85 protein-coding genes, 9 pseudogenes and 1 riboswitch are annotated in these 86992 nt (G+C 67.5%); of the genes and pseudogenes, 33 read left to right on the forward strand and 61 right to left on the reverse strand.

Annotation, left to right across the window (positions count from 1 at the left end; genetic code table 11):
• Positions 1-110: 110 nt before the first annotated feature.
• The 11 genes and pseudogenes from GI374_RS14450 to GI374_RS14500 form a co-directional block, all read right to left on the reverse strand.
• A complete protein-coding gene (locus tag GI374_RS14450; RefSeq protein ID WP_154337775.1) occupies positions 111-257 on the reverse strand; it encodes a hypothetical protein in 147 nt (48 codons plus the stop codon).
• Positions 258-327: 70 nt separating this feature from the next.
• A complete protein-coding gene (tnpB, locus tag GI374_RS14455) occupies positions 328-735 on the reverse strand; it encodes an IS66 family insertion sequence element accessory protein TnpB (protein ID WP_229583330.1) in 408 nt (135 codons plus the stop codon).
• Positions 677-1096: a transposase gene (locus GI374_RS14460; protein WP_154337776.1), complete on the reverse strand. Its 420-nt coding sequence runs from the start codon at positions 1094-1096 to the stop codon at positions 677-679. Before GI374_RS14460 ends, tnpB (GI374_RS14455) begins: the two co-directional genes overlap by 59 nt.
• A 255-nt stretch (positions 1097-1351) precedes the next feature.
• Complete coding sequence (locus GI374_RS14465) at positions 1352-2428, reverse strand: ABC transporter substrate-binding protein (RefSeq protein ID WP_154337777.1); 1077 nt, start codon at positions 2426-2428, stop codon at positions 1352-1354.
• 104 nt (positions 2429-2532) lie between these two features.
• Positions 2533-3342, reverse strand: a pseudogene (locus GI374_RS14470) (M24 family metallopeptidase); the annotation flags it as partial.
• 295 nt (positions 3343-3637) lie between these two features.
• Positions 3638-4165 (reverse strand): AMP-binding protein, encoded by a 528-nt coding sequence (locus GI374_RS14475; RefSeq protein ID WP_154337778.1) that lies wholly within the window; start codon positions 4163-4165, stop codon positions 3638-3640.
• A pseudogene (locus GI374_RS14480) lies at positions 4128-4489 on the reverse strand (IS481 family transposase); the annotation flags it as partial. The gene GI374_RS14475 and the pseudogene GI374_RS14480, both read right to left, overlap by 38 nt.
• 234 nt (positions 4490-4723) lie before the next feature.
• Entirely contained in the window at positions 4724-5650 is a 927-nt protein-coding gene (locus GI374_RS14485) for a dihydrodipicolinate synthase family protein (protein ID WP_370515375.1), read from the reverse strand.
• 118 nt (positions 5651-5768) lie between these two features.
• Positions 5769-7265, reverse strand: coding sequence for an ABC transporter substrate-binding protein (locus GI374_RS14490; protein ID WP_154337779.1), 1497 nt, complete (start codon positions 7263-7265; stop codon positions 5769-5771).
• 26 nt (positions 7266-7291) lie between these two features.
• Positions 7292-7768: a VOC family protein gene (locus GI374_RS14495; protein ID WP_154337780.1), complete on the reverse strand. Its 477-nt coding sequence runs from the start codon at positions 7766-7768 to the stop codon at positions 7292-7294.
• Positions 7769-7780: 12 nt separating this feature from the next.
• The gene (locus GI374_RS14500) at positions 7781-8176 is read right to left on the reverse strand and encodes a RidA family protein (protein ID WP_154337781.1); all 396 of its coding nucleotides are present in this window, start codon (positions 8174-8176) and stop codon (positions 7781-7783) included.
• A 210-nt stretch (positions 8177-8386) separates the two neighbouring features.
• Between GI374_RS14500 and GI374_RS14505 the strand changes: the two genes are divergently transcribed.
• The 3 genes from GI374_RS14505 (at position 8387) to GI374_RS14515 (ending at position 10427) form a co-directional block, all read left to right on the forward strand.
• A complete protein-coding gene (locus GI374_RS14505) occupies positions 8387-9310 on the forward strand; it encodes a LysR family transcriptional regulator (RefSeq protein WP_229583332.1) in 924 nt (307 codons plus the stop codon).
• A 62-nt stretch (positions 9311-9372) separates the two neighbouring features.
• The gene (locus tag GI374_RS14510) at positions 9373-10221 is read left to right on the forward strand and encodes an alpha/beta hydrolase (protein ID WP_195759934.1); all 849 of its coding nucleotides are present in this window, start codon (positions 9373-9375) and stop codon (positions 10219-10221) included.
• Complete coding sequence (locus GI374_RS14515) at positions 10221-10427, forward strand: tautomerase family protein (RefSeq protein ID WP_154337783.1); 207 nt, start codon at positions 10221-10223, stop codon at positions 10425-10427. The genes GI374_RS14510 and GI374_RS14515 overlap by 1 nt, the downstream gene beginning before the upstream one ends.
• Here the strand turns inward: GI374_RS14515 and GI374_RS14520 are convergent, their stop codons facing one another.
• Positions 10428-11255, reverse strand: coding sequence for a DMT family transporter (locus tag GI374_RS14520; RefSeq protein ID WP_229583336.1), 828 nt, complete (start codon positions 11253-11255; stop codon positions 10428-10430).
• A 136-nt stretch (positions 11256-11391) separates the two neighbouring features.
• Between GI374_RS14520 and GI374_RS14525 the strand changes: the two genes are divergently transcribed.
• Genes GI374_RS14525 through GI374_RS14535 form a run of 3 tightly spaced genes read left to right on the forward strand, consistent with a single transcriptional unit; the run spans position 11392 to position 16288 of the window.
• On the forward strand, positions 11392-13386 hold the full coding sequence (locus tag GI374_RS14525) for a hydantoinase B/oxoprolinase family protein (protein ID WP_154337785.1): 1995 nt from the start codon (positions 11392-11394) through the stop codon (positions 13384-13386).
• Positions 13383-15461: a hydantoinase/oxoprolinase family protein gene (locus GI374_RS14530; protein ID WP_154337786.1), complete on the forward strand. Its 2079-nt coding sequence runs from the start codon at positions 13383-13385 to the stop codon at positions 15459-15461. Before GI374_RS14525 ends, GI374_RS14530 begins: the two co-directional genes overlap by 4 nt.
• Positions 15458-16288: an alpha/beta hydrolase gene (locus GI374_RS14535; RefSeq protein ID WP_154337787.1), complete on the forward strand. Its 831-nt coding sequence runs from the start codon at positions 15458-15460 to the stop codon at positions 16286-16288. Before GI374_RS14530 ends, GI374_RS14535 begins: the two co-directional genes overlap by 4 nt.
• A 17-nt stretch (positions 16289-16305) precedes the next feature.
• Here the strand turns inward: GI374_RS14535 and GI374_RS14540 are convergent, their stop codons facing one another.
• Positions 16306-17154 (reverse strand): alpha/beta hydrolase, encoded by an 849-nt coding sequence (locus GI374_RS14540; protein WP_195759936.1) that lies wholly within the window; start codon positions 17152-17154, stop codon positions 16306-16308.
• A 123-nt stretch (positions 17155-17277) separates the two neighbouring features.
• Here GI374_RS14540 and GI374_RS14545 point away from each other — a divergent pair, with 123 nt between their 5' ends.
• Positions 17278-18777, forward strand: a complete 1500-nt coding sequence (locus tag GI374_RS14545; RefSeq protein WP_154337789.1) for an ABC transporter substrate-binding protein — start codon at positions 17278-17280, stop codon at positions 18775-18777.
• A 34-nt stretch (positions 18778-18811) separates the two neighbouring features.
• On the opposite strand, the gene GI374_RS14550 is transcribed toward GI374_RS14545, so the two are convergent.
• From GI374_RS14550 to GI374_RS14585, 8 genes are all read right to left on the reverse strand, one after another.
• Complete coding sequence (locus tag GI374_RS14550; RefSeq protein WP_195759937.1) at positions 18812-20242, reverse strand: FAD-dependent oxidoreductase; 1431 nt, start codon at positions 20240-20242, stop codon at positions 18812-18814.
• Positions 20239-20538 carry a (2Fe-2S)-binding protein gene (locus GI374_RS14555; protein WP_195759938.1) on the reverse strand — a complete coding sequence of 100 codons (300 nt, stop codon included), beginning with the start codon at positions 20536-20538 and terminating at the stop codon, positions 20239-20241. The genes GI374_RS14550 and GI374_RS14555 overlap by 4 nt, the downstream gene beginning before the upstream one ends.
• Position 20539: 1 nt before the next feature.
• Positions 20540-21745 (reverse strand): NAD(P)/FAD-dependent oxidoreductase, encoded by a 1206-nt coding sequence (locus GI374_RS14560; RefSeq protein WP_370515376.1) that lies wholly within the window; start codon positions 21743-21745, stop codon positions 20540-20542.
• 66 nt (positions 21746-21811) lie between these two features.
• Positions 21812-22792, reverse strand: coding sequence for an MBL fold metallo-hydrolase (locus tag GI374_RS14565; RefSeq protein ID WP_370515377.1), 981 nt, complete (start codon positions 22790-22792; stop codon positions 21812-21814).
• A gap of 25 nt (positions 22793-22817) precedes the next feature.
• Positions 22818-24680 (reverse strand): ABC transporter ATP-binding protein, encoded by a 1863-nt coding sequence (locus GI374_RS14570; RefSeq protein ID WP_154337793.1) that lies wholly within the window; start codon positions 24678-24680, stop codon positions 22818-22820.
• Positions 24677-25822 carry a M14-type cytosolic carboxypeptidase gene (locus GI374_RS14575; protein ID WP_195759940.1) on the reverse strand — a complete coding sequence of 382 codons (1146 nt, stop codon included), beginning with the start codon at positions 25820-25822 and terminating at the stop codon, positions 24677-24679. Before GI374_RS14575 ends, GI374_RS14570 begins: the two co-directional genes overlap by 4 nt.
• Before the next feature lie 56 nt (positions 25823-25878).
• The gene (locus tag GI374_RS14580; protein WP_370515378.1) at positions 25879-26748 is read right to left on the reverse strand and encodes an ABC transporter permease; all 870 of its coding nucleotides are present in this window, start codon (positions 26746-26748) and stop codon (positions 25879-25881) included.
• On the reverse strand, positions 26745-27695 hold the full coding sequence (locus GI374_RS14585) for an ABC transporter permease (protein WP_154337795.1): 951 nt from the start codon (positions 27693-27695) through the stop codon (positions 26745-26747). Before GI374_RS14585 ends, GI374_RS14580 begins: the two co-directional genes overlap by 4 nt.
• Before the next feature lie 193 nt (positions 27696-27888).
• On the opposite strand from GI374_RS14585, the gene GI374_RS14590 reads away from it, so the two are divergent.
• The 6 genes from GI374_RS14590 to GI374_RS14615 all read left to right on the forward strand — a co-directional run bounded on the left by GI374_RS14590 (position 27889) and on the right by GI374_RS14615 (position 36684).
• The gene (locus tag GI374_RS14590) at positions 27889-28602 is read left to right on the forward strand and encodes a GntR family transcriptional regulator (protein WP_195759941.1); all 714 of its coding nucleotides are present in this window, start codon (positions 27889-27891) and stop codon (positions 28600-28602) included.
• A 52-nt stretch (positions 28603-28654) separates the two neighbouring features.
• Positions 28655-30670: an alpha/beta hydrolase domain-containing protein gene (locus GI374_RS14595; protein ID WP_154337797.1), complete on the forward strand. Its 2016-nt coding sequence runs from the start codon at positions 28655-28657 to the stop codon at positions 30668-30670.
• 984 nt (positions 30671-31654) lie between these two features.
• The gene (locus GI374_RS14600; RefSeq protein ID WP_154337798.1) at positions 31655-32182 is read left to right on the forward strand and encodes a hypothetical protein; all 528 of its coding nucleotides are present in this window, start codon (positions 31655-31657) and stop codon (positions 32180-32182) included.
• A gap of 169 nt (positions 32183-32351) precedes the next feature.
• A complete protein-coding gene (locus GI374_RS14605) occupies positions 32352-33296 on the forward strand; it encodes a GIY-YIG nuclease family protein (protein WP_154337799.1) in 945 nt (314 codons plus the stop codon).
• 164 nt (positions 33297-33460) lie between these two features.
• The gene (locus GI374_RS14610) at positions 33461-35620 is read left to right on the forward strand and encodes an AAA family ATPase (protein ID WP_154337800.1); all 2160 of its coding nucleotides are present in this window, start codon (positions 33461-33463) and stop codon (positions 35618-35620) included.
• 152 nt (positions 35621-35772) lie between these two features.
• Positions 35773-36684: a helix-turn-helix transcriptional regulator gene (locus tag GI374_RS14615; protein WP_154337801.1), complete on the forward strand. Its 912-nt coding sequence runs from the start codon at positions 35773-35775 to the stop codon at positions 36682-36684.
• Between the two features lie 322 nt (positions 36685-37006).
• Here the strand turns inward: GI374_RS14615 and GI374_RS14620 are convergent, their stop codons facing one another.
• Positions 37007-37234, reverse strand: coding sequence for an AbrB/MazE/SpoVT family DNA-binding domain-containing protein (locus tag GI374_RS14620; protein ID WP_154337802.1), 228 nt, complete (start codon positions 37232-37234; stop codon positions 37007-37009).
• A gap of 459 nt (positions 37235-37693) precedes the next feature.
• Here GI374_RS14620 and GI374_RS14625 point away from each other — a divergent pair, with 459 nt between their 5' ends.
• Positions 37694-38137, forward strand: coding sequence for a hypothetical protein (locus tag GI374_RS14625; RefSeq protein ID WP_154337803.1), 444 nt, complete (start codon positions 37694-37696; stop codon positions 38135-38137).
• Between the two features lie 736 nt (positions 38138-38873).
• Here the strand turns inward: GI374_RS14625 and GI374_RS14630 are convergent.
• A complete protein-coding gene (locus GI374_RS14630; RefSeq protein ID WP_154337804.1) occupies positions 38874-39869 on the reverse strand; it encodes a PAS domain S-box protein in 996 nt (331 codons plus the stop codon).
• A 340-nt stretch (positions 39870-40209) separates the two neighbouring features.
• On the opposite strand from GI374_RS14630, the gene GI374_RS19325 reads away from it, so the two are divergent.
• From GI374_RS19325 to GI374_RS14645, 3 genes are read left to right on the forward strand one after another with little or no spacing between them, the layout of a single operon-like run.
• Positions 40210-40740, forward strand: coding sequence for a GAF domain-containing protein (locus GI374_RS19325; RefSeq protein WP_154337805.1), 531 nt, complete (start codon positions 40210-40212; stop codon positions 40738-40740).
• Positions 40629-41759, forward strand: coding sequence for a PAS domain S-box protein (locus GI374_RS14640; RefSeq protein WP_154337806.1), 1131 nt, complete (start codon positions 40629-40631; stop codon positions 41757-41759). Before GI374_RS19325 ends, GI374_RS14640 begins: the two co-directional genes overlap by 112 nt.
• Before the next feature lie 8 nt (positions 41760-41767).
• Positions 41768-42553 carry a polyprenyl synthetase family protein gene (locus tag GI374_RS14645; RefSeq protein ID WP_229583338.1) on the forward strand — a complete coding sequence of 262 codons (786 nt, stop codon included), beginning with the start codon at positions 41768-41770 and terminating at the stop codon, positions 42551-42553.
• 7 nt (positions 42554-42560) lie between these two features.
• Here the strand turns inward: GI374_RS14645 and GI374_RS14650 are convergent, their stop codons facing one another.
• From GI374_RS14650 to GI374_RS19855, 15 genes and pseudogenes are all read right to left on the reverse strand, one after another.
• The gene (locus tag GI374_RS14650; protein ID WP_154337808.1) at positions 42561-43472 is read right to left on the reverse strand and encodes a phytoene/squalene synthase family protein; all 912 of its coding nucleotides are present in this window, start codon (positions 43470-43472) and stop codon (positions 42561-42563) included.
• Positions 43469-44950, reverse strand: a complete 1482-nt coding sequence (locus GI374_RS14655) for a phytoene desaturase (RefSeq protein ID WP_154337809.1) — start codon at positions 44948-44950, stop codon at positions 43469-43471. The genes GI374_RS14650 and GI374_RS14655 overlap by 4 nt, the downstream gene beginning before the upstream one ends.
• Positions 44947-46104: a lycopene beta-cyclase CrtY gene (crtY, locus tag GI374_RS14660; RefSeq protein ID WP_154337810.1), complete on the reverse strand. Its 1158-nt coding sequence runs from the start codon at positions 46102-46104 to the stop codon at positions 44947-44949. The genes GI374_RS14655 and crtY overlap by 4 nt, the downstream gene beginning before the upstream one ends.
• Positions 46101-47309 carry a glycosyltransferase gene (locus GI374_RS14665; RefSeq protein WP_195759942.1) on the reverse strand — a complete coding sequence of 403 codons (1209 nt, stop codon included), beginning with the start codon at positions 47307-47309 and terminating at the stop codon, positions 46101-46103. Before GI374_RS14665 ends, crtY begins: the two co-directional genes overlap by 4 nt.
• A gap of 10 nt (positions 47310-47319) precedes the next feature.
• Positions 47320-47847, reverse strand: coding sequence for a sterol desaturase family protein (locus GI374_RS14670; protein ID WP_154337812.1), 528 nt, complete (start codon positions 47845-47847; stop codon positions 47320-47322).
• Positions 47844-48560 carry a fatty acid desaturase gene (locus tag GI374_RS14675; protein WP_154337813.1) on the reverse strand — a complete coding sequence of 239 codons (717 nt, stop codon included), beginning with the start codon at positions 48558-48560 and terminating at the stop codon, positions 47844-47846. The genes GI374_RS14670 and GI374_RS14675 overlap by 4 nt, the downstream gene beginning before the upstream one ends.
• A 94-nt stretch (positions 48561-48654) precedes the next feature.
• Positions 48655-49677, reverse strand: coding sequence for a type 2 isopentenyl-diphosphate Delta-isomerase (gene fni / locus GI374_RS14680; RefSeq protein ID WP_154337814.1), 1023 nt, complete (start codon positions 49675-49677; stop codon positions 48655-48657).
• A 19-nt stretch (positions 49678-49696) separates the two neighbouring features.
• Positions 49697-50101: a TetR/AcrR family transcriptional regulator C-terminal domain-containing protein gene (locus GI374_RS14685; protein WP_154337815.1), complete on the reverse strand. Its 405-nt coding sequence runs from the start codon at positions 50099-50101 to the stop codon at positions 49697-49699.
• Positions 50102-50171: 70 nt separating this feature from the next.
• A complete protein-coding gene (gene tnpB, locus GI374_RS14690) occupies positions 50172-50522 on the reverse strand; it encodes an IS66 family insertion sequence element accessory protein TnpB (RefSeq protein WP_154337816.1) in 351 nt (116 codons plus the stop codon).
• Complete coding sequence (locus tag GI374_RS14695; RefSeq protein ID WP_154337817.1) at positions 50519-50818, reverse strand: transposase; 300 nt, start codon at positions 50816-50818, stop codon at positions 50519-50521. The genes tnpB (GI374_RS14690) and GI374_RS14695 overlap by 4 nt, the downstream gene beginning before the upstream one ends.
• Before the next feature lie 67 nt (positions 50819-50885).
• A complete protein-coding gene (locus GI374_RS14700; RefSeq protein ID WP_154337818.1) occupies positions 50886-51593 on the reverse strand; it encodes an IS6 family transposase in 708 nt (235 codons plus the stop codon).
• Positions 51594-51760: 167 nt separating this feature from the next.
• Positions 51761-51880: pseudogene (locus GI374_RS19330) on the reverse strand (transporter); the annotation flags it as partial.
• A gap of 20 nt (positions 51881-51900) precedes the next feature.
• Entirely contained in the window at positions 51901-52278 is a 378-nt protein-coding gene (gene crcB, locus GI374_RS14710; protein WP_154337820.1) for a fluoride efflux transporter CrcB, read from the reverse strand.
• A gap of 73 nt (positions 52279-52351) precedes the next feature.
• Positions 52352-52413, reverse strand: a riboswitch (Fluoride riboswitch).
• Between the two features lie 56 nt (positions 52414-52469).
• On the reverse strand, positions 52470-52688 hold the full coding sequence (locus tag GI374_RS14715) for a hypothetical protein (RefSeq protein WP_154337853.1): 219 nt from the start codon (positions 52686-52688) through the stop codon (positions 52470-52472).
• Positions 52689-52805: 117 nt separating this feature from the next.
• Positions 52806-53135 (reverse strand): annotated as a pseudogene (locus tag GI374_RS19855) (DNA methylase); the annotation flags it as partial.
• Between GI374_RS19855 and GI374_RS19335 the strand changes: the two are divergent.
• Complete coding sequence (locus GI374_RS19335; RefSeq protein ID WP_229583341.1) at positions 53094-53687, forward strand: hypothetical protein; 594 nt, start codon at positions 53094-53096, stop codon at positions 53685-53687. The pseudogene GI374_RS19855 and the gene GI374_RS19335 overlap by 42 nt on opposite strands.
• A gap of 110 nt (positions 53688-53797) precedes the next feature.
• On the opposite strand, the gene GI374_RS14730 is transcribed toward GI374_RS19335, so the two are convergent.
• Positions 53798-54007, reverse strand: a complete 210-nt coding sequence (locus tag GI374_RS14730) for a hypothetical protein (RefSeq protein ID WP_154337822.1) — start codon at positions 54005-54007, stop codon at positions 53798-53800.
• A 17-nt stretch (positions 54008-54024) separates the two neighbouring features.
• The gene (locus GI374_RS14735; protein ID WP_154337823.1) at positions 54025-54825 is read right to left on the reverse strand and encodes a hypothetical protein; all 801 of its coding nucleotides are present in this window, start codon (positions 54823-54825) and stop codon (positions 54025-54027) included.
• A gap of 674 nt (positions 54826-55499) precedes the next feature.
• Here GI374_RS14735 and GI374_RS14740 point away from each other — a divergent pair.
• Positions 55500-56090 carry a hypothetical protein gene (locus tag GI374_RS14740; protein WP_154337824.1) on the forward strand — a complete coding sequence of 197 codons (591 nt, stop codon included), beginning with the start codon at positions 55500-55502 and terminating at the stop codon, positions 56088-56090.
• 161 nt (positions 56091-56251) lie between these two features.
• On the opposite strand, the gene GI374_RS14745 is transcribed toward GI374_RS14740, so the two are convergent.
• The 7 genes and pseudogenes from GI374_RS14745 to GI374_RS14775 all read right to left on the reverse strand — a co-directional run bounded on the left by GI374_RS14745 (position 56252) and on the right by GI374_RS14775 (position 62078).
• Positions 56252-56725, reverse strand: coding sequence for a hypothetical protein (locus GI374_RS14745; protein ID WP_154337825.1), 474 nt, complete (start codon positions 56723-56725; stop codon positions 56252-56254).
• A gap of 19 nt (positions 56726-56744) precedes the next feature.
• Positions 56745-57821, reverse strand: coding sequence for an FAD:protein FMN transferase (locus GI374_RS14750; RefSeq protein WP_154337826.1), 1077 nt, complete (start codon positions 57819-57821; stop codon positions 56745-56747).
• On the reverse strand, positions 57802-60009 hold the full coding sequence (locus GI374_RS14755) for a PepSY domain-containing protein (protein ID WP_154337827.1): 2208 nt from the start codon (positions 60007-60009) through the stop codon (positions 57802-57804). Before GI374_RS14755 ends, GI374_RS14750 begins: the two co-directional genes overlap by 20 nt.
• Positions 60010-60018: 9 nt before the next feature.
• Positions 60019-60480 carry a DUF2271 domain-containing protein gene (locus tag GI374_RS14760; protein WP_154337828.1) on the reverse strand — a complete coding sequence of 154 codons (462 nt, stop codon included), beginning with the start codon at positions 60478-60480 and terminating at the stop codon, positions 60019-60021.
• 77 nt (positions 60481-60557) lie between these two features.
• The gene (locus GI374_RS14765; protein WP_154337829.1) at positions 60558-60914 is read right to left on the reverse strand and encodes a PepSY domain-containing protein; all 357 of its coding nucleotides are present in this window, start codon (positions 60912-60914) and stop codon (positions 60558-60560) included.
• 159 nt (positions 60915-61073) lie between these two features.
• A pseudogene (locus tag GI374_RS19860) lies at positions 61074-61588 on the reverse strand (cytochrome b).
• Positions 61589-61643: 55 nt separating this feature from the next.
• A complete protein-coding gene (locus GI374_RS14775) occupies positions 61644-62078 on the reverse strand; it encodes a PepSY domain-containing protein (protein WP_154337830.1) in 435 nt (144 codons plus the stop codon).
• Between the two features lie 159 nt (positions 62079-62237).
• Between GI374_RS14775 and GI374_RS14780 the strand changes: the two genes are divergently transcribed.
• The 3 genes from GI374_RS14780 to GI374_RS14790 are packed head-to-tail and all read left to right on the forward strand — an operon-like array spanning position 62238 to position 66199.
• Positions 62238-62858 (forward strand): response regulator transcription factor, encoded by a 621-nt coding sequence (locus tag GI374_RS14780; RefSeq protein WP_154337831.1) that lies wholly within the window; start codon positions 62238-62240, stop codon positions 62856-62858.
• Positions 62855-64192, forward strand: a complete 1338-nt coding sequence (locus tag GI374_RS14785; RefSeq protein WP_370515381.1) for a sensor histidine kinase — start codon at positions 62855-62857, stop codon at positions 64190-64192. The genes GI374_RS14780 and GI374_RS14785 overlap by 4 nt, the downstream gene beginning before the upstream one ends.
• A gap of 24 nt (positions 64193-64216) precedes the next feature.
• Complete coding sequence (locus tag GI374_RS14790) at positions 64217-66199, forward strand: heavy metal translocating P-type ATPase (protein WP_370515382.1); 1983 nt, start codon at positions 64217-64219, stop codon at positions 66197-66199.
• A 60-nt stretch (positions 66200-66259) separates the two neighbouring features.
• Here the strand turns inward: GI374_RS14790 and GI374_RS14795 are convergent, their stop codons facing one another.
• Positions 66260-67141: a LysR family transcriptional regulator gene (locus GI374_RS14795; RefSeq protein WP_154337832.1), complete on the reverse strand. Its 882-nt coding sequence runs from the start codon at positions 67139-67141 to the stop codon at positions 66260-66262.
• A gap of 201 nt (positions 67142-67342) precedes the next feature.
• Between GI374_RS14795 and GI374_RS14800 the strand changes: the two genes are divergently transcribed.
• From GI374_RS14800 to GI374_RS14825, 6 genes and pseudogenes are all read left to right on the forward strand, one after another.
• Positions 67343-67564, forward strand: coding sequence for a heavy-metal-associated domain-containing protein (locus GI374_RS14800; RefSeq protein ID WP_154337833.1), 222 nt, complete (start codon positions 67343-67345; stop codon positions 67562-67564).
• A gap of 71 nt (positions 67565-67635) precedes the next feature.
• Positions 67636-69585: a cation-translocating P-type ATPase gene (locus GI374_RS14805; RefSeq protein ID WP_195759944.1), complete on the forward strand. Its 1950-nt coding sequence runs from the start codon at positions 67636-67638 to the stop codon at positions 69583-69585.
• A gap of 118 nt (positions 69586-69703) precedes the next feature.
• The gene (locus tag GI374_RS14810) at positions 69704-70354 is read left to right on the forward strand and encodes a DUF924 family protein (protein ID WP_154337834.1); all 651 of its coding nucleotides are present in this window, start codon (positions 69704-69706) and stop codon (positions 70352-70354) included.
• 156 nt (positions 70355-70510) lie between these two features.
• Positions 70511-72928, forward strand: coding sequence for a heavy metal translocating P-type ATPase (locus GI374_RS14815; protein WP_154337835.1), 2418 nt, complete (start codon positions 70511-70513; stop codon positions 72926-72928).
• A gap of 146 nt (positions 72929-73074) precedes the next feature.
• Positions 73075-73560, forward strand: coding sequence for a DUF411 domain-containing protein (locus GI374_RS14820; RefSeq protein ID WP_154337836.1), 486 nt, complete (start codon positions 73075-73077; stop codon positions 73558-73560).
• A gap of 216 nt (positions 73561-73776) precedes the next feature.
• A pseudogene (locus tag GI374_RS14825) lies at positions 73777-74013 on the forward strand (ATP-binding protein); the annotation flags it as partial.
• A 184-nt stretch (positions 74014-74197) separates the two neighbouring features.
• Here GI374_RS14825 and GI374_RS14830 read toward each other — a convergent pair.
• From GI374_RS14830 to GI374_RS19350, 8 genes and pseudogenes are all read right to left on the reverse strand, one after another.
• Positions 74198-74452, reverse strand: a complete 255-nt coding sequence (locus GI374_RS14830) for a hypothetical protein (RefSeq protein ID WP_154337837.1) — start codon at positions 74450-74452, stop codon at positions 74198-74200.
• Positions 74453-74679: 227 nt separating this feature from the next.
• A complete protein-coding gene (locus GI374_RS19675; protein ID WP_255453727.1) occupies positions 74680-74814 on the reverse strand; it encodes a hypothetical protein in 135 nt (44 codons plus the stop codon).
• Positions 74815-74857: 43 nt separating this feature from the next.
• Entirely contained in the window at positions 74858-76036 is a 1179-nt protein-coding gene (pqqE, locus tag GI374_RS14840) for a pyrroloquinoline quinone biosynthesis protein PqqE (RefSeq protein ID WP_154337838.1), read from the reverse strand.
• The gene (gene pqqD / locus GI374_RS14845; protein ID WP_154337839.1) at positions 76033-76383 is read right to left on the reverse strand and encodes a pyrroloquinoline quinone biosynthesis peptide chaperone PqqD; all 351 of its coding nucleotides are present in this window, start codon (positions 76381-76383) and stop codon (positions 76033-76035) included. Before pqqD ends, pqqE begins: the two co-directional genes overlap by 4 nt.
• Positions 76380-77147: a pyrroloquinoline-quinone synthase PqqC gene (pqqC, locus tag GI374_RS14850; protein WP_370515385.1), complete on the reverse strand. Its 768-nt coding sequence runs from the start codon at positions 77145-77147 to the stop codon at positions 76380-76382. The genes pqqD and pqqC overlap by 4 nt, the downstream gene beginning before the upstream one ends.
• The gene (pqqB, locus tag GI374_RS14855; protein ID WP_154337840.1) at positions 77144-78034 is read right to left on the reverse strand and encodes a pyrroloquinoline quinone biosynthesis protein PqqB; all 891 of its coding nucleotides are present in this window, start codon (positions 78032-78034) and stop codon (positions 77144-77146) included. The genes pqqC and pqqB overlap by 4 nt, the downstream gene beginning before the upstream one ends.
• A gap of 65 nt (positions 78035-78099) precedes the next feature.
• Complete coding sequence (pqqA, locus tag GI374_RS14860; RefSeq protein WP_154337841.1) at positions 78100-78192, reverse strand: pyrroloquinoline quinone precursor peptide PqqA; 93 nt, start codon at positions 78190-78192, stop codon at positions 78100-78102.
• A 512-nt stretch (positions 78193-78704) separates the two neighbouring features.
• A pseudogene (locus tag GI374_RS19350) lies at positions 78705-78896 on the reverse strand (hypothetical protein); the annotation flags it as partial.
• Between the two features lie 202 nt (positions 78897-79098).
• Between GI374_RS19350 and GI374_RS14870 the strand changes: the two are divergent.
• A complete protein-coding gene (locus GI374_RS14870) occupies positions 79099-80010 on the forward strand; it encodes a helix-turn-helix domain-containing protein (RefSeq protein ID WP_154337843.1) in 912 nt (303 codons plus the stop codon).
• A gap of 826 nt (positions 80011-80836) precedes the next feature.
• On the opposite strand, the pseudogene GI374_RS19355 reads toward GI374_RS14870, so the two are convergent.
• Positions 80837-81876: pseudogene (locus GI374_RS19355) on the reverse strand (fatty acid desaturase).
• A gap of 339 nt (positions 81877-82215) precedes the next feature.
• Between GI374_RS19355 and GI374_RS14885 the strand changes: the two are divergent.
• Positions 82216-82458 carry a hypothetical protein gene (locus GI374_RS14885; RefSeq protein WP_154337844.1) on the forward strand — a complete coding sequence of 81 codons (243 nt, stop codon included), beginning with the start codon at positions 82216-82218 and terminating at the stop codon, positions 82456-82458.
• Positions 82459-82465: 7 nt separating this feature from the next.
• Here GI374_RS14885 and GI374_RS14890 read toward each other — a convergent pair whose 3' ends face one another.
• The 3 genes from GI374_RS14890 to GI374_RS14900 all read right to left on the reverse strand — a co-directional run bounded on the left by GI374_RS14890 (position 82466) and on the right by GI374_RS14900 (position 83449).
• The gene (locus GI374_RS14890) at positions 82466-82849 is read right to left on the reverse strand and encodes a DUF6481 family protein (RefSeq protein ID WP_154337845.1); all 384 of its coding nucleotides are present in this window, start codon (positions 82847-82849) and stop codon (positions 82466-82468) included.
• A gap of 34 nt (positions 82850-82883) precedes the next feature.
• Entirely contained in the window at positions 82884-83108 is a 225-nt protein-coding gene (locus GI374_RS14895; RefSeq protein ID WP_154337846.1) for a hypothetical protein, read from the reverse strand.
• A gap of 131 nt (positions 83109-83239) precedes the next feature.
• Positions 83240-83449 (reverse strand): cold-shock protein, encoded by a 210-nt coding sequence (locus GI374_RS14900; protein ID WP_154337847.1) that lies wholly within the window; start codon positions 83447-83449, stop codon positions 83240-83242.
• Between the two features lie 504 nt (positions 83450-83953).
• On the opposite strand from GI374_RS14900, the gene rsgA reads away from it, so the two are divergent.
• Positions 83954-84886 (forward strand): ribosome small subunit-dependent GTPase A, encoded by a 933-nt coding sequence (gene rsgA / locus GI374_RS14905; protein ID WP_229583345.1) that lies wholly within the window; start codon positions 83954-83956, stop codon positions 84884-84886.
• Positions 84887-85127: 241 nt separating this feature from the next.
• A complete protein-coding gene (locus GI374_RS14910; RefSeq protein WP_154337858.1) occupies positions 85128-85406 on the forward strand; it encodes an SH3 domain-containing protein in 279 nt (92 codons plus the stop codon).
• Between the two features lie 189 nt (positions 85407-85595).
• Here the strand turns inward: GI374_RS14910 and GI374_RS14915 are convergent, their stop codons facing one another.
• The gene (locus GI374_RS14915) at positions 85596-86270 is read right to left on the reverse strand and encodes an SDR family oxidoreductase (RefSeq protein WP_154337849.1); all 675 of its coding nucleotides are present in this window, start codon (positions 86268-86270) and stop codon (positions 85596-85598) included.
• Positions 86271-86805: 535 nt separating this feature from the next.
• Between GI374_RS14915 and GI374_RS14920 the strand changes: the two are divergent.
• A pseudogene (locus GI374_RS14920) lies at positions 86806-86992 on the forward strand (transposase); the annotation flags it as partial.

The raw sequence follows: 86992 nt of genomic DNA on the forward strand, positions 1-86992 counted from the left end.
CGGCTTCCTGTTCCTTGATCATCCCGATGATCTGCGCATCGGTGAAGCGGCTTTTCCTCATCTCGTCTGCTCCTTCAGGTCGGGCAGACTCTACATCACGGCGAGGGAGCTTACGGGGGGCAGGTCACCCGCCGCAGCTCGCTGACGATGCTCTCCAGACGCCGCTGCGCCTCTTGCGCATCCGCAAGCGCCGCCTCGGTCTCGGCAAGCCGAGCCCGCAGGCGGGCGTTCTCTTCGGCGAGGGCGGCGGCGGGCATGGGCCCGATCAGGACACAGGCTTGCGCCGATGACCATGCCGAACGCGCGCGTGAGTCATTCGGCCGCAGGTCAGCCCGCGAGTTGCGGGCGCCGGGTCGCTTCCGGCCGGACGAGCCGCCAGTCGATCCCCTCGAACAGGGCCGCGAACTGCGCCGGCGACATCCGCATCACGCCGTCCCGCGCCTGCGGCCACACGAAGGCGCCGCCCTCCAGGCGCTTGTGCACCAGCACCATGCCCGTCCGGTCCCAGATCAGGACCTTGATCCGGTCGGCCCGCTTGGCGCGGAACACGAAGGCCGCGCCGCAGAACGGATCCAGCCCATCATCTCCTGGACCGCCAGGGCGAGGCCATCCATGCCCTTCCGGAAGTCCACCGGCCGGGTCGCCACGTAGACCCGAAGCTGCCCGTGCGCGGCGATCATCGCGACGCCGTCCGCACCGCCCGGAGCACCTGCGACAGTCGGACCTCGTCCACATCGGCGCCGATGCGGATGCTGACCCCGTCGACCACCAACTCGATCGTGCTCGCCGACTTGTGTCCGACGGCAGTGATCGTGGGGGGAGGCGCCTCCACCACCAGCGCGGCAAACGACGCTTCGTTCATCGACGAAGCCGGGATCGCCAGCTTCCCGGCGGCCAGCTTCCGGCGCCAGTCGTAGACCTGCCAGCGCGTCACGCCATGACGGCGCGCGACATCCACCACCTTCGCCCCGGGCATCAGGCTCTCCGCGGCGATCCGGGCACGCTCCACCTCGCTCCGCAGGCGCCGACCGCGCCCCTCGATCACGTCGATGCGGCCCGAAAAGCCGTCTGAAGAGCCGTCCAAGTAGCCGTCCATCGCGACGTCCAATCCCGTGAGCACCCAAGGATCAGTCGCATGCCTCGGTCAGCAACGGCAGGAGGGGGCCGGGGAGGCGCTTACCTCGTAAGTAACTGACTTTAAGGAAGGAATCTGGTTGCGGGGACAGTCAACCGCCGTAGCCTACCTCGATTGATGTGTTGGGTGTGACGATATCAGCCGCTTCGATCGCGCTCGCCACCACCTCCGTGATCGTCACCGCGTCGGCGCCACGATCGACCGCTCCCCCCCTCGTCAGCCGGCAGAGAGCCAGGCGTTGAACCGTTCGGTCAGCTCTGTTTCGTGGTCCACCCAGAACTCGTAGGACGACCCGAGCGCATTCCTCATGTTCTCGGGATTGGTGGGCATGTGCGGCGCCATCTCCGTCTTGCCGTCATGGTAGAGCCCGACGAGTTCAGCCGAGGATTTCCGCGCCGGTCCGTAGCCGATCCACTGCGCCTGATCGGCCAGCCGCTGCGTGCCGGTGGCGAACTTGATGAACTCGAGCGCCGCCTCCGGGTTCGGCGCGCCCTTGGGAATAGCGAAGAGGTTGTATTCGTAGACCTGTCCGTCCCAGACGATCTCGAACGGCTTGTCCTCGGTCACCGCGGCGTTGAAGATCCGGCCGTTGTAGGCGGCGGTCATGACCACCTCGCCATCGGCCAGCAGCTGCGGCGGCTGGGCGCCCGCCTCCCACCAGACGACATCGTTCTTGATCGTGTCGAGCTTGGCGAAGGCGCGGTCGATCCCCTCGGGGGTGGAGAGCACCTCATAGACGACCTCCGCCGGCACCCCGTCGCCCATCAGCGCCATCTCCAGCATCGCCTTGGGCACCCGCTTCAGCCCACGCTTGCCGGGGAATTTCTCCGTGTCGAAGAAGTCCGCGATGGTCTGCGGGCCGCCCTCCGGGAAGCGTGTGGCATCATAGGCGAAGATGGTCGAGAACACGATCGAGCCGACCGCGCATTCATGGAGCCCCTGCGGCAGGAAGTCCTCGGTTGCGGGCGTGCCGTCCGGGGCGGGCGGCAGGACGGCCGGGTCGATCTCCTCGAGCATCCCCTCGTCGCAGAGCCGGATAGCGTCGGCATATTCGACATCCACCACGTCGGTCGTGACGTTGTTCGCCTCGACCTGCGCCTTGATCGGGATCGCCGGGTTGTCGGTGTCGATCGAGACGACGGTGATGCCGGTCGCCGCGTGGAAGGGCTTGTGATAGGCTTCGACCTGGCTGCGGGCATAGGTGCCGCCCCAAGACATCACGGTGATCTGCTGGGCCGAGCCGGCGGTGACGAGGAGTGCCAGCGCGGTAGTGAGACCGAGGGTCTTCTTCATGGCATGCTTCCCCTGCTGGATGCTGTTTGCGTTGTGATTCGCCGCTTGCCGCGGCTGGCTTCAGGTGTCGGCAGTTGCGGGCTCCCGTGCACGGCCGCGGCCTTGGCGCCGACGATCAGGTGCTCGGGGCCGTAGGGAAAGCCGGTGATATTGCGGCTGCCGGTCTCGGTGATGACAAGGATGTCGTGCTCGCGATAGCCGCCGGCGCCGGGCAGATGATCGGGAATCGTGATCATCGGCTCCATGCTGACGACCATGCCGGGCTGCAGCACCGTCTCGCAGTCCTCCCGCAGTTCCAACCCGGCCTCGCGGCCGTAGTAATGGCAGAGCACGCCGAAGCTGTGCCCATAACCGAAGCTGCGATATTGCAGCAGATCGGCGCTCGCGTAGAGCTCGTTCAACTCCCGCGCCACCTCGCTGCAGCGTCGACCAGGAATCAGCAACTCCTTGCCCCGATCGTGGACGCGGCAGTTGAACTCCCAGAGCCGCAGGTTTTCTTCGGTCGCGGTCTCCGCGAACAGCGTGTGCTCAAGCGCGACATAGTAGCCAGAGACCATCGGGAAGCAGTTGAGCGACAGGATATCGCCGCGCTCGATCCGCCGCGAGGTGACCGGGTTGTGCGCGCCGTCGGTGTTGATGCCCGACTGGAACCAGGTCCAGGTATCCATCAGCTCGGCATGCGGCCAGGTTCGGGCGATCTCGCGCACCATCGTCGCGGTCGAATGCAGCGCCACCTCGTATTCGGGCACACCGACCGCGACGGCCTCGACCACGGCCGCGCCGCCGAGATCGGCGATCCGCGCCATCTTCTCGATGTGCTCGATCTCCTCCGGTGACTTCATCATCCGCAGCCGCATCGCGGGCCGGGCGATTTCGACGAACTCCATGTCCGGGAACTCGGCCTTCAGCAGATCCCTCTGATCACTTCGAAGACGGCTTGGGCATTCGGCACCGCGTCACCTGGACGTAGTCTTGCTTCAGTGTCTTCCGAACGCCTCCAACATGCCGTTATCCGGTATGTGACTCGCGGCGCCGTGCTCGTCCCGCTGTTCACTAGTGGAACGGCCTTATGGTGAGCCATCCGGGACGTGGGGCGCCGGGAGCGAGCCGCGGAAACGACCGAGCTTCAGCCGCTTATCGAAAGAAAAGCCAGCACTCCGGCCGGCTGGCGGAAGCTGTCCCGGTAAACGGTGTGCACCCAATCTGTCATCAGCGCGCGAGCGTCTTGCGCAAGCCTTGTTTGTGCCCGCGCAGGTCATAGGCCGGCGGCTGACCGCTTAGGTCGGCGGCGATTTCCTTTAGTGCCGCCTTCTGCAGCTTGCCCGTTGAGGTTGTAGGCAGGCTGTCAACAAAAAGCACGTAAGCTGGAACCTTGTAGTAGGCCAGTTCGCCCGCGGCGTGGGACAGAAGTTCCCTAGACATGGCCGCTTCGTCCGGCACCGCAGATTTCAGCGTCACTACAGCCAGCACCTCCTCGTCCCGGATCGGATCCGGCGCCGCTACCACCGCCACCTGGGCGACCTGCGGGTGCGAAGCCAGTGCGCCCTCGACTTCGATCGCGGCGATGTTCTCGCCCGAGCGGCGGATGATGTTCTTCTTGCGCTCGACGAAGTTCAGGCTGCCGTCCCGCCCCATCCGCATGACGTCGCCCGTGTGGAACCAGCCGCCCTCCCAGGCGCGGGCGTTTGCCTCCGGGTCGTTTGTCGCCGTCCATGTCCGGCAGACGGGATATGCCATGCCGCTGCAGGCACCGGTGCAAGGAAGACCGGGTCAGATGCGGGATCGTGGGCTGCAGGGCGTAGAGGCAGTCATCCAGCGGCAGCAGGCTGTGCGTCGGAAGGCGACGATCATGACCTCGTCCTCAGCACTGAGCACGGATGACTTCGGGGACGAAGGCCCCATAGGCCGGTCGGACACGTGGTCCCGCTTGCGCCATTTCTGCACGGTCGTCGGGCTGATCGAGTATCGCCGGGCCAGCGTCCTTACGCTTTTTTCACTCCGCTGTATCGCTCGACGGACCGCCTCCGGCGTTCGGGCGCTGCCGTGTAGAACCTGTCCCACATCGCCTCCATCAAAGAGGCGTTCGGTGTATCACCTCTTCGCGGGACCATACACCTAGCAGGCGCTCGATTCCAAACATGGAGGCGCAACCGCCAACACACACACGGACCTGCTTATGGTGCTGGCGTCGCGCCGACAACTGCCATCCAGGCCGGATGGCAGGCCCGACCTTCGGAAGCATCTGAAGTCATTCCTGGCCAGAATTCGCCCCATCACGGCTGCCTCGCCCGCACCTCAGATCATGCCGAGCTCCCGCATCGTGTTTGCGATCTTCTCGCGATCAGCGCCGCTCACGTCACGAAGCGGGGGGCGCACCCGGCCGCCGGGCACGCCGCGCGCGTCTAGGGCGGCCTTCAGGATCGCGGGACCCGAGCCGAACCGGCCGGTCAGTTCTGGAGTATACCATTCCCGCATCAGGACGCGGTCCTTGAGGCCGCATTCGCGCGCCGCCTCGATGTCGCCGGCCCAGAGGTGGTCGTAGAAACCAGGTTGCGTCCGTCCCAGCACGCCTCCTGCCCCCATGGTGCCGTCGCCGCCATGCAGGCGCAGGATCGTGAGGCCCAGTTCGTTCATCGGGAAGCCGAAGACCCGGACCCTGTCCTTGAGTGCAAAGAATGTTTCCGCGAAACGCGTGAAGTCCGGCGTGGACTGCTTGATGGCCACCACGGCGTCGATCTCGGCCAAGCGCTCCAACAGCGAGAGTGGCATGTCGATGCCGGTTCCCGGCGGCCAGTTGTAAACACAGATGGGCATGCTCGCCGCGCGACCGACTGTGGTGTAGAAGTCGACGATCTCGTCGTCGTTCGGTCGCAGGTACGGCGGCGCGGTGAGGAGGATGCCGTCGAGGCCGGCAGCCTTCGCATGCTTGGCCAAGGCGATGCTCTCGCCCGGTGTGAAGCTTGAGCAGCCGCCAATCAGCGGCAGCTTGCCGCCAAGTTGGGCCCCGGCCAGTTCGAACAGGCGGGCACGCTCGGCCGGACTCATGCTGGTCCATTCCCCGGTCGTGCCAGCCAGCACCAGCCCGTGCATGCCCTCGCCGTGCAGCCATTCCAGCAGCATGCCAAGACCCGGCTCGTCGAACGACAGGTCCTCGGCGAAGGGCGTAGTGATCGCGGGAAGGTAGCCTTGCCAGTTCACGCGGGATCGCTTGTCTTCTACCACTTGTGTTCTCCAGATGGCTGTTCGGGCGCTGCAGCGACGAAACCGCGGGCTGCCCGCCGGCTACCCGCCATGGGCCGGCGCGCCTCGAGGGCACGCCGGCATCGGTTTCAGACTGTGATTACTCGCCGAACTTGGCATTACGGAGCAGCGGGAAGCCATCGCCCGTCAGCTGAACGCCCGTCAGATCGGCGCGATGCGCGAAGATCGGGGCCTGGTGGTAGAGGTAGATGAGCGGCAGGTCCTCCATGACCTGCTCCGCCGCCTGCTGGAAGAGCGCAATCCGCTCCTGCGGGTCTACCGCGGCGCGGGTCGCCTCCAGCAGCCGATCCATCTCCGGGCTATTGTATTTGCCCACATTTCGGCCACCCGCCGAATGCAGCACCTGCGCGGCGACCGCGTCCAGATCGTTCGAGAACTGACCTCCGATCGGCCCCCAGGCCTCGAACTGGCCGTCCGACGTCAGCTGCAGCGTGGTGGCGAAATCGACCACGTTCAGTTTCGTGTCGAACCCTGCTTCCGAGGTCATCCCTTGGATCATTTCGGCCACCCGGACCGACAGCGGCCGGTTCGGGATCAGCAGCGTGATGGGCACCGGCTGGGTCACTCCGGCTTCCGCCAGCAGCGCCTTGGCGCCGTCGACGTCGCGCGGCGTGATCGGATGGTCGGTGTTGTAGAACTGCGAATCCGGGGCCGCGAACTGGTTCGCGGCCAGGTAGTAACCCGAGAACACCACATCCACGATCGCCTGCCGGTCGATCGCCTTCTCGAAGGCGCGGCGCACGCGCACGTCCTGGAACGGGCCGGGCGCCTCTAGGTTGAACATCAGCGCCTGCGAGTTGGCGGCGTAGTTCTGAAACATGGCAAGATTGGGGTCGGCCTTGACCGACTCAGCGAGCGCCGGGTCGAGCTTCTCGATGATGTCCACGTCGCCCGACTGCAGGTTCGCCAGCCGAACGCCGTCGGCGGGGATGATACGGAAGATCACGCGGTCAAACGCGTAGTCGTCCGCAAAGCGGTAGTTCGGGTCCTTCTCGAGCGTGATGCGGTCCTGGGCGACGCGGTCCACGTATTTGTAGGGCCCGACGCAGACCGGGGCGCGGCCGATGTTGTCGCCCTCGCGCTCGAGCGCAGTGGGCGACATGTAGATGCCGTTGCGCTCGGCCAAGGTCCCCAGCAGCTGCACGGCCGGCTGCGCCACGCGGATGATCACCGTCTGCGGGTCCGGCGTCTCGATCTCGGTGATGGCGAGCAGGTCGGAATGGCGTTGCGTTCCCGGCGCGCGGGCGCGGTCGAGGTTGACCTTGACGGCGGCGGAATCGAACGGCGTGCCGTCCTGGAAGGTCACGCCGCTGGCCAGCTTCAGCGTCAGGGCCAGGCCGTCGTCGGACCAGTCCCAGCTCTCGGCGAGGCCCGGCTGGATGTTGAGCTGCGGGTCGGTATAGAGCAGCCGCTCGCACATTGTGGTCAGGACGGTGATGCCGGTGGCGGTCGTGTTCGAGACCGGGTCGAGCGCGTCGGGGTCATCCGATAGCGCAAAGCGCAAGTCGGCGGCACTGGCGGCGCCGGCCAGCAGGCTGCCGGCCATCAACGCCGAAATCAGAAGCTTCTTGGACATCGTTCAGGCCCTCCCCGGCCCAGCTGTCAGTTCACGACGGACGTCAGCACCAGATCGCTCTGCGGATCGGTGATCTGCTGCAGCTCGACGAAATTCCCGTCCGGGTCGCGGCAGTAGCACAGCCGCATCGGCCCGACGTCGATCGGCGCCGCGTTGAAGGCGATCCCAGCCTCAGCGAGGCGAGCGTGGTCGGCGATCACGTCGTCGCTGTCGAGACAGATGTGCGAATAGCCGCCCTGCGACAGGGCGCGGTCGTCGGTCCGCTGCGACTCGGGCGCCTTGTATTCGAATATCTCGAGAAAGGCGTTGCCGGCCTTGAGCAGGACCGAGCGCGCTGTGGAATCGGGAACGCCGGTGATGGTCCCGGCGAAGGCCGACATCTCGGTGCCGGATTCCCAGCCGAACGAGAAGACCTCCTCAAAGCCGAGAAGGTCGCGGTAGAACGCCAGCAGCCGGTCGAGATCGGCGGTGGTGATCGAAGGATGGTGGATGCCGCGCAGCATGGTCGTCACTCCTCAGGCCAGGGCGGTCGCCTCGATCTCGACGAGGAGATCGGGCGAGAAGAGGCGGGCGACCTGCACCAGCGTGCTCGCCGGGCGGTGGCCAAGGGCGTTGAACGGTCCGACGATCTCGCCCCAGTTGGCGAGCGTGGCGTCGATGTCGGTCGTGTAGACGCGGATGCCGGCCACGTTCTCGTAGGTCATGCCGGCGTCTGCCAGCACGCGGCCGAGGTTCTCCAGCACCAGCTTCAGCTGCGCCTTCATGTCGCCCGAATGCTGCGGGGCGCCGTCAGGCCCGGTCGCGCACTGGCCCGAGAGGGTCAGCATGCGGCTGGCGCCGCTGACCTCGGTCGCATGGGCGAAGCCGAAGCCGTCCTGCCAGTTCCACGGGTTGATCGAACGGGTGTTCATCACGTGCTCCTTCCTGTTGGCGAGATGCGCCGGGGCGAACCGGGATACGGCTCGGCCCCGCGGTAGCCGGTCGGGTCGGCCGCCGGGCGGCCCAACTTCTCTTTGCGGCAAATCGCCACAGGACCGCCACCGCATCAATGACATGCAACCGCGCCAATCGTTGCGCTGAGCGCAACGCATCACTAAGACCCGTCTGCGGAGGAAGCCTGCATGTCCGAAACCGGCCTGCGCTATCTGCTGGAGGCCCTGCGCGCGGGGTCCATGCGTGCGGCGGGCGACCGGCTCGACGTCGCCGCCTCGTCCATCAGCCGCCAGATCGCCCAGCTCGAGGAACACTACGGCGCCGCCCTCGTCGAGAAGGGCCGGCGCGGCATACGCCTGACACGCGCGGGCGAGATCGTGGTGGAGCACTATCGCAACCAGCTCGCCGACCGCGAGGCGCTGCACGCGCGGCTGGCGGACCTGCGGGCGGTTCGCACAGGTGAGGTGACGCTGGCGGTCGGCGAGGGTTTCCTGGGCCGCAGCCTCACCGACATGATCACCCGCTTCCGCCAGGACCATCCCGGCATCCAGCTGAGCATCATCGTGGGAACCAGCCAGGACATCGCGCGGATGGTCGCCGAGGACGAGGCGCATCTGGGGCTGGTCTTCCAGATCCCGCACGATCCGAAGCTGCAGGTGCGCAACGTGATCGCCCAACCGCTGATGGTCATCGCGGCGCCCGACCACCCCCTGGCCGAGGCCGCGCAGGTGTCGATCGCCGACCTGCACGATTATCCGCTCTGCCTGATGGAGCGCAGCTTCCGCATCCGCCAGATCCTCGCCGAAGCCGAGGCCGGCAGCGGCCGCTATCTCGCGCCGGCGGTCACGACCAACTCGATCTTCATGATGCTGGACCTCGCCCGCACCGGCGGCGCGCTGACGATCCTGCCACGGCTGTCGGTCTGGAGCGAGTTGCAGCGGGGCGCCCTGGTCGCGATCCCGATTGCCGGCGTGGAGATGGAGCGCACGAGCGTCAGCCTGATCCTCCGCGCCGGGCGCAAGCTCGAAGGCGCACCGGCGCGGTTCCTCGCCGCGCAGGAACGGCTGTTGCGGCAGTGGGCGCAGACGCAGCCGGACGCCGGCCGTCTGTGAGGCGCTTGCGCCGGGCGCCGGAAGCGGATTTGATCGAAGATCATAGCCCAAGGGAGACCGCCGTGATTGCCAGAGATCTGCCGGAACAGACGCCCATCAATCCCGCGGCCGACGCCTATGCCGAGACCGCCCTGCTCCGCTCCTCGGGCGTTCCTCGCATCGCCGACATCCCCTTCGGCGCCGATCCCGAGCAGCGGCTGGACGTCTACCTCCCCCATGCGCGGCCGCAGCCGGGCGCCGGTTGGCCGGTCTTCGTCTTCTGGCATGGCGGCGGCTTCACCCACGGCCACAAGGAGTGGTGCGGCTTCATGGCGCCGGCGGTGACGGCGCTGCCGGCGATCCTCGTCTCGGCCAATTACCGCCTCATTCCCCGGGCCCATTCCGAGCAGCAGATGGACGACGCGCGCGCGGCGATCCGCTGGGTCATGGACAACATCGGGCAGTTCGGCGGCGATCGGCGGCGGCTGGTGATCGGCGGCCATTCCGCCGGCGGCAACATCGCCGCACGGCTGGAACTGGATGCCGGTCGGCGCCGCGCCGCGGGCATCCCCGACGGCGCGATCAAGGCCGTGCTGCCGATGAGCGGCAGCTACGCCACGCGAACCGGAAGCCTGCATCCCGATCCCGCGCGGCGGCTTCCCTCCGACAGCCCGGACTGCGCCGCCGAGTTCGACCACAGCAGCGCCGCCCCGTTCACGGTGTGCTGGGGCACCAAGGAGCGCGATCCCTTCCCGCAGAACGGCGCCGCCTTCGCGGACCTGCTGGAAAGCCGCGGCATGGAGGTGCGGCGCCTGCCGATCGAGGGCGCGGACCATTTCGCCGTCCACCTCGCAGCGGGCGACCGCGACAACCTCTATTTCCAGGCCGTCGCGGCGGCGCTTGCCCGTAGCGGCGCCGAGGTCCTGGCGTAATGGCCATCGTGCAGATCACCCTCGTCCGCGGACGCAGCCCGGAGCAGAAGGCGGCGATCGCCGCTGCCATAAATGCGGCGATGGTCAATATCGCGGGATCGCCTGCGGACCATATCAACATCGTCTTCCACGAGATCGAGCGGGACAACTGGGCGATCGCCGGGCAGATGCTGCCGGACTATGTCCGCAACACCGGGAAAGGCTGATCACCGCCCGCGCCCGCTCCGCAACGACATCAGCGTCCCAAGCGCGATGATCGCCATGCCGGCCAGCGCCTGCGCGTTCGGCACCTCGCTGAACACGAGGTAGCCCAACACGCCGGCGAAGATCGCGCGCGAGAAATCCACCGGCGCGATGACCGATGCCTCGCCGACCCGAAGCGCGCCGATCATGCTGGTGTTGCCGAGAACGCTCAGCAGCCCGGTCGCCACCAGCAGCATCAGCGTGGCGGGCTCCGGAGTCTGCCAGCTCCAGATCGCCAGCGGCGCGAGGATCAGCGTCCCGATCGCCGTCTGGTTCAACAGCAGCACCTCGGCCGGGTCCGTCTGCGCCAGCCTCCGGGTCAGGATCGCCCCGGCCGCCGCCGCCGCCGCCGACACGACTCCGGCCGCGAGGCCAAGGACGGAAATCTGCTGCCCGGCCGTCGGATCCGACAGGATCAGCACCCCGCTGAAGCCGACAAGGACGGCCGCCCAGCGCCAGATGCCTGTCGCTTCGGCAAGGAACAGCCCGGCGAAGAGCGTGACGAACATCGCCTTGGAGAAGCTGATCGAGGTCGAGACGGCGAGCGGCAGTTGCGCCACGGCGTAGAAGCCGGTCAGCATGCTGAGCATCAGCGCCAGTGACCGCAGCAGGTGCGTCCACCGCCGCTCGCCCTGCATCAGCAGCGGCCCGAGCCGGCGAACGGCGCGACCGCTGATGAAGGCGAACTGCGTCGCCACCGAGAAGAACATGATGACGAACAGAGGGACCTCCGGGGCCACCGCCTTGATGATCATGACCATCAGCGAATAGATCAGCGCATTGACGAGCATCAGCATCGCTCCGCGAGCGTTCCCGGCCAGCTGCTCCCACCATCTTTGCATCCTGCCCCGCATGCCGCTCCCGGTTCCTGTTGACAGACCGTGGCTGATCTTTGATCATAAATCGGTGACATGACAGGGCACATGCATGACCCTCGACGCAACCGAATTCGAGATCCTCCGCCACAAGACCACCGCCGCGGCCGAGGAGATGGGCCTGACCCTGCAGCGCAGCGCCCGAACGATCTACGTAAAGGAGGTCTCGGACTTCGCCACAGCGATCGCCGGTCTCGACGGCAAGGCCTTCGCCTATCCCGAGATGCTCGGCGTCTCGGCCTTCGTGGACCTCGACCTGCGTCCGACCCTGGCAGCGTTCCCGGACCTTGCGCCGGGCGACGTGATCCTCAGCAACCTGCCTTACGCCAACGGGGCGCTCTCGACCCATCTGCCCGACCTGCAGTTGGTGCGGCCCTTCTTTCATGGCGAGCGGCTGATCGGCTACGGCTGGAGCATGGCGCACACCTCCGACATAGGCGGCGGCGTTCCCAGCTCCATCTCGCCGCGGTTCAGCGACATCTACCAGGAAGGCCTGCAGATCCCGCCTGTGCGGCTGCTGCATCAGGGCCGGATGGATGACGGCGTGCTGGCCATCTATCGCGCCAACTGCCGCTCGCCGCGAACCAACATGGGCGACGTGCGCGCGATGCTCTCGGCCCTCGAGACGGGCGAGCGCCGAATTGCCGCCATCGCAGCGGCTCACGGGGACGACGCGGTGATCGGCTTCCAGACGCAGCTGGCGGACTATGCCTGCGAGAAGGCGCGGCCGATCCTCGACCTCATCCCCGAGGGAAGCTTCGACTACTGGGACTACCTGGACCACGATTTCGTGTCGAACATCCCGGTCCGGCTGCGCTGCCGCCTGACGCGCGAAGGGTCCCGCATCCATTTGGATTTCACCGGCACCGACCCGCAGCTCGCCTCGGCCTTCAACCTGCCGACCGCAGGGCTGCGCAATCCCTATCTCACCATCCGCCTCCTGCATCTGCTGACCAGCCACGACCCTACCGCACCTTACAACCACGGCCTGCTGCGTGACATCGAGGCGGATGCGCCGGCGGGCAGCGTGCTCAACCCGCAGTATCCGGCTGCCTGCGGGGTGCGCCATGCGACGGTGATGCGCCTCATCGACACGGTGTCGGGCGCGCTGCACCTGGCCAATCCGGCGCTCGCCCCGGTGGCGGGCGGCGGCACCGTGCTTCCGGTGGTTCTGGTGGACCACGACCCGGTGACGGGCGAGGCCCGGCCGATGGTGATCCAGTCGATCGTCTGCGGCTCGGGCGCGCGCGACGGTTCGGACGGGGTGGATGGCCGCGAGGCGGGGCTGTCAAACACGCGCAATTCGCCGATCGAGCGGACCGAGGACGAAGCCCCCGTGTTGGTCGAGCACTACGGCCTGCGCTGCAATTCCGGCGGACCCGGCCGATGGCGGGGCGGCTGCGGGCTGGTCTACACCATCCGCATGCTCAAGGACGACCTCAGCGTGCTGGCGCGCGGGCTGGAGCGGTTCCGCTTCGCCCCCTGGGGCGGGGCCGGCGGGCGCCCGGCCCCGAACTGCCGGGTTGTCGTCAACATCGGCCGCGAGGACGAGCGCGAGCTGATGCGCATCGACATGCTGCCGCTTCGCAAGGGCGACACGATCACCTTCATGACCCCCGGTGGCGGCGGCTTCGGCGATCCGTTCAGCCGCCCGCCCGAGGCGGTGCTGGCGGACGTGCTGTCGGGCTTCGTCTCGATCGAGGCCGCAGCCTGCGACTACGGCGTGGCGATCCGCGGCGAGGCGGTGGATGCGAAGGCGACAACCGCGTTTCGGGATGGGCGGGAGGGCATCCGGTCTGACGATATCGACGCCGGCAGCTTCCGCGAGAACTGGGACGCCGTCTTGACCGACGCTCTCGTGTGCCGGATGATCAAGGCGCTCGAGCCGCTGCCGCCGACCGCCCGCGCGCGTCGCCGCCGACGCCTTTACGAAGCTGCCCTTCCGGCCCTGGCATCCGACGAGCCGCTGCACCTGCCGGACCCCGCGTCCGCCCGCGCGGCCTTCGAGCGCGAGATCGCAGCCCTGGAACGCGAGGTGCACGCATGAGTGCGAACTGGCGGCTCGGCATCGACGTCGGCGGCACCTTCAATGACCTGGTCGCGGTCCGTGAGGGAGACGGCCTGCGGATCGACTACAAGCAGCCCAGCGTTCCCGCCGACCCGTCTAAAGCGGTCGAGGCGGGCCTGCGAGGCCTGATGGAGAAGGCCGGAGTCGTTCCGGGGCAGGTCAGCCGCATCATGCACGGCACCACGCTGGCGCTGAACACGATCCTGCAGCGGCGCGGCGCGCGTCTCGCGATGGTTGTCTCGCGGGGCAACGGCGACGTGCTGGAGATCGCGCGCTCGCGCGTGGCCTCGGCCTTCGACTTCACGCTGAAGCGCGAAACGCCGCTGATCCCCCGCAACCGGGTCTACGAGATCGACGCGCGGATCATGGCTGACGGTTGCATCGACGCGCGGCCGGACGCGGCGGCGCTCGACGCCCTGGCCGAGCGGATCGCGGCGACGCGCGTGGATGCGGTGGCGGTGATGCTGCTCAACTCCTACCGCCACCCGGAGCTGGAGGCGGAGGTGGCGCAGGCGATCCGGCAGCGCCTCCCCGGCCTGGCAGTGACGGCAAGCGCCGCGGTCTGGCCGGAGTTGCGCGAATACGAGCGTGCGATGCTCGCCGCGCTGAACGCCTATGTCCAACCGTTGATGGAAAGCTACCTCGACCGGCTGGCGCAACGCCTGGCGGCGCTGGGCCTGACCGCACCGCTGTTCATCACCACCAACAACGGCGGCTCCGTCGCGCTGGCCTCGGCCCGGGCGCGGCCGATCGAGGCGGCGCTGTCGGGCCCCTCCTCCGGCGTGACCGCGGCCATCCGCGAGGCACCCGCGCGCCTGCGCGACCGGCTGGTGACGCTGGACATGGGCGGCACCTCGACCGACATGGCGGTCGTGCTGGACGCGTTGCCCGAATACACGAACGAGGCGAGGATCGGGGACTTCCCGGTGATCCTGCCGGTTGTCGCGGTGACGGCGATCGGCGCCGGTGGCGGATCGCAGATCATGATCGACGCGCAGGGCGTGATGAAGGTCGGGCCGGAAAGCGCCGGCTCCGATCCGGGGCCGGTCTGCTACGGGCGGGGAGGCGAGACGCCGACCGTGACCGACTGCTACCTGACCACGGGCATCCTCGCCGCGGATGCCTTCCTCGGGGGCCGGATGCCGCTTGACGCGCAATCGGCGGCCGCGGCGCTGTCGCAACTCGGCGCAGGGTTCGGGATCGACGGCGCCGGCGCAGGCGCGAGGACGGCGGCCGCGGCGCTGCGCGTGGCGACGGCGATGATGGCGGTCGAGCTGTCGAAGCTGCTCGCGCGGCGCGGGCTGGATCACCGGGACTTCACTCTGGTCGCCTTCGGCGGGGCCGGGGCGACGCATGCGACGATGCTGGCGGCCGAAGCGGGATTGCCCCAAGTCCTGATCCCGCGCACTCCGGGAACCTTCTGCGCCCTCGGCGCGGCCCTTGCCGATGTCCGCCGCGACTATGCCCGCTCGCTCGCGGCCATGCTGACGGCTGATGGCGAGGGATACGGGCCGATCGCATTGGTTCTGGATGAACTGGTGACCGAGGCGTCGGACTGGGCGCGGGCTGAGGCGGACGGTAACGGCGCCCTGCCGCTGCACTTCCAGGTGATGGCCGAGATGCGGTTCGGGGATCAGGCCCATGCGCTTGAGGTCTTCGTTCCCGAGGATCAGCGCGAGCAACTCGATGGCCCGGCGCTGCTCGAGCTGTTCCATCAGGAACACGCGCGCCTCTACGGCTTCTCCAGCCGTGACGACGCGGTGCGCGTCTCGACCCTGCGGGTATCGGTCTCTGCCCCGAGCGGCGAGTTGCCCGATCCGCCGATGGTCATGTCCGTGTCCGCTCCCCCGCAAAGCCGCCCGGTATTCAACGCCGGCCAGTGGGTCGAGGCCGAGGTCCGCCGCCGGTCCGGTCTCGCCGCTGGCAACGTGATCGCCGGTCCGGCGATCATCGAGCAGGACGACACCACCGTCTGGATCGTCCCCGGCTGGAGCGCGCGGGTCGAGCCGGACGGCAACCTCCTCATCTCCCCCGATCAAGAAGACGAGCGATGATCTTTCACAAGGTTGACGATTTCACCGACGCCTACGCCAACGCGCCCCACATCGCCGGCGGCGACCGCTGGCCGGACGAATGGGTGAAGCCTGCGGCCGACTACCGCGCGGCGATGACGGCGGCCGGCCGGTTCCGCGGCGGCATCTCCTACGGCCCGCATGAGCGGCACGCGCTTGACCTGTTCCTGCCGGACGGCGCTCCGCGCGGCCTGGTGGTCTTCATCCACGGCGGCTACTGGAAAAGCCTCGATCGCAGCTACTGGTCGCATTTCGCCTATGGCGCGGTGCAGCGCGGGTTCGCCGTGGCGATGCCGTCCTACCAGCTCTGCCCCGAGGTCCGCATCACCGACATCGGCCGCCAGATCGCCGCCGCGATCGCCTGCGCGGCCGGGGAAGTTCCGGGACAGATCGCAGTCACCGGCCACTCGGCCGGCGGTCACCTGACCGCGCGCATGGTCAGCAGCGGCACGCCCCTTCCCGCCGCGGTCCTCGACCGGATCAGGGTGGCCGTGCCGATCTCCGGCCTGCACGACCTGCGCCCGCTCATGCGGTCGGAGCTGAATGCCGACCTGCGGGTCGACGAGGCCGAGGCCCTGGCCGAGAGCCCCGCCCTGCTGCGGCCGGTAGGCCATGCCCGGATCTGCGCCTGGGTCGGCGGCGCGGAACGGAGCGAGTTCCTGCGCCAGAACGAGCTGCTCGCCAACGTCTGGACCGGCCTCGGCGCCGCGACCTGCGCCTATGCCGAGCCCGACCGGCACCACTTCGACGTGCTGGACGGCCTGACCGATCCCAACCACGCGCTGACGCGGATCGTGACCGACGTGTGAACGACGGCGCGCGCCCGTCAGGGCGTGCCCAGCATCCGCTGCCGCACCTGCCGCGTCCACGGCACGGCGGGGTCGCCCGCGCGCAGGTGGACCTCGAAGTGGTCCAAACCCGGCTCGATCAGGGTCTCGACCTTCTGCCCGCCCGCCGCGAGGGCCGCAGCGAATGCGGCGCCCGCCTCGTGAACATAGGGCTTCTCGGCTCCGCCCCAGCAGATCAGGAACGGGTGCCGCGCGCCCTGCGCCGTCACCAGCTCGACCGGGCTGTCGGGATCATCGGCACCGACGCGCAGCGCCGGATCGGCCTCCAGATCGCCGAGCCGCCGCTGGAAGTTGCCGCTGATCGGAAAGACCCCTTGGATGTCGCTGTCGGACAGCCCCGCGGTTTCGCGGCGATCATGCCGCAACGCCATCTCCGCCGCCGCCTGCGCGCCCGCGGAATGGCCGCCGAGGTAGATCCGGCGCGGATCGGCCCCGAACCGCAGTGCCTGATCCCGCATCAGCTTCAGGGCCGCGAAACAGTCGTCCAGGATATCCCGATGCGCCGTTCCGGGGGCGAGCCGGTAGCTGGCGGAAACGAGGATCGCCGGAAAGCCGGTGACGGCCTCGGCCATGAGGCTGCACCACTCCTTGTAGCCGTGGGTGAAGTTGCCGCCGTGAAAGAACAGCAGGACCGGCAGGTCCCTGCCCGAGGGGGGCGTCCAAACATCCACCTTTTGCCAGTAGTCGGGACCGTAGACCACATCTGCGATCAGCCGCATCCGCCCTGCCTCGGCCCGCGCGGCCGCGGCCGCATGCAGTTCGAGGCAGCGGGCGGCGTAGGCATCGGCGTCGGGATTGATCGGGGATTGCGGCGGAAGCGCGAGCATGGGCGCCGAACCTCTCGTCCTGAAAAGTGAAGCAGCGAGCCGAAGCTGCCGATTGACTCCAATGCGAGTCTCTCGCAGCCTTTTCTGATCTATGATCATATAATAATCGACAGGGAACACGAGATGCCTCTGACCAAAGCTGTTGCGGCTCTCCTCCTGAGCTGCTGCCTGTCGGCGGGCGCGGCAGGTGCCGCCGATCTGCGCATCGCGCTGGCAGACGACCCGGACGCGCTCGACCCGGTGTCGAACTCCGCCCAGACGGGGATCACCGTCCTCAACACCATGTGCGAGCGGCTGATGACCACCGACCCGCAGCTCAACGTCGTGCCCAGTCTGGCCGAGAGCTGGAGCTGGTCGGAGGACGGTCTCGCGCTGACGCTCAACCTCGTCCGCGATGCCAGTTTCCAGGACGGGACCCCGTTCGACTCGGCCGCGGTCAAGCGCAATATCGAGCGGGCGATGGTTCCCGGCACGCAGCGCTATTCGGACGTGTCGAGCATCTCGGCGATCGAAACCCCGGACCCGCATACGGTCGTGATCCGGGTGTCGGAGCCTGCGGCGCAGCTGGTGGGCAAGCTGGCCGAGCGAATCGGCATCATCCTGTCGCCCGCGGCGCTGGACCGCGAGGGCGACAACATCGGCCGGGCGCCGGTCTGCATCGGCCCCTACAAGTTCGTCAGCCGCGTGGCGCAGGACAACCTCGTCCTCGAGAAGGACCCGGAGTATCGGCTGGCCGACCAGTTCGCCTTCGACCGGATCATCTTCCGCATCATCCCCGACGACTCGGTCCGCTTCGCCAACCTGCAGTCGGGCGACGTGGATCTGGCCGAGAAGATCGACCCGGCGATGTATGAGACGATCGAAGGTGACGAGGGGCTGGACCTGATCCAGTCGAGCGCGCCCAACAACCAGGCGCTGATGTTCAACCTGGCCAACGAAGGCCCGCTCCAAGACGTGCGGGTCCGCCGCGCGCTCGAGCTGTCGCTGGACCGGCAGGCGATCGTGGATGTGGCGTTTGCGGGCCGGTACCTGGCGGCGAACCAGTTCGTCGATCCGGGCTCGCCCTTCTACAATGCCGACCATCCGATTCCCCCGCGCGACGTGGAGGCGGCGAAAGCCCTCCTCGCGGAGGCCGGGCATACCGCGCCGGTGCCGCTCCGCATCCTGGTGCCGAACCGGACCCTGCCGGTGCGGGTGGCCGAGATGCTGCAGCTGATGTCCAGCGAGGCCGGCTTCGACACGAAGCTGGACGTCGTCGATTTCGCCACCACCCTGCAGTTGACGGCGGACGGCGATTTCGAGTCCTGGGGACCGATCGGCCCGCAGTTCGCCAACGACCTCGACACGCTGGTGCAGCCCGTCCTGCACAGCACCGGCGGGCGCAACGTTGGGAAATACGACAACCCCGACCTCGACGCCGTCCTCGACGACACGCGCTCGGCCACCGACCCCGAGGCGCGCAAGGCGCTGTTCCAGAAGGCGGCGGCGATCGTGGCAGCGGACGTGCCGCTGATCTACCTCTACCATCAGGCGCCGATCTTCGGCTTCCGTTCGGACCTCGAGGGCCTGCACCTGACGGGCGACGGGTTCCTTGAGCTGAAGGGCGTGACGCTCGGGAGTTGATCGCTCGCCGGGGCGGCGGGTCACCTGCCGCCCCTCAGGCGTCGGGGAGCCGGAAGTGGCTGAGGGGCACCGGCTTGACCGGCGTGCGAACCCGCGGCGGCCCCACCTCCTCGAGGCTGCGGCCCGTCACCTCGGCGGTGATCTCGGCCAGGCTTCGGCCGCAATAGCGCGCCTGGCAAGCGCCCATTCCCGGCCGCGCCAGCAGCTTCACCGCGTCGCTGGTCCCGAGGAAGGGATTTCCGCCGAGCGTGGCCCCGATCTCCCCTCGGGTGGTGCCTTCGCAGCGGCAGATGATCGTGTCCGGCCCCTGCAGGCTGCGGAGCAGCCCCTCGGGCGGCGTCGACAGCTCCGCCAGAAGGGCGGCAAAACGGCGGCATTGAGCGGACGCACGGCGGGCGCGGCGCAGATCCGGGGCCGAGACGGTCAGGCCGAGATCGCCAAGAGCGGTCAGCGCGGCCAGCCTGCCCTCCGCGACCGCCGTATGCGCGCCGCCGATCCCGGCGATCTCTCCCGCAACATGGAGGGCGGGGACACTGGCGCGCATACCGTCATCATGGGCGACCACCCAGCCGCCCTGCCACGGAGCCCATCGCATCTCCGCCCCGGCCAGACGGGCGAGTTCCGCCGAAGCGGTGAAGCCGTAGCCGATCCCGACCGTATCGCAACCGACCCGCTCCTCGGCGCCTTCAGGCCGGCCGTCGCCGCTGATGCGCGACACGCGAGCGGTCTCGACTCCGTCCCGGCCTTGTGCGGCGACCACGGCCGAGCCGAACCGGATCGGCACCCCGGCGCGCAGCAGACGGCCGAGCGCAGCCGCGGCCTGCATGAGAAGCCGCGAGAAGCCCAGTCCCGTCAGAGGACGCCGCAACATGGCGAACACCCGCGACTTCCGCTGGCTGAAGATCACCGCCACCGGGGGTTTCCCGAAGGCCAGCATCTGGTCCGCCACGATCAGCAGCAGCGGATGCGAGCCTGCCAGCACCACCCGCTCGCCGGGCAGCACGCGCTGCGACTTCATGAAGGCCTGCACCGCCCCTGCCCCCATCACCCCCGGCAGGGTCCAGCCGGGGAACGGCACCGGCATGTCGTAGCATCCGGTGGCGAGGATCAGCCGTTCCGCGACGATCTCGTCGAGACCGGTACTGCTGGTAGTGGCGAGGCGGAAATGGTCGCTGCCGGACTGCCCCGGCGTCAGCAGGCCCCAGACCGAGGTGTCCGGCCGCCAGTCGATGCCCGTCAGGGCACGGGTTTCGTTGGCTGCCACGACCCCCTCGACGTAGCCGGCGCCAAACCGCTCCGCCCCGGCCGAAAACCCGCGCGGTGCCTGACGAAAGATTTGTCCGCCGGGAGCCTCCTGCTCGTCGATCACGACCGCTCGCGCGCCCGCTGCCGCGCATTCCCGCGCCGCGGCCAAGCCTCCGGGACCGGCCCCGACGATTGCAACCTGGTAGATCGCTTCGGTCACGCCTTTGCCCCCAGTCCGGTCGAGACGACCATCCCGGCCTCGACGGCGGTCACGCAGGCCCGAACCGTCAGCGGCTCCTCGCCCGGCCGGGCGACCTCGATCCGGCAGTCGAAACAGGTGCCCATGCCGCAATAGGGCGCCCGGCCGGAGCCGTCGGGCATGCGCCGGAACACCCGGACCCCGCGGGCGAGCATCATGCCAGCGAGGGATTCGCCCGCAACGGCGCTCACTGCCTCGCCGTCCAGGGTCAGCGTCACGCGCGCGGCGGCGGCGTCAGGTTCCACGAGCCGAGCCATCTCACGCCCCCATGAACATGTTGATGTGCCCGAATCGGTCGGGCGCGTAGATCGAGACATCCATCGAGGTCCGGCCGGCGTCGATCATCTCGGCCAGCAGCGCCGCATAGGTCAGGCCGAGCGTGAAGGCCGAGCCGCCCGTCGCGACGAAGAAGCCCGGCGCCTCGGGCATCTCGCCCAGCAATGGCAGCTGGTCGGCCGTCACCCCGACGATTCCGGTCCAGCTCCGCAGCAGGGTGCGTTGCGCAAGCGCGGGGACCACCGTCAGCGCGGCGGCGAGGTTGCCGCGAATGGACTCGAGCCGCGGCGCCGGGGGCCGCAGGGTGTCGAAAGCGCCCTCCGCGCGCTCGAACCGCGCTGACCAGCCGCCGCCGATCAGCAGGTTGCCTTCGCGCATCTGCTTCAGCGACAGCCGCCGGCCGACATGCTGGATCAGCAGCGGGATGAAGGGCACGGCGGCGTCGGTGGCGTTCATGCTGAGGGCGACCGGGAACACGGGCAGGTGCAGCCCGGCGAGGGCCGCGACCTCGCGCGACCACGCGCCGGCGGCGTTGACGACCGTGCGCGCGCGATCGATCCGGGCTCCTCCGTCGCCGGCCGGCCCGCTCTCGATCCGCCAGACCCCGCCATCCCGGCGCAGTCCGGTCACGGGCGACCAGGTGCGGATCTCGGCCCTAGCTCGCAGCGCGGCCCGCGCCAGGGCCGCGGTGATCAGCCGCGGATTGCCATGGCCCTCGACCGGGCAATGCGTGGCGGCGATCACCTTCGGCCCGAGATAGGGGGCCATGCTCCGCAGTTCGTCGCCATCGATGATGCGGGTCGGCAGGCCGCCCTCGCCCTCGAGCGCCAGCTTGCTCTCTAGCAGGGCGATCTGCTCGGCATTCTCCGCGACCATCAGGCCGCCGTGCTGTACGACATCGAGGTCGGTCTCGCCGAGCGCCTCGGTGATTCCGCCCCAGCGGGTGATCGCGTCCCGGATCAGCGGCAGGATCGTCGCCGCCTGCCGCGTCATCGCCTCGCCATGCGAGACCAGGCGCTGCTCGATCTGGAAGTGGAGGCTGCCGGCGTTCTGGCCGGAGGCCGCGCGGTTCAGCTCCTGCCGGTCAAGGACCAGCACGCGCGCGCCGCGCTGCGACAGGTAGAAGGCGGTGGCAACGCCGACAAGGCCGCCGCCGATGATGGCGGCATCCCAAGGTTGATCGGTCACGTCGCCTCCTGCAGCTTGCGTGCGGTCAGGCCGCTGGTTGCGCCCACGTCGATCCGGTGCACCTTCTCAGACCGACAGGACCATCCCGTCACGAGCAATCTCGACGCGGCCTTGGAAGTTCGCTGCGATGCGTCGCCGATATTCTTCGAACACATCCGACCGAACCGCCTCCTCGCCGTAATAGACCCGCGACATGCGCCGCGCCGCGGGCGCGGCGAGCAGCGGCGGGAGGTGGGTAGCGACCACGCATTTCACGCCCGCTGCAGCGGCGGATTCGCCAAGCCAGCTGGGCGTGGTGTGAGGATGGGTATGCTCCCTGCCGGCCTCGGCGAGGCTGGTCGAGCGGGTGAGCTTGCCGCCGGTGACGAGATCGGCATCGGGCTTTGCACATTCGTTCACCAGGATGTCGGCGCCCCGTGCCATCTCTTGCAGAGCAGGCGTCGGGTGGCAGTCGCCGGTCACCACGACCGCGCCATGCTCGCTGTCGATGCGGTAGGCGAGGCTCTTGACGCCGAACTTTTGGAAATGCGGCACCGCAACGGCGGTCACGCGCCAGCGGTCTGTCTCCGCGACCAGCCCTTCGCCTATATCCTCGGCGGTGAAGGGCGGCTCGGGCAGCGGGCGGCCGGGAACGTCGTCGGGCCAGGTGCCGGCAAGCCCGCGGGCGAACTCGACATCCGTATAGTGCCCGTCGAACACCATCGCCCGCGCCATGCGTGACGTGCCTTCCGGGCCCATGACTGGGAGGACCCGCTGGCGACTCGCCACCCAGTTCGAGATCATGAAGTAGCCGAAGCTGGCGATGTGGTCGAAATGCAAGTGGGTCAGGAACATCGCATCGACCTCGGTCGGGTCGATTCCCGCCCGAACCAGATTCTCCATCACCAGACGGCCGCAGTCGAACTGGAGCACTTCGCTGTCGACCAGGACCGCGGCAGACGCGCCGCCCCGGTCAGAATCGACGAGCGCTGAGCCTGAGCCCGTAATGACGAGATGCATCCCCCGACTTAGGGCACGATCTTCGTTGATCAGCGGCTTCGCCAGCACTCTTCCTCCGTTGGAACGCAGCGGCTCACTGCCGCATCACCAGATGGCCCGGCGCGACCTCGTCGTAGACGCGCTGCGGCGGGATGAAGTCGACCGACCGCAGGGGGGTCGCGAGCTCGCCAGAGGCCACGCCGCCGCGATGCGCGCGCTGCGCAGGATCGGGCACCGGCACCGCGTCGATCAGCCGGCGCGTATAAGGATGCTGCGGGTTGTCGAAGATCGCGGCGCGCGGTCCGATCTCGACGATTTCGCCCAGATACATGACCGCGACGCGGTGGCTGATCCGCTCGACCACGGCCATGTCATGGCTGATGAAGAGATAGGCCAGACCCATGCTCGCCTGCAGGTCCAGCATGAGGTTGACCACCTGCGCCTTGATCGACACATCGAGCGCCGAGACCGCCTCGTCGGCGATGATCAGCTTCGGTTCGAGCGCGAGCGCGCGGGCGATGCAGATGCGCTGCCGCTGGCCGCCGGAGAACTCGTGCGGATAGCGCGCGGCCATCTCGGGCGCGAGCCCGACGCGCCGCAACAGCTCCGCCACGCGCGTCCGCCGCTCGGCAGCGGTGCCGATCCGGTGCGAGACCAGCGGCTCCGCCACCGCGGCCCCGACCGTCAGCCGGGGGTTGAGGCTGGCGAAGGGGTCCTGGAAGATCATCTGCGCGACGCGGCGCATCTCGCGAAGCCGGTTGCGGCCAGCCCCGAGCACGTCGGTCCCGTCGAGACGCAGGGTTCCGCCGCTGGGCGTCGTCAGCCGCAGGATCGAACGGCCGGTGGTGGACTTGCCGCAGCCCGACTCGCCCACGAGCGACAGCGTCTCACCCGGCTGGATCGAGAACGAGACATTCTCCACTGCGTGGACGCGGTGCGTGGGTTTGCGGAACGGCCGCCCCGGCATTGTAAAGCGGGTGGTGAGGTTCTTGACCTCCAGCAGCGGCGCGGCCTCGCGATGTACGGTGTCCGGCATCTCGGGCGCGGGCTGGATGATGCCGGTCGCCGGCTCGACCAGAGGGAAGAACTGCGGCAATTCCTGCGCGCCCATCGCCCCCAGCACCGGCACCGCCGCCAGAAGCGCCCGCGTATAGGGCTGGCGCGGCGCCGCGAAGATCTGCGTCGTCGACCCCTCCTCGACCAGGTCGCCCCGCAGCATGACCACGGTGCGGTCCGCCATCTGCGCGACCACCCCCATGTCATGGGTGATGAAGAGGACCGACATGCCCTCCTCGTCCTGGAGGGACTTGATCAGGTCGAGGACCTGGCCCTGGACGGTCACGTCGAGCGCCGTGGTCGGCTCGTCGGCGATCAGCAGGCGCGGCTCGCAGGCGAGCGCCATCGCGATCATCACGCGCTGCCGCATCCCGCCCGACATCTCGTGCGGGTATTGCGCGAGGCGGGTGGCGGCGCCGGGAATCCGCACCTTGTCCAGCAGTTCCACGGCGCGCCGGTCCAGCTCCTTCGCCGACATCCGCGGGTCGAGGCGCAGCAGCGCCTCGCCGAGCTGGTCGCGGATGGTGAAGGCGGGGTTCAGCGAGGTCATCGGTTCCTGGAAGATCATCGCGATCTCCCGGCCGCGGACACGGCGCATCTCCTCACTGGAGAGCGTCGTCAGCTCGCGTCCGGCCAGCTGGACCGAGCCGCTGATCCGCGTGCCAGTGGGGTTCAGAAGCCGCATGATCGAGAGCGAGGTGACGCTCTTGCCGGAACCGCTCTCGCCCACGATGGCGACGGTCTCGCGCGGGCCGACGTCGAACGAGATGTTGCGGATGACCTCGGTCCAGCCGTCGTCGGTGAGAAACGACGTGGACAGGTTCCTGACCGACAGGACCGGATCGACCGCCGGGCGGTCGCCGGCCTCGCCAGCGGCAAAGGTGGCGAGCTGTGCGCTCATGGCTCCGACCTCCGTGCCGCCTCGGCGGCCATCGGCACAACCACGGCGCGGCCGAGCGCATGCGCGCGCTGCGGCGACCAGCCGGTTAGCGGATCGGGCCGCTCCTGCACGTCCTTGAAGGGTTGCTCGAGGAGGATGGAGAGGCTGTCGGGAAAGCGGTTGCCGATCCAGTTCCAGCCCATCGAGAGGTCGGCCTCGGCCGGGCAGCCGCCGGGATAGGCGCGGCCGGGGATGTAGTCGGGGTTGGCCTTGGCCCAGTTGCGCTCGAACAGCTCGAAGGGCTGGCGGCGGGCGGGCGTCCAGGCGGGCACGTTCTCGGACGCCCAGGCGAACACGTATTCGAGTTCGTTGTCGGCGTGGCAGTCGAGGCAGAAGTCCACACCGGTCCGCTCCATCGCGTCGCGCACCGCCGCCACCTCCGGCGCCGGGTTGTCCGCGCTCCACTCGCGGTTGAGGTTCAGCCCGTCCGCATTGGCGCGGGTGTGGCCCCGCATCCAGCCGTCCGGGTTGACGTTGGGCACCACCTGCAGGGTCGCCGCGGAAAGCAGCGCGCGGGCGTCGGCGTCAGGGGTCAGCAGGCGCTCGAGCATTCCCTCAAGGAAGAACGCGCCCTGCGTCTCGCTCGGATGCTGGCGGGCGATCACCCAGAAGTTCAGCGGCCCGCTGCCGAGGCGCAGCATCTCGATCCGGCGGCCCTCGGTGCTCTGCCCGATCGCCTCGCGCGTGACGCCCGGCGCAGCGGCGCAACGGTCGAGGAAGGCCGCCTCCCGTTCCGGCGGATAGGGCGCGAACTTCGCATAGTGCGTCACCTCGTGCCGGGGCACGTGCCAGAAGCGGAAGGCGCGGCCGTCGAAATGATGTGCGAGCCGGGTCCAGTTCTCGCCGTCGGCGCTGGCCACCGGCCCGGCGCCAAGCCACTGGTGCGCCTGGTTCTCACGGTTCGGCAGCCGCAGCTTGAGCGAGTCGGAGGCATTCTCGATCGTGAAGCGCCGCAGAACGCCCGCGGGCCCGGTGACGCGAAAATTATACCAGCACAGGAAGTCCGTCCCTGTGTCGGCAGGCACGCGCAACCGGATGTCGCCCGGATCGCTGGCGTCGACGACTTCGACCCGGCCCGTCGGAAAATCGGCCTCGATCTTCATGTCAGTTCCGTTCCTGTTGTCTGGCTGCATCATCAGCTCAGGCGACGCGGCGGCCGTCATGCCTTGACGTCCATTGCGTCCTGAAGGCCGTCGCCCAGCAGGTTGAAGCCGAGAACGGTCAGGAAGATCGCGAGGCCCGGCCAGATGGCGGTCCAGGGCGCGATCGACAGCGACGAGCTGGCCGCGTTCAGCATCGAGCCCCAGCTCGGCGCCGGCGGCTGCTGGCCGAGGCCGAGGAAGGCGAGGGCCGCCTCGGCGATGATCGCGGTGGCGATGGCGAGCGTCGCCTGAACCACGAGTTGAGGCGTGATGTTGATGAAGACATGCCTGGCGAGGATGGCGGCGTTGCCGGTGCCGATGGCATGTGACGCCTCGATATACTCCTCGACCTTTACCACCATCGTCTGCCCTCGCGCCACCCGCGCGAAGACCGGCGCGGTGGAGATGCCGATGGCGATCATGGCGTTGGTCAGGCTCGGGCCGAGGAAGGCCGCGAGCGCGATGGCCAGGATCAGGAAGGGGATCGCGAGGAACGCGTCGATGACCCGCATCGCGACCGTGTCCACCGCGCCGCCGACATAGCCCGCGATCATGCCGAAGGGCACGCCGATGACGAAGGCGATGGCGACCGAGATCACGCCCGCCATCAGCGAGGCGCGGGCGCCGTAGATCACGCGCGAAAACACGTCGCGCCCAAGCTCGTCGGTGCCGAACCAGTGCGCCGCCGAGGGCGGCTTACGGACCGCGGCCCAGTCGGCGGCCGTCGGCTCGTAGGGCGCAATCAGCGGCGCCGCGACGGCGATCAGGATGAAAGCCAGCACGATCGCCGCGCCGACCATCGCCGGCTTGTGCGCCATGAAGCGGCGCAGCACCCGCGACTTGATCCGGCGGCGGCGCGGCAGGGGGGCGGCGGAAACCTCTGTCACAGCGACCGGCTCCTCAGTTTGGGGTTGGCCCAGAAGTACAGAACGTCCGCCAGCAGGTTCAGCATGACGAAGACGAAGCCCGAGAGCAGCGTGACCGCCTGAACGGCCGAGTATTCCCGGTTGAAGACCGCATCCACGACCATCTTGCCGACGCCGGGGATGGAGAACACCTGCTCGGTCAGGACCGCCCCCGCCATCAGCGTGCCGAACTGCAGCGTGGCGAGCGTGATGATCGGCACCATCGCGTTGCGGAGGGCGTGCTTGGTGATCACGATCCGCTCGACCAGGCCCTTGGCGCGGGCGGTGCGGATGTAGTCCTGCTGCAAGACGGTCAGCATCGCGCTGCGGGTATGGCGCATCATCGCCGCGGCCAGCGCCGTGCCGAGGACCGTGGCCGGCATGATGATCGACTTCAGCCCGGCGACCGGGTCAACGAAGGGGCTGACGTAGCCGCCGGCGGGCAGCCAACCGAGAGTGACGGCGAACAGCAGGATCATCATGATCCCGAGCCAGAAGTTCGGCACCGAGATGCCGATCAGCGAGACGATCGTGACCAGATGGTCCCAGCCCCGGCCACGCCAGATCGCCGCCATGATCCCGGCCGGGATGCCGATCAGCAGCGAGATCGCCAGCGCGGCCGTCGCAAGCGTCAGCGTCACGGGAATCTTGGAAATCAGCATCGGGCCGATCTCCTCCCGCGTTCGGTAGGAAATGCCGAAGTCGCCCTGCAGCGCGTTGGTGATCCAGCGCAGATACTGCACCGGCAGCGGGTCGTCGAGGCCATGCTCGGCCCGGATGCGGGCGATGGTCTCGGCCGTCGCCTCGCCGCCGGCGATCACCAGCGCGGCGTCGCCCGGCAGCAGCATTTGCAGGCTGAACACCAGTATGGAGATGATAATGAGCGTCGGCACGGCTACCAGCAGCCGCATGGCCAGAAACCCCAGCATCCACCCCTCCCCGGCGCTGCACCATCCCCGCAGCGGTGATCACTGTCATGATCGCCGGCTGGACGATCTTTGACATATGATCACAAATATGATCGAATCAACCCTGTCGAGTCAACGGGCAAGTTGGGGCGGCCCGCCGCGGGCCGAAGATCTCCCCGGAATGCTTCCCGGTCGTGCAGCGAAGGGATATCGGGTGAACAGCGAAACCAACCGGCCGACGCTCATGCCGGACTTCGAGAGGGTCAGCACCGAAACCGTGCAGAGCCGGGTTCACGGCCGGCTGCGCGAGTTGCTGATGCTCGGCCGCTTCGCGCCGGGGCATCCGCTCAAAATCGCCGACCTCGCCGAGGCGATGGGCACCTCGGCGCAGCCGGTGCGCGAGAGCATCCGCCAGCTGGTGGCCGAACGCGCCCTCGAGGCCCTGCCCAACCGCAGCGCGCGCGTTCCGGGGATGACGCTCGAGCGGCTGGAGGACCTGCGCCGGGTCCGCTTGGCGATCGAGGGGCTGGCCGCCGAACTTGCGACCGAGCGCGCCACGGCGGAAGACATCGACGCCCTGCGGGCGCTGATGGCGGTCGGGATCGAGGCCGACAACTCGGGCGCCATCGACACCACCGTCCAGATGAACAAGCGGTTCCACTTTGCGCTCTACGCCATCGCCGGCTCGAGCACGCTGCTGCCCTTTATCGAGAGCCTGTGGCTGCAGATCGGGCCGATCATGCGGCAGTCGGCGGCGATCTTCGACGGCCGCGGCGGCCGCGGCAACGAGATGCACGCGCGCATGGTCGAAGGTCTGGACAGGCGCGACAAGGAGGCGGTCCGGGAGGCCCTGGCCGACGACATCAGCCGCAGCTTCAACCTGCTGGCGAAGGACCTCGCCCGGACCGCAGAGCGGCCTGCCGGGTAGTCTGGACCCGGGCCGCTCTCCTCCACCGCTCTCCGCAACAGGACGACCGCATATGGGCCAGCCCTCCGCCCCACGCATAGACATCCGTATCCACAGCGACGAAGCCTTCGCAGGCGGGCGCTCGTTCGACGAGACCGGCCCGTATCGGGTCCTGAACGGGCGCGTCCATCTGAGGATCGACGCCGATCAGATCGCCGCAGACGGGTTCTACGACCGTAACGCCATCCAGAGGGTCGGCGAAGGGCGGCTGGCCGCCAGCGGCGACATTTTCCTGCTGATGCCCGCCGGGCCGGGCCGCGGCAACGGGACGCTGCTGCATGAATTCGTGAACCGCGGGAACAAGCGCGCCTTGCAGTTCTTCAACAACGGGCTTCCGGGCAACCGGCCGCGGGCCGAAGCCGACGCCGGAAACGGCTGGCTCATGCAGCAGGGCTACACCCTCGCCGCGATCGCATGGCAGGGGGACGTCCTGCGCGGCGACCAGCGCCTGACGGCCGAACTGCCGGGCTTTATCGACGACCGCCCCACCCGCATCGCGGCCGAGTTCATCGTCGAGAACGAGACCACCCGCTTCCTGCCGCTCTCCACCAAGATCGGCACCCGCAGCTATCCCGCGGCATCCATGGACACGACCGCAGCGCGCCTGACCCGACGCCGCTACCAGGCCTCTGAGCGCGAAGAGATTTCGTCCGGCGCCTGGGCCTTCGAGCGCATCGACGGCGACCCGAGCGGCCTCGCCGCCGGCGACCTGATGGCGATGGAGCAGGCCATCGTGCCCTGCCGCCGGCACATCCACCTTTTGGACGGCTTCCGCCCCGGCTGGATCTACGAGCTCGAATACGACGCTTGCGATGCGCTGGCGCTGGACATGGGCTTTCTGCTGGTCTCGGAAACCGTGGCCTTCCTGCGCCACCACGAAGGCCCGGAGAACCCGCTGGCGGGGGCGGTCCGACATACCATCGGCTGGGGCCGGTCGCAGTCCGGACGCGCGATCCGGGATTTCATCTGGCGCGGGTTCAACACCGACCATCGCGGGCGGCGCGTGTTCGACGGCATGCTGCCGCATATCTCGGGCGCCGGCAAAACCAACATGAACCGCTTCAGCAACCTGGTCGTCGCCGCTTCCCGGCAGCACGAGGACCACCTCCACCCCTCGGATCTCTTTCCGTTCTCCTACGCCCGAACCCGCGACCACCTGTCCGGCGCGGAGGACGCGATCCTGCGTCGGCCGGCGACCGACCCGCTGGTGATCCACACGCAGACCTCGTCGGAATACTGGCACCGCCGTGGCTCGCTGGTGCACACCGACACGAGGGGCAACGACCTTCCGCAGCCTGACCGGGTCCGCATCTATCTCTGGTCAAGCTCGCAGCACTGGTCGGACACCCGGCCGGCGCGGCCGGTTCGCGGCGCGTGCCGGGACCACCAGAACAACATTGTCACCGATCCGTTCTTCCCCGGCACGTTGACCCTCATGCGTGACTGGATCGTCGACGACCGCGAACCGCCCCCCTCGCTGGTGCCGAGCCGCTCGGACGGCAGCCTGGTGACCGTCGCCGAGTATCGCGCCGCCTTTCCAGCGATCCCCGGCGTGATCCTGCCCGCCGAGGCCAATCGCCTGCGGCTGGTCGATTATGGACCGGCCTTCCCGGACGGCGGGGCACCGGTGTTGCCGCTTGGCGTCACCGGCGACGAATACGCCGTCCTCGTGCCCGCCCCCGACGCACTCGGCAACGATCTGCCCGGTCTGCACTCGCCTCTTGTAGCGGCACCTCTGGCGACCGCGACTGGCTGGAGCATGCGAACCCGGGGACACGGGCACGGAACGCTGTTTTCCTTCATGGGCACCCTGATTCCGCTACCCGAGACGGTCGAAGAGGCAGTGCTGACCGGCGACCCGAGGCCCGCAATCGTGGCGCTCTACCCAACCACAGAAATCTACAGTGCCGCTGTTCGTGCGGCCGCCGAGCAGCTGCTGAGCCAGCGTTTCGTCAACGAGGTGGGCTGTCGCAGGTTCATCGAGCTCGCAGACGGCTATGCTGGATCGCTGAACCTCCACCGCCTATGACGCGGCCGAGATACTCGGCAGGCTGCAATCCCGGTCGCTACGGCTCGCTACGTCCTGCATCGCACACGCACGGCTATCGGTGTGGCATACTGCCGACTGCGAACCTCCGCGGCGAGCGCCGTCCGGCCGACCTGAATTCCTGCAGCGGCGGCACATCGTGCGCCGGCAACGTCATAGAGCCTCTCCTGTCGGACATCTTGCCACACCGACTTTGATGATCTTCACCAGCCAGCCGGCTTAACCTGCTGTCCACGAAACCGGCAGCAGGCCAGCCAGGCTATGGAGCCCCTCGCCCCTCCAGCAATCAGTTCTTCTGACACCGCTGGAGCGCGAAACCGCCCTCGCCTGCCTGAGCGGGAGGCACTGCCGGCCGACTATCTCGCGGCGGCCTGGCAAGCCGGCGAGCCTCTCGTTGAAGGCTGTCCCGACCGCAGAGTGCTGTTCGCACTCAATCTTTATGGCCGCAATTCGCAAGATTTGTGGCGCGAAGACCGGAGACAGGCCGAAATTGAGTGGGCCCGCATCGATCGGTCGTATCAACACGATGTGACTGCTCCGCGGGAATGCAGCTGACCTCCGCAGCCTCCGGGTGAGGCGGTCTCAGGCCGAGTCCACTACCACTGCGAAAGTGCTGCTAAGGCGAGGCGACCGCACTGCATCCGGTCGGTCTCGCGACGCGTTAGCCACCGTTCCGCCTTACAGCCTCAAGGAAGTCTGCCATGACCCGTCGGATGACCTCTGGCCGGGTGGGAAGATCGTCGAGCGTCCGGCGATAGTCGTCGATCTCGCGGATCATCTCTCGAGACATCCGGATCGTTACGGGCTCAGTGTCAGCTACTGGTCGGCCCATCTTTTTTTGCATCGGCACGAAATTCCTCACCTGAGGGTTGACTTCACGCCTACACGGTAACAATATGGGCGAGCCGACGCAAGGCTTGCACCCCTCGCGCCGGCTCTGACCACCACGATCCTTGGGAGATCACGATGGCTAACGACATGCCTAACATGCCTCTGCACGCCGCTGAAGTGGCCGGCTTCACGACCCCGCTCGCGTCTTGCTTCTCCGCCTTGCTGACCGCCCTTGCGAACTTCGTCAGCGCCGAGAGCGACCTGTCTGATGTGGATTACTGGGATCCCGCCTTTTCGTGCTGGCGGCACGACGCCGAGTCTGCACAGGACAAGGTCGTCGACGCTCTGCGGAGCGTCCATGACGCCGGCGTGAAGCGGCCCGAAGATGTTCCGATGCGGCGGCTTGCCCTTCTCCTCGACGGCATGATGGGCTCCGACGATCGCCGCGACTTCGATCGCCTGCACCGGCTGACCTCTTCGAACGCCGCCCTGTTCCGGTGTGCTGGCAGCAGCACGACGGCGCGCCGGGCCGACAACATGCTGGTCGCTGGCCTTGCGCTCGTCGACGAACTCGCGGGACTCGATCTCTACCGCGGCTCCTCTCCCGAGGATGATCGGGCTGATCGCTCTCGCGGCGGCGAACTGCTGCCGGCGCCGACCTGAGCCTCGACGGCTGACGCGAGCGGCCCCGCACACCTTCGGGGGCTGGGTCGTCCCCGGCCAGCCCGAAGTTCCTCGCACCCGCAAATCCGAGCTGAGGGTCAGGTCGTCGCTGCCAGGACGGCAGCCCACCCTGCCCTCATGCTTTCACCCATTCCAGGGAGGCACGCGCATGCCCCACGCTCATGACAACAGCATTATCATTTCCGGCGAGGCTCTGCCGGTCATCGACATGCCGATCCACGACCACTGGCGCGAAGCGGCCGACAGGCGTGGCTTCGACATCACCGCGCGTGTCGCCGACCGCTACGCCCTCGCGCTCACCTGTCGCCAGTGCGGCAAGCTCTCGCGCACGCGGCTGTTCGTGCTGATGCACCATCAGCCCCGTTGCTCCCACTGCATCGAAGCGGCCTGGCGGCAGGAGGCGGCAGCGGCCGGTCTCACCTTCCAGCGCCGCGACCCGGCCAGCACCGCTTATGCTTGGTATCGCCTCCCGTGCGGGCATGACGCGCGGCGCCAGATCGGCCTGATTACGCGTGTCGCCGCAGGCGAGACCGGACTGCGCTGCGCGACGTGCCAAGAAGCCGTGGAGGCAGCCGAGGCCCGGGCCGTTGGGTGGGAACTCGTGGGCCCGGATCCGGCGGGTGACACGAACTATCGCGAATACCGGCATATCTCTTGTAGCCACCAGCAGCGGATCGCCCGCGGCAATGTCAAGAGCCAGCGCTTCGACTGCGCCGGATGCGGGGTCACGTGGACTGCAGCGCCGAGCTTCATCTACCTTTTCCGCGTGCTCCTGCCCAGCGGAATGCGGGTTCTGAAGCTGGGCTTTTCCAAGAACCCTAGGTCCCGCTTGCAGCATCAGCTGCTCGGCGATGGCGATCTCGCCTGCCATGTCCTGCGCGTCGTTGCGATGCCCAGCGGTCACGACGCGATCCGCACAGAGAAGGGCCTCCACACCAGCCTGCGTCGCCGCTTCCCCGACGCCGTCATTGACGCGAAGGACTTCGCCGGCGCGCTGACGGTCGTGACCGAGGTCTACGCCGAGTGGCTCGAAGCCGAGATTCAGCAGCTGCTCGATGGCATCGAAGATGACTCCGATGACGACGGCGCCTGAACGGGCAGCCTGGGGCCGGGGCGCGGCGGCATTGGTTCCTCGCGTCCCGGAGGTCTCCGGAACGGCGGAGGCCAGGCACGTCCCCCTTCAACTCCGCCGCCGTCGAACACTCCGCCCACCGGCACCTTACTGGTGGGCCCCCATCCAATCTGTGAGGCCGCCAGATGACCATGCCGCACTGGACCGATCTTGCCACAGAAGCCCTCGCTCGGATCCGCATGGCCGCGGATGGCGGCGCTGAGCCCCCCGACTCACCTGACTGGCTTGAGGAGGCTGACTGGATCCAGCCGAGGCAACTTGCGCCCTTGCGAACGCCCTCTGCAGGGGTGTCCGGCGACGAGCGCCGCCCCGGCAACGCCCTGCAGGGTGATGCCGTGCGGGCCGCAAACGATCACGTTCGGCCGGCGCCGCCGATGCCAATCGACCGGGTGCTCGTCCTGCTTCGGCTCTGCGCAGGTCTCGGCAGCGCCACAAGGCTGGATGCGATAATTCAGCCGCACGCGGTCACGGTTCTCGATCACGGCGACATCCCGCAGGAGTTGGTGCGCGAACTGCTGGTCGATGGGCTGCTGCCGGAGGGGGTTGTCACCACTTCGAAAAATCCCCTGCGGCCTCACGCCCCGGGCGACGGGCTGAACCTGTTCTCGCTCAGGACCGCGACCGAGCGTTACTATCGCGGTAGCACGGAAAGCCAGCTCACGGCGTTGCTGGGTCGCGCCAGCCCGGTGTTGCTGCTGGTCACCGATCCGGAAGACATCGCCGTCGAACTCCGCTCCGCTTTGCCCGCGGCGATCACTGTTCCGCCGGTGAACCAAGAAATCCTCCGATTCCTGCTCGGCATCACGCGCAACGGCGACGATCTGCCTGACGACCGCGACGAGTTCCTCCGCCTCCTTCCAGCTGATACTGATCTGGGAAAGTTGAGCGCGCCGGCACTCCTTCTGGCGCTGCGCGAACCCTCGACCGAAGCGGTCGTCGAGCGCCTCCGCGCCATGGTCTCGGCCGACGAATTGACCGATCGGAAGCAGGCTCGGCGCCCTACGCTCGACGACATCGAGGGGCTGGGGGAGGCCGAGAGAATGGCACGGCGTATGGTCGCCGACCTTCTCGCTTGGAAAGCGGGTGAGGTCGCGTGGTCGGAGCTCCAGCGGTCGCTACTGCTCTTTGGCCCGCCGGGAACCGGCAAGAGCTTTCTTGCGGCCGCGATGGCCAACAGCGCCGGCATCGCGCTGGTGCGGGGCAGCCTCGCTCAGTGGCAAGCGGCAGGGCACTTGGGCCGAATGCTCGCTGCCATGAGGTCCACCTTCAGGGAAGCGCAGGATTCGGCGCCAGCCGTCCTCGTGATCGACGAGATCGATTCTGTAGGCAGCCGCACCAGCGACGATCAGCACAATGAAGCCTACCGACGCCAAGTGATCAACGCAGTCTTGGAAGAGTTTGACGGCCTGAAGCAAACGGAGGGCGTGCTCGTGGTCGGCACATGCAACGCCCCTGAAACCATCGATCCTGCACTGCTGCGTCCTGGCCGGATGGATGCCATCGTCGAAGTGCCGCTTCCGGGCCGCGCCGCGCTCGCGCGGATGATGCGCGACGGTTATCCGGGGCAGATCTCCGATAGTGATCTCGCTCGCCTGGCGCGTGCGGCCTCGGGACACACCGCCGCCGCGATCGACGGCGGATTGCGCGGTGCGCGTGCTGCGGCCCGAGCAGAGCGGCGGCCGGTCCGACCCGACGACGTTCTGGAAGCGCTTGGGAACCGGCACGAGGCTGATGCCTCGATCTATCACCGAACTGCGATCCACGAATGCGGGCACGCGATTGTCGCGACCGCGCTGGGCGTCAGCCGCGTCATGCGGGTGGTCCTCGGGCCCGCAGGAGGGGAGACGTTGTCGGAACCCCGTCCCCGGAGCGGACTTCTCCGGGAGATCGAAGCAGACCTCGACCGCTGCATGGCAGGTCGGGCGGCGGAGCGGCTTGTCTGTGGCAACATATCCGCAGGTTCAGGCGGGCCTTCGAACTCGGATATCGCCGAGGCAACCCGCATTGCCGCGTCGATCGACATGCGCCAGGGACTGGGCGCTGAGGGCCCGCTGTGGCTGGGTCGCAACCTGGACGGCTACCTCGAGAGCGCGGAGCGCCGCGCGCGGGTTCGGGCGCGGATCGAGCAGGCGGAGGAACGGGCCTGCGTGGTCCTGCAGCGCAATCGCGCACTGCTCGAGGCGATGGCCGAGGCGCTGACCGCGGCCGGATCGCTCGAGGGCGAAGAACTCGAAACATGGACGCGGCAGGTGGACCCTGGCGACGGCGCCAATCCTCAGGAATGATGCCGATCGGCAAGCGGGTCGACAGGACGAATCCGCTCGCCCCGCCACCCGTGTATGCGCCTCAACACACACCGCCCTGGGTTGCACAGCCTCCGCGGCGCATGTAAGGGTTACTTGCCGAAAATGTAAGCATCCTTTTCCACGAGTTCTGCATGCCGCTTGAACGACTTATCGAGGATCGCATGCGGTTTCACGGCTTCAACAAAACATCTCTCGCCGAGAGAAGTGGGCTCTCGCGGCCGACACTGCGGCACATCATGAACGGAAGAGGCACCATTTCCAGTCTCGCCCAGGTGCTTCCACCCCTGGCCTGCACCTGGGCGTGGTGTCCGCCGGCAAGCACGCGTCCCGGTGCTGCGCTGGCCGAGTTACGTCGGCGACGCAGGCTGACGCAGGCCCAGGTTTCCGCCCGGCTGCTCTTGAGCCGACCTGTCATCATTGGCATCGAGAAGCACATGCGTGGGGAAGTGGCTTCGCTCCTAGGCTATACGAAACTTCTCGGAATGCCTGCTCCAATCGCCCCGATCAGTTCGAAGCGCCGGCTGATCCCCGCCTCCAACGCCCCGGAGCGAGACCGCGTCATGACTCCCCCTGCCTTGGCGCGGGCCATCTGCGGACACTTCGCGCCGCAGATGCACGGGCTGATCCTGGACCCTGCGAGAGGCGATGGCGCGTTCTACGACCATTTTCCCGGTCACCTCGCCAAAGACTGGTGCGAGATCACGGATGGAAGCGATTTCCTGGCCTGGAAAGGTCGAGCGGACTGGATCGTCACCAACCCGCCATGGTCCCGTCTGGCCGAATTCATGGTGCAAGCGATGAAAACTTCGGACAATATCATTTTCGTGGCGCCGCTCCCCAATCTGACCACAAAGGCCCGGCTCCGGTCAATCCACGAGGCCGGCTTCGGGATCGCCGAGTTGCTGCAGTTCGAAACGCCGCGGGAATGGCCGCAATCGGGATTTCAGCTCGTCGCGGCCTGGATCAGGCGAGGACACGCGGGAGCTTGCCAATTCACGAGCCTCGAGGCCAGCGCCTCGAACTCGTGGCTACGCGCCGCCTGACATGGAGGATCGACGTGCATCCGGCGTCACGTCCTCGACGGGGCTCAGGGTGGTCTATCATTTTCGGCCCTGAGCTGTGGTTTATGACGTCGCAAGCGCTGCATCGCACCTACCCCGAACCGGTCGTTCAGGCACTTCCAGCGAGACAGGCTACGTGATGCCGGCGGCGGACGAAGCTATCGGTCAGGTCGTGCCTCATTCCCAATCGAATAAGGGGATAAAGGAGCCCCCGATCCGCCCTCCCGAGGCGAGCACAGTTGCGGTCCGGTCAGCCTCGGGTCCCTCGTCCAGCAGGTAGAGAATGACGTTCGTATCGAGGAAATTAACGGGCATTCGCGTCGTTTCGGGTCAATCTCTGCGAAGCAGGCAGGCGCCCCCGGAGGCTGCGCAGACGCTCCAGCACCTCTTCCGCGGAAGGTTCGCGTCGGACCGCAAGGCCCCTCTCCGCCGCCACCAGTTCGATCTTGTCGCCCTCCTTCAATCCTAACGTCCGCACCAGTTCTGAAGGCAGCCTCACCGCGAGCGAGTTTCCCCATTTCGACACTTGCATGGCATAATCTCCGATCAGCGTATCCTTGGCTCTATATGTATATCATTGCGCCCTGCCCCAAGCTGACCAGATAATGCGCTGGCCACCCAGAGGCGCATCCCGAGGCTCGTCCTAGCCTAATGAACTTGCTTTCGGGCTTCCAGGATGAGCCTGCCGGAAGCGGTGCCCGCAGTCACTTCCGTGGTTACTCCGGAGTCCTCAGGCAGCAAGTCTCCGCGCCCGGTGACCGAAATACACCTAACTCGATCAAGCCTCAAGGATCGAGTCGCAGCTGCCTCCCGGTCATCGTGCACCTGGCGGCCTTGGACCGGCCCTGCAGCCAGCCAGAATGCCGGCTCGGCCGTGCTCCCGTTTCAGTCCTTGGCTCCGAATCCTGGCCGCGCCGAAGATACTGATTTCCTGGCACTCGGTGCTTGAGGCCGATCCCGCCTTAGGACATTCTGTCTGCACCTCTCGGAGATGACGATGATCCGCAGAAGCGCAGAGACGCTGAATGTTCATCGGCGAAACGCCTCCGGCCGACGCGCTCTGCGCTCGGATGCCCTGGGCCGTGACTGCACTACGTATTTCATCGACCCTTCCCGCAATCTTGACCCCGATCAACGCGACCGGGCGCGGAAGCTGATCAGGGCCAAGATGGCTGAGCGGGTCGCCGCGGCCAAGGTAGCGATCGATCAGACCCACCGGCGCCGAGCTGCCACGACGCGCGGCGAGCGTGAGGCGATCGCGATCCTGGACCGGGTGCGGGCTTGGGCTGGAGGCGATTATCACGCTCTCGAATGGTATCAATCGATGCCCATCGCGGCGCTGGGCTGCCGAACCGGAGAGGCTCTCGTCGAGGCCGACGAGAGCGCTGCTCTCAACGACTACCTCGATCGCCTGGCTCTGGGAGCCTACGCGTGACCTGCAGGCTGTTGCGGTCCCTCCGCTTGATCTCCGGCCAAGTTCTTGGCCCGTCCACACTACCTGATCCACCGGGCATAGCCGAGCGCGCCCATGATCGTGACGTCGAGCCTGGCGGCCAGCTCCCTCAGCCGCGCAGCGGTGACTACGGCGAGCGGAATGCCCTCCGCCGCGCTCACGGGCAGTCAGGGCGTCGCGCTCGACTGGCAGCAGCACTGCGTCGGTGGCCGCGGGTTCGACCACAATGCGTCCGCCGGCTGCAACGCTCGCCGCGCCGACTTGCCCGGTAAGGTGAATGGGTTGCCGCGCCATGATCGGCCCCTATCGGACGGTCGACTACGTTGCCTTGCGGCAGTGCGGCTTCTCCAAACCGGCCGTTCATGTTTGCCGCAGCACACCAGAACAGCCGATCTCCGCAGCAAGTGAAACGATCGCGCGCCAGCGAGAGCAATGCTGGCCCCCCTGTCCAGAACGGGCGGAGCGTTCGCGCCGCTCGAGCGCGCATCTGGACAGGGCTGAAAGCCCGCGCCGATTCCATCGGAGATGCCGCCGCTCGCTTCTGTCGAGCCCGCACATTAGTAAAAAGGGCGGTTCAATGAGTTCGAAAAGGGTACTTTCCCGACCACCGGCCCGGAACCCGTGCGGACATCATCGATGGCGTCGCGCGCGAGATCATCGCAGCTGTTTCCCGAGCCCCCTCAAGCCCGGCACACGGCCGACAGGCGCTTACCGCGCCTCATCCATCCGCCGTCACGCGGCGGTAGCTGAGGTCGAGCCGGATGCGCATTCCGTCTGCCGCGAAGGTTCTCTCGAGCGTGCCGTCCATCTGGTCCCTCAGAGCGACCTCACACATCGCGGTTCCGAAACCCTGGCCCTGCACGGCCTGCTCCGAGGTCCGCTTGAAGCTCTCGGTCCAGTTGATGATCAGCCGGTGCCCCAAACGATCGCTGGTGATCGAGAGGCGACCGTCGCCTGATGCTAACGTGCCATATTTCACGGAGTTCGTGCAGAGTTCGTAGAAGACCAGTGCCAGCGGCGTGACTGCCGAACGGCTTACGATGATATCGTCGACCTTCACGCCCGCCGGAATTGATCCCGCGAACGGCTGCAGGATCGATTCGAGAAGCGCTTTCAGAGGCCTTTCCCCTGATGCCCTTGCCCCCTCAGCGATCGCAGGCGCTGCCATAGAATGTGCCGACGCCAGGGCAAGAAGGCGCCCGCGCATGAGGCCCACGAACTCGTCAACACTGGAAGACTGATCCGCGCAAAGCCTGAGGAGACCGCTGGCGATCGCGAAGCTGTTGCCAACGCGGTGCTTCATTTCCGACAGCAGTAGGCGCTGCTGCTCGGCCGCACGGTGCTGGTCGGTGATGTCCCGGGCGATCTTCGACGCGCCGACGACTTCCCCGTCCCTGTCCCGGATCGGCGAAATGGTCACTGAAATCGGGAACAGCTCGCCGTTCTTCTTTTTTCGCAGCGTCTCGAAATGCTGGATGCGTTCGCCCCGGCGCAGACGCTCGATGAAGTCCACCTCTTCATGCTGGCGGTCTTCCGGGATAACAATGGTGATCGGCTTGCCCAGGACCTCCACTGCCGCATAGCCGAAGATGCGTTCGGCTGCGGGGTTCCAGCTGAGGATTATGCTGTTGAGATCCTTCGCCACGATCGCATCATCCGAGCCTTCGATGATGGCTGAGAAATGCTGCTGCAGGTTTTCGTCCAGGACCGACATGGAAAACTTCCCAGTGAGGACCGCCTCAAAAGGGCGGCCCTACGTTGATGGAGGTAACAGAGGCATCCATGGACAAGACAGATGGGCTGGCACACCGTTCGAGAAGGACCGACACATCGCCCGCAGCGCAAGGAAATTCGGGCGGAGCTTCCAGCAGCACGTCATGCTCACGCGCCTGGCGTTCCTCCGTCAGATCAATGGCGTCGCCTGAGCTATCTGCTGGGCCGGGGCGACGCAAGCTTCCACAAGCCTCGGGTCTCTGACATTTGTGAAACCAGTTAGCCCGTCCGGCTGTTGTCCCCGATGCAGCCGGAAGCGGCCTGAGAGGCGACGACTTCACATGCCGCACCGCGATCTTCTGGAAACCATGCTCAAGCGACAGGAGGTGCTTGCGGATTTCGCCGATCTGGCGCTGCAGTCCGAGGATCTCGACGAGGTGCTGCAGGAAGCCTGCCGGCTGGTGGCCAAGGCGATGGGCACCGAGCGCGCCAAGGTGCTGGAGATGGAGGCGGGCGATGAAAGCCTCCTGGTGCGGGCCGGAGTGGGCTGGGCTGCGGGTGTCGTCGGGCATGTGCGCCTTCCGATGGACGAGCATTCCTCGGAAGCCTTCGCAATCAACGCAGGCGAGCCGGTTATCACCCCGGACATCGCCCATGAGGAGCGCTTCGATGTTCCGCGCTTCATGAAGGACGCCAGCATCGTGGCGCTGGTGAACGTGCCGATCTTTCTCCCCCGCCAGCGGCCTATGGGCTCCTGCAGGTGGACGACACCCGGCCGAGGGATTTCGACCAGCACGACAGTGCGTTCCTGCGCACCTATGCCGGCATCCTGGGGCCCATCGTTGATCGACTGCTCAAGCTTGGGGACCTGAGGTCCACCGAGGAGCGCTTTCGCCTCACCGTCGAGGCGGCCACGGACTATGCCATCTTCGTCACTGACGTCGAGGACCGGATCACTGACTGGCTTCCCGGCGCCGCCGCCGTCTTCGGCTGGAGCGCCGAGGAAGCACAGGGGCAGAGTGCGGCCATGCTGTTCACGCCCGAGGACCGGGCCGCGGGCGTACCCGAATGGGAGGTGGAGACCGCACTGCGGGACGGGAGCGCACCCGATGTGCGCTGGCACCTGTGCAAGGATGGCTCGCGCGTCTTCATCGAAGGGACGCGGCGCAGCCTCAACAAGATCGCGGGGAACGGCTTCCTGAAGATCGGCCAGGACGTGACCGAAGGGCGTCTGACGGAGGAGCGGCTGCGGGCAGGCGAGGAACGCCTGCGCCTGTTGAGCGAACTGGTGCCGGCGCTGCTCTGGCAGACGGATGGCAACGGGGATGGGGTGACGTTCAATGCCCGCGCGCTGGACTACCTTGGACGGTCTGCGGAGCAGGTGCAGGCGGGCGACTGGCTCGCGGGGGTCCATCCCGAAGACCAGGGAGCGGCCGAGCGCGTCTGGGGCCGGCCGGCCGGCGGCAACGGCACAGCGCCCCCTAGGAAGGCTGTCGCTACCGGATCCTTGCTCTCGACCGGACAGCCACTGCAAGCCGTATTGTCGAGGGCGGCCCGCCTTGTGCCGGGCTGGTCCAGAGATCTGCGAACGCGGAAAGTTCAGCGCTGGACCAAGGAAATCAGAGAACTTCATGCCACACCATCCTGGCGGCACCGGACTCATGCCGGGCGCTGGCGGTCCGCTCACCGAATCTTCATGCACCATTGTGCTTGCCGCTTTTCGCCGCTGCGGATGCCGAATATTCTGGGACAGGTGTTAGACATCAAGGTGGCGGAGCCCCGATGGACAACTTCGCGTTCGACGTGGCCGGGTCTGCGGCGTGGCGCCGCGATGTGGACGCGCGTCTGGCCGAGATCGCCGCCGGTTTCGGGCTCCGGTCTCCGTCTCTAGGACAGGCGATGTGCCACGCGGCACTGGCGCCGGGCAAGAGGTTCCGTGCCCTGGTGCTGCTGATCGCGGGCGAGGCGACGGGCGGCGTCGGCCCGGCGCTGATCGATGCCGCCTGCGCGGTCGAGTTGGTTCACACGGCCTCGCTCGTGTTCGACGACCTGCCGTGCATGGACGACGCCCGGAGGCGCCGCGGACGCCCGGCCACGCATCTGGTCCACGGCGAATGCCGCGCGATCCTCGCCGGGATCGCCCTTGTGACCGAGGCGATGCTGCTTCTCGCCACGGCGCGGGGGACCGATGCGGAAACGCGCGCGCGCCTCGTCGCGATCCTGGCCGAAGCGGTCGGGCCGCGTGGACTGAGTGCGGGGCAGGATCTGGACGTCAATGCGCCGAAAGATGTGGCCGCGGTCGAGCGCGAGCAGGATCTCAAGACCGGCGCGCTCTTCGCCGCGGGCTTCCGGATGTTCGGCGTGATCCAGCGCCTCGACACGCCCGAGGTCGACATGCTGGTCAAACTCGGCAAGACGCTGGGGCGGGCGTTCCAGTCCTATGACGACCTGATGGATGTCCGGGGCGACGCCTTCGCCCTCGGCAAGGACACCGGGCGCGATCATCTGGCGCGTGACGGTGGCCGCGGGGTCCTCGCGGTGCGGAGCCTGCCGCAGGCCGAGGCGCATTACGCCGGTCTTCGGGCGGAACTCGATTTGCTGCTCGATGGCTGCGGCTTCAACACGTTGCCGCTCTCCGCGCATATCGCAGAGGTGCTGCCGGTCCGCGCGGATTGTGCTGCCTGAGGACGGCTCAGGCCCGCGGGCGAGTCCACAAGCCGTCGCGTGATGCTGTTGGCGGGGCGATGCGCGACGCGGCGGCATCGCCCAGTCCCCGCAGCGCCAGTCCCGTCTTGGCGAGACCGGAGGTGCTGATCCGCCGCCGGTAGGCCTCCGGTCCGCCGTGCCGGATCCGCGTGCCGATCGCGCGGTAGATCCGGGCCGCCGCCGCAATCGACCAGGCGCAGCGCGGCGGCAGCGCGGGAAGCCCGGCGAAGGCCGAGGCGTAGTAGGGCTCGGCGGCATCGAGGAGGCGCAGGATGACCGCATGCAGCGCCGGCGAGGGGATCTCGCCGCAGATCTCGGCTCCCGCCGCGTCAAGCCACTCGCGCGGATGATAGACGCGTCCGATCCGGGCGTCTTCGACCACGTCGCGAGCGATGTTGGTCAACTGGAACGCCAGCCCGAGGTCGCAGGCGCGGTCCAGCACCTCAGGGTCGCGGACTCCCATGACCCGCGCCATCATCACGCCGACCACGCCCGCGACGTGGTAGGCGTAGTCGAGCGTGTCATTCAGCGTGCGGTAGTCCCGCCCCGCCACGTCCATCGCGAAGCCGTCGATCAGGTCCATCGGCCAGCGCTCGGGGAAGTCGTGCCGCCGGGCCACGGCGCGCAGCGCGGCAAAGGGGGGACTGAGAGGGCCGCTGCCGTGGAGCGCGACGAGGGTCTCGGCCTTCAGCCGCGCGAGCCGCGCCGCGGGGTCTCCCATCGCCTCCGGCGAGCCGCCGAGGGTCTGCCCGTCCACCACGTCGTCGGCGTGGCGGCACCAGGCGTAGAGCATCACCGTGTCCTCGCGGATGCCCGGAGGCATCAGCCGCGCCGCCGCTGCGAAGCTCTGCGAGCCCGCGGCGATGGCGGCCTGCAATTCGGCGACCGGCGCGCTCATGCCGCGCCCGCGTCGGCCAGCATCACGCCGGCGGTCGCCTTGGCCGAGCCGACAACGCCGGGGATACCGGCGCCCGGATGGGTGCCGGCACCCACGATGTAGAAGTTGCGGATCGCCCGGTCGCGGTTATGGGGGCGAAACCAGGCCGATTGCGTCAGGATCGGCTCGACCGAGAAGGCGCTGCCGTGATGAGCGTTCAGTTCCGAGGCGAAATCGGCGGGCGAGAAGATGCGCTTGACCCGCAGGTTGGCGCGAAGGCCGGGGATCAGCCGTTCCTCGAGGCTGGAGAGGATGCGGTCGGCATAGGCCTCGCCCTCGGCCGCCCAGTCGACAGCGGCACGGCCGAGATGGGGGACCGGCGCGAGGACGTAGTGCGTAGACATGCCCGGCGGCGCGAGGCTCGGGTCGGTGACGCTGGGCGAGTGCAGGTAGAGCGAGAAATCCTTGGCCAGCGTGGCGCCGCGGAAGATCTCGTTGAGCAGTTCGCGGTAGCGGGGGCCGAAGAGGACGGTGTGATGCGCCAAGCCCTCAGGCGGCTTTGACAGGCCAAAATGCACCACGAAGAGCGACATCGACCACCGCTGCCGGCCCAGCAGCGCGGCCTTGGTCCGCCCGCGCCGGGTGCCGCCCAGCAGGTCGCGGTAGCTGTGCATCACATCGGCATTGCTGGCGACCATGTCGGCGTCGATCCGGGTTCCGTCTGCCAGAGTGACGCCCACCGCGCGCGGGCCCTCCACCTCGACCCGTGCCACCCGTGCGTTCAAGAGCAGCACCCCGCCCAGCCGCTCGAACAGCGCCACCATGCCGGAGACGAGCGCGTTCGTCCCGCCCTGCGCGAACCAGACCCCGCCGCGCCGTTCGAGCGCGTGGATCAGCGCGTAGATCGAGCTGGTCGAGAACGGATTGCCGCCCACGAGCAGCGTGTGGAACGAGAAGGCCTGCCGCAGGTGCGGGTCCTTGATGAACCGCGCGACTATGCCGTGGACCGAGCGATAGGCCTCCAGCTTCACCAGTGCCGGCGCGGCCCGCAGCATCTGGCCGAGCTTCAAGAACGGCACCGTACCGAGGCGCAGGTAGCCCTCCTCGTAGACGCGCTCGGCATAGTCGTGGAAGCGGCGGTAGCCGTCGAGGTCGGCCGGGTTGAAGGCGGCGATCTCGCGCTCGAGGGCGGCCGCGTCGTTGGTGTAGTCGAAGCGCCTCCCGTCGGACCAGAGCAGCCGGTAGAAGGGGCTGACCGGCAGCAGCGTCACGTCCTGCTCCATCACCTGTCCCGAGAGCGACCAGAGTTCGCGCAGCGCGTCCGGGTCGGTGATGACCGTCGGCCCGGCGTCGAAGACATGGCCCTGCTCACGCCAGACATAGGCGCGGCCGCCGGGCTTGTCGCGGCCTTCGAGCAGCGTGGTGGCGATGCCGGCCGACTGCAGGCGGATGGCGAGCGCGAGGCCGCCGAAGCCCGCGCCGATGACGATGGCCCTCATGACGCCGCCGCCAGCAGCGGCCTTTCGCGCAGGCAGGGAAGCGCGTCGCGGATCGGGATGGGCGGCTTGCCGGTGACGATCCGCAAGCGGTCGAGGCGGGTGAGGCGGCCGGCGTAGAAGCGCTCGATCAGCGGCTCGGGCAGGCGGTAGAAGCGGGAGAGCACGCGGTGCCGGTCCTCGGGCGCGCAGCCGCGGAAGAGCATCCGGTTGAGCAGGCGCAGGAAGCGGTCGTCACGCGCACGGGAGAGCGCGTGGGCGCGGACTGCGGCGAACACCGCGTCGGTGGTCAGACGCGTGGCGGGCACGCAATCCGCCACCTGCGCCGCGACCGGCAGGGAGTAGCCGGTGACCGGGTGGAACAGCCCGGCGCGCAGGCCGAACGGGACGGCGCCGCTCTCCGCCTCGGACCAGAAGGACGCCGCATCGTGGGCGAGCGCGATCGGCAGCACCCCGCGCTCGCGCCGCACCTCGCGCCCGCGCCAGCCGTGGGCTTCGGCATAGCCGCCGACCGACACGGCGATGGCCTCCTCGTCCAGCGCCGCGCCGTCGCTGTAGCGGGTGTCCTCGATCAGCAGCCGCGTGGGCGAGAACGGCAGCAGATAGACGAAGCGGTAGCCGTCCTGCTGCGTGACGGTGGCGTCCATGATGACGGGCCGGGCGACCCCGTGCGGCGCGTCCATCTCGAACTCGATGCCGACGAACTTCTGGAAGCCGGTCACCAGATGCCGGGAGGGCATCGCCCCGCGCCCGTCGATCACGCAGGCGGCCTCGATCCGCTCGCCATTGCCGACCGTCACCCCGGAGCCGTCCAGTGCCGCAATCTCCGCACCCCAGCGAAGCGTCACGCCCGGCGTCGCCGCAAGGAGCAACGAGAGGCCCTCTCCACCGACCGACGCGTATCCGGCGCGCAGAACGCGGGCGTGGTCGGGGAACCGCACCTCCTGCCCCTGCCATCGGCAGCGGATCGCCGGGGCGAGCCGGCGGTGCCAGTCGGGCGAGATGTCGGGATCGTGGAACGACCAGGTATGCGCGTTCGACGGCCCCGTGGCCCTGTCGAGCATCAGGATGCGCGTGCCCGGCCGCGCCTCGGCGACGGCGATGGCGATCAGAGCATTGGCGAGGCCCGCGCCGGCGAGGATCAGGTCGGGCCTCATGCGGCGAGCCTGCGGGGAAGCCGGGCCTCGACCAGATCGGCGGCGCGGGTGACACCGCCCGCCGCGGCGATCTCGGCAGCCGGGACGGCGAGAGCCGCGCGATACGAGGGATCGGACAGCACCGCGGCCAGCCCCTCGCGAATCGCGGCGCGGCTGGCGCGGCGGCGGGGCAGGACGCGCGCCGCGCCGTGGAAGGCGAGACGCGCGGCGGTCCCGGGCTGCTCGAAGGCCAGCGGGATCGCCACCATCGGCACCTGCGCGGCGGCGCAGTCCAGCACCGTGTTCAGCCCCGCATGGGTCACGCAGGCCGCGGCGTGCGCCAGCACCGCGCGCTGCGGAAAGAAGTCGCGCACCGTCGGCGCACCGGGCAGGCCCCCCGCCTCGGCCTCCGTCAGGCCGCCGCCATGCGCGAGCGCCAGGACGACGCCGAGATCTGCAGCCGCCTCGGCCATGGCGGCGAACAGCGCGCGGCGGCCGCCCTGCAGCGTGCCGAGCGAGGCGAAGACCAGCGGCCCACGCCCGGTCTCCGCCTCGAACGCGCCGGCCTCCTCCGTGCGGAGAGGGCCAACCGCCCGTGCGCCCGGCCCCGAGGCATGCGGGAAGTCGAGCGAGGGCACGAACTGGCGCAGGTCGAGCGCCTCCGAGATCCACTCGTGGATGTGCCGCCGCATCGGCAGGCGGTGGGCGCGGCAGCCCTCGGCCAGCGCCCGCGATTGCAGCGTCATCAGCGCGTCCGCCACCCGCCAGCCGCCGCGGTTGCGCTTGCGGCCGGCCTCGCCCTCCAGGAAGGGCCAGTTCACGAAGGGCGGCGGGATCGCCTCGTCGCGGTCCAGCGGCAGGGCCGAGGCGAGCGTGATCCGGGGAACGCCCGCCGCCTCGGCCGCGAGGCTGGCGCCCGGCTCGGCCTGGTCGGCCACGACGAGATCCGAGGCAAGCCGGCCGAGCGCCTCCGGCCCCCGTCGCACGAAGCCGCGCGTTGCCGCGGCGGTGGCGAGCAGCGTGCGGACAAGGCCCGCGCCGCGCAGATCGGCCTCGCGTGTGCCGAGGCCCTCGAAGCGCAGGCCCTCCCGCGCGGCCAGGGCCCGCAGCCCCTCAGCCCCCACCATGCGGCAGTCGTGGCCGCGCGCGGCGAGGGTGCGGGCGAGCGCGCCGTGGACCGCCGCGTGGCTGGGCAGGGCCGGCAGGCAGAACGCGATCAGGGCCATCCGCCCCGGCTCAATTCTGGCCCCGATCGGCGGGCCACGCATCCCGGTGTTGCGGCTGGCGGCCGGCCAGCGCGCCCGAGGCCTTCAGCCGCGCCTTCAGATCCTCGACCGGCGGGGCATAGACGAAGCCGAAGGACACGCAGTCGTCGCGCCCCTCGACCGCGTGATGCAGCCGGTGCGCCTGATAGAGCCGGCGGAAATAGCCGCGCCGCGGCACATGGCGGAACGGACAGCGCTGATGCACCAGCCCGTCATGGACGATGAAATAGATCACCCCATAGACGCTCATCCCCACGGCGACCCACCACAGCCAGGGCCACCAGCGGCCGCCGAGCAGGAACAGCAGGATCGCGAGCGCGGCAAAAACGACGGCGTAGAGGTCGTTCTTCTCGAACGGGCCGTGGCGCTCCTCGTGATGCGACTTGTGCCAGCCCCAGCCCAGCGGGCCATGCATGATCCAGCGATGGACCGAATAGGCCATGCCCTCCATCGCTGCCACGGTGAGCGCGACGATCAGGACCGGCCCCAGCAAGCTCATGCCTTGCCCCGCGGCCGGGTCGCGGGCAGGCGCCACCACGGCACCGAGGGACGCAGGTGGTGTTCGTGGTGGTAGCCGCCGAAGTGAAAGCAGGTCAGCAGCGACACCGGATCGCTGACGCGGGTGGAGCGCGCGTTGTGGCGGTCGGGAAAGGCGTCGGCGCCGTGCCGGTGCGGCAGCCAGGTGCCGAAGACGAACAACTGCACCGATGCGAGGATCGAGGGCACCGACCAGAACGCGACATAGGGCCAGCGCGGCCCCAGCAGAAGCGCATAGAGGATCACGGTTCCGCCGAGCACCCAGAACTCACGCCAGCCGAAGTAGGTCCGGACGAAAGACGCGTACCAGCGCACCGGGCCACCATGGCCAAAATCGGGATCGTCGTCGGTGCCGGCGTGGCGGTGATGGGCCATGTGCTTGACGATCAGCTTGCGCCAGGAAAACCCCGCATAGAGCATCAGCGCCAGCGAGCCGATGGCGGCGTTGACGTGCGGATGACCGGGCGCGACCGCCCCGTGCATCGCGTCGTGGGCGATGATGAACAACATCACCGACAGCCAGGTCAGCCCGATCAGGCACAGCCCCGCGAGCATCGGGTGGGCCACGGCATCCAGATGCCAAACGGCGAAGACGTGCAAGGCCAGCCATGCGCAGAGTGCCGTCCCGGCGAGGGCGACGCTGATGACGAGGGATCGTCGCACCGCGTCGCGCAAGCCCTGTCCCCCAACTTCGTGTAACGCCTGTGACAGACTATATCACGACGCGACCCCTTTCCAGTCTCCGCAGCGCCGCGGCGGGTATGGCCGCTCACTCGGCGAGGGCGGCCCGGCGCAGCGCGGCGAGGTCGCGCGAGCCGGTGCAGAACATGGCGATCCGCAGCTGCTCAATCGCTTCGGAAAGATGGGCGGCAAGCGCCGCCGCGCCCTCGCGTGCGGCAGGCAGCGCAGCGGCGGCCTGGCCGGCCAGATCCGCGCCGAGCCGCAGGGCGCGCGCCACGTCGAGGCCGTGCCGGATCCCGCCGGAGGCGATCAGCACCGTCCCCGGCCGCATCAGCGGCGCCACGGCGGTCAGTGCCTCGGCGGTGGGGATGCCCCAGTCGAAGAACGGCGTGGCGATGCGGCGCAGCCGGTCGTCGCCGCGCTCGGCCTCGACCCGCGCCCAGCTCGTGCCGCCGACACCGGCGACGTCGAGGATCGTCACGCCCGCATCCAGCAGCCGCCGCGCGACCGGTGCTGACAGCCCCGCCCCGACCTCCTTCACCCCCAGCGGCACCGGTAGCGCGCGGGCCAGCGCCTCGATGCGGGTCAGCAGGTCCGAGAAGTCGCGGTCGCCGCCGGGTTGGATCGCCTCCTGCAGCGGGTTCAGATGCAGCATCAGCGCGTCAGCCTCCAGCATCTCGACCGCGCGCCGCGCCTCGTCCGGCCCCATGCCTAGCCGCAGCTGGACGGCGCCGAGATTGCCTAGGATCGGCACCGCGGGGGCCTGCGCCCGCAACTCGCGCCCGAGCCCGCCGGCACCCCGCCCCTCCAGCGCGATGCGCTGCGATCCGACCGCGAGACCGAGTCCGAGCGCGCCGCAGGCCTCGGCGATGGCGAGGTTGATCGCCGCCGCCTCCGGCGTCCCGCCGGTCATTGCCGAGACCATCAGCGGGGCCGAGAGGCGGCGCCCGAGGAACGTCGTTTGCATGTCGATCGTGTCGAAGGACAGCTCCGGCAGCGCATTGTGCAGGAAGCGGACCGCGTCGAAGCCGCCGTCCCGGGTGCTTTGGACGCCGCATCCGGCGCCGACGATGGCCAGATGGCCGGATTTGCGCGCCTTGATGTCGTCCATGATCCCTCGCCGGCTCGGCTCAGTCCGCGCGGTAGGCGCGCAGGAAACCCTCGACCACATGCTCGAGAAAGGCGTCACGGTCGAGCGGGTAGTCGCGCGCGCCGCCGAGCTGGTCTTGGTGCAGGGCGCCGAGCAGCAGCGGCGAGGCCAGGGCCAGCGCAGCCATCCGCGTGTCGGCGGGCCGCATCTGCCCGCGCGCGACATGGGTGTCGAGACGCTCGGTGAGCGCAATGACGAAGGGCTCGAACATCCGTTCAATGAAGACGGGGCCGAGCAGGTCGTTCCGCATCCCCTCGACCACGCCCATCGCCAGCGCAGCTCTCCAGGCGCCTTGTGCCTCCTGCGCATCCGTAAGTGCCGCCTCGGTCTCGGCGAGCCGGGCCCGAAGACGGGCGTTCTCTTCGGCAAGGGCAGCTTCGGTCATGGTCCGATCAGGGCACAGGGTGGCGCCGGTGACCACGCCCGATCGCGCCTGTGAGTCAATCCGCCGCAGGTCAGCCCGCGAGCTCTGGACGCCGGGTCGCTTCCGGCCGGACCAGCCGCCAGTCGATCCCCTCAAACAGGGCGGAGAACTGCGCCGGCGACATCCGCATGACGCCGTCCTGCACCTGCGGCCACACGAAGCCGCCGCCCTCCAGACGCTTGTGCACCAGCACCATCCCGGTCCCGTCCCAGATCAGGACCTTGATCCGGTCGGCCCGCTTGGCGCGGAACACGAAGACCGAGCCGCAAAAGGGATCCAGCCCCATCATCTCCTGGACGGCCAGGGCGAGGCCATCCATGCCCTTGAAGTCCACCGGCCGGGTCGCCACGTAGACCCGAAGCTGCCCGTGCGCGGCGATCATCGCGCCGCCGCCCGCACCGCTCGGATGACCTGCGACAATCGGGCTTCGTCGACATCCGCGCCGATGCGGATGCTGACCCCGTCGACCACCAGCTCGATCCTGCCCGCCGACTTGTGCCCGGGAGCGGTGATCCCGGGGGGAGGCGCCTCCACCACCAGCGCGGCGAACGGCGCTTCACTAATCGCCAAGGCCGGGACCGCCAGCTTCCCGGAGCCCAGCTTCCGGCGCCAGTCGTAGACCTGCCAGCGCGTCACGCCATGACGCCGCGCGACATCCACCACCTTCGCCCCGGGCATCATGCTCTCCGGGGTGTGCTGTCAAACTATTGCAAACTAGTTTCAATGTTCGCAGTCGGGCGAGCTTTCAGGCCGCGCCGAGCTGGCGCCACTCGGCGAGAGCGGCGGTTCGGTTCCTTTTGAAATGGTGCCGACGGGAGAGGCTGCGATCCTGGTTGAAGTGGTTTGAGACGGAGGAGTGGACGGCGGCGAAGAGCTGAAGCGTCTTCATCCGTCGAAAGCGGAGCATGGCCCGTTCTCGTCGCCGGAACGGCAAGTGCGAGTTCTCGGCGCGATTGTTCGCATGCCAAGCCGAGTGCTGCCGGGCGCCCGCGCCGAGCTCCCGAAGCGCCGCACCGTAGGAGCGCAGCCGATCGATGACGATCCGTTCCGGCCGGCCGTATCTGCGCATCAGTTTCCTGAGGAATTTCAGTGCCGCCTTGCGATCCCGGGTCTTCGTAACCACGGATTCCAACACCTCACCTTCGTGGTCGACGGCGCGCCAGAGGTAGTGCTGGACGCCATTGATCTTCACGAAGACCTCGTCGAGGTGCCACTTCCATTGCGGGCCCGATCGCGTGGCCGAGGCCCGCTTTCGGCGGATCTCGGCGGCGAAGAGCGGACCGAACCTGTGCCACCAGAAGCGTACAGTTTCGTGGCTGACATCGATGCCGCGCTCGTGGAGCAGGTCCTCGACGTTGCGCAGCGAGAGCGGGAACCGGACGTAGAGCATCACGGCCAGCCGGATGATCTCGGGCGACGTCTTGAAGTACCGGAAGGGCGAGCGCTGGGTCATGCGGAGGAAGGTAGGTGCCCCCTCCCCTGCCCCGCAAGCCGGTTTCCTTGACAGCGCCTTGCGGATCAAGCCGGACGCAGATCCACGGTCCAGACCAGCCGCTCACAGTCGCGGAGGGGCTCGCCCTGGATGAGGAAAGCCTCGCCGTCGATCTCGATCCGGTCGCCGGTGCGGATGAAGGTGGCGAAATCGGAGCCGACATTCTCCACGCCGACCTTGGCGAAAACCGCCGTCAACGCTGCAAACGTCGCCGAGGCGAGCGGCCAGAACTGCCATGACTGGAACATCGCGTTCATCGGGAGCCTCCTCAGCTCAGCGCACGGACGAGATGCAGTCCGGCAAACAGACCGCCAATCGCAAGTACGAAGGACGCAGCTACGTAGAGGGCAGCCGCCCATAACTGCCCGCGCTCATAGAGCAGCGCCACATCGAGCGAAAATGCCGAGAAGGTCGTGAAGCCGCCGAGCAGACCGGTCGTGAGAAATGAGCGCCAGCTCTGTCCAGGATCTGCCTTGAGCGCGAACCAACCAATCAGCAGGCCCATGATAAACGAACCCGCGACATTGACGACGAGTGTGCCTAATGGAAATCCGGCGCCTGCCACCTTCAGAGCGGCAACATTGACGCCGTGCCGCAAAGCTCCGCCGATGCCGGCTCCAAGAAATACGATGAGATAGAAAGTCATCGATGACCCCGCTTGTTGTTTCAGCAGGGCGCCAGACGGGACGATCAGGATATAGCTCCTACCGCGCCGAAAGCGCCCGGTAGGAGTCATCAGCCTTGCGGCGGTTATCGGGGGAACCCCATCCCCATCAAAGATGCACGTTAGCAGCGCATCCGCGCTCTGTCACTGCGTAAGCAGCGCGCCGCGCAGGATCAGCTACCCATTCCCAGGTTCTTGCTGACTCGGGCCGCCTCGAACAGCCGTCGCAGCGCGAAGCTTCGGACGATGGAAACGCCGGTGAAGACCAGCCCCAGCTGCAGGTTTTGCGCGAGCGTCGTGTGCAGACCGAAAATCGGGAAGATCAGGATCTGCGTGATGACCGCGATGCCGTAGCCGACGATCACGTTGGCGATCGATTCAACCAGCGACATGAGCCCGTCGCCGTCGAGGATCGCGTCCTTGCCGGTATCGGCATGCCAGCGCCCCACGGCGACATCGACATAGGCCGGGCTGATCTCCATCGCGAAGACGCGGCGACCATTGGCTTCACCCGCCATGATCTGCGAACCGGAGCCCGAGAACGGTTCATAGCAAAGCCCACCCCGCGCCACATGCTGGCGCATCGGGATCCCGAAAGCGTCGAGCGGTTTCGGCGTGGGGTGGTCGGGCCGGTCGTCCTTGGCGAAGCTGGGCAGCGCCCACGTCGATGCGAGGATTTCCTCCGCCACCTTCGGCGGGCGGTTCGAGCGGCGCCAGCCCATGAAGCAGGGCTCGTGCTTCCAGAGGTAGTGCGACCGGGTCAGAACCCCGCGGTCCTTCACCCAGATGATCTGCTGATGGACGAAGGCCCCGGCCTTTTCCCAACAGGCTTCCAGCATCGCCTGGCGGCGCGAGGCGTGCCAGCGATACCAAGCCGCATCCTCGGTGATCGCCTCGGCGACGGCGGCACCGATGAAGCCGTCGTAGAGTTCCTCAGCCCCGCCTGCATAACCTTCGAAAATAACGAAAAAATCCGGCCGCAGCCAGATCGGGAGAACGCTTTCGCAAGGACAGGTGGCGGAGGGGATGGGCCTGAAAGACAACCTTCTCTGAAAGCGAGATTCTCATTTTTACTCAGTTATTTTCTTTATGCGCGCCGTCGTCCCTTTGTCGGATCATCTCTCCGCGCCCGGCTGCCAAAATTCCTAAGTTGCCGGCTTCCGCCCGGGTTAGGCTGTGGATCTCCAGATAGCGGCTTATCGCACACGCTGGACAGGCATAAGCGTTGGAAACATCTTCAGCTGTCTCATTTTTTGGCTTCATCATTCCGTGCGGGATTGCAGTCAATCTGCAAGCTAGCATCACTGTCGATTGTTTCTCCGGCTTCATCCATGAAGGTCAATCTGGCAATTGAAATTACGCCATCGGATTCTTCTACCACGAAAGGCTGAGAAACATGCTGACCCGCCTGCAACTGCTGCCCAGAGGTCTGGAAGGGCCGATCAACGCCAAGCTGCAGGCCCAATTCGTTCCCCAGTGACGACAGGCTGAAATAAAATGGCTAGCCATCCGGTGTCGTGCCGGGTCCGCTGACCTCTACATCGAGGGTTCCGTCTTCGATATAGATGGCGCACTGCCTTGGCGTGAGTTCATAGCTCTCAACGGCCGTATCAAGAAAGCCCCGGGCAGTTGGCTCGGCCGTTGCCACGGTTTGCGCAGAAGCGAAGGAGAGGGGCAAAAGAAAGAAAACCCCGGCAAGCGTCAGCTTCATGAATCTCTCTTTACAGTTCACGGGTAGGACCAACCATCATGTTCAACCTTGAAGATGCGCAGTGGCGTGCCGGGCTTCGTCGTATCTGCGCGCAGATAGTAAGTGGCGCGCTGCGGCTGACCAAAATTGGCGAAGTCCACATGTATGGTAATCATTCCACGCAACATCGGGTGATCGGCATCGGGCTGGGGTTCGCCGATGCTCCCGTCGAAATCCTGCGCGCCGTAAAGCGGGTGGGCACCGAGCTCGCCCGATGCAAGCAGGGCCACAATGTCGTCGGCAAAGTACTGATGCGCCAACGACGGATCAAAGGGGCTAGGATAATTGCCGTTTTCTGATTGGAACTGGCGTTCATAGACCTCACGAACCAGATCCTGCGCTTTCGCGACCGGATCGATGTTGGCGTCAGCCGCATACGGTTCCGCCATGGTCGGGGTTTGAGTAATCGCCTCGGCACCGTCAGGCGTAATATAGCGCTGCGCCACCCACCCGGCCTTGCTTAACGAAGTGTCGCGCATCAGGCACCAGCGCGGCGGCAGTGCGTCTACCTGCGCCTGTGTCATCGCCGAATAATGCTGGGCGTTATAGAACGGGACGCAGGTAATCTGTTGCATGCCGCGTTCGTCATGGGCAAAGGTTTCAACCACCGGATAATTGGTCCCTGGCCCCATGCGCCCGTTCAGCACATCGTTTGCGGCAACGCCGGTGACGCGCCAAGCATCAGGACCATGCCCGTCGATCTCGGCCTGGGCAGAGGTGGCGGCCACAAGCGCGCCAACCGCCACGGCACCGAGGCGCGCCATTCGCAATTGTTTCATCATGAACTCCTATTGGGAGGAAGCGGGCGATCGATCACCGCATTCGTCATCGGCGTCATGCAGTGCGGATTGAGCAGCGTTGGGCTAGCCTAGACAGGAAACCTAACTGTGTCTATACTGCATCCCAGAACTGACTGTAAGGACTGTGTTTTCCGGCGCAGCTTGGGGTTTCTGGCGCTGGTCGGTCCAAGATCGATGTCGTCAAGCGAGTTTGCGTGTCATACTTTTCGCCAAATCCGTCTTCATCCCGGGTGCCATGCTGGTCGGCGTGTCAGCCTGCAACACACCAGAAAATGGTGCCGAACGCTCGCATCGCGGGGCGGAGTGAATGGCTGAAATTCTTCTGCTATCAGCCATAAAATGTAACAAAACATCGCAATGAAGAACGCCCGGGCGGTTAAATGGAGTGCATCATGGTAGGCCCGACGATCCAATGAACACCAAAGGTCGAGCCAATATCAGTGCCGCATGCGGTCGCAGAAGGCACCGATATCTGCAAGTCTGAGCGCGATTCATAGATCCAGTCCTGCGCGAACCGCGCCTATCGGATAAGGTGTGGCAACGTCAAACGCGAAGCCTGAGCGCCTCACCAGTAAAGAAAGAGCCGATTTGGATAATGGTATTATTTTGTTTCAGGAGACTAATGATAGCGTCGCATCAAGGGGGCATCCTTTATGACAGAATATTGGCCGAAAACCTACCTTGCTCTGGCCATGGCAAGCGGGGTCTTCTGCGCCGGACCAGTTCACGCGGAACCTGCGGCTTTTTGCGGAAGCGGCGGTGCGCGTGACTGGGCTCAGGTTCGCCAGGCCCTGGTTGGCGATTGGCAGGTTATCCATCAGTCCGGCTTTGCCAGAGCTGGGGGCATGACGATGCCATTTAGCGCGGATGACAAGGTCGAAATCATGACATTGTCAGTCAACGAGGATCGATTGATTGGCAACCATCCAGGCATGCAGAACCCTCTGATATTCCACCATGCAGAGGAGGGACGCTGGAATGTCGATCGGGGCGATCCTTACAAGCCGGATCCGGTCATGACACCCGATGAGGTTGGCGTGATGTATGGCTGTGATCAGATGGAGATGCCGCGGCTGATTGGCACCTCGAGCGCGGTGATTGAAGGTATGAAAATGAACTTCACTTATCGGGTCCTGGCGGTTGATCGGACCACGCTTTATGGCGTGATGGAAGTGACTGGCACAGCTCGCGGCCACGAATTCTTGGCACGACGAACCGTATGGCTGCGGGCGGCGGGCAACTGATATTGAGTATCAGGGCGCAACGACGGTCGTACAGTCCCGGGTGAACGGCGCTGGCAAGGTCTTAGGCGTCTGATTTCACGGGTGGATGGTGCGATCCCCTTGCAGGAACGGAGAGCGGCCGGCCGGGTGTAGAGCCCCGCCGGCAGTGATGGATCCCGGCTTCATGCCAGCGGCTCCCAGCCCGAATGCTCGAAGTGCTCACCATAAGCATTGAGCGCGTGGACGATTTTCACGGCTCCATCCTGAGCCTCGCCGGATTCCAGCTCCGAAATGCCTTCGAGGACTTGCCCGAGCACCAGATGGAACTGCTCGTCGACCTCGGGGGCGAGCACGCAGGTGCCGACCATGAAATCGACCTGCGCCTGAACCCCGGCCGCAATCTCCTTCGCGGCGTCGGCGGCCAGCGTGCCGTCATGGATCGTGTCCAGGTTCGCCGCCATCGTGGCGCGGATCGCGTCCATACCCTTGTGCATGTTCTCGTCGCCCTGCCATCTGGCCCCTTCGTTCAGGGTGAGTTCGATGGTTGCGGCACCATTCCCGTGGTCATGGGTCTGGGCTGCGGCGGGTCCGGAGACGGTCCCCAGGGCGAGGGCCACGGACAGGGCGAGGGTGGCGAGCGACTTGCGATATTGCATGGCTTGTCTCCTGTTTTCATTATGAGCCGGCGGCTGCCGGTGCTTGCATGATTAAAGAATAGGGTGTCCGTCGATGCCGAGGAATTGGCGAACCAGGCAAGGTTGACTTGCACCGATGCACAGGGACGCGGGGCTCGTCCGCCCCGGCCGGCGCGCCGAACAGGTGGCCTGTCGCCAGCGACCGGATGCCCTCCGCCTCACGCAGCAGGAACACCGCATCGAGGCCGAGGCGGCGGGCCAATGCGGCACCCTCCACCTCGCCCAGCACCATCAGCGCGCTCGCCCAGGCGTCGGCCTCGGCACAGGTTCGTGCGACGACGGTGACGGAGGCGGGCGGGTCGAGCAAAGGTGCGCCGCGCTGAGGATCCATGGTGTGGGGCAGGTCCCGCTCTCCTGCCCGGACCCGGTGCCGGTAATCGCCCGTGGTCGCGACCGCGGCATCGCGCAGGACCAGCACTGAATGCGCCGCGCGTCGGTGCGGATCGGGCGTTTCGACGGCCACGGCCCACGCCTGCCCGTCCGGCCGCGAGCCAAAGGCGCGCATCTCACCGTCGATGCCGACCAACGCCGCACGAATGCCAAGCCGCTGCAGGGTCTCGGCCAGCCGGTCCACGCCGTAGCCCTTGGCGATGCCGTTCAGATCGAGCGTCGCCGGCGCGGCTTTCCGTGCGCGGCAGGCGGCGTGATCGAGTTCCAGCAGCTCGTGCGCGGGGCGGCGGGGAACGGAAAGCGCCTGCCGGATGCGGTCCGCGCCGGCGGGTGCCGGGCCGAAGCCCCAGGCCCCTACCGCGTCGCCCATGCCGATGTCGAACGCCCCGCCCGAGGCGCGGCCGACCTGCAGTCCCAAGCGCAGCACGGCCATGAGATGCGCGGGCACGGGCACCCACTCGCCTACCGGTGCCGCGTTCAAGCGCATCAGGTCGCTGTCGGCGCGCCAGGTGGACATCTGCGCGTCGATTTCGTCAACGGCAGCCTGCAGCGCGTGCTGCACAGCTGCCGGGTCAATGCCGTCAGCGAAGAACAGCGCCGACCAGCGGGTGCCCATCGTGGGACCGCTCAGCGCGCGGCGCGTCAGGTCAGTAGATGTCTTCGACATAGCGTCCCTCGGCTTTCAGCAGCGCGGGCGTCAGCCCCGCAGGAAGGAGGATATCGGCCAGCGCAGCGCTGACGCCCGCGGCCATTCCGCGCCCGCCGCAGACCATCACCCGCGCGCCCACGCCGACCAGCCGCGCGACCTCGGGTGCCTCGTTCCGCAGGGCGTCCTGGACATAGTGTGGCCGCTCGCCGCGTGAACTGGCGGTGAAAAGGCGGGAGAGGCGTCCTGCCCCGTGCCAGTCCGCCAGTTCCTCGCGGTAGAGGAAATCGCTTTCCGGGTGTCGCATCCCGAAGAACAGATGCACCGGACGGCGGCGCGCATTGGCGCGGATGAAGCCCGCAAGCGGTCCGATCCCGGTGCCCGCGCCGATCAGGATCAGCGGCTTTCCTGCTCGGTCCGCATGGAACCCCTGATTGCGGCGCAGGAAGGCCTGCACCGTCCCCCTGGGCTCCAACTCCGAAAGCTGCCCCGAGCAGAGGCCATCCGGCTGCTTGCGCACCACGATCTCAATGAAACCGTCGCGCGAGCCTGAGGCGAGAGAATAGAAGCGCGGCACGGACGAGTCTTCGGGCAGGATGCCCAGCAGGTCGCCCGCTCGATAGCGCGCGGATCCATGCCCGGTCAGCCGTTGCCACAGAGTCGGGGAAGGCCACGCAAAGCGCAGGATTGCGGTCGGCGCCTGCACCTCGGCGCCGTAATCGCGGCGCGAGATCAGGGTGAGGGGTTCGCTGGCGGGTGTCACCGGTTGGTGGACGAGTTCCAGCGGCATCCCCAGCGCCGCGCCGAGCGCATGTCCCCAGCGGGCAAAATCCTGCGGCGACTGGCGGTCGATGCTGTCAATTGGGAGAAGCTGCGGCCAGCCCTTCGCCTCGGCGGCTGCGGCCACCGCTTCGGCGAAGGCGCAGAAGGCCGGAAAGCTGCGGTCACCGAAGCTCAGCACCGCCAACGGCGCACCCGGCGCGCGGTCCAGCCGCGCCAGCCTGTCAAGGAAACCCTTGGCCGATTCTGGGGCGCAGCCCTCGCCATAGGTCGCGGCCAGGATGATGAACCGTGCGGCCTGCGGATAGCGCGTTGGGTCGAAGCCGGTCATCGGCGCGACATGGACGCGCTGCCCCGCCTGCGACAGCGCCGCGTGCAGGGTAGCGGCAAAGCCCCAGGTCGAGCCACCCTCGCTGCCGACCAGCAGGACCGTCTCGGCCTGTCGCGGCGGGGCATTGCCCCGGATGCGGGGCCGCGCGCGGTGCGAGGTCAGCCACAACAGCACGCCGGTTCCGACCATGACCGGGACGCCCAGCGCCATCAGCCCGAGCACCAGGCCCAGCACAGCCGCCCCTTGGCCGGTGTGCAGCATGAAGATGGTTTCTGACACCTGCTGCCACGCAGACAGATCGGCCCAAGCGAGCAACGCGCCGGTTCCCTGATCCAGATAGCCGGTGCCCTGGTCGGTCTTGAGCGTGTGGACATCGGCCGGATCATTCGGATCGGCCAGCGACAGGCTGCGGAAGGCGGCGACTGGCAGTTCCTGCAAGGCGCTTGCCCCGGCCAGGTCCATGCCGGTCTGGCCGCTGACCTCGGCCGGAAAGGCGGGGGTGCTGGCGCCGTCTGGCAGCAGATCGAAGGTCGAGGCCGACATCCACAGCCCCGTCGCCGCGGACAACACGAGGCCGACCACGGCGATCCGTGCGATTTCAACATGCAGCCGCCCGGTCAGAGACCCGCGCAGCGGGGCGAACCAGCGTCGCCAGCCGCCAACCCGGCGCGCGACCAGCGCCGCGCCCGAAAGCGCAAGCACCAGCATCGCGCCCGCGCCGACCGCCGCGACGATGCGCCCGGCGTCGCCTAGAAACAGCGAGCGGTGCAGGTTGGTCAGCCAGCGCTTCACCGGGGCGGGATCGGTGGGGGCGGCGTCCTGCCCGGTCACAGGGTCGATCACCGCGGCCTGCGGCGTACCCCCGTCGAACCAGTAGGCGGTGACCTGCCCCGACGGGGCGCGCCGGATCTGCTCCAGCCCCGGATGGCTGGCGGCAATGGAGCCGGCGAGATCGGCCACGGAGAGGCTGGCCTTGGCTTGCGGCGAAGACAGCCGCTCGGCCGCGGGATAGACAGACAGGATCGCCCCGGACAGCGCCAGCACGGTCAGCAGCAGCGTCGCAAGGATGCCCGGCCAGCGATGGAATGCGCGGATCATCTTGGTGCCTTATTTGTGCGAAACCCTGGCGATGTAGCGCGAGCCGGTGGCGCTCGCCCCGGCTGCGGTGAGCGGCAGTTCGACCTCGTTCGGGCTGTCCCGCATCTCCTCGACCGAGGCATCGACATGCAGCGTGTAGCCCGCGTCGAACAGCGCGTCGGCGAGATCGAGTGTGATTTCCAGCGTGCGGCCCGCGCCGACGCTGGCGCCGGTGATGCCGTCGACCTGCCGGGTGTCGCCGCCAGTCATGCGATACCAGCCCGAGAGGGAATCGTAGTACTTCGACTTCTCGCCGGCCATCCACAAGCTGCCCACATAGGCGCCCTGCGCGTCGGTGACATAAAGCGCGAGATAGGCGCCGTCGCCGCCGTAGTTGTTCAGCGTGGTGGTCAGGGTGACGGGCCGGGCCAGCGCGAGGCCGGGAAGGGTCAGCGCGGTGGAAAGGGCCAGGACGGCGGCAAGGGATTTCATGATCGGGGTTCCTTCAGGAAAATGCGAGCGGGCTTTCCCCGGCGCCGCTTGTGTTGGGCGCCGGGAAAGAGCAGCACTCAGTTCGCGGGTGCGGGTGCGGGTGCGGGTGCGGGTGCGGGTGCGGGTGCGGGTGCGGGTGCGGCTGGCGCCGGCGCGACGGGAGCGAACTCCTCCAGCTCCGCCTTGATGACGTCGAGGGTTGCCGGGTCGATCTTGGCCTCGATCGTGTTGCCGCCAATGTCGGTCACGTGGACCTCGTAGCAGCCGTCATCCAGCTCCGTGGAGGTGATGGTCCAGCCGTAGTCGGTGGCCAGTTGCGCCACGGCTTCCCACGACTGCATCTGCTCGGGCGTGACCACGCAGTCGTCGTCGGCAAAGGCGGCGCCAGCGGGAAGGACGGCCAGCACGGCAAGGGTCGCAAGCATCCGTTTCATTTCTGATTACTCCTGTGTTGCGGTTATCGGATGATGCGAATCTGCGCCCCGAGGCTGACAGGCCGCTGAACCGGCGCGGAAATCTTCGTCAGCTTGCCGTCAGCAACGGAAAAGGCCCGGCCTTTGGGGGCCGGGCCTTCGGTTCGGAGTGTAGGGAACTCAGCGCAGGCTCATCCGCCGCAGCGTTCCGTCGCGCAGGACGAACTGGTGCCACAGCGCCGCCAGAGCGTGCAGCCCGGCGAGGAGCAGGATGATGCTGCCGGCGCTTTCGTGGAACTCGGCGATTGCGCCGGGCCGCCCTTGAATCAGGGCGGTCAAGGCGGGAAGGTGCAGACCGAGGAGCTGCACCTGAACCCCCATCTGCGAGGCGACATACCAGCCGGTGACCGGCAGCGCGATCAGCAGGGCATAAAGCAGCCCGTGCCCTGCGGCAGCGACGACCGCGAGAGGGGCGACCGCCTCCCTGCCTGCGCGCCGCCGCCCGTCAAGCGCAGCAGCAGGCGCGGGAGGACGAGGGCCAGCACCGCCAGCCCCAGCGTGAAATGCAGAAGCGGCGGGTTCTGGACGACTTCGCGGCCGCCCTCGGCGGTGGCCCAGGCGCCCAACACGGCGGCGGCCGTCACCCAGTGGATGACGACCAGCGCCTTCGGATAGCGAGCGATGGTTTCGGTCATGACGTCGTCTCCGGCGGGGCGGGGGTTGTGAGGTGGTGCAGCGGCGGTTGCGGGCTCATTTCACGACGACCGCCGGCGGCGCGGCGTTGCCGAGGAGCCCGCCGGGCGGCGGCAGGTTGGCGGGCGGTGCCGTCAGCGGGGCGCCCTGACCACGCTCGTGCACCTGACGCGGCCCGTGGTCGTCGTCATCGTCATCATCCCGGCCCTCACCGCGCCGGTCTTTACGCTTCATCTCGACGACCTCGAGGGTTGCGGGGTCGAGCTTGGCCTTGAACGCCGCGCCCTGCGCATCGTTACCCCTGACCTCATAGCAGCCATCGTCAATCTTGATCCGGCCGACCTGCCAGCCGCGCGCCTTGACTGCGTCCTGCACCGCCTGGCGCGGCTGCCACCGCTCCATCGGCACCTGGCAGTCATCATCATCGGCATGGGCCGCGCCTGCCATGCCAAAGGCAGCAAGCAGGGCACCCAGCAGCATGTGCTTTTTCATCGCATTTGCCCTTTGTCCTTGTTCAGGCATCATCTGCCGCAAGTGATCGCACGTGTTCCTGACGACCAGCTTAAGCGCGCGGCACCGTCGCTTCAGGCTGCCGACAGGTTGGGCAGCGAAGCTTGCGGGGCAGCGGGCAGGCTTCAGCAAGGGGACTTCATGCGGATCCTTCTGGTCGAGGACGACACCATCCTGGGCGCCGCGGTGCGCGACCACATCGCCGCCGACGGGCATTCTGCCGACTGGGTCGGGCGGCTGGACCGCGCGGCCGAGCATCTGGATGCGGCGCCCTACGACCTGATCCTGCTGGACCTGATGCTGCCCGACGGACGCGGCATCGCCTTCCTGCGCGGCCTGCGGCGACGCGGCGACGTGACGCCGGTGATCATCCTGACCGCGCTCGACCAGATCTCGGACCGGATCGAGGGGCTGAACGCGGGCGCCGACGATTACCTGACCAAGCCTTTCGACCTGGCCGAGCTTTCCGCCCGGCTGGCGGCCGTCGCGCGGCGCTACAGCGGCAATCCCAACCCGCTGGTCGATCTCGGCGAGTTGCAGGTCGATCTGACCGCGCGGGAATGGGCGCTGTTCGAGGCCTTCGTGCAGCGGCCCGGCCAGATGCTCTCGAAAGCCCAGCTCGAGGACCGGCTCTACGCCTTCGGCTCCGAGGTAGAGAGCAACACCATCGAGGTCCATGTCAGCCGCCTGCGCAAGAAGCTGGGCGCCGAGGTGGTCGAGACCGTGCGCGGGGTCGGCTACCGCCTCGGGGACCGGCGGTGAGAGGACCGGCCAGCCTTCAGGGGCGGCTGTCGCTGTGGCTGACACTCGGGGCCGTTCTACTCTGGGCCGTGGCGGCGGCATGGACCGCCGTGCATCTGCGCCACGAGATGGACGAGGTCTTCGACAGCGCCCTCGAGGAAGCGGCCCAGCGCCTGCTGCCGCTGGCGGTGCGCGACATCATCGCGCGGGAGAAGGACGACAGCCCCGACCAGGGCGTGGCCACCCTGCGCGAGCATGACGAGTATTTCACCTATCTGGTGCGGGACGCCGAAGGACAGGTGCTCCTGCATTCGCATCGGGCCGACCCGGCAGTGTTTCCCCCCTTCTCGCGCCTGGGCTTTGCCGACACCGCGACGCATCGCATCTATTCCGACGCCGCCCTTCGGGGCACGATCACCATCTCCGTCGCCGAACCGCTGGCCCATCGCGCGCATGTGGCGCGCGAGGCGCTGGTCGGGCTGGCGCTGCCACTGGCATTGATCATTCCGGCCAGCCTGTTCGGCGTCTGGGCCGCCGTCCGCGCCGCCATGACCCCCATCCGGCGCTTCCGGGAGGGGATCGAGGCCCGCGGTCGCGGCGATCTGTCGCCGATTCCGGCCGAGGGCCTCCCCTCGGAGTTCCAACCCAACGCGCGCGCGGTGAACCTCCTACTGGACCGCTTGCGCCGCGCGCTGGAGGCCGAGCGCAGCTTTACCGCCAACTCGGCGCACGAGTTGCGAACCCCCGTCGCCGGTGCGCTGGCGCAGGTGCAGCGGCTGATCGTCGAGGCGCCCGACGAGGACACCCGCAGCCGCGCCCGTCAAGTCGAGGCCGCCCTGCAGCGGCTGGCGCGGCTGTCGGAAAAGCTGATGCAGCTTGCCCGTGCCGAGGGCGGCAGGCTGCAAGCGGAAACGCCGGTCGATATCGCAGGGGTTCTGCGGATGCTGGTGGCCGACATGCGGCGCGAGGCTCGGGACCGGATCGAACTGACGCAGCCGGACGCGGCGGTGATGGCGTCGATCGACCCGGACGCCTTCGCGATCCTCGCCCGCAACCTGATCGAGAACGCCATGCGGCATGGCGCGCGGGAGGCGCCTGTGCAGGTCTCGCTCTCGCTGGACGGCGTGCTGCGCGTGGTCAATACGGGGCCGGTGGTGCCCGCCGACGTGCTCGGACGTCTTGCGCGGCCCTTCGAGCGCGGCCCGACCGATGCGCAGGGGAGTGGGCTGGGGCTGGCCATCGTCGCTGCGATCGCCGCCGGCACGGGTGGGCGGCTCGACCTGATCTCTCCCGCGACCGGCCGGGCGGACGGGTTCGAGGCAAGGTTCTCGATGAGCCGCGCGGAGATGCGGTAGGATGCGATCCGGAAGGTGGCTGGTGTGAAACGACTCTCATCCTTCGATCTCTCGTTGGCTCTGTCGCTCGCGGCGGTGCTGGGGCTGGTGCTGGCGTCGGCGGGGCTGTGGCTGGGCGGCGGGCGGCTGGGCTCTCTGGTGACGCCGGGGCTGGTCCTCGTCTATCTGACCGGCGGGCTGCCAGCGGCGTGGCGGGCCCTCGGGGCACTGTGGAACGAGCGGGTGCTGGACATCGACCTGCTGATGGTCGTCGCCGCCGTCGCCGCGGCCGCGGTCGGCGCGCCCTATGAGGGCGCGGTGCTGCTGACGCTGTTCAGCGTGGCCGGAACGCTCGAATCCCGCGCGCTCGGCCGTGCCCGCCGCGCCATCGAGGCGCTGATGGCGCTGCGCCCGGAAACCGCCTTGCGCAAGGGACCGGACGGCACCGTCGCGGAGGTCGCGGCCGCCGATCTGGCCGTGGGCGACACGGTGATCCTGCGCCCCGGTGCCCGCGTTCCGGCGGATGGCGAGATCGCGCAAGGCCGCGGCGGCGTCGACGAGGCCCATATCACCGGCGAGTCCATGCCGGTGTCCAAGACGCCCGGCGCCCCGGTGTTCGAGGGCACCGTCAACCTTGAAGGCATCCTCGAGGTCGTCGTCACCCGCACGATCGGGGACAGCACCATCGCCCGCATGATCCGGCTGGTGACCGAGGCGCAGGCGGCCAAGGCGCCGTCCGAACGGTTCAGCGACTGGTTCGGCCAGCGTTATACCATCGCGGTGCTGGTCGGCGCGGTGCTGGCCTTTGCCGCCTTCTGGTGGCTGGGGCATGGATGGGACGCCGCCCTCTACAAGGCAGCGACGCTGCTGGTCGCGGCCAGCCCCTGCGCCATCGTCATCTCGGTTCCGGCGGCGATCCTGTCAGCGCTGTCGGCGGCGGCGCGCGGCGGCGTGCTGTTCAAGGGCGGCGCCGCGCTCGAGACGCTGGCCGCGGTCGATACCTTCGCCTTCGACAAGACCGGCACGCTCACCACGGGCGATGCCACGGTCACGCAGATCGTGGCGCTCGACGGTGACGCGGACAGGTTCCTCGCGCTTCTGGCGGGTCTCGAGGCACAGTCCGAGCACCACATCGCCGCCGCAATCCGACGCGCGGCCGTGGCTCGCGGCGTCGAGGGCGCGGAGATCGCGGAAGTCACCAGCCGCGCAGGCAAGGGGATCGTCGGCCGGGACGACCACGGCACGCTCTGGGCCGGCAACCCCTATCTCGCCGGGGAAATGGGCGCGGACCTCCGCCACCCGGCTTTGGCGGCGCTCGATTCCGGCGCCCAGACGGTCGTCTACCTGGGGCGCGGATCGCAGGTGCTCGGTGCGGCCGCCGTCGCCGACGAGGCGCGCGCCAGCGCCGCGCCCGCCCTCGCGGCGTTGCGGGACGGCGGCGTGAAGCGGATCGTCATGATGACGGGCGACCGCCGTCCGGTCGCGCTGCGGATCGGGTCGGAACTGGGCCTCGCGCCGGACGAGATCGAGGCCGACATGCTGCCCGAGGACAAGGTGCGGGCGGTGGCGGGGCTGGCCGATCAGGGGCGCGTCGCCTTCGTCGGCGACGGGGTGAACGATGCCGCGGCGCTGGCCCGCGCCGATGTCGGGATCGCCATGGGCGCTGCAGGCTCGGACGTGGCCCTGCAGGCCGCGGACGTGGCGCTGCTGTCGGAGGATCTGGAGCGGCTTGCGGCCGCCCGCCGCCTGTCGCAGCGCACCGCCAGGATCATCCGCCAGAACCTGACCGTGGCCCTTGGTGCGATGGCCGTGCTGGTCACCGGCGGGCTGTTCTTCAACCTGCCGCTGCCGCTGGCGGTGATCGGCCATGAGGGCGGGACCGTGCTGGTGGTGCTGAACGGGCTGCGCCTGCTGTCGGACCCGATCCGGCGGACCGCGCCCACGCGCGCAGTCCCCGGCCGTGCTCCGCTTCACGAGCTTCCTTCGCGCGGCGGGCATGCCCCTGCGACTTCTGTCCGCTCGGGATAACCACGGGAACCCCGCTGAGGTCGGAACGCTCAGGCACATCGCGGTTGCTCACGCCCCGCTTCAGGCGGCGCCTTCGAGCAGCGGCGCCTCCTGCGCCAGCGCCTCGGCCATGAAGTCGAGGAAGGCGCGGATGCGCGCGGTCCGGCGCAGGTCCTCGTGGGTCAGCAGCCACAGGTCGAGCGTGAAACTCTCGGGCAGCGGCGCGACCCGCGTCAACCCGGGATCGAGGTCCGCAATCCCGCACGGCAGGGTGGCGAGGCCGATGCCGGCCCTGGCGGCGGCGATGGCGGCGGCCACCGAGTTGACGCGGAAAGCGGGACGGACGCCGGGCAGGAACTCGGCGAATGCGCGCACCAGCGGCGCGTGCTCGGCGTCGAAGCCGATCCACGGCTGCTCGGCCAGCGGCGCCGTCGCCTCGGCCGCGGCCGCTCCATAGACCGCGAAGGCCAGCCGCCCCACCCGGCGGCCGACGAGCGTCTCGGGCGGCTGATTGCCGACCCGCAGCGCCACGTCGGCCTCGCGCCGCGTCAGGTTCAGCGTGGCGTTGCCGACGGTCAACTCGACCTCGATGCCCGGATAGGCGCGGAGAAAGGCCAGCAGGTGCCGCGGCAGCAGGCCCTGCGCCAGCATGTCCACGGTGGTGATCCGCACCACCCCGCTCAAGCGCAGGTCCTGCCCGGTAACCCGGCGGTCAAGGGCGGCGATCTCCGCCTCCACGCGGAGCGCGCTCTCCTGCATCGCCTCGCCGGCGGCGGTCAGGGCATAGCCGTTCGGCAGCCGGTCGAAGAGCCGCACGCCAAGGGTCTCCTCGAAGGCGCCGATGCGGCGGAAGACGGTCGAATGGTTCACGCCGATCTCGCGCGCGGCCCCGGACAGCGTGCCCGCGCGCGCCACCGCCAGAAACAGCCGCAGATCGTCCCAGTTGTCGATCCGTGCATCCATGCAATGCCGCCTTTCGGATTTCTCGGATCGCTCCGCCATGACATGCAACATAGCTGGCGATTGAAGCAATGGCCAAGGCAGCGGCTGTGCGTTCCTGCAAGGGCAGCTTTCGGGTTTCCCCAATCGCAACCTCGGACGGAAGTCATAGGTCATTGGCTGAAGGCAGGGACGAGCCCCTCCAGATGCTGAAAGGAAACGACCATGACCCAGAAAACCGTTCTTCGCAGTGACGAGCTGTCCTGCCCGTCCTGCGTGCCGAAGATCGAGAAGGCCCTGCGTGGTCTGCCCGGCGTCGAAAAAGCCGAAGTCCGCTTCAACACCGGCAAGATCGAGGTCGAGCACGACCCGGCGCAGTCGGACGTGGAGGCGCTGGTCCAAGCGATCCGCGGCACCGGCTACGAGGCGCGGCCATCGGCCTTCTGACCGCATCTCGATCCCCGCCGCGCCGCGACCCGGCGCGGCGGTCTGTTGTCTGGATGAGAAGGATGAACGAGATGGAACGACTATCTGCAACCATGAAGTCCGCCTTGGCGCATCCGGCGCAGCGGCGCCTGTGGCTGACCGCCGGCAGCGGTATGCTGATCGCGGTCGGGCTGATTGCGCGTTACGGCTTCGGCATGATCGACCTGTGGGCCGGGCTGATGGTGGCCGCGGCGCTGCTGGCCGGCTCGGACATCGCCCTGCGCGCCTGGCGGGCGCTGAAGGTCAGGCATCTGAGCATCGAGCTTCTGGTGACGATCGCCGCCGCGGGTGCGCTGGTGATCGGCGAATACTGGGAGGCGGCCGCCGTCACCTTCCTCTTCATGCTCGGTGCCTGGCTGGAGATGCGGACCATGGGCCAGACCCGCGGCGCGCTGAAGGAACTGCTCGACGCCGCACCCGCCACCGCGACGGTGCTGCGCGAGGGCGAACCCATCGAGATCCCGGCCCACACGGTTCAGTTGGGTGAAACCGTGCTGGTCAAGGCCGGCCAGCGCATCCCCGTGGACGGCGAAGTCACCGAGGGCACCGCGGCCGTCAGCGAGGCCGCCATCACCGGCGAGCCGATGCCCGCCGAGAAGGCGCCGGGCAGCCGCGTCCATGCCGGCACCATCGCCGAGAACGGGTTGCTGCGCATCCGGGCCACCAATGTCGGCGCCGACACCACGCTGGCCCGCATCATCCAGCGCGTCGAGGAGGCGCAGGAGGAGAAAGCCCCCAGCCAGCGGATGATCGAGCGTTTCGCGCAATGGTATACGCCTGCGATCATCGGGCTCGCAGTCGTGGCGTTCGCCTTCACGCAGGACATCCGGCTGGCGCTGACGCTGCTGGTCGTGGGCTGCCCCGGCGCGCTGGTGATCTCGACGCCGGTGTCCATCGTCGCCGGGATCGGCCGAGCGGCGCGCGGCGGCATCCTGATCAAGGGCGGGCAGCACCTGGAAAGCGCGGGCCGGATCGACACGATCGCGCTCGACAAGACCGGGACGCTGACCGAAGGCAAGCCGCGCCTCGCCACCGTGATCGCGCTTGACGGCACGGCGGAAGACGAGCTCCTGCGCCTCGCCGCGACCGCCGAGGCCGGCTCGGACCACCCGCTCGGCAGCCCCATCGTCGAGGCAGGACGGAGGCACGGCCCGCTGCCCACGCCCGAGACGCTGGACGAGCACGCCGGGATGGGCATCAGCGCGTGCGTCGACGGGCGTGAGGTCGCTGCCGGCAACCGCCGCCTGATGGAGAAGCTCGGCATCCCCTTGGGCGCCGATGGGGAGGCCGGGCTGAAGCGCCTGCTCTCGGCCGGGCAGACGCCGATCCTGGTGGCGGCGGACGGGCGGCTCATCGGCCTCCTGGGCATGTCCGACATGGCCCGCGAGGGCGCGGCGGACGCCATCGCCCGCCTGCGCGCCATCGGCATCCGCCGCGTTGTCATGCTGACCGGCGACCAGCGCGGCGCGGCCGAGGCCATCGCCCGCGAGGTCGGCATCGACGAGGTCCATGCGGGGTTGATGCCGGAGGACAAGCTGGCGCTGATCCGCGAGATGAAGGCAGGGGGCGCCCATGTTGCGATGGTCGGCGACGGCATCAACGACGCCCCGGCGCTCGCCGCGGCCGACACCAGCATCGCCATGGGCGCCGCCGGCAGCGATGTGGCGATCGAGACCGCCGACATTGCGCTCCTGAAGGACGATCTGGGCAAGATCCCCGAGGCGATGGCGATCTCGCGCGCGACGCTCGGCAACATGCGCCAGAACCTGGTGATCGCGCTGATGACGGTGGCCGGTCTGCTCGCCGGGGTGTTCTCGGGCGACATCCACATGGCGGGAGGGATGCTGGTGCACCAGCTTTCGGTGCTGATCGTGATCGCCAACGGCATGCGCCTGCTGCGCGTGCCGGCAAGATACCGGCCGGGCGCCAGCCGCAAGGGACGAGCGGCTACCGGGTCAGCGACCGCCCCCGCCCGAAGCTGAGCTACAGCTCAAGCCACGAGTCCCCGCGCAGATGCGCGGGGACTGATTCACGTCTCTGCGAGATTGCCGGACGCTTTTTTCCGATCTGGACGAAGCGGGTTTCCCACGAGGTGCCAACATGAACGAGAAATCTGACGCGCGTGCATGGAAGGAGGTTCTCGAATTCTGGTTTCCAGAGCAGAGCACCTACAACCTTGACGCCGACACTCATCGAGAACAGTGGTTCTGGCGGATGCGCGGCGGGGCCGACAGCGAGATCATCGCCAGATTTTCCGATCTCACAGCCGAGGGGGCCAAGGGCGATCTCGATCACTGGGCGGGCAATGCCGAAGGCAGGCTCGCGCTCATCATCGTGCTCGACCAGTTCTCGCGTTCGCTCTGGCGGGGCGAGAGCCGAGCCTTCGAGCAGGATCGCGCCGCACTGGCGCTGGCCATGGAGGGCCTCGCACACGGCCACTACGCCGGTCTCGCCAGCCCGTGGCTCAAGATCGTCTTCGGCCTGCCACTGGGCCACTGCGAGGGCCCCGATCATCTGGAGCGTCTGGATCTTCTCATCAGGCTCCGCGAGGACATCGCCGCGCAAGCCCCGGCAGAACTGCGGCCGATATACCTGTCGCTCGTGACGCAGGCCCACGATGTGCGGAAGGTGATCGCGGCTTTCGGGCGGCACCCGCACCGCAATCAGGCACTCGGCCGCCAGTCAACCCCGGCGGAGGAAGCATACATTGCCGAGGGGAGGTTTCCGCATCTGCGGGCGTTTGAAGAGTGACGATCTGACACGGCGCTGAGCGATCGCGCTGACGGGTAGCGGGATACGAGCCCCGCTCAGCCACGTGCAGCCCTGCAGCATTCTTGACCTTCCAGCAGTGGGAAGGAGCAAGGTGAGCGTGGATGATCTCAGAACGATTCTCCGGAAGGATACGAGATGGCTGGCAAGACCGAACACACGCATCCGGCTGCGGCCGGAGAAGCCTCTCCGGCGGCAGTTCCTCACGATCATTCCGCGGACCGCCACGGGCATGCACAGGACGGCACCACGGACAACGCGCACCGGGTCAAGGATCCGGTCTGCGGCATGATGGTCGATCCCCATGCGACGCAGCACAAGACCGAGCACGCTGGCCGGCCGTACTACTTCTGTTCAGCAGGGTGCCGCGCGAAGTTCCTCGACCAGCCAGAGCGCTATCTCGATCCGGCGGCGGCGGTTGCAGCGGCCGAGCCGGTGCCCGAGGGAACGATCTACACCTGTCCCATGCACCCCGAGATCCGGCAGGTCGGACCGGGGTCGTGCCCGATCTGCGGCATGGCGCTGGAGCCGGTTCTGGTCAGCCTCGAGGCGGAGCCCAATCTCGAACTGATCGACATGCGGCGCCGGTTCTGGATCGGGCTCGTGCTGACAATCCCTGTGTTCATCCTGGAGATGGGCGGGCACTTCCTCGGCCTGGACCGCTACATTGACCAGCAGACCTCGAACTGGGTCCAACTGTTTTTCGCGACCCCGGTCGTCCTGTGGGCAGGATGGCCATTCTTCCGGCGCGGCTGGCAGTCGCTCGTCACCCGCAACCTCAACATGTTCACCCTGATCGCGATGGGCACCGGGGCGGCCTGGATCTACAGCGTCGTTGCGACGGTCGCGCCAGACATCTTCCCGGACGCCTTCCGCCAGCATGACGGGTCGGTCGCGGTCTATTTCGAGGCCGCGGCGGTCATCACCGTGCTCGTGCTGCTCGGTCAGGTGCTGGAACTCCGGGCGCGGGAAAGCACCAGCGGCGCAATCCGGGCGCTGCTCGATCTCGCCCCGAAAACCGCACGGGTAATCCGTGATGACGGCACCGAAGAAGAGGTGCAGCTCGACACCGTCCATGTCGGCGACCGCCTGCGGGTGCGGCCCGGCGAGAGGGTGCCCGTGGATGGCGAGGTGCTGGAAGGCCGCAGCGCTGTCGATGAATCGATGGTGACGGGCGAGTCCATGCCGGTGACCAAGGAGGTCGGCTCAAAGGCGATCGGCGGCACCATGAACCAGTCCGGCGCGCTGGTGATCGAGGCCCGCAAGGTCGGCCGCGACACCATGCTGTCGCAGATCGTCCAGCTCGTCGCCCAGGCGCAGCGGACCCGAGCTCCGATCCAGCGGCTGGCCGATCAGGTGTCGGGCTGGTTCGTGCCGGCCGTGATCGTGGTCGCGGTGCTCGCCTTCATCGCCTGGTCGATCTGGGGCCCGGAGCCGCGCTTCGCCTATGCGCTGGTCGTGGCGGTTTCGGTCCTCATCATCGCCTGCCCCTGCGCGCTTGGGCTGGCGACGCCGATGTCCATCATGTTCGGCGTCGGCCGCGGCGCGCAGAATGGCGTCCTGATCAAGAACGCCGAGGCGCTCGAGCATATGGAGAAGGTGGACACGATCATCGTGGACAAGACCGGTACGCTGACCGAGGGCCGGCCCGCCGTCACCGCCATCGTTCCGGCATCCGGCTGGGCCGAGGCGGACGTCCTGCGCCTTGCCGCCAGCGTCGAGCGGGCGAGCGAGCACCCGCTGGCGCTCGCCATCGTGCGGGCAGCAGAGGAGCGAAACATTCCGCTCGCGCCTGTCGCCGACTTCGACTCGCCGACCGGCAAGGGCGCACTCGGGGTGGTGGAAGGCAGGCGCATTCCGCTGGGCAATGCGAAGTTCCTCGCCGAAGAAGGGGTCGATGTGACGCCGCTGGCCGCGCAGGCTGACCGGCTGCGCCAAGACGGGGCGACCGCGATCTTCATGGGCGTGGACGGAGAGGTCGCCGCAATCTTCGCCATCGCGGATCCGGTCAAGGCCTCGACCCCGGAGGCGCTTGCCGCGCTGAAGGCCCAAGGCATCCGCGTGGTCATGCTCACCGGCGACAACTGGACGACGGCGAAGGCGGTCGCCCGACAGCTGGGCATCGACGAGGTCGAGGCGGAGGTCCTGCCGGACCAGAAGAGCGAGGTCGTGCAGCGGCACAAGGCGGCGGGCGAGGTGGTGGCGATGGCGGGGGACGGCGTCAACGATGCACCGGCGCTGGCTGCGGCGGATGTCGGCATCGCCATGGGCACCGGCACCGACGTGGCGATGGAGAGCGCGGGCGTCACGCTGCTGAAGGGCGATCTGACCGGCATTGTTCGGGCGCGGCGGCTGTCGCAGGCGGTGATGCGCAACATCCGCCAGAACCTGTTCTTCGCCTTCATCTACAACGCGCTCGGTATTCCGATCGCCGCGGGGGTGCTTTATCCGTTCTTCGGCATCCTGCTGTCGCCGATCATCGCGGCAGCCGCCATGGCGCTATCCTCGGTCAGCGTGATCGCGAATGCGTCTCGGCTGCGGGGCGTGAAGCTGTGATGTCCGGGTGGCATCGTGGGCCGTTCCCGCGAGCGCATCTGACAGGCGACATCATGCCGCGGGACGCCGGCGCATTCTCACCCGTTCGTGGGTCGCGCTCCGGACTAGCCGGTGAGATCATGGAGTCCACGAAGAAAGGTTTGACGATGCGGAACGATCACACCATCGGCCGGCGGGCCGTTCTCGCGGCCGCCGCCGCACTTCCGTTCCTGCTGTCGATGCCGGCCTGGGCGAGGGCCGAGGCTCTGCCGCTCGTGACCGTCACCAAGGATCCGTCCTGCGGCTGCTGCGGTCGCTGGATCGAGCATATCGAAGCCGCAGGGTTTCAGGTCCGGGTGGTGAACTCGGACGATGTGTTCAGCCTCAAGGAGCGGCTCGGCGTGCCGGCCGATCTGAGCTCCTGCCATACGGCCGAGGTGGACGGCTATGTGGTGGAGGGTCATGTGCCAGCTGCCGCGATCCGCCGCCTGCTGGCCGAGCGGCCCTCCGGGACGGGACTTGCCGTTCCCGGAATGCCTGCCGGCTCGCCCGGCATGGATTTTTCCGGCGTCGAACCCGAGCCCTATGAAGTGCTCCTGTTCGGCCCGATCACCCAGACCTTCGGGCGCTACCTCGGCGCGCAGGAAATCTGAGCCAGGCGCCTCCACATGACCGTTCACCTTGCCACCGATCCGATGCAGCACAAGCCGAGAGCGATGGGCCTTGCCCACGTCAGCGGCGCATCGCCCCGGCTCGACACCGAGAAGGCAGGTGGCTCATGAGCGGGCGCGCGAGAGTTGCGTTCGCGGCGGGATGCGGTCGATTGCGGCAGTTCGCAATCGGCATCCTGCTGCTTGCCATCAGCGCCCTTCGTGCCACTATCGAAAACCGGCGCCGAGTTGCTGTTCGAGCTGATCTCGCAATGCTACGAGCGCGGTTCGACCCTCATCACCAGTAATCTGCCCTTCGATGAATGGACCGAGACCTTCGGATCCGAGCGCCTCACCGGTGCGCTTCTCGACCGGCTGACCCACCATGTCAGCATCCTCGAGATGAACGGCGAGAGCTACCGCCTCGCAAACAGCACCGCCCGCAAACGGCGCTGACGCCTTCAACTCAATCCACCAGATTGGCCCAAGCGGCCATGCGCCAGCTATTTGGTGAGCGCGCGCGCCATGGCGCAACCCACTGCCAACCGGCCCGGTTTTACACCGCCGCCGTGGCCGACTTTTGCGCCGCCGTTGACAAGGAACCGCAGGCTGAGCCAGTCGCGAGTATTCTTACAGTCCCTCAATCTTGCGGGCCGCCGATTTCAATAGCGCGGGAGCGCGAACTGTCTTGGCGAGCCGTCTGGGAAACTTCGAGCGCTCGCGGACATTGCCGCACCAGCGCATTGCTCTGCGTCACGACGATCGCGGTTACGGCCGCCGACATAGCCTCTGGAAGGCCGATTGCGTGGGCCGATGCGAACGCAAGCGTGCCGGCCGTGCTCATCCGCAAGGAGTGCAGAAGCGTCCATCGATCAAGGGCAAGCCAGCGCGCCATCCGGCCACCATGCATCCGCAACGAGTTATCCGTTTTTAGGTGATAGCAGACTGTTCGCGTTGCGTCGCCTTGGAGGCAGGCCATGGGCCGAGGGCGGCATTCGGCTGCAAGGAGCGACGTCGAGGGTCGAGCAAGGCCCTCCCTACGCTGGCGAATCCGCAGGTGACAAGCTGGCCTAACGGTTAAGAGGAGGAGCGCCAGCTAATGTGCTCACTGGCGATCACCCGCTACTTCTTGGCGGCAAGGTCGACCAGGCCGCTCGACGCGAAGTCCTGGATCACGCTGCCCTTGCCGTGCAGCAGAACGATCAACTCGTCGCTGCCCAACTCCACATAGTGCAGACGAACGCCATCGACGTTCATCGCCCCAGCTAGGGTCATTCACCGTCCTTGATGATGGGCGGCATCAAATCTCCGGGGCTCCGTTGAGCCGTTTGTTGGTCGGCAAGCTTTTCTTGTCCGCTCCTCCCATCCGGCGGTATGTCAGTTCGTCGCCGCCCGGCGCCGCGCCCGCCTCGGCGCGCGCGTGCAGCGCTGCGTTCAGCGGCGAGCGGGCGCAGACCGGGTCCGTCGCCGCCGCATCGCCCGCGATCGCCATCGCCTGGCAGCGGCAGCCGCCGAAATCCAGGCCCTTGCGATCGCAGCTGGCGCAAGGCTCGGGGAGCCAGGCGGTGCCGCGAAAGGCGTTGAAGGCGGCGCCGTTGGTCCAGATGTCGGCGAGAGCGCGGTCGCGGACGTTCTCGAAGCTCAGTTGCGGGATCGTCTGCGCGGCGTGGCAGGGCAGCACCGTCCCGTCGGGCGTGACGTTGAGCCCCGTCGAGCCCCAGCCGCCCATGCAGGCCTTGGGGAACTGCGCGTGGTGGTCGGCGGGGACGTAGTCGATGACCATGCGCCCGCGCAGCGCCTCGCGCGCCTCGTTCACGACGCGGCGGGCGAAGGCCGCCTGCTCGCGGCTCGGCATCAGCGCGCGCCGGTTCAGGTCGGCCCAGCCGTGGAACTGGACCGTCGCGACCTCGATCCGCCGCGCGCCCATGGCCAGCGCCAGATCGATCATCTGCGGCAGGCTATCCATGTTCTGGCGATGGACCACGGCGTTCAGCGTCAGCGGGAATCCCACCTCGCCGATCCAGGCCGCGACCTGCATCTTGCGGTCCCAGGCGCCGGTCATGCCCCCGATGCGGTCGGCCATGTCGCGGCCAACGCCCTGCAGCGACAGCTGGACGTGATCGACGCCGGCGGCATCCAGTTCGCGCAGCCGTGCGAGGGTTAGTCCCAGACCCGAGGTGATGAGGTTGACGTAGAGCCCCGCCTCGCGTGCCGAGGCCGCGATCTGCGTCAGGTCGCGTCGCGAGGCGGGCTCGCCGCCCGAGATATGGACCTGCAGCACCCCCAGCGCGGCCGCCTGCCGGAAGACATCGGCCCATGCCCCGGCCGCCAGTTCCGACTGAGCCCGGACCAGATCGAGAGGGTTGGAGCAATAGGGGCAGGCCAGCGGGCAGCGGTGCGTGATCTCGGCCAGCATGGCGATCGGCAGGCCCGGCGTAACCGGGTTGCCCTGGAAGTCGCGTGGCAGTTCGGCGTTCATGGCAACCTCACGAAGACCATGCGGCGGTCGATCAGACCCTGCAGGAAGGCGCGCACATCGGCGTCGATCTGGTCCCGAGGCGCGCCGTAAGCCGCGGCGAGGTCGGCGACGATCCGGCCCAGCGTGCGTCCGTCTAGCGCCGACAGGATCGCATCGCCGATCGCAACCAGCTGAATCGCCCGTTCGGGGGCGAGCAGCACGCGCATGTCGCGGACCCGGTCATGGGCCAGCCGAACGCCGCGCGGGAGATAGGGCACGGTATCGTCGGTGAGCGGCGGGTCGGGGTCGGGGGCCACAAATCCCGGATCTCCCGGCTCCGCAGGGGCAACGCGGTTTTGGACCGTCATGGCAGCATCCCCCCGCCCGGCCGCCAGGCGCCGGGCGGGATGCGTCCCTCGACATAGCCGTGCCAGAGCGCGTCCAGCTGCGCCCAGAGCACATCCGTCTTGAAGATCAGCGCCGCCGCCGCCGCATCCTGCCGTTCAGCCGTATCGGCGTGGTCCAGCACCCAGTTCAGCCCGAAGTCCACGTCCTTGGGCGCCTCGGCCAGACGCTTGCGGAAATAGGCGAGGCTGGTCTCGTCGGCGAAATCATAGTGCTTCAGCAGACCCTCGATCCGCTCGGCATGGATCTTCGGGGCGAACATTTCGGTCAGGCTGGCGGCGACGGCGTCGAGCAGCGGCATGTCGCGGACGAAGCGGACATAGGCATCGACGGCAAAGCGCATAGCCGGCATCACGCCCGCGCCGCTTTCGACGTAATCGGGATCGAGTCCCACCGCCCTCGCCAGCGCCAGCCAGCGCCGGATGCCGCCGCCCTCCTCCACGCCGCCGTCGTGATCCTCGATCCGCGACCGCCAGCGGCGGCGCAGGTCGGCGTCGGTCACGCGCGACAGGAAGGCCGCGTCCTTCATCGGGATGCGGGACTGGTAGTGCCACCGGTTGATGACCCAGGCCCGCACCTCGTCCGGGCTGCATTCGCCACCGTGCAGGCGCCGGTGGAAGGGGTGGAGGTCGTGATACCGCTCCTCCCCGATGCGGCGCAGCCGGGCCTCGAAGGCCTCGCGCGAGGGGGCCGCGCCGGCGGCAGGAATGGGGGCGGGTGCGTTCACAGCGAGATCTCCATTCCGTCGCGGCCGATCTGCCAGCCCGCCGCCCTGACCTGCGCGGCCTCGGCGCTCGATGGGTCGCAGAGAGGGTTCGAGTTGTTGATATGAACATAGACGCGCCGTCCCGTCGGGACTTTGGCCAGCCGCTCGAGGCTGCCGTCGCCGTTGCCCACGGGCAGGTGTCCCATGCGCCGGCCGGTCTTCGCACCCAGGCCTGCGCGGATCATCTCGTCATCCGCCCACAGCGTCCCGTCGAAGAGCAGCAGGTCCGCGCCCGCGATCCGGTCGGTGAGCCAGCCGGGCAGGTCGGCGCAGCCGGGGATATGAAGCGCCCGGCGGCCGCCCGCCGTCAACTCCACCCCCACCGTCGTCTCGCCCACCAGTCCGGTGTCCACCTCGTCGCCCTCCAGATAGAGCGGCACCTTGCCGGGCACCGCGAACAGCGTGGCGGTCAAGCCCGACGCGAGTTCAAACGGCTCTTCCAGCGCCACGGTCCGGCGCGTGACCAGCGCCGGGTCGAGCGCGGCAAAGACCGGGTTCGCCGCCAGCACCTGCTGGATGGCGTCGGTCGCGAACAGGTCGAACTGCTGCTTTTCGCGCAGCGTCAGCAGCCCCGCCACATGGTCGATGTCGCCGTTCGTCACCAGCACGGACCGCAGCGGCGACTGCCGCGCACCGGTCGGGTGGAGCGCCGGCGTGGCCGCCATCTGCGCCCGGATGTCCGGCGAGGCGTTGACGACCGCCCAGGTCTCGCCATCGGCGCTGACCGCGATCGAGCTTTGCGTCATGGACGCGATGCGGCCTGCGCGCGCGGCGGCGCAGTTGCCGCAGCCGCAGTTCCACTGCGGGAGGCCGCCGCCCGCAACCGCGCCCAGGATGATGATCCGCATGGGTAACACCAAAATGGAGCGGCCCCGCCCGGCTCACGGGCAGGGCCGCCTCCGACTTGCCGCGTTCAGAACAGAACCGGTTCGTCCTCGGCCGGGGCATACATTTTGATTTCCATGCCGCAGGCGATTTCCTTCAGGGTGGGTTTGGTCCAGGCCATCGGGCGCTCCTTCCGTTGCAGCCGGTGTTCGGCCCTATCATTGCAGGGCTTCCCGACCGTCGCTGTCAACGCGACGAAGGTCACAGGGTTCCGAAGGAGGCGGGACCGTCCAGGTCGCCGCGAAGCAAGGTTCAGGATCGAAGCGGACTGCCCTGACCGGCGGTAGCGACGCCGGCATTGCTGACGACGATGCCCCCGTCGCGAGCGGGTCGTAGCGATTGGTGTCGGGCTCGATGCAGGCGTCCGACTGCAGCACAGCACGAGTTCGCGCAGTTGGCGGAACGGCGCACATCGCACCACCGGCCTTAGCGCGCGGCCGCGTCGCGCTCGAACCCGTGCGACGGGCGCCTCGCCGGTGGTTCCTGGACGCGCACGTCCGCCAGCTCCCCAGTCCAGCGCGCCGGATACGCCTCCAGTGCAGCCTATGCTCTCGAAGCTAGTGTCCGGCGATGGCGTGGCGCTTCACATAGGCGGCGCTGCGCTCGTATGGCCCTTCGTCCGGGCGTCAGGCTTCATCCAGGCCGAGCGCAGTGGAGGCGATTGAACGGCGCCAAGTCTGCCCGAGACCGGATGGTCTTAGCTACGGCCATGGCTGGGGCTCCTAAGGCGGCGTAAAGGTTCGCTTCAGCCTGGGCCGGCGGGAAGTTCCCGATCGTTCCTAGGAGACGGTGGCGATTGAACCAGTCGACCCATTCGATTGTGGCATTAGAGGCGCCACCGGCGGCGGGATCGCTCGAAGGCGAATATCTCAAGGCCTGGTCCCGCCGGGTGATCAGTGGCGAAGGCGTTAACACGGAGGGATGTTGCTGAGGGCTCACTCGCACGATCATAGGGTTGCATGCCGTCCTCCGGTCATGTCACAGTAGCTTGCCGCGAATGTAAGCATCCCGTTCCACGAGCTCGTGCATGCCGCTTGAACAACTTATCGAAGAACGGATGCGGCATTACGGGTTCAACAAATCATCTCTCGCGGCCAGAAGTGGAATTTCGCGGCCTACCCTTCGGCAGATCATGAGCGGAAAGGGTACCATCTCCAGTCTCGGGCAGGTGCTTTCGCCCTTGGGCTGCAGCTGGGCATGGTGCCCGCCGACCTGCACATTTCCGGGCGCTGCGCTGGCAGAACTGCGTCGGTGCAAGAGGCTGACGCAGGCTGAGGTATCGGGTCGCCTGCTCCTGAGCCGGCCAGTCATCATCGGCATCGAGAAGCGCATGCGCGGGGAACTGGCATCGTTGCTGTCCTATACGCGGTTGCTCGGCATGCCCGTTCCGATCGTCCCGATCAGTTCCAGGCGTCGGCTTATTCCGGCTTCCAACACCCCCGCGCGCGATCGCGTCATGACCCCCCCTGCCCTCGCGCGCGCCATCTGCGACCACTTCGCGCCGCATATGCACGGGCTGGTCCTCGACCCCGCCAAGGGCGAGGGCGCATTCTACGATCATCTCCCCGTCCATGTCGCCAGAGACTGGTGCGAGATCAGAGACGGACGGGACTTCCTGACCTGGCAAGGCCGGGCCGACTGGATCGTCACGAATCCGCCTTGGTCCCGCCTGGCCGAATTCATCGTACAAGCAATGAGAACCGCCGACAATATCGTGTTCGTGGCGCCCCTTCCCAATCTCACCACGAAGGCTCGGCTCCGGTCGATCAAGGAGGCCGGCTTCGGAATCGTCGAGCTGCTGCAGTTCGAAACGCCCCGTGAGTGGCCGCAATCCGGCTTTCAGCTCGTCGCCGCCCGAATCAGGCGAGGACACGCGGGAGCCTGTCAGTTTACGAGCCTCGAGATCAGCGCCCCGACCTCGCGGCTACGCGCTGCGTGACATGAAGTGTCGGCTGGACACGCACCCTGCGCCGCGTCGTGCTCGGGTGGCCCGAAGGCGAGGACGGCTCCGCCGCTAACGGCCCGAAGCTGCCGCTCACTTCAAGAGCCGATGCTTCGGCCACGTAGGCCAAAGCAGACGTTGGCGACGAGCATCTCATGGCCGTTACTTGGCTGGTTCCAACTCCGGGGAGCTAGGCGGACGGGCCTTCCTGCCATCCCTTGATCGCCCGAGTGAGCGTTGACAGCGCAAGCCTCCCTCTCGCCCGATAGTCCAGAAATGCAAACTCCTCGGCGAACATCGAGACATCTTGTCCGTCGACGACGAACTCATAGCGCCCGCTCTCGTTTTCAACTTTGGGATCATATTCTACGACACGCCAAGTCCCAAGAACTTCGCAGCCCCGGTGATGACGTCGCCTCCAGCCAGATCGAATGCGTATCCGCCATTTATCCACTCTTCGTGGCCGATGAAATTTATTGTGTAAATCCGCTCCATGAGGCTTAGAATAAATGATTCCGCTGACGGCGCAACCTCTCCCCGCAGCGGGTCCACGGTGAAGAATCAGCCTTTGGCGGACGATCGTCGCAAGTGTCGATCCGCGGTGCGTCTTCCCCGAAGCGGCTCCCCGCATCCGCTGCGGCATCTCAGGCGGAAAACTTTACGCTGCGGACGAAGTGGTCGCCCGCTGCTAACAGGTCGCTGAATTAGCAGGTCGCTGAATTAGTCGGCGTGCGGGAAGGGTTTTCTGTCGGTTGGATCGGCGGCCTTGCGCGGCCGGCCCGTTCCTACGGACCGCATGCGCCCCGGGTGCCGGTTTTCGGCGTCACACTGCCAGCAGCCGCGGCAGTCTGGCCAGGTTGTTGGCGGCCATCGTCAGGATGAAGCGGGATCGCACGCGTTCGATGCCGCGATAAACGGTCTGGGCCATGCCGCCGACGGTCTTGGCCCAGCCGAAAGCCTCCTCGATGCGCTTGCGGTGTTTTTGGGACAGCGCATGGCTCTCATGCCGGGTGGTGCGGCCGTCGATCGCTGGGTGTCGCGCTTTCCGGGCGACATGCGGGGTCACGCAGGCGAGCCGCAGGTCGGTGACAAACCCGGCCGCGTCATATCCCTTGTCTGCCCCAAGCGTCAGCCGCCGGGTCGATCCGGGGGAATGGCGGTGGATCATGTCCAGCGCGGCACGCCGTTCGGCACGGCCGTCGGCCCGGGTCAGGTCGCCCTGGACGATCAGGCCGCTGCGGTTCTCCATCAGCGCATGGCCGATGAAGCACAGCATCGCGCCGGTGCCCCAGTAGCGTCGGCCGGATTTCATCAGTCCAAACGGCAGACGGTTCTGCAGGAGGAACAGGTAGCTCGGTCCCAGCCCGAAGAGCACGACAGGGTGACGGTATAGCCGATACATCAGCTTGCCGAAGCGGCTCCGGGCGCGCTATTCGGCGACCGTCAGCGTCAGCACGTCGCCGATGCCGCGCTGGTTGAGGGGTTGCCGTGTTGCGCATGGTGGATGGAGTGGGTCCGGCGCCAGACGTCATAGGGCGTCAGCGTCAGCACTCCCAGGCACCGGCCGACCCAGTCCTGAACCCTACGGCTGTGAAAGAACGAGGCATGGCCGCAGTCATGCTGGATGCAGAATATCCGCATGAGGAAGAGGCCATTCAGGATCGCGATCCCGAGCGTCAGCCAGTAGCTGATCGACATCGACGTCCAGGCGAGCGCCCAGAGCAGCGCGAAGGTCACCAGCGTGACAAGAAGTTCGAGGACGCTGCGGCGCGTGGAAGGCTCGCGATATTACGCCAGGATCCGGACCCAGTCCTTGGCCGAACGCACCTGCGCGGCCGCTGTGTCGTCGAAAGATGTCGCCATCCACGCCCTCGAGCTTGAGCCACGTATGACCATCGGCCCGCACGGCGTTTCCTTGTGCGGCATCATCTGGGGCGGGTCCCTCACCCAGGCAAGGCGCAGTGAACGGCCGACTGATTGCCGGTGCCGGAGCGTCATCAGAGTGTCGGAATGATGAACAATTCATGAAGGTCGCACCCGGCCGCGCGAAGGCTTGATGATGTCGCCAGATACCTCGAGGCCGCAGGTCGTTCGTCCGACGGCGCATGGCGATCCATGCGTCAAATAGATGGCTTATATGCGGAGTAAGGCGTAGGGTTCCCCTTCGGTCCATCAGAGACCGGAAGTGGAAGGACTTCGAGCATGGCCAAGGGCATGAACAAGCGCCGTCGCGACGAAAAAAAGCCGAAGAAGGAAACGCCGAAAGTCACCGCTGCGGCACCCAGCATGAAGAACGTGGTTGCCGCGACGGTATCCAAGGCAAAGGCCAGTGACATGACCGGTAGCGGAGGTTCTCGCTGCCAGAAAAAACAGGCTCACCCGCTCCTGGTTGCAATACCCCCAGAACCCGGAATATCGAAGCGCTCGGTGCCGGCTGGGTCGTAACAGGCTTCTACCGCTGCCGGGCCTTGCGATTGGCATAGCGCTGGTCGCGGTCGGCCTTCCGCGCGGCCTCATCCTTGACGACCCGAGCAATCAGGCTGTCAGCCTTCTCCCGCGACGCGATTTTGGCTCGGGCTGCAACATTGGCGGCCCCATGATATGCGACTGCCTCGACGTGGATGCGCTCCTGCTCCCGCGCTTCGGACTTCATTCGATCCCGCTCTTCGCGCCGCTCGTCCCGAGCCGCGGCGAGCGCCACGCGTTCTTCCTGGCGGGCAAGGCGGGTGGGTTCGGCCGCTTCCCTTGTGGCGAGATGGGCGCGGAGGAGAGCAGCTTTCGCATCGGCAGCGGCACTGCGGCGGTCGGCAAGATCGTTGTCTCTGGCGGTTCTCAAAGCTGTATCCTGTGTGAGGTGTGCTGCCTGAAGGTCAGGCCTTTGCAGCGCGTCTTGATGCGACGGCGGCGGCCACCGTTGCGCGCTCGTTCAGATCCCTGGCCATACGGACGGTCTTCAGCCGCAAGGTGTTTTCCGCGCGGGCTTGGGTCACGGCGTCGAGCTCTTCGACCGGACGTTCTCGTTCCAGGAACTGCGATTGCAGCTCGGCAAAGGCGATCTCGGCCTGCTGGCGCGATGGGCTATGGGGCGGTGTCATGAAGGCCCAACTCCGAGAACTCGTCTCATCGGGCGGCAAGAGAAAAGGTCAGGCGGATCGCCTGACCTTCATTGACAGTCCCGCTGTCAGGAATGCAGGTGCATCCTGCGCAATGGAAGGCAGGCACCAGTTCAGGCAGCCTGAAGGTTGCAGGCCGACATCTTGCCCGATTTGCTGTCGCGCTCCATGTCGTAGCCGATCTTCTGGCCCTCAACGATTTCACGCATCCCGGACCGCTCGATGGCCGAGATATGGACGAATGCATCGGGGCCGCCGTTGTCAGGCTGAATGAAGCCGAAACCTTTGGTGGCGTTGAACCATTTTACTGTGCCGTTGGTCATGATGAACCCTTTCATAGGCATATTGACCGTCCGTGCCACATAGCGTCACGGACGAGGATAACGATTTTTGAAAGGGAGGTCTGTTCGGGGCGCGATGGAGATCGCGCAGCAACCAAAGCTCGGCAAGCAAATATCGATTTGCGACTGGTAGAGATAACGAGCTCCGATGTCAACCCTCGAAAGCCTCACCTGCTCTGACGCGAGTTGTTCCGCCTTGCCGTGAACCGCGGATTCTACTGCACGGACATTGGTGTATCCAGATGCGGGCGGCCTATTCCCTCGACACCCTCGACAACGAAGGCTCTAATCAAAACGAGCTCTTGTTCTTGCCGCCTGAAATCCGAGGCTACCTGCGCAAAGTCGGCCTTGCATCAGCCGGACATGAGGTTCACTCAAGCTGCTGTGACCCATTCATCAGATCAGGCAGTCCGGTCCTTGGCGGAGCTCGGATGGTCGGCGTTCTTCGACGGTCAGCTGGAGCCGATTGAAGCCGCTTTCGCAAGGATGCGCATCGCAACCGTTCATCGGACCAGGGTGACTGCAGAATCCGTGGCTGGGCCGGCGAGGCTGAAGCTTCCCGTCCACGCCAATACAGCGGATTATGCGGTCGGAGACTGGGTTTTGGTGGAGGCAGACACCCGGATGCTTGCGCGCCGGCTGGACCGGAAGACCTTGCTGCAGCGGCGCACCGAAGGCGGCGGCACCCGGCAGCTGCTTGCGGCGAACGTGGATACGCTCTTCATCGTCACCTCCTGCAACGACGACCTGAACGCCGCGCGTCTCGAGCGCTATCTGGTCCTGGCAAATGAAGCCGGCACGACGCCGGTGATTGTTCTGACCAAGGCTGACCAGGTAGCGGATGCCGCACCCTACCGCGATCAGGTGGCGGGCCTGCAGCGCGGGCTTGAGGTCGTGACGCTGAATGCCAAGGCTCCTGAGGCGGTGCTGAAGCTTGCCCCATGGTGCGGCGCCGGTCAGACCGTCGCCCTTCTCGGCTCGTCCGGGGTGGGAAAATCCTCGTTGCTGAACACGCTTTCGGGCAAGGGGCCGGAAGAGGCGCAGTTGACCGGGAGGATCCGCGAGGCGGATTCCAAGGGACGTCACACGACCACGTCGCGCTCGCTTCATGCCATAGCCGGTGGCGGTTGGGTGATCGACACGCCTGGCATCCGGACGCTGCATGTCAGCGAGATCGCCGCAGGACTGGACCTGCTGTTTGCCGAGATTGCCGAGCTTGCCCCCCTGTGCCGTTTCGGGGATTGCACCCACTCCCATGAGCCGGGCTGTGCGGTTCAGACAGCAGTAACAGCAGGAACGCTGGACCGGGCGCGGGTTGATCGCTGGCGCAAACTCCTGGAGGAGAACCGCAGCAATACCCCGGTCCAGTCGGGCCCGCGCGGGAACAAGACGACAAGAGCGCCGGGTAGACGGAGCTGAAGGGCGCAAGCAAAGACGGCCCTTAGCCGACCTTCGGGCTCACTTCGTGCTGCGTGACCGCACTCCCCAAAGCCGCCACTCGACTAGCGCCGCAGCGAACTCCTGACGAGACTCGCTGCTCTACGGGCCGGAGCATGCCTTGATGGATGGTCTTCCAACCCCCTATCCGCGTCCGGCACCTTCCGGCTATCATTCGGCGTGTTGGCATCGTAGTAAAGGAAAAAACGATTCAGGTCAGATAATGCCAACTCATTTTGCTGCTCTTCTCGCTCTCATGATCGCCGCCGGATGCACGGTCGGTTCTGGTGCCGTTGTCAAGGGAGCCGGACCAGACGATCTCCTGAAGCTTCGAGAAGGCCCTGGCCTCAACTACAACATCATAATCGGTCTGCCCGACGGAACGCGCCTCACCCGTCAGAACTGCGTGACGAATAGCGGTAAGGTCTGGTGCATGGTCTCGCTTACCGACAATCCAAGTATATCGGGTTACGTTTCAGCGGACTATCTGGGGCATCGCTGATAGCACCCTCCCGCCACAGTTGACTGCCGGTTGTAGATAACACTGGAGAGCAATGATCCTGATAACTGACGTTCGGGCTCGACGCAGAGCTGTTTCGAGGCATGATGTCCTCGCAAGCTGGCGCTCCGTCTGCTCCTCGTCACCGCAGGAGCAAACGCCGTCGGCGCAGAATCGTCCAGCCGGAGCGTTTCAGCGCGGCATCAGGAAGACCTCGCGAACAGCTGCATGGTCGCCGGCTTCAAGCGCATAGAGCGCGGCATTTGCGACCTCGTCCGTTCGGATGGCCTTGGGCTTGGCCTCATCGAAGAACTCCGTGTCCACCATGCCGGGCGCGATGACGGTGCAGCGCCCGCCCCACTCGCGCATTTCCTCGGCCAAATTGCCCGCATAGCCGTGGACGAACCATTTCGACGCGCCGTAGACCGATCCCTTGATATGGATGCGACCCGCCGCTGATCCGGTCATCAGCAGGTGACCTTGCCTTACCTTCAGGTGAGGCAGGGTCGCCTTCACGGTGAAGAGCAGGCCCATGATGTTGATCTCGATCATGGCCCGCCATTCATCCACGTCGCCGCCCTCGGTGCCTGGGGCGTCGAGGCCACGACCCGCATTGGCGAAGGCTGCATCGATGCCGCCGAATGTCTCGGCCATTCGCTCAAGCGCCGCCTGCTGATCGGAGAGCTGCGTCACGTCGCCCGGCAGCGAGATGGCATTGCCCGTTCCGAACTGATCGACGAGCGTCCCGAGCCGATCCGCACGTCTGGCGAACAGTCCCACCCGCCAGCCTCTCGAGACCGCGAGCCGGGCGGTAGCAGCGCCGATCCCGCTGGACGCGCCCGTGATGAACAGGGTCTTGCCGGTCATTCGCGTTCCTCCCGTCAGCCCCGGCGAGATGCTGGCATCTCGCTTGCGCTCGGTCTCCCCCAAGAGCCTGACTAACGACAATCTTGGCGGCTGCGCCAGAGCGGCTTCAGCGCTCAAGACGATTGGTCACCGAGGGCCGCAATCGAAACTTTCGAAGATTTCCTAACGAACATCAGCTAGGAAGGTCAGAGGACGCTTCGCAAGGAGCGAGTGCCCGCTTTGGCGTGATGCCGCAGCTACCATGCCCGACCACCAACAGACGGCTTGCCGCCCGACGCGGGGACGTCACGCCTCCCCCATGCTAACCTGTCCCGGTCGGCATGACCGAAGAAGGGTGGGCCGGGTGGACAGGAGGTATCCTCATGTCCACCGATCTTCTCCTTGCCCCGCGCCAAGCGCGCATCGCCTGGAATAAGGGCCGCATCATCGGCCAGAAGCGTCCACTATGCCGCGGTCCGCCTCGAGATGGGTGTGCAGTGAATCCCGATAGTTCCTCCATCTGACGCTAGAGTCCGGCCCAACGAGAGGACGGACCATGAAGAGATCGAAGTTCACCGAGGAGCAGGTCATCGGGATCCTGCGGGAACAGGAAGCCGGGCGAAGACGGCGGAGCTCTGCCGTCGCCACGGAATCAGCAGCGCCACGTTCTACGCCTGGAAGGCCAAGTTCGGCGGCATGGACGTATCCGACGCGAAGCGGCTGAAGGCGCTCGAGGACGAGAA

Source organism: Paracoccus sp. S-4012, from assembly GCF_009674885.1.
Classification (GTDB): Bacteria; Pseudomonadota; Alphaproteobacteria; order Rhodobacterales; family Rhodobacteraceae; genus Paracoccus.

Excerpts from the sequence above, each read along its gene's own strand:
- GI374_RS14450 (WP_154337775.1), bottom strand. The coding sequence starts at position 257 with ATGCCCGCCGCCGCCCTCGCCGAAGAGAACGCCCGCCTGCGGGCTCGG.
- tnpB (WP_229583330.1), bottom strand. The coding sequence starts at position 735 with ATGTGGACGAGGTCCGACTGTCGCAGGTGCTCCGGGCGGTGCGGACGG.
- GI374_RS14460 (WP_154337776.1), bottom strand. The coding sequence starts at position 1,096 with ATGGACGGCTACTTGGACGGCTCTTCAGACGGCTTTTCGGGCCGCATC.
- GI374_RS14465 (WP_154337777.1), bottom strand. The coding sequence starts at position 2,428 with ATGAAGAAGACCCTCGGTCTCACTACCGCGCTGGCACTCCTCGTCACC.
- GI374_RS14475 (WP_154337778.1), bottom strand. The coding sequence starts at position 4,165 with ATGGCATATCCCGTCTGCCGGACATGGACGGCGACAAACGACCCGGAG.
- GI374_RS14490 (WP_154337779.1), bottom strand. The coding sequence starts at position 7,265 with ATGTCCAAGAAGCTTCTGATTTCGGCGTTGATGGCCGGCAGCCTGCTG.
- GI374_RS14495 (WP_154337780.1), bottom strand. The coding sequence starts at position 7,768 with ATGCTGCGCGGCATCCACCATCCTTCGATCACCACCGCCGATCTCGAC.
- GI374_RS14500 (WP_154337781.1), bottom strand. The coding sequence starts at position 8,176 with ATGAACACCCGTTCGATCAACCCGTGGAACTGGCAGGACGGCTTCGGC.
- GI374_RS14505 (WP_229583332.1), top strand. The coding sequence starts at position 8,387 with ATGTCCGAAACCGGCCTGCGCTATCTGCTGGAGGCCCTGCGCGCGGGG.
- GI374_RS14515 (WP_154337783.1), top strand. The coding sequence starts at position 10,221 with ATGGCCATCGTGCAGATCACCCTCGTCCGCGGACGCAGCCCGGAGCAG.
- GI374_RS14520 (WP_229583336.1), bottom strand. The coding sequence starts at position 11,255 with ATGCTCGTCAATGCGCTGATCTATTCGCTGATGGTCATGATCATCAAG.
- GI374_RS14525 (WP_154337785.1), top strand. The coding sequence starts at position 11,392 with ATGACCCTCGACGCAACCGAATTCGAGATCCTCCGCCACAAGACCACC.
- GI374_RS14530 (WP_154337786.1), top strand. The coding sequence starts at position 13,383 with ATGAGTGCGAACTGGCGGCTCGGCATCGACGTCGGCGGCACCTTCAAT.
- GI374_RS14535 (WP_154337787.1), top strand. The coding sequence starts at position 15,458 with ATGATCTTTCACAAGGTTGACGATTTCACCGACGCCTACGCCAACGCG.
- GI374_RS14540 (WP_195759936.1), bottom strand. The coding sequence starts at position 17,154 with ATGCTCGCGCTTCCGCCGCAATCCCCGATCAATCCCGACGCCGATGCC.
- GI374_RS14545 (WP_154337789.1), top strand. The coding sequence starts at position 17,278 with ATGCCTCTGACCAAAGCTGTTGCGGCTCTCCTCCTGAGCTGCTGCCTG.
- GI374_RS14555 (WP_195759938.1), bottom strand. The coding sequence starts at position 20,538 with ATGGCTCGGCTCGTGGAACCTGACGCCGCCGCCGCGCGCGTGACGCTG.
- GI374_RS14570 (WP_154337793.1), bottom strand. The coding sequence starts at position 24,680 with ATGAGCGCACAGCTCGCCACCTTTGCCGCTGGCGAGGCCGGCGACCGC.
- GI374_RS14575 (WP_195759940.1), bottom strand. The coding sequence starts at position 25,822 with ATGAAGATCGAGGCCGATTTTCCGACGGGCCGGGTCGAAGTCGTCGAC.
- GI374_RS14585 (WP_154337795.1), bottom strand. The coding sequence starts at position 27,695 with ATGCTGGGGTTTCTGGCCATGCGGCTGCTGGTAGCCGTGCCGACGCTC.
- GI374_RS14595 (WP_154337797.1), top strand. The coding sequence starts at position 28,655 with ATGGGCCAGCCCTCCGCCCCACGCATAGACATCCGTATCCACAGCGAC.
- GI374_RS14600 (WP_154337798.1), top strand. The coding sequence starts at position 31,655 with ATGGCTAACGACATGCCTAACATGCCTCTGCACGCCGCTGAAGTGGCC.
- GI374_RS14605 (WP_154337799.1), top strand. The coding sequence starts at position 32,352 with ATGCCCCACGCTCATGACAACAGCATTATCATTTCCGGCGAGGCTCTG.
- GI374_RS14610 (WP_154337800.1), top strand. The coding sequence starts at position 33,461 with ATGACCATGCCGCACTGGACCGATCTTGCCACAGAAGCCCTCGCTCGG.
- GI374_RS14615 (WP_154337801.1), top strand. The coding sequence starts at position 35,773 with ATGCCGCTTGAACGACTTATCGAGGATCGCATGCGGTTTCACGGCTTC.
- GI374_RS14620 (WP_154337802.1), bottom strand. The coding sequence starts at position 37,234 with ATGCAAGTGTCGAAATGGGGAAACTCGCTCGCGGTGAGGCTGCCTTCA.
- GI374_RS14625 (WP_154337803.1), top strand. The coding sequence starts at position 37,694 with ATGACGATGATCCGCAGAAGCGCAGAGACGCTGAATGTTCATCGGCGA.
- GI374_RS14630 (WP_154337804.1), bottom strand. The coding sequence starts at position 39,869 with ATGTCGGTCCTGGACGAAAACCTGCAGCAGCATTTCTCAGCCATCATC.
- GI374_RS19325 (WP_154337805.1), top strand. The coding sequence starts at position 40,210 with ATGCCGCACCGCGATCTTCTGGAAACCATGCTCAAGCGACAGGAGGTG.
- GI374_RS14645 (WP_229583338.1), top strand. The coding sequence starts at position 41,768 with ATGTGCCACGCGGCACTGGCGCCGGGCAAGAGGTTCCGTGCCCTGGTG.
- GI374_RS14650 (WP_154337808.1), bottom strand. The coding sequence starts at position 43,472 with ATGAGCGCGCCGGTCGCCGAATTGCAGGCCGCCATCGCCGCGGGCTCG.
- GI374_RS14655 (WP_154337809.1), bottom strand. The coding sequence starts at position 44,950 with ATGAGGGCCATCGTCATCGGCGCGGGCTTCGGCGGCCTCGCGCTCGCC.
- crtY (WP_154337810.1), bottom strand. The coding sequence starts at position 46,104 with ATGAGGCCCGACCTGATCCTCGCCGGCGCGGGCCTCGCCAATGCTCTG.
- GI374_RS14665 (WP_195759942.1), bottom strand. The coding sequence starts at position 47,309 with ATGGCCCTGATCGCGTTCTGCCTGCCGGCCCTGCCCAGCCACGCGGCG.
- GI374_RS14670 (WP_154337812.1), bottom strand. The coding sequence starts at position 47,847 with ATGAGCTTGCTGGGGCCGGTCCTGATCGTCGCGCTCACCGTGGCAGCG.
- fni (WP_154337814.1), bottom strand. The coding sequence starts at position 49,677 with ATGGACGACATCAAGGCGCGCAAATCCGGCCATCTGGCCATCGTCGGC.
- GI374_RS14685 (WP_154337815.1), bottom strand. The coding sequence starts at position 50,101 with ATGACCGAAGCTGCCCTTGCCGAAGAGAACGCCCGTCTTCGGGCCCGG.
- tnpB (WP_154337816.1), bottom strand. The coding sequence starts at position 50,522 with ATGATCGCCGCGCACGGGCAGCTTCGGGTCTACGTGGCGACCCGGCCG.
- GI374_RS14695 (WP_154337817.1), bottom strand. The coding sequence starts at position 50,818 with ATGCCCGGGGCGAAGGTGGTGGATGTCGCGCGGCGTCATGGCGTGACG.
- GI374_RS14700 (WP_154337818.1), bottom strand. The coding sequence starts at position 51,593 with ATGACCCAGCGCTCGCCCTTCCGGTACTTCAAGACGTCGCCCGAGATC.
- crcB (WP_154337820.1), bottom strand. The coding sequence starts at position 52,278 with ATGACTTTCTATCTCATCGTATTTCTTGGAGCCGGCATCGGCGGAGCT.
- GI374_RS14715 (WP_154337853.1), bottom strand. The coding sequence starts at position 52,688 with ATGTCGCTGGTTGAATCGATCGCCAACGTGATCGTCGGCTACGGCATC.
- GI374_RS19335 (WP_229583341.1), top strand. The coding sequence starts at position 53,094 with ATGGACGAAGGCCCCGGCCTTTTCCCAACAGGCTTCCAGCATCGCCTG.
- GI374_RS14730 (WP_154337822.1), bottom strand. The coding sequence starts at position 54,007 with ATGAAGCTGACGCTTGCCGGGGTTTTCTTTCTTTTGCCCCTCTCCTTC.
- GI374_RS14735 (WP_154337823.1), bottom strand. The coding sequence starts at position 54,825 with ATGAAACAATTGCGAATGGCGCGCCTCGGTGCCGTGGCGGTTGGCGCG.
- GI374_RS14740 (WP_154337824.1), top strand. The coding sequence starts at position 55,500 with ATGACAGAATATTGGCCGAAAACCTACCTTGCTCTGGCCATGGCAAGC.
- GI374_RS14745 (WP_154337825.1), bottom strand. The coding sequence starts at position 56,725 with ATGCAATATCGCAAGTCGCTCGCCACCCTCGCCCTGTCCGTGGCCCTC.
- GI374_RS14750 (WP_154337826.1), bottom strand. The coding sequence starts at position 57,821 with ATGTCGAAGACATCTACTGACCTGACGCGCCGCGCGCTGAGCGGTCCC.
- GI374_RS14755 (WP_154337827.1), bottom strand. The coding sequence starts at position 60,009 with ATGATCCGCGCATTCCATCGCTGGCCGGGCATCCTTGCGACGCTGCTG.
- GI374_RS14760 (WP_154337828.1), bottom strand. The coding sequence starts at position 60,480 with ATGAAATCCCTTGCCGCCGTCCTGGCCCTTTCCACCGCGCTGACCCTT.
- GI374_RS14765 (WP_154337829.1), bottom strand. The coding sequence starts at position 60,914 with ATGAAACGGATGCTTGCGACCCTTGCCGTGCTGGCCGTCCTTCCCGCT.
- GI374_RS14775 (WP_154337830.1), bottom strand. The coding sequence starts at position 62,078 with ATGAAAAAGCACATGCTGCTGGGTGCCCTGCTTGCTGCCTTTGGCATG.
- GI374_RS14780 (WP_154337831.1), top strand. The coding sequence starts at position 62,238 with ATGCGGATCCTTCTGGTCGAGGACGACACCATCCTGGGCGCCGCGGTG.
- GI374_RS14795 (WP_154337832.1), bottom strand. The coding sequence starts at position 67,141 with ATGGATGCACGGATCGACAACTGGGACGATCTGCGGCTGTTTCTGGCG.
- GI374_RS14800 (WP_154337833.1), top strand. The coding sequence starts at position 67,343 with ATGACCCAGAAAACCGTTCTTCGCAGTGACGAGCTGTCCTGCCCGTCC.
- GI374_RS14805 (WP_195759944.1), top strand. The coding sequence starts at position 67,636 with ATGGAACGACTATCTGCAACCATGAAGTCCGCCTTGGCGCATCCGGCG.
- GI374_RS14810 (WP_154337834.1), top strand. The coding sequence starts at position 69,704 with ATGAACGAGAAATCTGACGCGCGTGCATGGAAGGAGGTTCTCGAATTC.
- GI374_RS14815 (WP_154337835.1), top strand. The coding sequence starts at position 70,511 with ATGGCTGGCAAGACCGAACACACGCATCCGGCTGCGGCCGGAGAAGCC.
- GI374_RS14820 (WP_154337836.1), top strand. The coding sequence starts at position 73,075 with ATGCGGAACGATCACACCATCGGCCGGCGGGCCGTTCTCGCGGCCGCC.
- GI374_RS14830 (WP_154337837.1), bottom strand. The coding sequence starts at position 74,452 with ATGGCGCGCTGGCTTGCCCTTGATCGATGGACGCTTCTGCACTCCTTG.
- GI374_RS19675 (WP_255453727.1), bottom strand. The coding sequence starts at position 74,814 with ATGAACGTCGATGGCGTTCGTCTGCACTATGTGGAGTTGGGCAGCGAC.
- pqqE (WP_154337838.1), bottom strand. The coding sequence starts at position 76,036 with ATGAACGCCGAACTGCCACGCGACTTCCAGGGCAACCCGGTTACGCCG.
- pqqD (WP_154337839.1), bottom strand. The coding sequence starts at position 76,383 with ATGACGGTCCAAAACCGCGTTGCCCCTGCGGAGCCGGGAGATCCGGGA.
- pqqB (WP_154337840.1), bottom strand. The coding sequence starts at position 78,034 with ATGCGGATCATCATCCTGGGCGCGGTTGCGGGCGGCGGCCTCCCGCAG.
- pqqA (WP_154337841.1), bottom strand. The coding sequence starts at position 78,192 with ATGGCCTGGACCAAACCCACCCTGAAGGAAATCGCCTGCGGCATGGAA.
- GI374_RS14870 (WP_154337843.1), top strand. The coding sequence starts at position 79,099 with ATGCCGCTTGAACAACTTATCGAAGAACGGATGCGGCATTACGGGTTC.
- GI374_RS14885 (WP_154337844.1), top strand. The coding sequence starts at position 82,216 with ATGGCCAAGGGCATGAACAAGCGCCGTCGCGACGAAAAAAAGCCGAAG.
- GI374_RS14895 (WP_154337846.1), bottom strand. The coding sequence starts at position 83,108 with ATGACACCGCCCCATAGCCCATCGCGCCAGCAGGCCGAGATCGCCTTT.
- GI374_RS14900 (WP_154337847.1), bottom strand. The coding sequence starts at position 83,449 with ATGACCAACGGCACAGTAAAATGGTTCAACGCCACCAAAGGTTTCGGC.
- rsgA (WP_229583345.1), top strand. The coding sequence starts at position 83,954 with ATGCGCATCGCAACCGTTCATCGGACCAGGGTGACTGCAGAATCCGTG.
- GI374_RS14910 (WP_154337858.1), top strand. The coding sequence starts at position 85,128 with ATGCCAACTCATTTTGCTGCTCTTCTCGCTCTCATGATCGCCGCCGGA.
- GI374_RS14915 (WP_154337849.1), bottom strand. The coding sequence starts at position 86,270 with ATGACCGGCAAGACCCTGTTCATCACGGGCGCGTCCAGCGGGATCGGC.